Here is a 113415-nt window from a genome sequence, read left to right as displayed (position 1 = left end):
GCCCTTTGGGTGAAGCCTCGAATCTTGCTGAGCAACGCGGTGGCTGCAGGAGCCGAGCTGTTCAAGGCGATATCACAGATAAAAATGTCGGACACATTGCCGTCCCAGAACTGCCCTCCTCCAGGCAACGCACCAAGGCTCAAGGCCGACATACTGGGAGCGCCAGCCGCCGCAACAACGCTCACCGCACCATTGACCATCAAAAAGATGTTGGTGCCATCAAATCCAGCGGCGAAGGCGAACGGCTCCCCGATGGGAATGGCGAGTGCGCCGGTACTCACCGTGCCAAATTGCAGACGCATCGCCGCCGCTCCACCAGATACGTTCAGAATCGATCGGACCGTGGTGCTGGTAAACGTGCCCATCAGGTTGGCGGCTGCCGCATTGTTGTTGAGCGTCGCTACACCCGCCCAGGTAAACGGCTGCGATAGATTGGCGGCAGCCCCGGAGAACACCGACTTGTCGGATTCCGACGCGTTGAACCTGGCCCCCGGGTAGATTCCAAACAAGCCGTTGACCAGCGTCGCCGAGTTGGCCGAAGTCGCCCGAGTGAACTTGGCCCCCGTACCCTTTTTGTCCGTAAAGGAAATGATTTCGGCACCGTCCAGGTCCACGCTACGGGGATCCGCCTGGAACCAGTTAACCAGGTGAACATCGCCAATGAGCGCTTCAGCCCGCGAGCCGCCCACGCTCAACGCATCGTTGTTAAAGGGTTGATTGATCCGGATTCCAGCGATGCTCATACGGTGACTCCTATTTGTTGACGCAAGAGGTTATGCCGAATGAACTTCGGTACCGGATGCCCCAGGCGATGGTAAAAAGATGGTGTCTCGGTCATGGCAATGGCGTTGCCTGCCATGGAGTAGTAGCCAGCTCCTAGGCCGTAATCCATTCCGTACCGCACAACCGGACTGCCCCCGGTTGGTACCGCCGCCAGGGTCAAGGTGATGGTGGCCCCGGCATACGCAATGGCGGTGATCGCAGTGGCGCCGTTGCTGTCGCGGAACACAAAGCCATCCTGAGTGACCTGCGGCAGCCAGTCCTGGTCCTTAGCAGTGCTGGTGGTCCCGGGCGGCAAGTCCACCGTGAGGGTAACGGTCGTACCGACCCGCACAGCGCTGCGCATCCGCAGAGGTTTCCACGTCCTGCCCAGTTCGATCTGGACCTCCACTGCCGCATGGATATCGGCCATCAACATCTTGCCCAAGGCATTGGCATGCTGAAGATCACTGACCGGCAGCATGTACATCGGGCCGAAGAGCTTCACATCAGTCCGCGCATCCGCTGCAGCAATCTGCAGTTGACCGACACCGTTATCCGGCGACACGCCGACGGTCTGCCACAGGGCAATCTCCATCAGGCTGGTCTGACCGAGCTGGGTCTTCAGCGCGGGTATGACGGTGTCGACAAAGGTATTGAAATCGGCGTACCAGTTATCCGACTTTTCACCCTGAATGTAGGTCAGGTGCCGGCATTCAATGGTGCGCCCGTAGAGGGCGGCGCAGACCTTGGCGCGATTGGCGAAGGTCATCAAATTGATCCAGTTCACCGTACCGGATAAAAAACTGGCGGCCGGCTGATCGCCTTGGCCTGCCGTCGCCACGATTTGGCCGACCTGAGGAAGGCCGGCGTCTGCCCACGCCTGCGCGGAGGAGAACGCCGCCAGGGCAGCCGGCCATTGACCGAGGCCGGCGGCTGAATCGTACAGCGGCACCAGATCGGTCAAGGTTTCCCCGTTCACCAGCCCATTTGATCCCTGCATAAAAAAACGGCCGTCAAACGACAATACCGTATGAGGAAACAACGGCCGACCTTCGAGGATGCCAGGGCTGGATGCCCCCAGAGAATTTGACTGCCCGATCATTCCCCGGAATCGCATCGGCGCCTTGCGATCGATCACGATGGTGTCGTAAGAGCCCGTGGCCCTTTGCTTCCCGTCATACGATTGACCACTGCGGTCCTGAATCGCGGCGATATTGAACGCTGTGGTTCGCCGCACTGCAGAGACCGCATAAGAGCCGCGCATCTCCGTCAGCGGCAGGTAGGTCGAGACGCCGCTCAGGTTCTGCGCGACAAACCGAATCGCGCTGTCAGACAACAACAGATCGGTCCGACCATCGTCGGGATTGAAGGTGATGCCGTTCTTGCGATCGACCAGCGATTGGATAATGGGAATCCCCGACGGCCCATCCCTGGAAGGGACCGAGGCCATGGAGGGCACCTCAAGGTGAGTCGCAAACACTCCACCGTTCCCCAAAAAACCGACGACCTTTCCCGAGGGGTCCACGATCGGAAAGGCAAAATCCGACACGCCGTCCCGATAAAACCCGAGAGCATCGTCACGATCTGCCCTGCTGGAAAGGTCATCGACGACTTTCTTACTGACATCATCAGAGATATGCAGCGAAGTGGCGCTGTCCACCTTCTGCCACAACGTCCGCAGAATCCGTGGATCCGTACTGGCGGCCCAGAACATCATCCCGTTGAGAACGGTAGCACTGGCTCGGCCTGCCGCTTCGCTGGGATAGATTTTCCCATCGGTGAGTTCTAACCGAAGCCTTCCAACCTCGGCGTCCACCACGTCGGCGGCATCCACCGTGTGGATCTCACGCAGCAAGGGTGCCTGGTACCCCCCGTAGCTGATCTGAATATCAATCCGGTCGACCTTCGTATAGAAAAACACCCGGGCTGCTGCATCGGCACTAAATGGATTGCCCTGAATCACGGACGCGGTCGCGTCGGTGAACAAGGTGGCCAGCGTCTGAGTCCCTGACACAAGCACACGCACCGTCGCTCCAGGCAATAGGACGCCGTCCTCGGCCCTTGCGGCAAAGAATTGAATGGGTTGCATGGTGGCTCTCTATCAGGTGTTAAAGGTGATCGCCGAAGCGAAATTGAGCTGGTTGCGTGTGCTGCTCCAGGTGTCATAGGCAGCAGCGCGCAGGTAGTACGTGGTACCGACGATCAAGCCGGCAATCTCCCCGGAACGGGACGAGCCCTGATATCCAACAGCCCCTGCGATGGTCGGATCGAAATCAGCGAACGTGGAGTACACGAACACATAACCAGCAGCGTCTGCTGCAGTGCTTTCGTCGCAACTCACATCAACTGTGGTGCCGCTGACTGTCGCAGCAGTACCGCTTACGGCCGGCGGCGCCGTATTGGTCACTAACACCGACGTCAACGGTGCGCTGCCGGCAGCGTTTCGCTCGATGATCTCCACGCGATAACTGCGTATCAACGCGCCGTCGACCAAGGCATCGGCACGCTGGTAGGTGAAGGCGCTGCTGGTGGTCGACACCTGACGCAGCAGCGCATTGCTGCCTGCGTGGCGGATCCGTACCAGCCGATCTTCGGCGCGAGCCCCTGCCGTCCAACTGACGGTGAAGTACGGCGCTTCGAATGAGCCGACCAACGCCAGGTGCTGTGCCGGTGCCGGCACCACCCGCGCGGGCGACAAGGTGACGCTGTACGCCGTGACGTCCGCCAGATTCTCCAGCGCCCGGCCATACACGTTGAACGAGCGGAACTTCACCCACACGGTTCTGCCGATCTGATCCCGGGCATAGCTGTATTTCCAGACCGCATCGTCCAAGCGCACGAAGGGTGAACCGGCCGGATGGCTGGCCACCGGCGAGCTGAGCCGACCACGTCGCAGGTAGCCCAACTGATAAGCCCCCACGCCGGTCAGCGTTGCATCGCGGTAGCTAAGCAGTTCCCCGTCCACCCAGCACAGGGTGGCGCCACTGTCTGCCTCGGCGGTGGTCGCGGCCGTCAGTTCATCCGTGGCCGCCAGTTGCACGGACAAGGCATTGGCAGTGTCCGGATCGCTACCGGCAGCCAACGTCGCGGAGAGCCTGCCCATACGCGCCCGGCCATAGATGGTTTCGGCCATCCGATAACTGTCGCCGTCGGCACTGATCCAGATCTCGCAGCCACCCCAGCTGGGGCTCGCACCGGCCACGGCACCCCACACTTGCAACTCACCGGCTAGCAACAGGCTTTCCGGCGGGTTGAACATGATCGGCGCCAAGACCGGACCGGGTGCGATGTTCTGATTGCTTTGAAAGCCGCTCTTGCTTTGCACTGGATACTTGGGCGCACTGCCGACGCCCAACAATGCATCCTCGGCCACCACGGCCAACTTGCCCTCTTCGTCCTCCTCGACCGAGATCAAGCGCACTAAACGCTGATGCAAATTCAATCCCGGCTCGGTGATGGTGACCAGGTCCATCGGTTCCAGCAGCACATGCTGCCAACCCAGCGAGAACTGGTATTCATTGCGCACGTAAAGCTTGCGTTGCACCAGCAGCTGCGCGGCGTGCGCGCCGATTGCAACATCGCAAATCTCATAGGCCTTGATCGTCTCCATCGGTCGCGAGCCGAACTGCTCGATGGCCGCCTGATCGGTGCCGCGCACCACGTCGGTGTTGTACTCGTGAGCACGATCGAGAATCTCCAGCGAGACCTCGTTGTAGCTGTCCGCCTGACTCTTGATCTTGAGTGAGACCGGAGGCTCACCCTCCTCGGCCAGGAAATCGTCGTCGGTCAGGTTCGCCACTGGCGCGACATCCGGAAACCAGGACACGCCGTTGCCGGTGACGGCCTGATCGCCATAGGGAATGACCTTGAGCTGACCCGCCGACCAGACCAGTTCGCTGTTGGTCAGCTGCAGCCAGCGGGCGATCGCCTCACTGGCCGGTGACTGTTCATCGAGCACAGGACTCAACAACAGGTTTTCAGCCAGGCAGTAGTTGCGATAGTTGCTCAGGTCGGCAATCCACGCGGGGTTGAATCCGATACCGTCCAGAGGGTCGAGCAGTAGTCCTGGCAAGAACTCCCCGGGATTGGCGTCCGGCAGCCCGGGCACTTGATAGGGACCATCGACTTCGAACGTGTGGTTCTGCACCCCAGCACTATCGTTGAGCAGATACCGACTGGCATACACATAGGCCGTGTCCGCGTAGGCGATGGCCTCGGCTGGATGCTTGGTTTGAAGAAATCCCCATACCGGCTGGTCACGGGTACCCTGCGCAAAGCTGAAACCTGCCTGAGCCAAAGCCGACTGGGTCACACCTTTTATGACCGCTTCAGCGAACACTTCCTTGTCGCGGAAAATGCGGTGAACAGCCCCCAACGTTCCACGACCGATCGCGAGGATCAGCGCCGCGTAATAGGTGTAGGTGGTGTCTTTTTGGGTCGCCCCGCCGCCGCCCTTGCCGCCGGACTTTTTCTTCGTGGTCTTCGCCACGGATTCAAAGTCGGTGTAGTAAATCAGGTTGGGACTGATGCGATTGCGGCCGGCGAGCCAGGCGATCGGCTTGCCGCTCGCGCTGCTCTGAACTTGCAGCGCATTGATGCGCGTGGCGCTGTTAGAGATTGTGGTGCTGCTGCCCCCCATCGCTGACTCCATATAGATTGAGTGTGTAATAACGCACCAGCTGGCTGGCCAGCCGTTCCTCGCGCATGTCTGCGTATTCCACGCCTATATCGCGGTAGGCATGGATGACCCGGTGTTCATCGATCACCACCGCGCCGTGACTGTAGGTGCGGCCGAAACGCCACACAGCCATGTCTCCGCGTTGAGGCGTCTCCACGGGGTGGCCGTACCGATCGAGCCAGTCCAGATAACGTTCCTCGCTGCGATGCAGGTGCCAGTCCTGGGCATAGGGTCCGGGGTCGATCAAGGGCATCAGCCCGACCGCGTTATAGACCTCGATCAGCAGCCAGGCACAGTCGACACCGACACCCAGCAAGTGCTGACGGTGCTGGTACGGTGTGCGTAGCCAGCGTTCTGCCTCGGCCACCACGGCCGCCCGCTGCTGAGCTTCGAGCGCGTTCATATGGATGTCTCCGCGACTGGGATGAAGGGCATGCCGCGATAACGCGCGCGATTGCCGAACTTGTTGGTGCAGGCATCCAGCGTGCGCGGACAGCCCGGATAAATCAGGAACTGATCGCCCGGGACGGGCACAGCAGGCACGCCGAGGATCATCGTGACCGCGCCGTCTGCGGTCTGCCGACGCACCGTGCGCGCCACACCAGCATTGGCCCCGTTGACGAAGCGAATCACGCCCTGGTCGAACCAACCCTGTTCGGCCGATACGTTGGAATTGATGCGCAACGCGGTGTTGCTGCCGGCCTGGACCACTCCCGCCGTTTGGAACAACGCCCGATTAACCCCGCAATCGGCGCTGTACACCGTGCGCAGACACGACGGCTGATACACACCCCGAGGGACTTTGGTGTCCAGCAGTTCCATCGGCGACTTGACTGTCACGGTCGCTTGCTCGCGATCCGCGGGATCGACCTCGGCCACCCGGCCAATGAAGCGTGTCACCGCTCCAACCACCGGCTGCCCCCAGTCCACCATGAAGGCCCGGGCGAGATTCAACGTAGCGCCATCAAACCCACCACCGGCAATGAACGGCAGCACTGACTCCCCCAGTACGGTGTCGTTCAGGCCGGCGGTAAAGGTGACGTTCAAGGTATCCACTTCGATGCCGCGCACCGCACGCACACCGGTACGTTTGATCAGCGGACCACTGGCCGAGTAGTTCTGCCCGGCGTAGTAAATCTGCAGGCCCGCATCGGTGTAGCGCAGCACCTGTCCGCTGGCCAAGACAATCGTGTACAGGTCGGCCATCACAAAGCTGCGTGCCGTGGCCAGGAACTGCTTCAACTCCGGACTGGCATCGATCATGGTTTGATACTCGTAAAGGCGACGTTCTTCATTTCCCAAATCGTCCGGAAAGGCTGAGCGCCATCCAGCGAATCGGCATCAAAGGCGCAGCGAAAATAAAACGCGCCGCTCCACACCAATGACGCCCCGTTCGGCGGTGGCACGGCAAAAGTGACCAGGCCAAGCTCGTCGACGCTGTACGCCGCCGTCAGAACGCCACCCACCGTCAGCGCATCAATGTTGACGACGCCATACACCGGCTCGATCCAGCCACCGATGGGGCGGGATAGCTGAAACCTTACGGTGGTGCCGTCGCCGGTACCGAACCGGTGCTGTCTAACGAGGTGGTCGGAGCGATCAAAGTACAGGAACTCGCCAAACTGCCCTTTGCGACTGTTGAAAAAGTCCACCAGGCGCGACCACTCATCCAGCCCCGGCCGCTTGCGCACCGCGTTGTAACTGATCTGGAATGACCACAAGGGCGCCGAGTAATAAGCAGTAGTGCGACGTCGGCCGCTAACCGCCTTTTGCACCCCCGTGCTCCACTCCGGAGCCTTTTTCGACAGCAATGTTTGCCCTGGCATACGCGGCAAAACACCTTCTCTGACTACTCCCACATCCGGATAGCTGGCTATCCAGCGTGGTGGCCAGAACGGACCTAATGGCATGATTCCCCCTATGCCTTGATGGCACCGTTGCGCCGCATTTTTTGCATTTCTTCGGCAAACGCCCGGGCATTGCGCCGGATGTCTGCCGGCGTCATCCGGCCGCTGTAATCGTTGTAGTGATAGGTGCCGCCGCCCCCCAGTTGCCCGTCGCCATTCGCCGCCTGGCGAATAACGTTGGCGTACTGCTTGGGCAGAACCATTTCTTGTTCGTGAAGCTGAGTCATCGGGTTGGTACCCGCCGGAATGTCGTAGCCGCCTTCGGCCGACGCCACGTTTTTCACCAGGCCAAACACGAAGGCGCCAGCCGCCGCAGCGGCAGCGACACCCAGCACGGGACCGATGATGGGAATGGCCGACATGGCCGCGAAGGCACCAGCCATCGCTTGCCAGGCACTGGCAATGATGTTCTTGATCGTCGCCGCTCCCCAGATCGCCACGGACGTTGCCGCACCACCCGCCTCTGCCGCTGTCCGCACACCGACGCCGGCCACCGTCGCGCCGGTCTTGGCGGTTTCACCGAACATCCAGGCCATCAACGGCTTGGTCACCATGTTCTCGATGAACGCGGTGCCGATGCTGCCGAAGATGCCCTGCAGCAATCCTTGAGTGCTCATCGTCCCGGTCAGGATGCCGTTGAGGCCGCTGGTCCAACTCGACTGAACACTGCCGAGCATGCCGGTCCAGTTGTTTTGCGATTCCAGGGTTTGCTGCCGGCCGATGACTGCCATGCTGTTGCGATGCGTTTGTTCCAGGGCCAGGATCTGTTGCTGAACCTGTTGCAGGGCAACGGGGTTGCGGTCAGGGTCTTGATCGAGCAAAGCTTTTCGCTGCGCCAATGCAGCCGCCTCAATGGCGTAGCGCTGCTGTTCGAACTCGGCCTGCGCCTGCAGCAATTGCCCTTGGGTGATCAGGTTGGCCTGCAGGTCCAGCTGGGCCATCTGTTCGGCATGGGCGATATTGCCCAGCCGGGCCTGCTGATCGGCTGCCAATTGCTGCTGCTTCATCGTCGAGATCTGCTGTTGCTTCTCTCGCTCGATCGCGACCACTTCCGCCGCCGCCTGTCGATACTCCTGACTGTCCTGGCCATACAGTTGCCGGCTGCGCTCCAACGCTTGCTGGGCGATCTGCAATCGCGCATCCATGTTGTTGCGATACTGCTGCGCCTGTGCCTGTAGATCCGCGAACGCTTTACCCTCGTCCTGACGCCGCATGGCTGTCAGTGCGGCCAGGTAATTGCGCTGAACGCCGAGACGTTCGGACGCACTCAGGTCCGTGCGTTTGAGAATCCCCTGCCAGTATTCGACTTCCTGCCGAAGCGAAAACTGGTTGTAGGTGCCTTGCTCTGCCTGCTGCTGGGCGTGGGCGACCTTCTGCGCGTCCAGCACCTCGGACCACTGACTGACCCGGGACTTTGTCGCACCGCCGCCGCTAACTTCGGGCTCGGGCTTGGCCGGTGGCTCGGTGCCCTTTTGCAGTTCCTTGCGCCGCTTAATAGCAGCGGCATATGACTCTTCCAGCTTGGTCAGACGGCTAACTTCAAGACCATAGGCCGTAGGACGCAATTGGGCTTGCTGCTTGGTGGACAAGGCGGTATCGCCGGTCGCTGCCATCGCGGCAACTTTGCGCCGCTGCTCTTCAATGCGAGCCAGACGCGTCTTCATGCCCGCGTCGACTTCGTCGATTTTGTCCGACGACAACTGCAGTTGCTCCAAGAGCAAACGCTGCTCTTGAAGTGTGCCTTCCAGCGGCCCCCTGGCACCGCCGCCTCGCGGGCCTTCTTTGAAATTTGCCAAAGAAGCCTCAAGACGGGCGATGTTGCCGGTGACGTCATCGACTGTTAACCCCACACCGGTCATGCTCTTGAGCAAGCCATTGAACCAGCTCGCGGTCTCGGCCAAGGTTTTATTCAGGCTGATGAACGCAGGCTCAAGGATGGTGCCGACCGTGACCTTCAGTTCGTTGCTTTTGGCGTCCAGTTCGGCCTGGCTACCGGTGAGCCCCTTCGCCGCTTTCGCCGCATTGCCTACCTGAGCTTCGGTTTCCTTGAGGATGCCGGTGTATTCAGCCTGCACCTTCTGGGACGCGGTCAATTTGTCGCGTGTGGAGCCAATGCTTTTGGCGTACTCGTCCCACATCTTGGCGACGTTTTTTGTCACACCCGCGTTATCGACCAGCACCGAGTTTTCGCTCTTCAGACCCTCGGTGGCGGTTAACACCGCCTCGGATAAACCGAGATTGGCCTGCCGGTTGAATGCCGCCGCATCCTTCAGGCGATTGATGACCGCGATCGACTGATCCAGGTTGTATCCCCGGCTCAGCAGGTTTTGCAGGGCTTTGGCTGAATCACCGACGCTGAGCAGGCCATCGGCGGACAACTTCTGCGCTTCCTGCATCGCCCGGCCGATGCCGACACCGGCGTGATTGGCCACGGCCTCCAGGCCTCGATAAGCGGCCTCCTGCTGGATCGCGGCAGCTTTGCTATCGGCCACAAAATCCTTGATCGCCACGGCCGAAAAAACCGCCGCCATCGAAGCGCCCAACGCCAACAGGTCACCTTTGAGTTTGGAGCCCACCCAGGCGAAAGCATCATTGGCCGCAGTCCCCAGACGACTGATCTGCACCTGGCTACCGACCATGTCGGTGTTGATCGCCTTGAGTTCGCGATTGAACGTACTTCGAGCGTCACGCATGTTGCGCTCAATGCTATCCACCGCCCGATCGAAACCCTGGGTACCGGCCGTGAACTGGTACGCAATATTTCTATCCATGCCGACCTCAAAACGCAGACGAAAAAAACCACCGAGGTGGGGTTTCTGTAAGAGATTAATGTGTGCCGCCGGCTGTTCAGATTTGACCTACAAATGCCTCCAAAGCCCCCCGCAAATGTTCAGGCAACTCGTCTCGCAGATCCTCGGCCAGACTGGCAAGGTTAGTGGCAAGATCAGGTGCATTAGTAACCTGTTCTTCCGGCTTGTATCCCATGTAACCAGCCACGAGCACATGAACCGGTGGATGGTGACGCCAGTAGTCGGTCATGTGCCCCACCATGGTCATGTCCCACTCACGCCGCAGCGTGGCCGGACTCTGACCCGTGCTAGCAATCAGGTGAGCGTAGAGCTGGCCCCAGTCAAAGGGGCCAGCGCTTCCCCCTGTTCGTTCACCGGCTGCGCCTCCATGCCAGACGCACTCATCACGGCGTTGAGTACGTCGCGCATGTTGCGAAGATCCAGCAAACCCGCCACTTCCTCGCGGAGCATGTCCGGGTAGTTGCGGCGAAGCGCCGCGTGCGTGGCGTCGATCACCGTCGCAATGCTGCTCCGGTCCATACCGCCGGCGACGATCGCATTGATCCGATCCAGCAACTGCTCCAGGTCACCCAACGACAGCGGCGGAATCACCAACGGCTTACCCGGAAACGGGTAACTGATGCCAGGGATGTTCACGGTGCTCATTCGTTCGCACTCCAGTAGCACACCTCACCGAACTCATCGGCATAGCCGGTGAATTCGAAGTCAGGAATGGTGTAATCGTCCTGCTTGGTGGCGATACCCAGCTTGTTGCTGACGAAGTTGGGCACGCGGACATAAATGCTTTTGCCCTTGTACTTCAGGATCAACTCACCCTGGAAAACCGGCATGTCGCCCATCGGCAAATTGCGCACCGACAGACTCTTACCGGTCTGCACCGTGTAGCGATAGTCGATGAACACCGGCGTGCCGGCATCAGCTGCAGCGAATCCGTAGGTGCCGGTCGCCACATCAAAGGTGTACTGGCCAGCGGTCGGTGCACTCAGCACGCGCACAAAAGGCACCGCACCGGCACCACGAACCCCCAGATCACCGGAGAGCGAGCCCCCGGCTGGTGGGGTCACGAGGATCTCGGTGCCGACCGGAATAGCGGTCGGGGTCGTGGCGTGGTGGACCAACACCTGGCCGGTCGTCAGGGTCTGGCCGAATACCAGCTGGTTCCACTGCAGCAAGCTGATCTGCGCCGATTTGGCCTTACCCGTCAACTTGCCTTGGCCGCGTGCCGCATCGACCGCGAACTGCTCACTGCCAAACAACTCCTTGGAATCGAAAGACAGGTCGACCGACGCTTCCTGCATGATGCCCAGCAGGATAGGCGTCGGTGCGGAAATGGCGTTGCCGAAGGCGTCCATCAGCGGGGTGGCGTAAAACAACCCGCTGCCGAATGCAATTTGCATGGTTGTGTTCCTCAGTAAAAGGTAGGACCGGACGTCAAATCGCCGGAATTGCACAAGTAAGTGAAGCGATAACGCACCATGCAGTTGCCTGCGGTGTTGTCACCGTCTTCTTCAATCCAGTCGATGTAAAAGCGCTGTACACGATCGGCTTCAGGAAACGCGTCCTCCCCCATCAGCACCGTATGCACGGCAACCTTCACCAGGTCGGCAACTTGATCCCATGCGTTCCTGGTCACGGTGTCTTCACGGGCGAGGATTTCCACCGACAGCTCGAACTGGTTGCGATCCACCGTGTGACTCTCACGTTCGGTGGTTTCCAGATCCGGGCGGATCACGATGGCGGGTGTTTGTTTGCGCGTGAAGGCATCCGTCCGACTTCGAAACACTCGATCTTCGGCCAACGTATTGGCGCCCAGAATCAGCGCCTGCGCCCGCTGGACGATGCGTTCTTGGATCGAAGGCATGATTAAATCTCGGTGAGTGAAACGAGACTGAATGCCCCGTCATCAATCATCAGTCGGTCACGCACCCGGAAAGAAACGCCCCCGACCTTGATCATTTTCCCGTTGTCGATGGCCAGCCGCTGGGCCTCGGCGGTGATGACCAGGATCTCGTAATAGGTGGACTGGCTATTGATGCCGGCCATGGCCCGGATTTCGTCCGGCATATCGCGAACGGCCAGAAATGGCTGATCATCGACCAAACCGCCGGCATCAAAATCTTCGAGGAAGCCCGCCAGGTCATCGTCAAACATCACGGCCCTCCTTGGCCGCTCCGCTGGACTTGGCCGGTGCAGCGACCGTGGCCGGCGCCGGATCCTGTTTGATTTCCAGCAGCTGGTGGCGAAAACGGACCGCCACATCATCGGGCAATTCGACAGTGCCACCGGCGCCAATCACTTCGTTGTGATGGTCGCGAAAGGAACCGGATAGCACGGTGTAGGATTTATTCGCCATTGGCTGCCCCCGCTGTTCGTTCGAGTTTGGTCACTCGCTGCGCCAGCGCTTTGTCCGGTTCGCCAGGGATCACGATTTCTTCCCCGATCTTGAACTGGACTGGCTGCACAATGGTGTAGCGCCCTTTTTTAACCTGCTCCAGGCTGTGCGCTCGCGCACTGGCCTGAGCATCAGTCAGAATCAGCTCCCCCCCATACAGGGTGATGGGCTGATCCACACGGTATTTCGGCATGGTGTTGTCCTCTGTGGGATGAAAGCCTGAGGGCTTACACCAGTTGGTTCAGGACGCCGTACTGCCAGCGACCGAACCCGACGTTGCGCCAGGTATCGACGCCGTATTGGTGAGCATCGTTGTCGAATTCGAACTCCGAGCCCTCGGCCTTGGCCTTCATCACCACGTCCGTTTCCTGCTGACGAATGAACGCTTTCAGGCGGCCGTCGGTGCGGAACGTGACGAACTTGTCGGTCCAGGCATTGAGGCGCACATTGCCGATCACACGGACGGTGACGTTGTCCGGCATGACGATTTCGCTGATGTTGGTACCGCGCGGTACGGTCAATGCCGACTGCGCCACACTCAACAAGCTGAAGGGCACCATCACCAAAAACTCACGCGCCAGTTCGTTGATCGGCTCGCCCTGATCGTCCTTCAGGCTGGTCAACTGGGTGACCGATTTGGCAACCGCCTGCTGGAACTCTTCAGGGCTCGGGCGGCTGGGAGTGCCATGCAGCGTGGCGCTCAGTTCGCTGATGTCGGTAGTGATCTTGTTCGACTGCACTCCGCTTTTGCCTTCCTCATGATCGGTATCGAAGAAGTACTGGCCGTCGTAGCAGACCTGGCTTTCACCGTTGAGAATCAGCGCCGACAGCAGCCGCGCCCAGTGCGAGTTGGTGCGGTCGGCCAACTCACCTAGACGGATGCGCAACTGCCCGGTTTTGTCGCGGCGCAGCTCTTTGACCAGGACTTCGATGGTCGCTTCGAAATGCAGGTTTTCAATTTCGAGGTCAGCGGAAATGAAGCCTTTGGCATGACGACCACCGATCCATTCACGCAAGGTCGGAACGCTACCGATCCACGGATAGGTTTCTTTGGCTTGGTCGGAGTCGAACAGGTTCGACAAGAAGTCGATCCAGCTGGCCCCGGTGTTCTGCTCGAGCAGTTCGTAAAAAGTGCCGATAACGGCACGGCTGGAAAGTACTTCAGCACCCATGGGGGTTTCTCCTGATGAAGGTGAGGGATGGGCGCGTGATTACGCGGCCGGGATAGCCTGGGCGGCATACTTGACGATACCCACGCCACCGCTGACAAAACGGTGCACGTGGCCGATCAAACTGTTGCCGACGGCTGTGAGCGCAAAGGTGCCGCTGTCACTGGCATAAACCAGCTTGCCAATGTCCGTCACGGCCAGCCCAGCGATCGGCACTTCGATCTTGCCGGCTTCACGCAGCCGCACGCGCAGGGCAGCAGCTGCACCCAAGCGATTGTCAGCATTGCGATCAGCGAAACCGGCAAACAGATCACCGGCGGCCAAGGGGCGAGCCAATCCGTTCGCCGAGTTGATCCCGACCGCCGAGCCTTCAAAGATCTGCGTGGCCGCTGCAACGGGCAATTCGTTGATATCCCCGATCTCATGGGAGCGTGGGGTGTCGAGGGTAAGAGGCATAGGTGTTCTCCAAAGCCGAGGGGTTGAGGGTTAAATGCCGAGTTACTTTTTCAAGACCTTGATCAGGCCTTTGTCCTCAGCCCGGCGATAACCGTGATAGGCCTCGAAGGTGCCGAATTCGGCACGTACTTCCTTGTCACTGTCCCAAGTCGCCTTGGCGCGCTCTTCCAGCGGCGCATCTGGTTCCTCAGCAGTTTTTGCCACCGGTTCCGGCGCGGGTGCTGGGGCATTCGGGACCGGCGCCGGAGCATCGCTGCGTAGCGTGGCCAGGGCATTGCTACGCTTGGCTCGCTCCGCCGCGATGACCTGGGCAGAAGCCTCGGGGCCGCTGGTGACGCCATCGAACTTGAGACTGGCGATCAGCTCTTCGTGGCCCGGCAGCGCGGCGGCTTCGACGCCCTTGATGCGATCGCACTCGGCACGCGCACCGGCCGCGTGTGCGTCATGCTCCAGTGTCGCGAGCAGCTCGGCATGGTGGGTGGCCAGGTAGTTGCGGTCGATGACCGGCGGCTTGTCGCTGTCGTTGGGCTTACTGGTGGTTGTGGTGCTCATGGAACGATCTCCAAAGGTGCTGCCATTGAGTTCGGCAATTAGGTTTTCCAGGGTGGATTCGCGGTCGGCCATGCCCAACGCAACGGCGTCAGATCCAATCCGCATGTCGCCCTGGCCGAAATCGGCGAGGACGTCGTCAACGGTCACGCCGCGATAGCTCGCAACGTCCTCGATGAAGATGCCGGCCAACCGATCGACATGGCTTTGCACGACCGCCCGGCCCTGCTCGGTCGTAAAGTCCGGACGTTTGTTGGGGCTCTGGCTGCTGACAATCTCCAGGCTGCCGTCATCCTTGTTGGCCCGAATGTTGAGCACGGCGCCGATGGAGCCAACGCCTCCGGTGCGGCTCATGACGATCTCGTGCGCCGCCGAGGCCATCCAGTAACCCGCACTGGCGGCATTGCCCGAGACGTAAGCGACCACCCGTTTGGGGGAGGCGCGGATCATCTGAGCAAACTCGGCAATGCCGTTGGCCTGCCCGCCGGGCGTGTCCATCACCAGGATGATGCTTTCGGTACGCGGGTCATCCACCGCCGCGGTGAAGTCCTTCGCCAGCACGTCCAGCGAAGTCGCACCGGACAAGGCGGTGAACAGGTTCGCGTAGCGAAAGACCGGGCCAGTGACCGGCACCAACGCCACGTTGCCGCGCTGAGTGACCGTGCGGCTGTTCTGCAGGGGTCGACCTTGGCGAGCCTCGACGGCCTCGGGCCCTTCATGTTCACGCCGGGCGATGGCGGCAATGGTGTTGAGCATGTCCGGGGTGATGGCCCAGGGTTCACGCGACACCAGGTCGAACGCCGTCACCCGATGCACGGGGGGTGCGTCGGTTGGTTTATCGGTCATGGTCAGGTCCGTTCGGGTAAGTCAGGGTTTGGCGGCAGCTGATCTTCAGGCTGTGAGGCCGGCGTGGCCGACAGGCCGTCCTCCATCCGACGCTTCACTTCCAGTGCGCGCTGTTCGTGGTTTTCTTCCCAGTCGCTGCCGTCGTAGAGCATCGATTCCTTGGCCAGGGTGCTGACGCCGAGATCGACACGACCCTTAGCCGCGTTGATGTCCTTGAGCGGATCCACGGTGCCCGGACCATCGCCGACCCACAACGAGCCGCAGTAGGCATAGCGCAGCAGCGGGTGGTCAAAAAAGCCGGGGGCATCGACATCTCCCTGAGCGACCGCTTCTTCCAGCCAGTGCTCATACACCGGCTGACAGAAGCCGTTGCCAAGGAAGTCGCGGCAACCGCGGATGAACTGCCAGGCTTCCATCACCGCCGCACGGGCGGCGGTGTAGCTGGCGGTGAAGTGCTTGATCAGCACCTCATACGGCAGCTCCAGCGCCATGCCGATCTGCCGCAACATCGCCAACACGAACGGATCGAATGCCAGGTTGGGACGGCCCGGCGCGGCGGTGTCAATCGAGGCGCCGTCGTCCAGCTCAGCGACAATGCCGCCGCTGAGTGAGCCGTCCCAGCCGCCTGACTCGCGACCGGCTGGACGATCACCACCCACCGGGGTGTTGCCGGTCGCCGCCGAAGCCAGCGGGCTGAGGTTGCCGCCGTTCCCGGGCTTGATGAACACCGCAAAGAACGCCGACACCACGGCGGCTTCCAGCTCCGCGTCGGTATAGCGATCGAGTTGTTTGAGCTTCTCGATGACCGGGGTGAGATACGGCACGCCGCGTGGTTGACCCACACGTCGACGCCGGTACAAATGCAGCAGCGCCCGCCCACCCCGCTCATTGAAGAATGGGCGTTCATCCCACACCCGCTCTTTCACACCCAATGCGCCAGGATGACTGCGCAGGATGTGCGCCTTGATCGGCTCGCCGTCGGCGTCGCGTTCGATGCCGGCGGTGAGTGTTTCCGTGTCGGCCTTGCCCTGCGGATTGCAGATCCGGTCGGCCTCAATCAACTGGATACAGGCCGAATAGTGCTGACCCGGACGTTCCTTGTGCGTCAGCAGCGGAAACACGTCACCGCTGCTCAACACCGAACGCCAGGCCAGATCCTGCAGCCCGTAGAAATTCTGTTCGCGGGTGATGTCGCACGCCGTGGTTTCCGCCCAGGACTTGAACAGTGACTCCGTGTTGCGCTGCCATTCCCGAGCGGTGTCCTCATCCCAACCGAGGATCTGCCGATTGACCACCGACTTGAGTGCCAGACCGGTACCCACTGTTTTGGTGGTGACCGTGTTGATCGCACCGCCACCGATAGGGTTGTTACGTTCCAGATCGCGGCAACGTTCCCGCAGCGTCGGCAGATCCGGAAGCAGATCTGCGGCGGCACTACCCGCCGATGCATGCCAGGCACTGAGCGAGCGCTTGCGTTTGGAGGCGCCGCTGTAACCACCCAGCGCCGTCATGGTCATGCGCGCCTGCATACGCTTGGCGCCGCTTTCGGGGCTGAACCAACTGATTGCCCGATCCAACAACGTGGGCTCAGGCACCTTCGGCACGCGACTCATAACGGTGTGATCCCGCGCAGGACAATGCCGCGAGGCCGGCCACTGGCCAGACGATCAACCTGCCCCTGCCAGTAATCGATCATCCGGGTGATCTCAGCCGCGTCGGCATAGTTCAGCTGGCGGGTACCGATGCGGTAACTCTGTTTCTGGCTGACCTTGAGGCTCGCGTCGAGCCAGGCCTGCAGCTGGTTCTGCGCTTGTTCCAGTGTGATGGCCATACTTAATTCCTGCGTTGGGAGAGCACGCGCATTGCGCTGCGGCGCCCAGAAACAACTCTCCCGCCAGAAGGCGGGAGATCGTTGGGTTCAGCGCGTGTGGGTGCCGGATTTTCCGGTGACGTTGCGGGCTCGGGATCGTGCTCAGCTTCGGGTTCCGGTGGTGGCGAATCGAACAACCCGCCCTGCCGGATCTGCGCGTCCAGTGCCGCCCAGTCGTGTTCATTCAGCAGGTGCGTTTTCAACGACCGGGCCGCGTGCAGCGCGTAGGTTTCGCAGTCCGTCCCTTCGTTCGGCTCACCGGCCTTTTTCTGCCAGACCTTGCGGTAGTGGTGTCGCCGACTGGGTGCCTTCACTTCAGCAGTGATCTGGCGGAAGTAATCCGGCCGCACCGTCTTGTAGAAGTGCATCCGGCCAGGACCATTGCCGGTCAGCGGCAGCCGACCTTCGATCCACAGATCCTTGGCCCGTGACGTGCCGACGATGTAAGGCCGCAGGCCGTACTTCGAGGCCTTTTGCTCCTTATCGGTGTCCACCCCCTGCCGGGGGGCGCTGAAAATTTCCTTGCGCTCATCGTCGCGGGTGTTGCCTCGCTCACTCGCCCCCTTGATCGCCATCACCCCGCGCTGCTGATGCTTACGGACAAATGCGTACGCCGCATCCTGGGTGATGGTGCCATCGGAGGTGTCCAGCGAGACGGCCAGCACCTTCAACTTGGCGCCACAGGCATGGGGAATCGGAGCAAACAACAGTTTCTCCAGGTCAAGCCAGACGCCCTGTCCCGGCAACACCACTTGACCGTGAATTTCACCCCAATAGACCAGCCAGGACTCCTCGCCACGGCCCCATGCGCGGATGATGATTGCCAACCGGTCATGCTGGACGTCGACGCCGGCCGTCAGGACCAGCCCGCCCATGGGCACGAACAGCTCGGGATAGTCTTCAGCCCGCTCCGCCAGTTTGTCGGCTTCGGGCAGATCCGATTTGTACTCGTAGGCTCGACCCTGTTTCTGGTTGACGAACTTGATCAGCAGCGACAGGTCGCCCATCTCCGCCCGGTGCTCGGCGTTCAGTTGTTCGCGCACGATGTCCGCCAGACTGGTACCAGGAAGGCAGGCATAGAGTTCGTTCAGCTCGATGAATCCGGCGCGTCCGGCAAAGGGTTTGGTCGGTACCCAGCCGCAGTTCGGATCACCCGCCTCGATCGCATTGAACACCGTGTTGCGGATGTTCTCTTTGCGCTGGTAGTCGTCCCAAATTTCCCCGCAGTGCGGACAGGCGTAGCCGGCGGTCTCGGGATCCGCACGGCCATAGATTTCGTGTGGCTCTGCCCCCTCGGCGATGTCGAGGTATTTGATGTGAGCAAAGTCCAACACATGGGCTTGGCCGCACGTGTGGCAGATGATCGGCAATACCCGGCAATCCGTCTGCGCCAAACGCGCTTCGGTCTTGCTCGCCCCCTTGATTGCCGGTGTTCCGCCGACCAGCATTTTCGAACCGGGGTAGCGTTTGCCGCGCTCTTCCAGCAAGGCGATCGCGTCACCCTGCCCCTTCACGTCGTCGCTGGTGTCGTCCGGTTCCTCGACCACCGACAACCCCACGGATGAGGTCGACTTGACGTTGCCGGGCGAGTTCGACGCCACCAATTTGAGGAAGCCACCCGGGAAGCTTTTGTGGTCCCAGCGGTTACCGGAGGTCCGGCTGGTATCGACAGGCATCAGCTTGTTGATCTCGGTGTTCGCGGTCACGCCGTGCTTGAGCTTCTCGTCGTGAAAGTTTTTCCCGTCCTTCTCCTTGGCGAACAGGATCATGATCGGCCGAGGCAGGAACTGGACAAACTTGAACAGGTAGCCAATCAGGAACCAGGTCCAGCCGATCTGCGCAGCCTTCATCAGGTCCACTTCACTGACACGCGGATCGTCCAGCGCGGCGGCGACACCGAGGAAATACGGCGTGTAATGAAAATCGTAGAGGCCATGCAGCACGCCGCTTTCTGCGGGCAGGTAAAACTTGGTGCTCAAGTACTCAGCTGTCGGCACGTCACGCGGCGGGTTGAACTTCCCCGCTGCTGCCGACAAGCTCCGCGCCAAGTTTTCGCGCGTAGCCTGCAATTCGCTCGGTTGTAGGTCCAGCAACTTTGGCCACCACAGATCGATCTACCGTGAGTTTCTGCACGTTCTCGATTTCCTGAATAAGTCGTTCGACGCCGCCCAGGTATTCCCGGTTGGCAAAGCCGGCCCAGTCGGCCAGCACGCGTTCCGCTTCCATGCTGGGAATCAGTGACCGCAATTTTTCGTGGTACAGCAGACGACCGTTCGCCGCCTTGACCCGGCCCTCATCGATCCGCACCGCATTCAGTTCTTCCAGTTGGCTGCCTCCGCGCCCAGCCGCTTTCGCACGTAGGTCGCGGATGTAAGCGATCCGGATCTCGTCCAAACTGGATGACTGCCAATCGCTGATGCCGATTCCCTTCAGCACGTCTCGAGCGTTTCGCTCGCTCATGTCCAGGTGATCAGCGATTTCACGTTGTGTTGGCATGCTCATCTCCAAGGTCTGGACTAGGAAGCGGAACCCCCTATGTCGGGTTGAATCTGCAAAAAGATCGGGGTTCGAATTACCCCATTCCCCCAAGTCGCCGGAAGGACCCATTGAAAAAGGGGATGAGGCCTCGATCCGTGCCCGAGTCGGCCAAAAGCCGGGCGAAAAACGCTGAAAGATCGACCAAGGCCTCAGTCGCGAGCCATCTCGCGGGCCAATGTCCGGCGGAACAGCGGTTCGAACTCGGCAGCAGCAACGCGGTTGGCTACACCGTAGAAGTCGAAGCGACGACGATAAGTCGGGCGCTTAACGAAGATCAGGATGGGCCGTGCACCGTTACCGATGCGCTGCCAGATCCCCAACGGGCCGGTGCCGTTGCCCGGGCGACCAGCGAAGTAGTCGGGGGCATTGCGATTGCGTCGTTTACTGCGGGTCGTGCGGTTGGCCATGAAACCTGACACACGCTCAGCAGCACCGAGTGCCGACAGTATCTGAACGATCTGCCCTCGGCTGATGTTGCCGCTGCCATCCATTCGGGCACGCCTGCCTGGCACTGCGTACATGTCAGCAGGCATCAAGCCGTAGTGAATCAGCGCCTTCTCGAATCGTTTGTGCGGACGATTGCCACCCTCGATATGCACCGGCAAGTACTTCGAGGCCGCAACACCCGAGCTGGCCTCGTCCTTGACCCACACGCGGGCGAACAACCGGGTGGCTGTGGCACTTCGCTTATAGATCGAGTTCAACGTCCAGCGGGTAGGTCGATCAAACACGCGGGCGATCTCTTCTTTCTCTGCGATCTGCACCCGCTCGGCGGTGAAGGTCAGCGCCTTGGCCGCTGCAATGGGCACCTTGTTGCGGCTGAGCCCTCGCATGCCCTTCACGATCTTGTCGATGTTGTCACGCATCTCCAGCCGCATCATTGCCCTGGTTCGCCGCCCGCCGTCGACGACTCGCTGACGCCCAGGCGCTTGGCGGCCCAACGTTCGTACAACCCGATGGCAACATCAGCACCCGCCATTGCAGTCAGACAGCCCAAGCTGCCCGCCGTCCAGATCGTCATGCCCGCACCGATCATCAGCATCATGGCCGACACGCCGCAGACGATACAGGCACCGGACCGAAGAGCCAGGCGTCGTAACAACACCCAGCCTCGCGCCCCATCCTTGTCGGCCCGCCACATCTCTCCCGATACGCCGCCGACCAAGGCCAGGACGATCACTAACCAGATGGGCATCTCTGCCAGCGCTTGCTGCTCGTTCGTCATCGCCCTACCCCATAAACGCAAAAACCCGGCGCAATGGCCGGGTTTGGTGGTGTGGTGCCTGCCGCTCTCTGCGGTCGCACCTATCGAAGATGACTACTTTTTACAGGTCGAATTTCCTGGCATCAACCCCACTTTAATGCCACCCGGTGAATATGTGGGTAACGCAGGGTGAACGCCTAGCGAATGTCGGCGAATATCCCAAGTCGGCATTCTGCTCTTTCGACGTTGTCCCATATGTCCCATGCTTCGAAATCGCTATGGGACGCCTGAGAACGCCTAAATTCAGGGCTTTGCCCCATTGTCCCATCTGTTTTCTCTTTTCTCGTGTAAAGAAGAAAATCGAAAAACACGCGTGCGCGCGATAGCGCGTACAGCTCTGCGCTTCGCTCACACGGGCGGGAGGCGTTTTGAGCTGGGACAATGGGACAACCCAACAAATACAAGGCCCGCGCTTGTCCCATTACGTAGAAACGCAATGGGACAAGGTGGGCCAATGGGACAGCAATAGCCGGAGCCAAAACTGGGGTCACGCAGCCTTCCCCATCAGCATGCCGGCGATGTACTCGTGAGCCTCGTGCAAGCGCTCGTAGTAGGTTTTGCGGCTGCAGCCGCAATAAATGATCTTCTGCGTCAGGAAGCTGTCGTGATTGCAGTAGTGCTCGCGCACCACCACCGACAGCTGCGGCGGCAGATGCTTGTTCACGATCAGCTCGATATCCGCCGATTCGTCCAGCAGCACCCGACTGCCCCGCGTGCCACGAATCAGCTCGCCCTTGCACTCCATCAGCATGGCAATCATGTTGCCGCCGCCCAGCTCCGATCCCCCTTCGTGTGGGCTGTGCAGATCCTCTGCCCACAGCTTGAGCATTTCGTCGATTCGCCTAATCAAAGCAAGGCTCCTCGAATGCTTCGCGCTGCAATGCTGATGCACTGCCCCACCCTGCGGGCTTCTTGTAAGCCCAGGGCCGCTGACCGCTCTTCACCAACGCTGGCAGACGCACACGTCGCCAGCCAAGCCGGTGCATGATCGCACCGACCCGAATCTGCTCAGGCTTGCTCCAGTGCCCGTAGTCCAGCTTCAGCGCGTTGGCCAGCACTTCGCTGCCGGTGGTGGTTTCGCCGATCTGCGACTCTTCAAGCCAGGTCAGAATTGGCCCTTCCCACTCGTCCACCACAAAGCGCTCGTCCTGCTCCTCGCCGAACATCGCCGCCTCGTCCAGCGTCACCCACCAAAGGTCACCCGCCTCGTAGCAGAACATTGCCTCGGCCCACAGCTGGTCGCGGATCGTGCGCAGCAGCTCCAGATCCACCTTGGTACAGGCCACCGGCCAATAGCGACGGTTACCGGTCGCATCCTTCAGGTATTCGTCCTGGTTGGTCGTGCCAACGAACACACACTGGCGTGGCACATCCATGGTTCTGCGGCCGTAGCTCTCGCGGTAGGTGTCGGTCGATGCCGAAAAGAACTGCTTGGCCTTGGTGCTTTCGGCCTTGTTGAAGCTGTCCAGCTCGCCCAGCTCAACGATCCACTTGCCCCGGATCGCCTGAAACCCGTCTTTGTCACCCAAGGCGAAAGGCGTGTCCATAAACCATTCGCCGCCGAGGATGTTCATTGCCGTCGACTTACCGGCGCCCTGCGCGCCTTCGAGGATCATCACCGAGTCGGCCTTGCAGCCAGGCTTCATCACCCGCGCCACGGCCGAGAGCATCCAACGCTTGCCGACTTTCGACGAGTACTCGCTTTCCTTCACACCCATGACATCCGTGAGCCAGCTTTCAAGGCGCGGTACACGATCCCACTCCAGCTTTTGCAAGTACTGTCGCACCGGGTGAAAGGCATGGTCATGGGCAACCACACTCACAGCCTCGATCACATGAGACGCCTTAACCCGCAGGTTGTACTGCTGCGCGAGCCACTTCATGACACGCATATCGTCGATATCGGCCCAGTCTCCCGTGCCGCCGCCATAAGGTGCAGCCCGTAACTTCACGATCTTCGAGCTGAAAGCGCTGTAGCTGATCACTCCGGCCCATCGCTCGTCATTGGCCAGAATCAGCTCGACGTTCTGCATGTGCGCAATTAACGCACCGCTTTCACTGCGGGCCAGCAGATCCTTCCAACCGCCTGCGGCCGGCGGCTTGACCACCGCAAGCACCTGGCGGCGCACCGCGTCCAAACCTTCGGCGACATGCAGATCATTGAAGTCGGTCCACTTGTCTTCCCGCTCGCCGGAAAATATCGGCGCGACCACCTGACCACCAACGACCAACGCAGCGTTGTTCGCCTTTTCTTCACCGGGGTTCCAGGGCTCGCCGTTCGGGCGCTTGGTCTTCCAGTCATCGTCACGACAGACAATCAAAGGGCAACCCGGGAAGCGTTCACGCATGGCCTTGCAGACCACCAACAGATTGCCCGCATCGAAGGCGATAGCCACCGTTAGCGAGGTCGCCATGTGCAGGCTGGCGCCGGTGGCGTAGCCCTCACACACCAGCACTGGCTCACCCGGATCAGGGTGCGGCCCGATCAAGTGAAAGGCGCCCTCTTTGGACATCCCGTAGGGCCAATAGGATTTGTCCCGGCCGGTATCTTCCTGCTTGGTGGGAAATACAACTTGCAGGCCGACGATCTCATCCCGCACGTTGCACATAGGCACCAAAAACGCGCCGGAGCGCGGTGCGTATCGAACGCCGAAACCGACGATCTGCTTGCGGTCAAGATAGTCGCTACGGCCCTTTTCCGGCATGCGCTTGAACAGGCCCGCCGCTCGGTTCGCGGCTCGACGTGCCGCATTAGCCTTAACCTCGGCGGCGCGACGCTTGGCCTCCTCTTGCCGAGCACGCATAACCTCACGTTCTTCCGGCGACATTCGTCCCGGCTTTACCTTCACCTTCTGCGACTCACCCGAACGCCAGTCACCGAAACTGCCGAAGATCAGCGTTTCGTTTTTCTCTGTGTGATGTTCGTGGACAACGTACCAACCGTTCTTTTCCGCCCCCCTGTCCTGCGCTGTTTTGCACCGCGTCAGCTTGCCAAAAGTCAGCGGTAGTTTCGGCTCAAGACCAAAGTCTACGAATTGACCCAATACCTCATCGAGCATGCCGGGCCTCCCGCGACTCTTCGATGGACTGGCAGCTCACGCACTGAGTGCAACCCGCTTGAGCTAACCGACGAGACTCTGGAATCGGATCGTCACAACTCTCGCAGAACAGAAATGAATGCAGCGCCAAAGCGGGCTTAGCGGCGTTACGACGGGCAGCCAACGCTTGATCAAGACGCTCCTGCACCAGGTCATTGGCAAAGTCGACGATATCAACCACGGTCGATACCCCGCGTTGTCTGATTGACGTAAGTGGCGCGGTTGAACATCCCCAGCAGCCCTTGAATACCGCGAAACACCTGCAGGCGGATCGCCGCCAACTCGTGGTCACTGACCACGCCGTCACCGATGCTTTTGGCCCATGTCTCAGCCAAGTCAGCTACTTGCCGAAAATACTCAGCAATGCCGGTGGTTAGGGTTTCAGGCATGTCATTGGTGTACGCCTCAGCCAATTCCTGCCAGGTCGTATCCCCCACCAACGCGTGCACAGCATCCAGAATGCGGCGGTCCTTGGTCAGCTCCAGGATCTCGCCAAATTCCTGAATATTGACCGTATGGCTGGGGTGCGTTGGAGATAGCTTGTGCTGCAGCGTGGTGGCGTTTCTGCCGGTGGTGGCGGCAATTGCAGCGGCGCCGCCGGGATAGTCCCGAGCAGCATGGTAAAGCGCTAGATCGAGCGGCAGGATCTCCCGCTGCGCCCGTTCTACAGAACTCAGAGCGATTCGGCTCATGGCATTAATCCTTACAGGTTGCCAGTGCCGCGCGACATGCAGTGGTGATACATTTGCCGCGTGGCTTGAAAGGGCCCAAACGCCGGCTAGATCTTCAGGATCGATACCGGCACCGTGCCGAGACGAACGATCCGTCGTTCACCTCTGGCGCAACAGCTGCCCAATCTGTGGTGGAAAAGGCAGCAACACCAAGGCATCCGTGCCTTGGAAAGCGCGATAAAGAGAGGTGGTTAGCATGTGGTGTGCCCGCCTATCTTTATCGCGACCCGACAGCGCTGTGGTGGTGCGTGCCGGGAGGAACTGGGCGGCCCTTGGGTCGCCTTTTTTCTAAGCAGCTTTTGATGTTTCCCGCTCTGGTGGAAAAACATCGTCAAGTGAGCAAGCGGCCCCCAATTGATTCAGAGCAGAGGTGATTGCCCTACACTCACTGAGGCCTGGCATTCTGTGACCAGACTCGTAGTTACTTAGCCTTGTCTGGGTCCAACCAAGCAGCTCACTAAGATCCCTTTGTTTTATCTGTGCCTCCTTTCTGAGGCAGGCAATTCGGTTCATGAATCTGACTCCTTTTGACCTCGCACACTCTAAACACGCATCGTGATTATTTCAACACGATAAGTGAGAAAAAAACATTTCATTACGTGATAAAAATTCCGAATGGAAACTTTAGGCTCCCGCATCAAGCGGCTCAGAAAACAAAAAGGGTTCAGCCAGAAACAATTGGCTGAAGAATGCGGCTGGTCCTCACAATCCCGAATAGGGAACTACGAGAGCGACCTCAGGGAACCTAATCTCGCAGACCTGACACTGCTTGCTCCTGCGCTTGGCGTATCGATCGCAGAGTTGATTAGTGGCACCAATTCTCAACAACTCGTTCCGGCACAGGCCAATCTTGAACCGCAGATATTGAGCAGGGCACCCAAAAAGACTGCAGGAGTTGTCAAGCCGATTGGACCTACGAAGGAAGGAGTGGTGCCAGTAGTCGGCACGGCAAAATTAGGCATGGATGGTTATTTCGAGGCACTAGATTTCCCTGTCGGGCATGGTGATGGCTATCTCCACATTTATAGTGATGACCCTAACGCGTACGGCCTCAGGGTCATCGGCGATAGCATGCATCCACGAATCAAAAGTGGCGAATACGTTCTCATTGAGCCCAACAAGATATACGTCACCGGAGACGAGGTGATGGTTCAAACCCAAGACGGCCGGTCAATGATCAAAGAGTTCATCTACCTGCGAGATGGCGTATATCGGTTTGACAGTGTCAACCAGGACCATAGCCCCCTTCACCTCGATCAGCATGACGTCTCCAAGGTACATCTAGTGGGCGGGATACTGAAATCATCACGGTTTGCGCATGACAAGCCCGAATAATCACGAATCGTGTTGACACGATAAACACAATACGTGATATTTGTCTCACTCTTCCACCACAGAGCGAGGCAACACCATGCATACCACAGCAACCTTGCACGTCCATCCCGCGTGCACCAGCAACCGGAAACTAATCGAGCAGCTGCAATCCACCACCGGCTGCTTGATCATTATCCACAACAACAAACCCAAGCTCGTCGCCCAAAACTATCAGCCCTTCCCCTCCGACCCAAATGGCGGAGGGCACGCAGCATGAGCAAGTTCAAACTCGACAACCGCACCCTGCAGTTGCTCAACGCTCAGGTCAACCTGACCGAGACCTTCAATCACATACTGAGGTCGGCCCCCAAACGTGAATCCTTGGCGTTCCGTCTCAAGATTGAACGTGGCACATCGGAGACCATTTTCGTCGTCGAACTGGGTAGCGAACGCCACACGCTGACCTTGAAAAACGCCAAGAAAATGCACCTCAAACTGGCCGACTTCATCGAAGAAATTGCCAACGGCCCGTTCGACCCGAGCAACACCAGCGACCTGGAGCATCGTCCTCACGCAAGCCGCGAATACGGCCGGTTTGAAATCCAGGACAAACAGCGCGTGTTCGAGCTGGTGCGCACCGGCGGCATACTGAGTCTCGACATGGGCTTCGACGTCCCCCTGCACGTCGCGGTGCACCGCACCCACACGCGCCCCGGCGTCACCACCATTCTCAGCATCGGCGTAAAGAGCCCACACACCAAATGCTTCACCGTGTGCGGCACCGATGTCGAGATCTACGGCAAGGTCACCGAGTCCATCAGCCATCTTGCTGCAGCGGCAACCCCAGCCGCGCACGCAGCATGAGGGGGGATGCCATGGAACGCACGCTCGCCCAAGCCGCGACTCAGCTGAGCCTGACCCGGGCCCAGCTAATAGCTCTCATGCAGGAAAAAGGTCTGCTCAACGAATGCAGATTGCCGGCTTACCCCATCCGAGACCGCGAGTACCTGCGGATTAAAGACAGCCAGTGGTTTCACGAGAAATACGGCCTTCAGTACAGCCAGTCGACCAAGGTCAGACAAGCCGGCATCCGTTGGCTGGCCGACCAGTTGAGTATCGACCTTCCTGCTATCCCGGCAGACAACCGTGACGTGGCCTAGGGAATATGCCCGCCAGATCATCGCCATGCGGACACGCGAGGAGCGCAATGCCGCGCTCCTCGAAGTGCCCGAACATCTGCGCGAGCTGACCAGATGCCACTGCCTGAATGCCTGGAATCATCCAGCAAGAAAACAACGCAAGGAGGCTGAACAAGCCGATGACTAACACCGGACAAACCCCACTCCGGCTACAACCCGCACCCGAATCGGCCACCGTAGAACTGCTCTACCGCACCTTCGGCGACGTGTTGATCCCACTGGAAAAAGTACGCGAGCAGTACTTCCGCAACCTCAACGAGCAGTCGTTTGTAGCGGAGATCAACAGCGGCCGGATTCAGCTTCCCATCACCACGCTGGACACCAGCCGCAAGGCACCGAAGTACGCCCACATCCGGCATGTCGCCTCACTGATCGACATCCGTGCCTACAAGGCGGATGAAGAAATGCTGCGACCGCAGGACGAACCAACCGAGTAAGACCAACAACCCGAATGGCTGCCACCACCAGCCAAGTGATACCAGGAGCACACCACATGACTGCCATTCAACCAGCGCCTGATGGACCAACTCGCTATCGAACACCGGAGGAAAGCGGCATGAAGGCTAACCGGCATACCACCCAAGCATCGACCGCTTTGCTCCGCCACGCTAATGGCGTCGACGCACAAAAAACAAAGAGTCTCTGCTGCGTAGCAGCAGGCATTACTGCGTCTATCAGCGCCACTGCCGAAGCACTTATACCCCACGAAAAGCTGCGCCAGGCAGCCACATCCAATGCAACGCTAAACGCTTGGGATCGCCCGCCCGCGCAGCCTGTTGTGGGGTATACGCACTTCGACAACTCAGCAGAACCACTCGCTCAGACCTACCAGATCGACAAAATTCCGGAAGACAAGATGGCCGAACTGGTCGGCACCACCCGCCGAGCGTTGCAAGGCAAGCGCGCCAGAGGCGTCATCCCCAAAGGGGTCTGGAACACCATCGACAGTCGCATTTACTACAGCCTAAGGAGATACGAAGCATGGCTCGAGAGCCAATGGGATTGCCCACCGGAGTTGAATTTGCTGGACAGTCCGTCCGTATTCGCTTCACCTGGAACGGGCAACGCCGTTGCGAAACCCTCCCCTATCCCCAAACGCCGAAGGGGATTAAGACTGCCGCCGACCTACGCGCTCACGTAACCAGCCTAATCAAGCATGGCGTGCTGGATGATCAGCGCTATGCCGAACTGTTCCCCAACTCCACTTACGCCAACTACTCGGCGACTCCCCGTTTCGGGGAGTACGCCCAGGAGTGGCTCAACAGTCGCGAGATCGTGGCGGGGACGCGCAAGAACTACCTCGGCTCACTGAATCTGTACTGGATGCCCTACCTCGCAATGCTGCCCATCGACAGCATCACGTCGGTGATGCTGCGCAAGGTGGTAGCGAACACCGAATGGCCATCACCGGGTGTGAAGCGCTCGGCGATCCAGCGCCTGACCACAGTGTTCGGCACCGCGGTGAAAGACGGACTGATCAACCGCAACCCGGTTGAATCGATCGAACTGCCGGCGAAAGCCAAGAAGCCGATTGACCCCTTCACGGTGGACGAGGCGAACAAGATCATCGATCACCTGTACCAGACGCTGACCCATTCGATGCGGATCTACGCCGCATACTTCGAGTTCGCCTTCTATACCGGCATGCGCCCCAGTGAAATGGCGGCGCTGCGCTGGGAAGAGGTCGACCAGGAGAAGCGCCTGGTCAACGTGTGTCGGATCGTCGCGGACTACAAGATCGAGGAGCGCACCAAAACCCGTACTATCCGCCAGGTCATGCTCAACAGTCGCGCTTTGCACGCTATAGAACAAGCCGAGCGCATGGCCAAGCAACGCACGCAGCAGAGCCGCCGCAAGCAAGCGAAGTCGCCGTTTGTGTTCCCGCCGACCAAGAACTTCGAGTTCATCCAGCAGTCGAGTGTGACCGACAAACATTTCCAGGCTGCGCTGACCGAATTGGGGATTCGCACTCGCCGGCAATACAACTGCCGACACACTTACGCAACCATGTGCCTCATGGCGGGTATGAACCCTGCGTTTATTGCCACTCAACTCGGTCATAGCGTTCAGATGTTGCTATCGACCTACGCCCGATGGATCAACTCCAGCACCGACTGGGGTGAGCTCGGGAAGCTCGAAAACAGCTGGAGTGGTAAAAAATTGCTACAGACAGAAACAGTACCCCTCTGAAACTCTGGAATCAGCCTCTGTGACACTGGAACCACCCCGCTACGTTATAAGAGCGGTTTTCTAAGTGTCCCGGGGCCTTATTGCATACTTTAGAATCAAGCCGCTTATAGCCGATAGCAATAAATAACACTTACTTAATATATTTCGGATGCCTATAGCTTCTGAAGTCCAGCCTACTGACCGGCTTGGCTTGGCCAGTAGCGGATGGGCTTGAGGCTTCCCGTGGCTCCAACGTAAAGGTAAATACGCTACCGTTGATGCCAGAGAGTTTCACTTCTAATCTTCATGCGAAGCTATGACCTCATTTTCTGCATTGGTAGGTAACTATCCCCCTTGGCGAAGCCCCGAACTTCTTCACTTTTAGTTTCAGCTCAGGCACTTAGGATCAAGAAAACGTCATTCAAATTATCCTCCCTTTAGCCATAAATAAAAAATTGACGAATTAGGCTTTCAAACATTTGACAGAGTGAGTTCTCCCAACAAGAATTGCCCAGCGCGTTTCCAAGGTTGGGATCGCGTAACAAGGAGAAATTCTTTTCTAGAATTTCAGCGCAGATAAAAAAAGGAAATTAAAATGTCTGAAGCACTCAAGGAAAAAATCTCGAACGACAACCTAGGGCAAGTTCAAACCTACACCCTCTTCAACCAGAGTGGCATCCTGATCACCTTGGATCTGCCCAGCCCAGTGACGCTCAATCTGAACAGCCAGGAGTTTTACCCCCCCCTCACGGACCTATCCACAAAAGTCGCTCCAGTTTTGAAAAACACCTCGGGCCTTGACCTCAAATCGGCGACGTTCACTATCCAAGTCAATGACGTAAAAGAGGACGACAACACGATCGCGAATGTGCGGTGGTGGAACACCAATCAGGCCGATGGGCAACAGTCCATGGCATTCACTTGTGGCCCGATTGATAACGGGGGCAGTGACTCAGGTGCCGCCAAGACTTCTGGATACTCTCGAATCCGTTGGGCCACCATGGCGAACACCGCGCGCAAAAATCAAACCTTTACCGTGAGCAATGTCTCGTTCACCTTCAATTCTTCGATAACTACGGGTGCAACTGACGGGCCGATTATCAGAGTTGGCTAGCTGATCTGCCACCGCGGGGCCCAGAGTTTCGGTCCCCGCGGTCGTCCCCGCCGCTGCGATGTTTTGCCAAATCGACGTGCTGGACGGATCGAAAAGGCTTGAAGCCGATTCGCCGGTCTTAAGTCAAGGCTGAAAGCCACCCCGCCAGCAGGATTCAACTGCAGGGTTTGCCCTTTAACTCAACCGGATCGGTTGAACCCGTCGAACCCGTTACCTCTCCACCGGCTACGACCGAGTCGTGCCTGACACCCATGTGGACCAAGCGGTAGTAAGACAGCCTGCACCGCCCTAGCGTCAACTCCCCCAGAAAAACCTTGGTGCCGCCAATGTGCCCAAAACGTGTCACCGAACGTTGGCTGGTGCCCAACACATCCAGTGCCGACGGACTTACTTGCTTGGCAGACGATCCGGTTGTAACAGACTCAGGCGGTGACAGCCGGCCGCCAATCAGATTTTATGGCTCACACCAGTCCCCTTTCGGTTGGTCGATCATCACCTTAACTCGCCCGTCAGACGAAACAGCGCTTGGCATCGAAAGGCTGTTTCTCCTTCACCCATTTGCAGCTTCGCGCCCGCCGGCAATACAACTGCCGACACACATACGCTACCATGTGCCGCATGGCGGGTATGAACCCTGCATTTATTGCCACTCAGCTCGGTCATAGCGTTCAGATGCTGCTATCGACCTACGCCCGATGGATAAACCCCAGCATCGACTGGGGTGAACTCGGGAAGCTCGAAAACAGCTGGATTGGTACAAAATTGGTACAGACTGAAACAGTACCCCTCTGAAACCCTTATGGAATCAGCCCCTGTGACACTGGAACAGAATTACACCGAGATTCTCGGCCAATTGGGCGAGGACGCCTCCCGCGAGGGCCTGCTCGACACGCCAAAACGTGCCGCCAAAGCCATGCAGTACCTTTGCCGCGGTTATGAACAGACACTGGAAGAGGTCACCAACGGTGCCTTGTTCAGTTCCGACAACAGCGAGATGGTGCTGGTCAAGGACATCGAGCTCTACTCGTTGTGCGAGCACCACATGCTGCCGTTCATCGGCAAGGCCCATGTTGCCTACATCCCGAGCGGCAAGGTCCTGGGGCTGTCGAAAGTCGCGCGGATCGTCGATATGTACGCTCGCCGCCTGCAGATCCAGGAAAACCTCAGTCGCCAGATCGCCGATGCGGTCCAGCAGGTCACCGGCGCCCTGGGCGTGGCGGTGGTGATCGAGGCCAAGCACATGTGCATGATGATGCGCGGTGTGGAGAAACAGAACTCGACGATGATCACCTCGGTGATGCTCGGCGAGTTCCGCGAAAACGCGGCCACCCGCAGCGAGTTTCTCAGCCTGATCAAGTAACTCGCAGTACGAAGAAAACCGGCACTGATCGCCGGTTTTTTTTCGCCTGCGAAAATCAGGTAAGCTGCGCGCCTTTCTTCATTCGCCCCGTGAGGCTTACAACGTGTTCGTCAAAGCGCTTCGTGTCGGCCTCGGCCAACTGATCATCTTCATCGATTTCATTACTCGGCCAGGCAAGAAGCAGCGCCCCGCCGCCGCTCAGGCTCAGGTCGAAGCGGCCGCCAAGGACCTGACCCTGTATCAGTTCCACGCCTGCCCGTTCTGCGTGAAAACCCGCCGCACCCTGCGTCGCCTGAACGTTCCGGTGGCGTTGCGCGATGCCAAGAACAGTGAACAGGATCGCCAGACCCTGCTTGAACAAGGTGGCAAGATCAAGGTGCCGTGCCTGCGCATCGAAGAGAATGGCCAGACCACTTGGATGTATGAGTCCAAGGTGATCATTGATTATCTGGATAAGCGGTTTGCTGCAGCCTGATGATGTGGTGCTGCTGATGGCCTCTTCGCGGGCAAGCCTCGCTCCTACAGGTTGGCGGTGTGTGCGAATGGTCACCTCGCCCCCGTAGGAGCGAGGCTTGCCCGCGAAGGCGTCAGCACAAGCACTACAAATCCTGGGCAAAAATAAACCGGCCGATTGGCCGGTTCGTTGTTTATACCCTCCCCTCAGGCCGCTTCTGCCGCCTGGCCCTCGCGCACCACAGTCGCCAATCGCTTGAGCCCTTCGTCCAGTCGCACCGGGTCGATGTGGCTGAAGTTCAGCCGCAGATGACCGGGATTCTTGTCCGGCTCAGGAAAAAACGGTTCGCCCGGCATAAACGCCACATCCGCCGCTAGCGCAGCCTTGAGCAGCGTGCGCGTATCCAGCGGCTGCTTGAGCGTCAGCCAGAAAAACAACCCGCCCTGCGGCACGTTCCACTGCGCCAGATCGGAAAAGTGCGTTTCCAATGCCAACTGAAATGCATCCCGACGAACCCGATAGAAATCACGCAACTCACCCAGATGCTGTTGGTATTTCTCAGTGCCGATCCATTGCAGCGCTTGCCACTGCCCGATGCGGTTGGTGTGCAGATCGGCCGATTGCTTGAGCCGCAGCAAGTGAGGAAACAGGTCTGGGCTGGCGATCAGGTAACCGACCCGCAGGCCCGGCAACAGGGTTTTCGACACGGTGCCGGTGTAGATCCAGCTGGCTTTGTTCAAGCGGCTGATGATCGGCGTGGCGCTGCCGCCATCGAAGGTCAGTTCGCGGTAGGGTTCGTCTTCGATCAGGGTTACGCCGAACTCGTCGAGCAACGCCGCCACTGCATCGCGCTTAGCCTCGCTGTAGCGCACTGCCGACGGGTTCTGAAACGTCGGAATCAGGTAGATGAACGCTGGCTTGTGTTTTTCCAGACGGTTACGCAGTTGTGCCAGGTTCGGGCCATTGGCTTCCAATGGGACGGTGATGCAGTCGGCGCCAAACAGCTGAAAAATCTGCAACGCCGCCAGGTAGGTCGGTGCTTCGAGCAGAATCTCGGTGCCTTTGTCGATGTAGAGCTTGGCCGCCAGATCGAGGGTTTGCTGGGAGCCGCTGACCACCAATACCTGACTCGCCTCACACGGCACACCCAACGCTCGGGCTTCGGCCGCCAGCGCCTCACGCAGCGCCGGTTCGCCTTCACTCATGCCGTATTGCCCCATGGACAGCGGCATGTCGGCCCACTCGACTTTCGGCAACATGGCTTCGGCCGGCAAGCCGCCGGCGAACGACATCACTTCCGGACGCTGGGCGGCGGCGAGGATTTCACGGATCAAAGAACTTTTAAGGCGCGAGACACGTTCGGAAAAAGCCATGGGGTCACCGGTAGCGAGGCCTGAGGAAAATGAGTCAAACTGGTTGACCGAAATTACGACAGACCGAACGGATACGTCAACATGCTTGACCTTAAAAACCCCAGCACTCAGCAACAAGCCATGGAAGCGTTTTTCTTCGGTTACCAGGCGTTCACCGCCAAAGCCGACGAAATGCTCGAGCGTCGCGGCTTGAGCCGGGTGCATCAACGCATCGTGTTTTTCATCGCCCGCTACCCTGCCCTCAGCGTCAAGGAGTTGCTGGCGTTGCTCGGCGTGAGCAAACAGGCGCTGAACATTCCGCTGCGTCAGTTGGTGGAAATGCATTTGGTGAACAGCGTCGCGTCCGAGACCGACAAGCGTAAGCGGCTGCTGGAACTGACTGCGGAAGGCGCGCGGTTCGAGCAGTCGTTGCGGCGCGAGCAGGTGAAATTGCTCGAGCGGGTATTTGCCGAGGCCGGGGAGACGGCGGTTAATGGGTGGTTGGCGGTGAATCTAAGGTTAGGGGAGAACCAGCAGAAGATTTGATTACCTCAGGTCAGCCTTCGCGGGCAAGCCTCGCTCCTACAGGTTTGATCCTTCCCACGCTCTGCGTGGGAATGCATCCCGTGACGCTTTGCGTCACATCAACGGCGGACGCAGAGCGTCCATGGCGGCATTCCCACGCAGAGCGTGGGAACGATCGTCTATAGCCGATATATCCCGATCAACAAACTTTTCGTCTACAAAATCAAAAACATTATTTGCTTTATTTGTATACAAAAGCATAATTCGCTTCGTGCGAGTTCCTGACCATCAGGTCAACAAATTCGCAAGTACCTCAAAGGGTCGCTGCCGCCCTCATGGGTCCGGCCCTGGAAATAACAATAAAACTCTTGAGGAGTACTCGCTGTGGAAAGCCGCAAATCCGAAGCCCCGACGCTGGAACTCTCGCCGCCATTACACAATGGCTGGCTGGAGCGCATCTTCAAACTCAGCTTGCACGGCACCACGGTGAAGACCGAGCTGATCGCCGGTCTGACAACCTTCATCACCATGGCTTACATCATCTTCGTCAACCCGAACATCATGGCCGATGCCGGCATCGACCACGGTGCGGCGTTCGTCGCCACCTGCATCGCCGCCGCGCTGGGTTGCCTGCTGATGGGCCTGTACGCCAACTGGCCGGTCGGCCTGGCACCGGGCATGGGCCTGAACGCGTTCTTCACTTACACCGTGGTCGGCACCATGGGCTACAACTGGGAAACCGCCCTCGGTGCGGTGTTCGTCTCCGGTGTGTTGTTCATGTTCCTGACCTTTTCCCGGATTCGCGAATGGTTGCTCAACAGCATTCCAGTGAGTTTGCGCTTTGCCATGGGCGCCGGCGTGGGCCTGTTTCTGGGGCTGATCGGTTTGAAAACCGCTGGCATCGTTGTCGATAGCCCGGCCACTCTGATCAAGCTTGGTTCCCTGCGCGAACCTGGCCCGTTGCTGGCGGCCATCTGCTTTCTGATGATTGCCGTGCTCAGCTACCACAAAGTGTTCGGCGCGATCCTCATCAGCATCATCACCGTGACCCTGGCCGGTTGGGGCCTGGGCCTGGTGCACTACGAGGGCATCATGTCTGCCCCGCCGAGCCTGGCACCGACCTGGATGGCCATGAATGTCGCCGGCGTATTCAACGTCAGCATGATCAGCGTGGTACTCGCTTTCCTCTTCGTACACATGTTCGACACCGCCGGCACCCTGATGGGCGTCGCCCAGCGCGCCAACCTGGTGAACGCTGACGGCCGGATCGAAAACCTTTCCCGCGCCATGAAAGCCGACAGTGCTTCCAGCGTATTTGGTGCGGTGGTCGGTGTTCCGCCAGTCACCAGCTATGTGGAAAGTGCCGCTGGCGTAGCAGCGGGTGGTCGGACTGGTCTTACCGCTGTGACCGTAGGTGTGCTATTTATTGCCGCAATGTTTTTTGCACCGCTGGCTGGCATGATCCCCGCTTATGCAACCGCCGGTGCGCTGATTTATGTGGCGATGCTGATGATGGGCGGCATGGCGCATATCGAATGGGACGAAGCCACCGACAGCATTCCGGCGATCGTTACCGCGATCATGATGCCGCTGACCTTCTCGGTCGCCGACGGTATCGCGCTGGGCTTTATCACTTACGTGGTGCTGAAGGCTTTCACCGGTAAACACAAGGAAATTTCCGTCAGTTTGTGGGTGCTCTGCGCGATCTTCATCGCCAAGTTCATTTTCTTGTAAGCCGTCTACGTTTCAAAAACAGTGCTTCAAAACAGCCTCACCCCATCGGGTGAGGCTTTTGCATATAGGGAGGAAAGTGATGAGTCTGGAAACCTGGCTGCTGTTCAGCGGCGCTGCGCTGGTGGTGATCCTGATCCCGGGACCACTGTCGTTGCTGATGATCAGCAACAGTCTGAATTACGGTTTGCGCCGCTCTTACCCGGCGTTTCTGGGAGGCGTGATTGCGTCGATCTGTCTGCTCAGTGCTTCGGCGCTTGGCTTGGGTGCATTGTTGCTGGCGTCGGAACAGCTGTTCAGCGCCCTGAAAATCGTCGGTGCGTTGTACCTGTTCTATCTCGCCTGGCAGAGCTGGCAGCAATCGCGTCAGCCCTCCCAAGGCGCCGAAGTGCCCCAGGCTGCGCCGGTGCCGCGCTTTCGTGCACTGTTCGGGCGCGCGTTCATGCTCGGCGCGAGCAATCCGAAAGACATTTTGTTCTTCGCCGCTTTTCTGCCGCAGTTTTTGAGTGCTGAGCAACCGTTCCTGCCGCAGTTGCTGGTGATGATTGCCACCTGGACCGTGCTGGATTTGCTGTGCAAGTTGGCTTATGGGCTGGGGGCTCACGGCGCGGCGCGGTATTTGCGCAGCGGCAATGGGCAGAGCTGGTTTAACCGGGTGAGTTCGGGGTTGTTCAGTGGTGCGGGTGCCGCTTCATTGTTAAGTCGCTAAAAGCTTCGCGGGCAAGCCTCGCTCCTACAGGGATTTTGTTGTTCTTACATAACATGAACGACGCAAATCCTGTAGGAGCGAGGCTTGCCCGCGAAGGGTCCCTCCCCTGCACCACATTCTCAGAGCAAAAAAAAGCCCGCAGTGTGAGCGGGCGAAAGACCAAAGAAGCTATATGCGCAGTCGCTTCTCGGAGGAGGCAGCTGCTTGGGGGATCAACTGCCTCGGTATGTGGAATAGCTGTACGGCGAAATCAACAACGGCACGTGGTAGTGATCCTGTTCCGCAGAGATGCCGAAACGCAGCACCACCACATCCAGAAACGCAGGCTCGGGCAGCTGAACCCCACGGGCGCGGTAGTAATCACCCGCGTGAAACTGAAGCTGATAGACCCCGGACCGATAGTCATCACCTTGCAGCAGCGGCGAATCGACACGGCCATCGCTGTTGGTAATCGCAGTGGCGACCAATTCCAGCTGCGAACCTTCAACGCGGTACAACTCGACCTTGATCGAGCTGCCCGGGCAACCGTGTGCAGCGTCCAAAACGTGTGTAGTCAAACGTCCCATTGATTCTGCGCGCCTGCCTGCGTGGAGCAGTCAGACCTCGCGCCTCCCGAAGTCAGTTGAAAAGGAGACCGCACCGTTTCGGAGCACGAAAAGCTGCGGCGAGCGACTGATTAAGACACTTTTCATAAAAATTGTACACAATAAAAACGACATTTTTACCGCTACCACCGCCATTCAGGGTTTGTCAGCGAATCTTGCGCCGAACCATAAGATCAGAGGACCTCCTATCCATTAGCTGACCAGTCAGGCAGGTTTCTTGCAGTACCCATCAAAGTGGATAGCCAATGAAAAATGCAAAAAAACAGGCTTACAAAGTGAATATAAAGTTGTATACAATCAACCCATCGCTGTGACGCCAGCCTGCCCTCTCATCGCCAGGCCGCCACACACACCCTGACTTTGAACAAGTCGACACGAACAAGAAGGAAGACTGCAGTGAGCGCTGACTATCCACGCGACCTGATCGGTTACGGCAGTAACCCTCCTCACCCACACTGGCCGGGCAATGCCCGCATCGCGCTGTCCTTCGTGCTCAACTACGAGGAAGGTGGCGAGCGCAATATCCTGCACGGCGATAAAGAGTCCGAAGCGTTCCTCTCGGAAATGGTCTCGGCGCAGCCGCTGCAAGGCGAGCGCAACATGAGCATGGAATCCCTTTACGAGTATGGCAGCCGAGCCGGCGTCTGGCGGATTCTGAAACTGTTCAAGGAATTCGACATCCCGCTGACCATCTTCGCCGTGGCCATGGCCGCCCAGCGCCACCCGGACGTGATCCGCGCCATGGTCGATGCTGGCCATGAAATCTGCAGTCACGGCTACCGCTGGATCGACTACCAGTACATGGACGAAGCGCAGGAACGCGAGCACATGCTCGAAGCGATCCGCATCCTCACCGAAATCACCGGCGAGCGCCCACTGGGCTGGTACACCGGCCGCACCGGCCCGAACACCCGTCGACTGGTGATGGAAGAAGGCGGTTTTCTTTACGACTGCGACACCTACGACGACGACCTGCCCTACTGGGAACCGAACAACCCGACCGGCAAGGCGCATCTGGTGATCCCCTACACCCTGGACACCAACGACATGCGCTTCACTCAGGTCCAGGGCTTCAACAAGGGCGACGACTTTTTCGAATACCTCAAAGACGCGTTCGATGTGCTGTATGCCGAAGGCGCCGAAGCACCGAAGATGTTGTCGATCGGCCTGCACTGCCGCCTGATCGGCCGTCCGGCGCGTCTGGCTTCGCTCAAACGCTTTATCGAATACGCTAAAAGTCATGAACAGGTGTGGTTCAGCCGCCGCGTCGACATCGCTCGCCACTGGCACGCAACCCACCCGTATCAAGGGGCTGCGAAATGAGCCGCTTCCAAACCCTGAAACCATCGACCCTGAGTCGCGACGCCTTTGTCGCCGCCTTCGCCGACATTTACGAACACTCGCCATGGGTGGCCGAGAAGGCCTTCGACCTGGGCCAGGACGCTTCGATCGACGAGATCGAAACCCTGCACCAGCGCATGAGCGACATCTTGTTGAGCGCTGATCACACAAGCCAACTGGCCCTGATCAACGCTCACCCGGACCTGGCCGGCAAAGCCGCCGTCCAGGGCCAACTTACCGCTGCCAGCACTGAAGAACAGTCTGGCGCGGGGATTCACCAATGCTCGAGCGATGAGTTCCAGCGCTTCACCGAGCTGAACGACGCCTACAAGGCCAAGTTCAAGTTTCCCTTCATCATGGCGGTAAAAGGCAGCAACCGGCATCAGATCCTCGCAGCGTTCGAAACGCGCATTCACAACTCGGTCGACACCGAATTCAAATGCGCGCTAGCTGAGATCAACAAGATCGCGTTGTTCCGATTACTGACCCTTTAGCGAGCAGCCCTTGTGAAAAAAGCACCCAGGGCTCCTGCAAGCATCCCAAGCCAACTAATTAAAGGCAGACAAGAAGAATGAAAGCTTACGCCGTACCTTTCGAGAAGTTCGTCAACCTGGCCGACGCCCGTCTGGGCACCAAAATCATCTCGGTCACCGATGACTGGTTCGCCGACGCCAACCGTCTGTTCCAACCGACCCCGGCCGTGTGGAAGGAGGGCGTGTTCGATGACAACGGCAAGTGGATGGACGGCTGGGAGTCGCGCCGCAAGCGCTTCGAAGGCTACGACAGCGCGGTGATCCGCCTGGGCGTACCGGGCTCGATCAAGGGCGTGGACATCGACACTTCATTCTTCACCGGCAACTACCCGCCGTCGGCCTCCCTGGAAGCCTGCTTCCTGGCCTCCGGCGAGCCGGACGAAAATACCCAGTGGACTGAAGTGCTGTCGGCCGTCGAGCTGCAAGGCAACAGCCACCACTACCACGAAATCAACGATGAACAGGCGTTCAGCCACCTGCGCTTCAACATCTACCCGGATGGCGGCGTGGCCCGTCTGCGCGTGTACGGCATTCCGTTCCGCGACTGGTCCGCTGTGGGCGACAACGAACAAGTCGACCTGGCTGCAGCCCTGAACGGCGGCCGGGCGCTGGCCTGCTCCGATGAACACTTCGGCCGCATGAGCAACATCCTCAACCCGGGTCGTGGCATCAACATGGGCGACGGCTGGGAAACCGCCCGTCGTCGCACGCCGGGTAATGACTGGGTGATCGTCGCGCTGGGCCATGCCGGCGAGATCGAAAAAGTCATCGTCGACACCCTGCACTTCAAGGGCAACTACCCGGACACTTGCTCGATCCAGGGTGCATTCGTGAAAGGCGGCACCGACAGCCAGATCGAAACCCAATCGCTGTTCTGGCGCGAACTGTTGCCAAGCCAGAAGCTGGAAATGCACGCCGAACACACCTTCGCCGAGCAGATCAAGGCGCTGGGCCCGATCACCCACATCCGCCTGAACGTGTTCCCGGATGGGGGCGTGAGCCGCCTGCGGGTATTGGGCAAGGTCGCCAAGTAAGCGGTGAGGCCATTCGCGAGCAAGCCCGCTCCCACATTTGAAATGCATTCCCCTGTGGGAGCAGGCTTGCTCGCGAAGACGCCAGAACAGACAACACAGAACTTAACGAAAAGAAGACCAGCATGCGCACATTGACGATTGAACCGCTGACCAAAGAAGCCTTCGCCCCTTTCGGTGACGTGATCGAAACCGAGGGCAGCGATCACTTCATGATCAACAACGGTTCGACCATGCGCTTTCACAAACTGGCGACGGTGGAAACCGCTACGCCAGAGGACAAGGCGATCATCAGCATTTTCCGCGCCGATGCGCAGGACATGCCGCTGACCGTCTGCATGCTGGAGCGTCATCCGCTGGGCAGCCAGGCTTTCATTCCGCTGCTCGGCAACCCCTTTCTGATCGTGGTCGCGCCACTTGGCGATGAACCTGTATCAGGCTTGGTCCGCGCCTTCGTCACCAACGGCAGGCAGGGCATTAATTACCATCGCGGCGTCTGGCACCACCCGGTGCTGACGATCGAAAAGCGGGATGACTTCCTGGTGGTTGATCGCAGTGGCACAGGCAATAACTGCGATGAGCATTTTTTCAAAGAGGATGAGCGTTTGATCCTCGCCCCCCACCAATAAGAGAAGGTCTGATCACTCGACAACAGAGTGACAGGCGAGAGGTAAAGACTGTGGAAGCACATCTGTTGGAATGGCTGAACCTGAGCGTGCGCTGGGTTCACATGATTACTGGCGTGGCCTGGATCGGCGCGTCGTTCTATTTCGTCTGGCTGGAAAACAACCTCAATCGGGTCAACCCGAAAAACGGGCTGGCGGGCGATTTATGGGCGATCCATGGCGGCGGTATCTACCACCTGGAAAAATACAAACTGGCTCCACCGACCATGCCGGACAACCTGCACTGGTTCAAATGGGAAGCCTACTTCACCTGGCTGTCGGGGGTCGCGCTGCTGTGCGTGGTGTTCTACTCCAACCCGACGCTCTACCTGCTCGCTCCGGGCAGCAGCCTGACCGGCCCTGAAGGTGTTCTGCTGGGCATCGGCTCGTTGTTCGTCGGCTGGTTCGTCTACTCCTTCCTCTGCGACTCGGCCCTGGGCAAACGCCCTGCCCTGCTAGGCGCAATCCTGTTCGTGCTGATCATCGGCGCTGCTTACGGCTTCAGCAAAGTGTTCAGCGGTCGTGGTGCGTACCTGCACGTCGGCGCGATCATCGGCACCATCATGGTCGGCAACGTGTTCCGCATCATCATGCCGGCCCAACGCGCATTGGTGGCGGCGATTGCCGAGAACCGCACGCCCGATCCGGCGCTGCCGGCCAAAGGCTTGCTGCGTTCGCGGCACAACAACTACTTCACCTTGCCGGTGCTGTTCATCATGATCAGCAACCACTTCCCGAGCACTTATGGCAGCCAATACAACTGGCTGATCCTGGCCGGGATCGCAGTGCTGGCGGTGTTGGTGCGTCACTACTTCAACACCCGTCATGACAGCCACAAGTTTGCCTGGACCCTACCTGCTGCGGCGGTCGGCATGATCTGCCTGGCCTACGTGACCGGGCCGGCGCCGATGTCCAGCGCACCTGAAGTGGCCAAGGCGCCTGGGGCCATCGAGTACCAGCCGCTGCCGGAAACCGCCCTCGGCGGTGGCAAGAAACCGGCTGAAGCTGCACCGGCGGCAGCCCCTGAAACTGCACCCGCCCAGGCATCCAATGCCGGTCCTGCCTTCGACAAGGTGCATGACGTGATCCAGGAACGCTGCACGGTCTGCCATTCGGCGAAACCCACCAGCCCGCTGTTCAGCGCGGCACCGGCGGGCGTGATGTTCGATACCCCCGAGCAGATCAAGCTTCAGGCCCCGCGCATCCAGGCCCAGGCGGTTGCCAGCCAGATCATGCCATTGGGCAACATCACCCAGATGACCCAGCAAGAGCGCGACCTGATCGGTGCGTGGATTGTTCAGGGAGCTCAAACCCAATAAGCAACACCCCGTTGTGGCGAGGGGGCTTTTGTGGCCACAGCAAGCCCCCCGCCACAGGTCCACTTGAAACAAAAATCACAAGAATAAAAAAGATCCGAGGTGTTGCATTCCGAACTGCCACACCCACCCGCACTGACCCACTAAAAGACACACACCCTTGTGGGAGCGAGCCTGCTCGCTCCCACAAGGGTGGCTGCCTGCGCCTCAAACAATAAAAACAAAAGAGAGCAACAGATGATTCGGATAAAAACCAGCGTGCTGTTGGGCTCTGGCCTGTTGGCCGCGAGCCACGCCATGGCCGAGGACTTACTGCTGTGGCAAACCAACAGCCTGAGCTACCTGTACGGCAAGAATTTCGTGGTCAACCCGTCGATCCAGCAGACGGTGACGTTCGAGCACGCCGACAAATGGAAGTACGGCGATAACTTCCTGTTCATCGACAAGATCTTCTACAACGGCGAACAAGACCGCAATAAAGGCCCCCACGCCTTCTATGGCGAATTCAGCCCACGCCTGTCCTTTGGCAAGATACTCGACCGTCGTTTCGAGTTTGGCCCGGTCAAGGACGTATTGCTGGCCATGACGTACGAGTACGGCGAAGGCGACAGCGAGGCATATCTGATCGGCCCGGGTTTCGATCTGGCAGTACCGGGTTTCAACTACTTCACCTTGAACTTCTATCGTCGCCAGACCGAAGGCCCACGCCCTGGTGATGGTGTCTGGCAGATCACTCCCACCTGGTCCTACAGCGTTGCGCTAGGCAATTCGAACCTGTTGATCGATGGCTATCTGGACTGGGTGGTGGACAACGATCGCAACGCACGCGGCACTTACCACGCCAACTTGCACTTCAATCCGCAGATCAAATACGACCTGGGCAAAGCGTTGGGCTGGGGCGAGAAATTCGTCTACGTCGGCACCGAATACAGCTATTGGAAAAACAAGTACGGAATCGAAAACAGCGCCAACTTTGACACTCACCAAAACACCGCCAGCCTGCTGGTAAAGGTGCACTTTTAAGATGGCCCGCAACCGTGCCCGATACCTGTCACCGGTGCTCTGTTGCGGGGCACTTGAGACCTGGCCAAGGAGTCAGTATTCTCCGCGCCCGCCCGAATCCGCTCTAAAAAAAAGCGCGGATTTAATTCCTGACCAGAAAGCCAACTTATCCCGGCTCTGGACAGCACCAAGGCCTCTCGAATTGACGCTCAATCGACTGTTTTCAAACAGCCGAACGGGCGTTTTTTGGCTTTTCGAAAGCCTTGGCTCAGCTCTTGCTAACAGCACTAAAGCTGACCGACTGGATTGTTTTTTACAGCAAAGAAAAAGGCGCCACACCAGAGTGCCGACCTTAGAAAAAAAACGTGGAACCACCTACTTTTTGGGAGCAACCGAATGAAACGTACGTGCACCAGCCTGATGCTCGCGGGATCCTTGCTGGCCGGGGGCCAGGCAATGGCCGGCGACTTGCTGCAATGGCAGAACAACAGCCTGACCTACCTCTATGGCAAGGACTTCCAGGTCAACCCGCGCATTCAGCAAACCGTCACCTTCGAGCACGCCGATGCCTGGAAATACGGGGACAACTTCGTGTTCGTCGACAAGATTTTCTACAACGGCAAGGAAGACAGCGGCGTCGGCTCGAACACCTATTACGGCGAAATCAGCCCACGCTTGTCGTTTGGCAAGATCTTCGACCAGAAACTGGCGTTCGGCCCGATCAAAGACGTGCTGCTGGCCATGACGTACGAGTTCGGTGAGGGCGATACCGAGTCCTACCTGATCGGTCCGGGTTTCGACCTGGCGATTCCCGGGTTCGACTACTTCCAGCTGAACTTCTACCAGCGTCACACTGAAGGCAGCCGTGCGGGTGACAACGTCTGGCAGATCACACCGGTGTGGTCCTACACCATTCCCGTGGGCGATTCGAACATCCTGATCGATGGTTTCATGGACTGGGTGGTCGACAACGACCAGAACAGCAAAGGCACCTACCACGCCAACCTGCACTTCAACCCACAGATCAAATACGACTTGGGCAAAGCCCTGAACATCGGCGAGAAACAGTTGTACGTCGGTGTCGAGTACGACTACTGGTCAGACAAGTACGGGATCAAGGACAGCCAGTACTTCAAGACCGATCAGAGCAACACGAGCTTCCTGGTGAAGTTCCACTTCTGATCGTAAAAGCTTCGCGGGCAAGCCTCGCTCCTACAGGATTTGCGTCGTTCACATGGCCGAAGAACGACAAAAACCCTGTAGGAGCGAGGCTTGCCCGCGAACAGCCGCACCACAAATCTCAAGCCGGAACCGCAGGCTCCACCAACCCCAGAAACCGACACAACTCATCGCGCTTGGCCAACGCATCGCGCCGCCCCAGATCGATCAACTCACTGCAATATCCCGCCTCGAACAGCAGATAACTCAATACCCCTGCCCCGCTGGTCTTGGTCGCCCCCGGCCCGCGCAAAAACAGACGCAAGGCCGCCGGCAATTCCTGGCGATGCCGCGCCGCAATTTCATCGATCGGCTGACTCGGCGAAATCACCAGCACCTCCACCGGCGCTGCTCCCAATGCCCGACTCGGCGCGCCGTCGGGCAGCAGATGGCTGAACTGATTCAAACGTTGCAGCAACTCGATGTCACTTTCCAGGCTGTCAATGAACGTACTGTTGAGCATGTGCCCGCCGATTTGCGCCAGGGTCGGCTGCTGACCTGTGTAGGCCCGTTGCAGCGGCTGTTGCGGGTCGACCCCGCGCGGGTTGCCGCTGACACCCACCACCAGCACGCGGCTGGCACCCAGGTGCAGGGCCGGGCTGATCGGTGCCGATTGACGCACCGCGCCATCGCCGAAATACTCTTCGCCGATTTTCACCGGCGCAAACAACAACGGAATCGCCGAACTGGCCAGCAAATGTTCGACGCTCAATTGTGTCGGCACGCCGATTCGCCGATGGCGCAACCAGGACTCGATGGTGCCGCCGCCCTGATAAAACGTGACGGCCTGACCGGACTCATAACCAAACGCCGTGACCGCCACCGCCTTCAATTGCTTTTGCGCAATGGCCTCGGCAATTCCGGGCATGTGCAGTTTGTCGTTGAGCAAACCGCGCAGCGGCGAGCTGTTGAGCAGGGCCACGGGCACCGGAGCGCCAATCCCCATCAGATTGTGACTGACAAAACGGGTGGCTTGATGGATCACTCCCGGCCAGTCGCTGCGCAATACCAGATGACTGCGGAAACCTTGCCAGAAGGCAGTCAGACGCTGAATCGCGCCGCGAAAGTCCATTGCCCCACTGGCCAGGCTGACCGCGTTGATCGCGCCAGCCGAAGTACCGACGATCACCGGAAACGGATTCGCCGCGCCTACCGGTAGCAGCTCGGCAATCGCCGCCAGCACGCCCACCTGATAAGCCGCCCGAGCCCCGCCGCCGGAAAGTATCAACCCTGTAACCGGTTCAGCAGAACTCATCGCAACACTCCATGGTGCTTAAAGGGATCGGTGACTCAACCGCGTTTGGCGTACAGCTTCGCCTCGCCCGGTGGACGGGTCTTGAAGCGGCGATGCGCCCAGAGGTATTGCTCCGGACACTCACGCAAAGCACTTTCGACCCACTGGTTGATCCGAATGCAGTCAGCTTCTTCCGTCTCGCCGGGAAAGCCCTCGAGCGGTGCATGGATCACTAACCGATAACCGCTGCCATCCGCCAGGCGTTCCTGGGTGAACGGCACCACCAGCGCTTTGCCCAGCCGGGCGAATTTGCTGGTGGCGGTAACGGTCGCCGCCTGAATCCCGAACAGCGGCACAAAGATACTTTGCTTGGCGCCGTAGTCCTGATCCGGTGCGTACCAGATCGCTCTGCCGGCCCGCAGCAGTTTGAGCATGCCGCGCACGTCGTCGCGCTCCACCGCCAGCGAGTCGAGGTTGTGCCGCTCGCGGCCACGACGCTGGATGTAGTCGAACAGTGGATTCTTGTGTTCGCGGTACATGCCATCGATGGTGTGCTGCTGACCGAGCAACGCCGCGCCGATCTCCAGCGTGGTGAAATGCACAGCCATCAGAATCACGCCTTTGCCGTCGCGCTGGGCCTGCTTCAAATGCTCCAGGCCTTCGACATGGGCCAGTTTCGCCAGACGCTTGCGCGACCACCACCAGCTCATGGCCATCTCGAAGAAGGCGATGCCGGTGGAGGCGAAGTTTTCCTTGAGCAGACGCTTGCGCTCGGCAGCGGACTTTTCAGGGAAACACAGCTCAAGATTGCGCTTGGCAATGCGCCGTCGGTCGCCGGCCACTCGATACATCAAGGCACCCAAGACGCGACCGACCGACAGCAACGCCGGATATGGCAACTGCACAATCAGCCACAACAGCCCCAAGCCACACCACAGCGGCCAGAAACGTGGAGAAAGAAATGCTGTTCGAAAACGCGGGCGATCCATTAAAGGTTCCGTCAAGACAGTGGCCGCGCATTCTACATCGTTCGACCCGGCTTGCGGCCTGCGGGCGTTCTCGTTATAAGTCTCGGCACTTTTAGTGACAAGCCGTTGTATGCCGACCATGAGCCAAACCGAACCGCTAGACCAAGATCCCGTGTTCCAGTTGAAGGGCAGCATGCTTGCCATTACGGTGCTGGAACTGGCCCGTAACGACCTTGAGAACCTTGATCGGCAACTGGCCGCCAAGGTCGCCCAGGCGCCAAACTTCTTCAGCAATGCGCCGCTGGTCCTGGCCCTGGACAAACTTCCGGCCAGCGAAGCCTCGGTCGATCTGCCGGGGCTGATGCGCATCTGCCGCCAGCATGGCCTGCGCACCCTGGCGATCCGTGCCAGCCGCATTGAAGACATTGCCGCCGCCATCGCCGTCGATCTGCCGGTGCTGCCGCCGTCCGGCGCCCGTGAGCGCCCGCTCGACCCGCACGAAGGCACTGTTGCGAAAAAACCGGAAAAACCACCGGAACCGACCATTAAACCGACCAAAATCATCACGTCGCCCGTACGCGGTGGTCAGCAGATTTATGCCCAGGGTTGCGATTTGGTGGTGATTTCGTCGGTCAGCCCGGGGGCGGAACTTCTCGCCGATGGGAACATCCATGTATACGGCGCGATGCGCGGTCGTGTCTTGGCCGGCGTCAAAGGTGACACGAAAGCCAGGATTTTCTGTCAGCAAATGACCGCTGAACTGGTCTCCATCGCTGGCCATTACAAGGTTTCCGAGGATCTGCGTCGTGATCCATTGTGGGGCGCGGGCGTACAAGTCAGCCTGTCGGGCGACGTGTTGAACATCATTCGGCTTTAACGGATACTGCCGCATTTTCCAAGCATCTCTAAAACGTAGCGAAAACGGCTCAAACGAAGTAGGAAAAAGGCCAAAAGCAGTGTTTACCGGGGGTAAACGCCGCTCAGAACCGGATTCCAGCCAAGGCTGTCCGACTGCAGTAGTTTTTCAAGAGATGTTTTTCAGGGGCTAAACGTCCTTTTTCCTTAGGGGTAAAACACCTTGGCCAAGATTCTCGTGGTTACATCCGGCAAGGGTGGTGTGGGTAAGACCACCACCAGCGCCGCTATCGGTACCGGCCTCGCTCTGCGCGGTCACAAAACAGTTATCGTCGACTTCGACGTCGGCTTGCGTAACCTCGACCTGATCATGGGTTGCGAGCGCCGCGTGGTGTATGACTTCGTCAACGTGGTCAACGGCGAAGCCAACCTGCAACAGGCTCTGATCAAAGACAAGCGTCTGGAAAACCTCTATGTACTGGCCGCCAGTCAGACTCGCGACAAAGACGCGCTGACTGTCGAAGGCGTCGAAAAGGTCCTGATGCAGCTCAAGGAAGACTTCGAATTCGTGGTCTGCGACTCTCCGGCGGGCATCGAGAAAGGCGCCCACCTGGCCATGTACTTCGCTGATGAAGCGATTGTAGTGACCAACCCGGAAGTCTCCTCCGTACGTGACTCGGACCGCATGCTGGGCCTGCTGGCCAGCAAGTCCCGTCGTGCCGAAAACGGCGAAGACCCGATCAAGGAACACTTGTTGCTGACCCGCTACAACCCGACACGCGTGAGTAACGGTGAAATGCTCGGCGTCGAAGACGTCAAGGAAATCCTCGCAGTAACCCTGCTAGGCGTGATTCCGGAGTCGCAAGCCGTCCTCAAGGCCTCCAACCAGGGCGTACCTGTGATTCTCGACGATCAGAGCGACGCCGGTCAGGCGTACAGCGATGCCGTTGATCGCCTGCTGGGTAAAACCGTGGACCATCGTTTCCTCGATGTCGAGAAGAAGGGATTCTTCGAGCGACTTTTTGGAGGTAGGTAATGAACCTTTTTGACTTCTTTCGTGCCAGTAAAAAGGTCAGCACCGCGTCGGTAGCGAAAGAGCGTCTACAGATCATCGTGGCGCATGAACGCGGCCAGCGCAGTACGCCGGATTACCTGCCAGCCTTGCAGAAGGAACTGGTGGAAGTGATCCGCAAGTACGTCAATATCGGGTCCGATGACGTGCACGTCGCTCTGGAAAATCAGGGCAGTTGCTCGATCCTGGAACTCAATATCACCCTGCCAGATCGCTGAGTCGATCCGGCGGAAGCCACGGCGGCTCAGGCTCTTACGCACTCCGTAGGAGCGAAGCTTGCTCGCGAACACAGGCACCTCGGTCTATCTGATAGACCGAGGTGACGCTTTCGCGAGCAAGCTTCGCTCCTACAGAGGGCGGGGCCTGAGCCGCCGTTGGCGTTTGTTACGAGGCTGTTTTAATGCCGTTGTCCAACATCCGCATCATTCATCAGGACGCCGCCGTACTGGTGGTGGACAAACCGACCCTGTTGCTCTCCGTCCCCGGCCGGGCCGATGACAACAAGGACTGCCTGATTACGCGCCTGCAAGAAAACGGCTACCCGGAAGCGCGAATCGTCCATCGTCTGGACTGGGAAACGTCCGGTATCATTCTGTTGGCCCGTGACCCGGACACTCATCGCGAGCTGTCTCGGCAATTTCACGACCGCGAAACCGAAAAAGCCTACACCGCCCTGTGCTGGGGACAACCGGAACTGGACAGTGGCAGCATCGACCTGCCCCTGCGCTACGACCCGCCGACCAAGCCACGCCATGTGGTGGACCACGAATTTGGCAAGCACGCCTTGACCTTCTGGCGTGTGCTGGAGCGTTGTGGCGACTGGTGCCGCGTCGAACTGACGCCGATCACCGGCCGCTCTCACCAGTTGCGCGTGCACATGCTTTCCATCGGCCACCCACTGTTGGGTGACGGGCTCTACGCCCATGAGCAAGCCTTGGCTGCCTGGCCACGACTTTGTTTGCACGCCAGCATGCTCAGCTTCACTCATCCCCAGACGGGCGAACGCCTGCGCTTCGAGTGTCCTGCACCGTTTTAACGGTCAATGAGCAACCTGTGGGAGCGGGCTTGCTCGCGAAGAGGGAGTGCCAATCGACATCTATGTCGACTGATACACCGCTTTCGCGAGCAAGCCCCACACAAGGAGATCTCTGGCAGGCACAGATTCGAGTGCACCCCAGCAGCAGTCCTCCGCCAATTCTGTGACCAATACGTTAAACTGGCGCCACTGCTGTCTGGAGCTACTTATGCGCGAAGAGTTGAACCAAGGCCTGATCGACTTCCTCAAGGCCTCCCCTACCCCGTTCCATGCCACTGCCAGTCTTGTCCAGCGCCTGGAAGCGGCCGGTTTCATGCGCCTCGACGAGCGTGAGCCATGGACCACCGAAGCCCATGGTCGTTACTACGTCACCCGTAACGACTCTTCGATCGTCGCGTTCAAAATGGGCCGTCATTCGCCCCTGCATGGCGGCATCCGTCTGGTCGGCGCGCACACCGATAGCCCATGCCTGCGGGTCAAACCCCAGCCGGAACTGCAACGCCAGGGCTTCTGGCAACTGGGTGTCGAAGTCTATGGCGGTGCACTGCTGGCACCGTGGTTCGACCGTGATCTGTCTCTGGCCGGTCGCGTAACCTTCCGCCGCGACGGCAAGGTCGAGAGCCAGTTGATCGACTTCAAGGCACCGATCGCGATCATCCCGAACCTGGCCATTCACCTCAACCGTGAAGCCAATATGGGCTGGGCGATCAATGCCCAGACCGAACTGCCACCGATCCTCGCGCAATTCGCCGGTGACGAGCGCGTGGACTTCCGCGCCGTGCTCACCGATCAACTGGCCCGCGAACACGGCCTGAACGCTGACGTAGTGCTCGATTACGAGCTGAGCTTCTACGACACCCAAAGCGCAGCGGTCATTGGCCTGCATGGCGATTTTATTGCGGGTGCGCGCCTCGATAACTTGCTGTCGTGCTACGCCGGCCTGCAAGCTTTGCTGACGACCGAAACCGACGAAACCTGCGTGCTGGTCTGCAACGATCACGAAGAAGTCGGTTCCTGCTCGGCCTGTGGCGCCGACGGCCCGATGCTTGAGCAAACCCTGCGTCGTCTGTTGCCCGAAGGGGATGAATTCGTACGGACCATTCAGAAATCCCTGCTGGTTTCGGCCGACAACGCCCACGGCATGCACCCGAACTATGCGGACAAGCACGATGCCAACCACGGCCCGAAACTCAACGCCGGCCCGGTGATCAAGGTCAACAGCAACCAGCGCTATGCCACCAACAGCGAAACCGCCGGGTTCTTCCGCCATTTGTGCATGGCCGAAGAAGTGCCGGTGCAGAGCTTCGTGGTACGCAGCGACATGGGCTGCGGCTCGACCATCGGCCCGATCACCGCCAGCCACCTGGGCGTGCGCACTGTGGACATCGGTTTGCCGACGTTCGCCATGCACTCGATCCGTGAGTTGTGCGGCAGCCATGACCTGGCACATCTGGTCAAAGTGCTGAGCGCGTTTTACGCCTGCCGCGAATTGCCGTAGTCCGAGCGAATCGCAACCTGTGGGAGCGGGCTTGCTCGCGAAGGCGGTGTGTCAGTCGACATTAATGTTATCTGACACACCGCCTTCGCGAGCAAGCCCGCTCCCACACGGATTGCGCTGCTTCTGACTCACTTCTGACTCACATCACCACCGCTCATCCGAAAGCCGCCTAGACTTGCAGTACCCCTCTCCGACAAGGCTGTCACCATGATCTCGTTGTCTTCGTTCCACGCCATGCTGATCCCGATTCTTTCCGGGATGATCATGCTGGCCATCGGCTTCAACTTTCGCGACAAGAACGCCGGTGTGTTCGCGATGTGGGTTGGCATGCTGATGATCCTCGCCACTGTGATCTACAAGATCCTCGCCAAGCTCAACGAATAAATCCTCGCGCCTGGCTCGCATTGATTTTGACGGGCTCAGTTGAATGTGTGTCCTACACCACATCCACCCCGACATGAATCGCATCATGGCGCCAGAACTCCAGGTCACAATCGATCAGTCGTTCGTGCTGATCATAATTGACCCGGGCAATCCGCAACCCCGGGCTGCCCACCGACACCCGTAAAGCCGCCGCGGCGTCCACCGATAACGCCGTCGGCACAATCTCGAAGCGCACCCGCCCGTAATGCAAGTCGTAATGCCGGGCATACAGTTCGGTCATCGACTGATTCAGATCGAAGTCCAGAATCCCGGGGAAAAACTGCGGGTTCAGGTAGTGCTCCACATACAACACCAATCGCCCGTCAATCCGTCGCGAGCGGCAGATCTGAATCACGCTCGACAGCGCCGGCAACTGCAACCAGGCACACACCGCCGCCGACGCCGGTTGCAACCGCGCCGAGATCACCTCGGTGGACGGCACTCGCCCCTGCGCACTGACCATCGCGTGAAAGTGGCTGCGCTGCATCAGGTTGTAAGCCAGCCTTGGTGGCGACACGAACCAGCCGCGCCGCTCCTCGCGATAAATCTGGCCCTGGGCCTCCAGCTGCAATAAAGCCTCACGCACGGTGATCCGCGTGGTACCGAACAACTCACTGAGCTTGCGCTCTGCCGGCAACTTGCTCCCGGGCGCCAACAAACCGTGGTCGAGCTGTTCTTGCAGAACCTGCCCGATGGCTGTCACCGCTTTGGTGGTCTCGATGCGCATCAACGTTACCTATCTGGACTAGACCAGCACTGATTCAGGGCAGAACCGTGATTCAAATCGGTTCCTTCAACTGCCTGCAAGCCTAGGCACTGCATATGACTGACAGATGACAAAGCCGCCGAACGGTTGCGCCAGACACCTGCAATTTTATGGCCAAGTCCCTTTCATATCAGCTCTTTAGCCATGGTCTACGCTTATCTCGCACCTCGCGTATCCGAGCGCAGAAAATTCAGGCCGACCGGTCGTCGACATCAAAATGTCATCCAACCCGCCTAAATTGGCTCAGGTATTGCTGACCTAGACCAACACAACCGCAATCGCAGCGTTGAAAACGCCCAAAGGAGCTTCGGATGAAACAGTTTTTCCTGGCATCACTGTTAGGCTCGACCATTGCCCTGTGCACCACCGCCATGGCGGCGGATGATCTGAAAACCCTGGAAGCCGCTGCGAAAGCGGAAGGTGCAGTCAACAGCGTCGGCATGCCCGATGACTGGGCCAACTGGAAAGGCACCTGGGAAGACCTGGCCAAGAAATATGGCCTGAAACACATCGACACCGACATGAGCTCGGCCCAGGAAATCGCCAAGTTCGCCGCCGAAAAAGACAACGCCACGGCCGACATCGGCGACGTCGGTGCCGCGTTCGGCCCGATCGCGGTCAAGCAAGGTGTCGTGCAACCTTACAAACCCACCACCTGGGAACAGATTCCGGACTGGGCCAAGGACAAGGACGGCAACTGGGCGCTGGCCTACACCGGCAGCATCGCGTTCATCATCAACAAAAAGCTGCTGCACGGTTCTGAAGCGCCGACCAAATGGGCCGACCTCAAGACTGGCAAGTACAAAGTTTCTATCGGTGACGTGAGCACCGCGGCCCAGGCTGCCAACGGTGTACTGGCCGCCGCCCTCGCCAACGGTGGTGACGAGAAAAACATTCAGCCAGCCCTGTTGCTGTTCGCTGACATCGCCAAGCAAGGCCGCCTGTCCATGGCCAACCCGACGATCGCCACCATGGAAAAGGGTGAAATCGAAGTCGGTGTGGTCTGGGACTTCAACGGTTTGAGCTACAAGGCCAAGATGGCGAATCCGGATGACTACATCGTGCTGATTCCATCCGACGGCTCGGTGATTTCCGGTTACACCACCATCATCAACAAATACGCGAAGAACCCAAACGCCGCCAAGCTGACCCGCGAATACATCTTCAGCGATGCCGGCCAAATCAACCTGGCGAAAGGCAACGCCCGTCCGATCCGCGCTGAGCATCTGAAGTTACCGGAAGAGGTCAAGGCCAAACTGCTGCCTAACGAGCAGTACAAAAAGGTCACACCGATCAAAGACGCCGACGCGTGGGAAAAGACCTCCAAGTCGCTGCCGCAGAAGTGGCAGGAAGAAGTCATCATCAATATGCCGTAACACGGTAGATCCCCATTCGGGGATCTGATGGAGATCCAATGTGGGAGCGGGCTTGCTCGCGAAGGCGGACTTACATTCAACACCTTTGTTGACTGACCCGCCGCTTTCGCGAGCAAGCCCGCTCCCACAGGGGATTGGTTGCGTATTTGAATCATCTGTTTTGCGGAGTCCCAGCCCCTATGAAGCACAACGTCATCCTTGTCGTGCTCGACGGCCTCAATTACGAAGTCGCGCGCCACGCCATGGGGCATCTGCAGGCTTACGTTGGCGCAGGACGCGCGGCACTCTACAAACTGGAGTGCGAACTGCCGGCCCTGTCCCGACCGCTTTATGAATGCATCCTGACCGGCGTTACGCCGATCGACAGCGGCATCGTTCACAACAACGTCTCGCGCCTGTCCAACCAGCGCAGCATCTACCATTACGCCACCGACGCCGGCCTGAAAACCGCCGCCGCGGCCTATCACTGGGTCAGCGAGTTGTATAACCGTTCCCCGTTCATGGCCGCCCGGGATCGTCATACCGATGACCCCAAACTGCCGATCCAGCACGGTCATTTCTACTGGAACGACCACTACCCGGACTCGCACCTGTTCGCCGACGCGGAAAACCTGCGCCTGCGCCACGAGCCGAACTTTCTATTGGTCCACCCCATGAACATCGACGACGCCGGGCACAAGCACGGCCTCGACACCTCGCAGTACCGCAACAGCGCTCGCTCAGCCGACATCATCCTTGCCGATTACCTGCAGGGCTGGCTCGACGCCGGTTACCAGGTGCTGGTGACGGCTGACCACGGCATGAACAACGACCGCTCGCACAACGGCCTGCTGCCCGAAGAACGCGAAGTGCCGTTGTTCGTCCTCGGCGATGCCTTCAGCTTCAACCAAAATGCCGCACCGAAACAGACCGAAATCTGCGGCACCGTCTGCGAACTGCTGGGCGTGCCCCACGACAAACCTGTGTGCCGGGAGCTGCTCAAGTGAATGCCATGACCCGCGGTAAATGGCTGGCCGCTTTGTGCCTGGTGCCCTTCGCGATTTTCTTCTTCGTGTTCCAGATTGCCCCGCTGCTCTGGGTGATGATCAACAGCCTTCAATCGGAAGAGTTCGGCTGGGGCCTGGCCAACTTCAGCAAAATCTTCAACTCGAGGTTCTATTTGCAGGCAATCCAGTACAGCCTCGAGATCAGTTTCTGGTCCAGTGTGTTCGGCATCATCATCGCCGTACTCGGCGCCTACTCCCTGCGCCGGGTCGACTCGAAACTGCGCAACTTCGTCAATGCCTTCGCCAACATGACCAGCAACTTCGCCGGCGTGCCCCTAGCCTTCGCGTTCATCATTTTGCTGGGCTTCAACGGCACCTTCACCATCATGCTCAAACAGGCCGGGATCATTCAGGACTTCAACCTGTACTCGAAAACCGGTCTGATCATTCTCTACACCTACTTCCAGATTCCCTTGGGCGTGCTGCTGCTCTACCCGGCTTTCGATGCCCTGCGCGAAGACTGGCGTGAGTCCGCCGAGTTGCTCGGTGCCAATGGCTGGCAATTCTGGCGACACATCGGTTTGCCGGTGCTGACCCCGGCGCTGCTGGGCACGTTCGTGATTCTGCTGGCCAACGCCCTCGGCGCGTATGCCACGGTCTACGCCCTGACCACTGGCAACTTCAACGTGTTGCCGATCCGCATCGCGGCAATGGTTTCCGGCGACATTTCCCTGGACCCAAACCTGGCCAGCGCCTTGGCCGTGGTGCTCGTGGCGTTGATGACCCTGGTAACTATCGTGCATCAGTTGCTGTTGAAGAGGAGCTACCATGTCTCGCGTTGAACTGGGGCCCGTCGGTGTCTATCACCGCGTCGTGGTGTATTTACTGTTTGCCATTCTGCTGTTGCCGCTGCTCGGAACATTGATCTACTCGATCTCCAGCAGTTGGTCCGCGACGATCATGCCCAGCGGTTTTACCTTCAAGTGGTACCTCCAGCTGTGGAGCGACCCGCGCTTTCTCGACGCGTTCGGTCAGTCCTTGCTGGTCTGCGTCGGCTCGCTGATTCTGTCGGTGGTGCTGATTCTGCCGCTGCTGTTCGTGGTGCATTACCACTTCCCGAAACTCGACGCTTTGATGAATATCCTGATCCTGCTGCCCTTCGCGGTGCCGCCGGTGGTGTCGTCGGTGGGGTTGTTGCAGCTCTATGGCTCGGGGCCGTTCGCGATGGTCGGCACGCCGTGGATTCTGATTGGTTGCTACTTCACCGTGGCGCTGCCGTTCATGTACCGGGCGATCACCAATAACCTGCAAGCGATCAACCTGCACGACCTGATGGACTCCGCGCAACTGCTCGGCGCCAGCACTTGGCAAGCGGCATTCCTGGTGGTGCTGCCGAACCTGCGCAAGGGTTTGATGGTGGCGTTGCTGCTGTCGTTCTCGTTCCTGTTCGGTGAGTTCGTGTTCGCCAACATCCTCGTCGGCACCCGCTACGAAACCCTGCAGGTCTACCTCAACAATATGCGTAACAGCAGCGGCCACTTCACCAGTGCGCTGGTGATCTCCTACTTCTTCTTTGTGCTGGTTCTGACCTGGGCGGCCAATATCTTGAACAAGGACAAAAGCGAATGAGCTACGTCAGCGTCCAACATCTTCAAAAGAATTACTCGGGCACTACCGTGTTCAGCGACATCAACTGCGAAATCAAGAAAGGCGAATTCGTCACGCTTCTTGGCCCGTCCGGTTGCGGCAAGTCCACCCTGCTGCGTTGCATCGCCGGCCTGACCTCGGTGGACGGCGGCAAGATCCTGCTGGAAGGTCAGGACCTCGTCCCGCTGAGCCCGCAAAAACGCGGGATCGGCATGGTGTTCCAGAGTTATGCGCTGTTCCCGAACATGACCGTGGAGCAGAACGTCGCCTTCGGTTTGCGCATGCAGAAGGTCAACGCGGACGACAGCCACAAGCGCGTCGGCGAAGTGCTGGCACTGGTGGAGCTCAATGACTTCGCCGCCCGTTACCCGCATCAACTGTCCGGTGGCCAGTGCCAGCGTGTCGCCCTGGCTCGCTCGCTGGTGACCCGGCCTCGGTTGTTGTTGCTGGATGAGCCGCTGTCGGCGCTAGACGCGCGGATTCGCAAGCACCTGCGCGAACAGATCCGTCAGATCCAGCGCGAACTCGGTCTGACCACGATCTTCGTCACTCACGATCAGGAAGAAGCCCTGACCATGTCTGACCGAATCTTCCTGATGAATCAGGGAAAGATCGTACAAAGCGGCGATGCCGAAACCCTCTACACCGCGCCAATCGATGTGTTTGCCGCAGGCTTCATCGGCAACTACAACCTGCTGGATGCCGACAGCGCCAGCAAACTGCTGCAACGACCGATCACCCATCGCCTCGCCATTCGCCCGGAAGCCATTGAACTGAGCCTGAACGGCGAACTCGATGCGCAGATTCGCAGCCACAGCCTGTTGGGCAACGTCATTCGCTATCGGGTCGAAGCCCGGGGCGTGGAATTGGTGGTGGATGTGCTGAACCGTTCGGCGGCCGATTTACATCCTGATGGTCAGCGCTTGGCGCTTTCCATCGATCCGACAGCCCTGTGTGAGGTAGCCTGATGACCTTGCTGATGTTGAAGAGAGAACTGCACTGATGGCCCTGGCAATTTTTGATCTGGACGAAACCCTGATCCACGGCGACTGCGCCACCCTCTGGAGCGAGCAAATGGGCCGCCTGGGCTGGGTTGATCCCGAGTCGTTCATGCGTCAGAACAACGAACTGATGGACGCTTACAGCCACGGCAAGTTGCGCATGGAGGAGTACATGACCTTCAGTCTGGAACCGATGATCGGTCGCACGCCGCAAGAGGTCGAGCACTTGGTCGCGCCTTGGGTGGAAGACTTCATCGAGCCGATCATCTTCAGCGACGCCACCAAAGCCATCGCCGCCCACCGCAAGGCCGGCGACCGGATCCTGGTGATCTCGGCCTCGGGCACGCATTTGGTCAAGCCGATTGCCGACCGCTTGGGCATCGACGAGATTCTCGGCATCGAGCTGGAACTGTTGCATGGGGTGTACAGCGGCCACACCGTTGGCACCCTGACCTACCGCGAAGGCAAGATCACCCGGTTGCTGGAATGGCTGGATGCCGAAGAGGAAAATCTGGAAGGCGCGAGTTTCTATTCCGACTCACGCAATGACTTGCCGCTGCTGCTGAAAGTGGACTTTCCGCATGTGGTGAATCCGGATCCGGTGCTGCTCGAACACGCCGAAAAGGCGGGCTGGCCAATCCATATCTGGAAATAACCAAGAACCCATGTGGGAGCGGGCTTGCTCGCGAAGGCGGTGTGTCATTCAACATTAATGTCGACTGATACACCGCCTTCGCGAGCAAGCCCGCTCCCACAGGGTTCAGGTCAGGCTTTCGTCAATTATCAACACCAACTTCCCCGACACCTTATTGGTCGCCAGTTCCGCAAATGCCGCTTCGGCATCCTTGATCGCAAATGTCCTGGCCAGTTGCGGGCTCAAACGCCCTTCGGCAAACAGCGGCCAGACATGCTGACCGAGATCGCTGAACAAATCGGCCTTGAACTGCTCATCGCGGTTGCGCAAGGTTGAACCCAGCAGTTGCACACGTTTGGCCAGTACCTGCGCCAGATCCAGCTGCGCCTCGCGACCGCCCATCAATCCGATCAGCACCCAACGACCATCGCGAGCCAGCAGCTTGAGGTTCAACGCCGCGTAGTTGCCACCCACCGGGTCGAGGATCACGTCGAACGGCGCAAGATCATTCAAGCTGTCCAGATCGCCGTTGCGCACCACTCCACCCTGTGCGCCCAACGCTTCACAGTAGGCCAGACGCTCGGCGGAACCGACGCTGACCCAGCACGGGTTACCAAACGCCTTGCACAGCTGAATGGCAGCTGAACCGATTCCACTGGCCCCGGCGTGCAGGAGAACTTTCTCACCCGGTTTGAGCGCAGCCAGTTGAAACAAATTCAGCCAAACGGTCGCATACACTTCCGGCAATGCCGCCGCCTCGGCCAGGGACAAACCTTCGGGAACCGGCAACACATGCCGTCCGTCGACAACTACCTCTTCGGCCATCCCACCCCCGGCCAGCAAGGCGCAAACCCGATCGCCGACCTGCCAGGAAGAGCCCGGACCGACCTCGCTGATCACCCCCGAACACTCAAGACCCAGTACTTGACTGGCCCCCGGCGGTGGCGGATAAAGTCCTGCTTTCTGTAACAAATCAGCGCGATTGAGTCCTGCTGCCGCCACTCGGATGCGAACTTGTCCTACATCGCACGTAGGACTCGGCTCTTCAACCCACTCCACTCGCCCCTCAACGCCTTGCAATGCTTTCACAGTGCCTCCATAGTGAGTCTGGACTGAGCCCGAAGCTGTAGCGCCGGGCTTTTTGCATTATGCGACCGGTCCTTGTGGATCCGGCGACTTCAAAGACGGCCTAATATGCGTTATCAATTGTCCCCGCGTCGAATCAGCATGAAGCATCTGCTCCCCAGCACCGCCCTCGCTCTTGTCATTGGTCTCGGTCTTTTGCCGATGTCGAGCAATTCGTTCGCAGCCAACAGCTGGGACAAGCTTCAGCCCGATCGTGACGAAGTAATCGCCAGTCTGAACGTCGTCGAATTGCTCAAGCGTCACCATTACAGCAAACCACCACTCGACGATGCACGCTCCGTGATCATCTACGACAGCTATATCAAGCTGCTGGATCCATCGCGTAGCTATTTCATGGCCAGCGATATTGCCGAATTCGACAAATGGAAAACCCAGTTTGACGACTTCCTCAAAAGCGGCGACCTGAACGCCGGGTTCACCATCTACAAGCGCTACCTGGACCGCGTCAAGGCGCGTCTGGACTTTGCCCTTGCCGAGCTGAACAAGGGCGTCGACAAGATCGACTTCACCGCCAAGGAAACCTTGCTGGTCGATCGCAAGGATGCCCCTTGGCTCAAGACCACCGCCGAGCTGGACGACCTGTGGCGCAAACGCGTCAAGGACGAAGTGCTGCGGATGAAGATCTCCGGCAAAGAGTCGAAGCAGATTCAGGAAACCCTGACCAAGCGTTACAAGAATCAGCTGTCGCGTCTGGACCAGACCCGTGCGGAAGACATCTTCCAGGCGTACATCAACACCTTCGCCATGTCCTACGACCCGCACACCAACTATCTGTCGCCGGATAACGCGGAAAACTTCGACATCAACATGAGCCTGTCCCTGGAGGGCATCGGCGCCGTGTTGCAGAGCGATAACGATCAAGTGAAAGTCGTGCGCCTGGTGCCTGCCGGCCCGGCCGACAAGACCAAGCAGGTTGCACCGGCCGACAAGATCATCGGCGTGGCCCAGGGCAACAAAGAGATGGTCGACGTGGTCGGCTGGCGCTTGGACGAAGTGGTCAAACTGATTCGTGGCCCCAAAGGCACCGTGGTGCGCCTGGAAGTGATTCCGGCCAGCAACGCGCCGAACGACCAGACCACCAAGATCGTGCCGATTACCCGCGAAGCGGTGAAGCTCGAAGATCAGGCGGTGAAGAAGTCAGTTCTCAACCTCAAGCAGGATGGCAAGGACTACAAACTCGGCGTCATCGAGATCCCGGCCTTCTACCTGGACTTCAAGGCTTTCCGTGCTGGCGATCCGGACTACAAGAGCACCACCCGCGACGTCAAGAAGCTGCTGACCGAGCTGCAGAAAGACAAGGTCGACGGCGTGGTCATCGACCTGCGCAACAACGGCGGCGGTTCCTTGCAGGAAGCCACCGAGCTGACCAGTCTGTTCATCGACAAAGGTCCGACCGTACTGGTGCGTAACGCCGATGGCCGGGTCGATGTGCTGGAAGATGAAAACCCGGGCGCGTTCTACAAAGGCCCGATGGTGTTGCTGGTCAACCGTTTGTCCGCCTCGGCTTCGGAGATTTTCGCCGGCGCCATGCAGGACTACCACCGCGCGCTGATCATCGGCGGCCAGACCTTCGGCAAAGGCACCGTGCAGACCATTCAGCCGCTGAACCATGGCGAACTGAAACTGACCCTGGCCAAGTTCTACCGGGTTTCCGGCCAGAGCACCCAGCATCAGGGCGTGCTGCCGGACATCGATTATCCGTCGATCATCGACACCAAGGAAATCGGCGAAAGCGCCCTGCCGGAAGCCATGCCGTGGGACACCATTCGTGCGGCCATCAAGCCTGCGCTTGACCCGTTCAAACCGTACATCACGCAGCTCAAGTCCGAGCATGACGTACGCACGGCCAAAGACGCGGAGTTCGTGTTCATCCGCGACAAACTGGCCCTGGCGCAGAAGTTGATGAGCGAAAAAACCGTCAGCCTCAATGAAGCCGAGCGTCGTGCACAACATGCCGATATCGAAGCCAAGCAACTGGCCATGGAAAACATCCGTCGCAAGGCCAAGGGCGAAGAACCGCTCAAAGAGCTGAAGAAAGAAGACGAAGATGCCATCGCGGCCGAGCAGGACAAGACCAAGCCAGAAGACGATGCTTATCTGAGCGAGACGGGGCGGATTCTGCTGGATTACTTGAAACTCAACACCGCGGTTGCCAAGCACTAAGTGGTTACAATCAGAATGATGGCAATTTAATGCTGACGCTCCCCGGAGCGTCATCAAACAGACATCATTCTGTCGTGAAATAAAGGACTGGGTGCACCTTGCACCCGGTCCTTTTTTTATCGCCAGAGAACGCCATGACCACAACCGAACAGCTGAGTGCCTTGAGCTCAATATTGACTCAAAGCGGTTTGCACAGCCTGTTCCAGCCGATCATTTCCCTCTCTGAACGACGTATCGTTGGCTACGAAGCCCTCAGCCGCGGCCCCTCCAACAGTCCGCTGCACTCCCCTGTTGCCCTGTTCGCGGTAGCTCGCCAGGCCGGTCGCCTCAGCGAACTGGAAATCGCTTGCCGTCAAAGTGCTTGCCGACGCTTCAATGAACAGCAACTGCCCGGCAAACTCTTCCTCAATGTCTCCCCGGAATCCCTGCTCGAAGCCGCCCACCAACCCGGACGCACTTTGCAACTGTTGCAGGATTTCGGCATCCCACCGAGCCAAGTGGTCATTGAACTCACCGAACAGACCCCGACCGACGATTTCCAGCTGCTGCAAAACGCCCTGCATCACTATCGGGCGATGGGGTTTTCCATCGCGCTGGATGATCTGGGCGCCGGTTATTCGAGCTTGCGGCTCTGGTCTGAATTGCGCCCGGATTACGTCAAGATCGATCGGCATTTTATCGATGGCATTCACCAGGACGCGCTCAAGCGTGAGTTCGTCGGTTCGATCCTGCAGATCGCCAAGGCTTCGCGAGCAAAAGTGATCGCCGAAGGCATCGAATTGCCGGAAGAACTGGCGGTGTTGACCGAAATGGGCGTCGATCTGCTGCAAGGTTATCTGCTCTGCCGGCCCCAGGAGCATCCGCCCCGCGATGCCCGAACTTTCATACCCAAACCAAACAGCGTCGCCGCAATACTGAACGAAGAAGTCAGCGACCTCAGCGCCCTGCTCAACGACCAACCGGCGGTGACCAGTGACACCCCGACCGCCACCGTGCTGGAAGCCTTCCGCCGCCAGGCCAACCTGAACTCCCTGGCGGTGCTCGACAAACAGGGCCAACCCTGTGGCATCGTCCACCGCCATTCGCTCTCGGACGCCTTGCTCAAGCCCTTTGCCACTGACCTGTTTGCCCGCAAGCCGATCAGTCGCTTGATGAGCGACGACTTCCTCGCTGTGGAGTTGAGCCAGTCGCTGCAACAGGTCAGCCGCTTGATCACCAGCCGCGCTCGCCAGCGCATCGAAGAAGACTTCATCATCACCCTCAATGGCAGCTACTTGGGGCTGGGCCGAGTGATCGACGTGCTCAAGCTGATTACCGAACTGAAAATCCAGCAAGCCCGCTACGCCAACCCGTTGACCCTGCTGCCGGGCAACGTACCGATCCAGCAATGCCTGACACGGCTGCTGCAACAGGAACGGGAGTCGGTGATCTGTTACGTCGACATCGACAGCTTCAAACCCTTCAACGACATCTACGGCTACGGTCGCGGGGATGAAGTCCTACTGTGTCTGGCGCAATGCCTGAACGACCGCATCGACCCATCTCGCGACTTCGTCGGCCATATCGGCGGCGACGACTTCCTGCTGGTGCTCGGCCCGGAAGACTGGCGCAAACGCCTGAACCAACTGCTGGACGACTTCCACAGCCAATGCCGACGCTTTTACCGCAGCGAACACCTGGAAGCCGGCTGCTTCATCGCACCCAACCGCCAAGGCGTAAGACAGGAATTTTCGCTGCTGTCCCTGTCCATCGGCGTGGTGCATTTGCATCCACAGGCCTGTGCACAGCTCGATGCAAGCCAATTGGCGGAAATGGCATCACAGGCCAAGCATCACGCGAAGAATGTGCCGGGGTATAGCGTGCATGTGATTGATAGCCTGGCGGTGCCCGGAGCTGAAGAAGAACTGCTCATTGGGCATCGCTGATTGAGCTGACGCCTTCGCGGGCAAGCCTCGCTCCTACAGGTATTGTGTCGTTCGCATATCTACAAACGACACAAAACCCGTAGGAGCGAGGCTTGCCCGCGAAGAGACCCGCTCAGGCACCACAAATTTCCAGGACTAATCCGTCACTAGACATCGCCCAAAGGCCGAGCCCGCAACCGCCGCCCAATCACATCCAGCACATCACACCCATCGCGCAGTGGAATGGCACAGAGCAAGGCAAAGTCGCTGAGAATCATCGAATCACACTCGACTGAGCCGCGCATCGACATGTTCTCAAGCACCTGGGTGACGGCACGAATTCGATAGCCGGCAGCGTCATACAAAACATCGAGCGGCGCATGGGTATCGACGAACAGGGTAGGCATGTCACTGCAATTGCTGGTGAGCGCCATGAAGCGGTTTTTGGGGTGGGGAATTGGTTTTTCGTAGGGTGGATCAGGATGAAGTGTTGGCATTTGAGACCTTCCGATGAAAATGGGAGCTGCCAAAAGCCTTCCTACAGGCTTGGGTGGCAGCTATGCGCGGGGTAGGAATACCGAGCATCGGAAACTCGACCACGCCGAAGCGTGCCCGCGCACAGCCGCCGTAACGGATCTTACGGACGCCCATTGACGGCCGCAAACCAGGTTTCGACGATTACGCATTACCGATGCCAATAAAGGGTTCCTACACCCCACCACTGAATTTTCAGTGACCATCAAAGGCTATCGGGTGAACTCATCTCGCACCAGTTCATGAAAACCGCTACAACTTGAAGGAAATCTCCGATGGATCTACACAGCAATAAACGCGCGAGACTTTGCGGGGGATCAATCAGAAAAGAAGTCGGGAAAGGATGATGTTGCTGTAGGGCGATTCGCTAAAAGCGATCAACTAATTACCAAAGCAACCAGAAACAAAACGTGGCGGTAGGTTTCCCTCACGCCACGTTAATTTGTCAGATACTCAATTATTTAATCTGCAGAACCACGGGACGCCAACTCTTTCAACTTAAGTTCAGCCAGCGGATGCCCGGCCTTCGCCGCCATTTCCCACCAGCGAGCCGCTTCCACCGGGTCCGGCGCCTTGCTCGGCGTTCCCGCAAGGCTGATCACCCCAACCTGATACGCCGCTTTCGCATCCCCCGCCAACGCGGCCAGGCGCAGTAATCGCACACCCTCCTCGCGTGCCCCAAGACCGACGCCGCGAAAGGTCAGAATGTGGCCGTAGAAGCTCTGGGCGCCGACATCACCCAGGTTCGCCATACGTGCAAACTGGCCCTCGAGCCAGCTCCAGCCTCGCGGCTGACGCACAAACCACGACCAGTGGAACAACCGGCGGGCCAGCCAGTAACTGGCCCGCGCCTTGAGTCGTAAAAACACTCAGGCTTCCGCCGATTCGGGGTACTCGTATTCGAACACCCGCACCACTTCCGAGGCATGCCAGGACGCGGCAGCCACGCCATCGGACGGGCCGGAAAAGCGCCCGAGTCGCTCGACACATTCGAAGAAGCCGGTGCGTGGCAAGCGACTCGCGCCCTGGCTGATCACCAGCGAGCTGCGCAACGGCTGCTCGGCTCTGGCATCCAGCGCGGCCAGGTGCTCAAGGGCTGCGGTCAAGGTTTGCATGGCCGGCGTGGGTAGCTGCAAACGCTCCAGCAACGCCCGATAAGTCAAAAGATGGCGCTGACGACGCGCCTGATCCAGCTCCCCCAGCAATCCATCCCAATGTTGACGACTGATGCGTACGCTCACGATTCATCCCTCCATCCTGGCACCGTCAATTCCCAGGCGAGGCTGCGGCGAATAGCAGCGTCGGGTTGACGCTCACCGCTTTCGATCAAGGCGAGATATGACGGACTGATGCCTACCGTGCGGGCGAGCGCCTCAATGGCGATGCCCTTCCCTTCGCGCAAATTGCGTAGTTGATCCAGACCCGGAAGAATCTGGTCTGGTGCCGCCGCGGGAGGCGCTGTGGCGTCACGCGGTGGTTGTTGCTTGATGCCTGCTGCTTTCAGTAGAGCCTGATACTGAGCCCATGGCAGAACCGCATATTCGGGCTCGCCTTCGCGTGTAATTATCTGAATATCCATGACTACCCCGTAGGACAACGACACTTAGCGAGTCGGCGCTTTTCCTTAGAAGTGTAATCCTAACAGCGGCCAAGGTCGCGGGGGGGGATGAATATCTGGAGGATTTTGAATTGGCTCAGTTTTTTTTCGGCCCCTGAAGCTGCAGTTGTTCGGGGGTATCAGGCAAGCGTTCGACTACCGCAAGCTTCTCCGGCAGCTGACGCTTGCGCCAGGCGCGGAAGGCGTTGAGCTCGTCATCGAGAACTTTCATCAACCAGGCCAGTACGGCAATGTCGTCGAGCATGCCGAATACCGGGATGAAATCCGGGATTGCATCCACCGGGCTCAGGAAATACATCAAGCCGGCCACCACCGAGACCAATGCTTTGGGGCTGATGGCCCGGTACTCACCACGCCAGTAGGCCAGGCAGAGTGCCTGTAACAAACGCAGATCATCTTTGAGTTTACCCAGACGATTGCCCTGGCTCGCGCCTTTGCTGGCAACCGCGAACAGCAGGGTCGGTAAACGACCACGGGCGAGCAGGCGTCCAGCCAGAGGCAGGAAACGAGCAAAATTCCAGGGCGTTTTCATTTATTACTCCCACTGAAATGTTATCCACACAAATTGTGGATAACCTTGTGAACAGAGCTGCATTTCACCGCTGAAAGCCCCGTTTCATAAGGGCCTGACTCAGATCGGGCGTTTTTTACTCACATAAAAAAACCCAAGATTTCATTGACTTGGCGTTCTGGCCCGTCTAGCTCGAGCGCCCTCACTGGCTATGACTTCAGCGTACCGCATCCGTTCGCTTTGTTTACCTCCACTGAACGCCAGATGCAACAACGCCCCGCATAAGCGAGGCGTTGTTTTTAAAGCAGACGCGAATTACTTGGGGGCGTCTTGTTTTGCTGGATCCTTGATGGCCAGCAGCTCCAGGTCGAATACCAGTACCGAGTTGGCTGGAATCGCCGGGCTTGGGCTTTGGGCGCCGTAAGCCAGTTCGCTAGGGATGTACAGCTTGTACTTCTCGCCAACGTGCATCAGTTGCAGGCCTTCGACCCAACCCGGAATCACACCGCTGACCGGCAGATCGATCGGGCTGCCGCGCTCGACGGAACTGTCGAAAACGGTGCCATTGGTCAATTTACCAGTGTAGTGAACAGTCACTACGTCGGTCGGCTTAGGCTGAGCGCCGTCGGCTTTCTTGACCACTTCGTATTGCAGGCCGGAAGCCGTGGTGGTGACACCCGCTTTCTTGCCGTTCTCTTCGAGGAATTTCTTGCCAGCGGCTGCCGACTCTTCGCTCATCTTGGCCAAACGCTCTTCAGCACGCTTTTGCAATGCTGCGAAGGCTTCAACCAGCTCTTCATCTTTCAGCTTCTGTTCTTTCTTGCCGACGGCATCTTCGATGCCCTGGGCTACCGCTTTGGAATCCAGATCATCCATGCCTTCCTGAGCCAGGCTTTTGCCCATGTTCAGGCCGATACCGTAGGAAGCTTTTTGCGCCGGGGTTTTCAGCTCTACGCTGGTCTGCGAATCACAACCCGCAAGTACCAGGCCAACCAGGGCCACCGCCGCCGCCAACCGATGCTGTTTCATGCTATTTCCTTGTTCATGCGCCTAAAGGGCAATCGAGTAAAGCCGCGAGCTTATCAGGCCGCCACGACCAATGGCTACCGGCATGAGAGCAGGAAACGTCTGATAAGTTCAGGTGTTTAAACGCATTTTGGCTATAGAAGGATGAAGCTTCTGTCATTTCGCTCTTACGGACTTGAGGGCCGGTTCCCACAGACTCTGGCGTAATGGCCTCTTGCCGCACTTCTTGAGCTGAGGCATAAGGGAGCTACAAACTGACAAGGATGTTTATCGTGCGCCTCATATTCCGCTTGCTGATCCTGATCGCAGTATTGCTGGGGCTGGGCCTCGCCGTAGTGCTGTATTACGTCGCCAACCCGAAATTGCCGGCCTGGTCACCGGCGCAACAGGTAAATTACCTGGAGCAATGGAGCGCCGCCGACCGACAGGCTTACTACTTCACACCTCAAGGTACCCAGGTCAAAGGCTTGCATTATGACTGGTTCAATGCCCTGGAATTGCCTTTCTCGCAAAAACGATTCGCCGCTCCTGAATACCTTGCACGCTTTGGTTTTCTGATCGACCCGAGCCAGAAAGCCACGCAGAACAATCCTGGTAACCTGCCCGTCGGTTTTGCCCGTCATCAAAACCCCGGCAGCCAGGACGAGTTTCTGGACATCACGTGCGCCGCCTGCCACACCGGCGAATTACGCTTCAATGGCCAGGCTGTGCGCATCGACGGTGGCTCGGCCCAGCATGTGTTGCCCTCCAGCGTCCCGACCCTGCGTGGCGGCAGTTTCGGCCAGGCACTGGTGGCCAGCCTCGCCTCGACTTACTACAACCCCTGGAAATTCGAACGTTTCGCCCGCAACGTTCTGGGTCAGGACTACGACGCACGGCATCAACAACTACGCCAGGATTTTAAAGTCTCACTCGATACCTTCTTGAAAGTGGCCTGGAACGACACCCATCGAGGCCTTTACCCCACCGAAGAAGGTCCCGGTCGCACCGATGCTTTCGGGCGCATTGCCAACGCCAGCTTCGGCGACGCGATTTCACCCGCCAACTATCGGGTGGCCAACGCTCCGGTGGACTACCCGCAACTGTGGGACATGTGGACCTTCGACTGGGTGCAGTGGAACGGTTCGGCGCAGCAACCGATGGCCCGTAATATCGGTGAGGCCTTGGGTGTGGGCGCCACGCTGAATTTCTTCGACAGCAGCGGGCAGCCGCTCAAGGGCGACGACCGCTACCCCTCCAGCGTCCGGGTGCGCGATCTGCATCGGATCGAGGAAACCCTGCAACGACTCAAACCGCCTGCCTGGCCGGAAGCCCTGCTGGGCAATATTGACAAGCCCCTGGCCGCAAAAGGCCGCGAACTGTTCGCTGAAAATTGCGCCGGGTGTCATGTCCCCCGCGTCACCCAAAGCGACGGCAGACCAGTGCAACATCTGAAATTGCTGCCTGTGGAGGTCATTGGCACAGACCCCGGCGCCGCCAACAACATTGCCGATCATCGCTTCGATCTGACGGCTTTACAGTGGGATCCGGCAGAGCTTGCGCAACTGGACGTAAAACTGCATCCCAAACCCACAGAACCCTTGGATATGAGCCAATTGTCCGTGGCCAAGGGACTGGCTTACGTCACTGCTTTCGTGGGCAACCAGGCCTACCGCGAAGCCAAAGTGACACCCGCAGAGCGCCCGAACCTGGACGGATTCGGCCTGCCGATCGGCGTTCAGGAGTTGCGTAGCTACAAGGCCCGACCTTTGGCGGGCGTCTGGGCCACGCCGCCGTTTCTGCACAACGGTTCGGTACCGAGCCTTTATCAATTGCTCTCGCCACAAAGTGAACGCGCAACCACGTTCTACAAGGGCACCTTCGAATATGACCCTAAACACTTGGGCTATCGCACCGAAGCCTTCACCAACGGTTTTGTGTTCGACACGCGCATTACCGGTAATCACAACAGCGGCCACGAGTTCCGCGCAGGTGAACGCGGTAACGGCGTCATTGGTCGTCTGCTGCAACCGGAGGAACGCTGGGCGCTGCTGGAATACCTGAAAGTGTTGGGCGGCCCGATGGAGTCGCAATTGCCAGACCGCCGTCTCAGTCAAAAGGATTGACCCATGCTGATCACTCTCTGGTTGCGCCTGGGCGCCTTCCTCGGCAAAACCCTGCTGGTGTTGTTGGGTCTGGGCCTGCTCGGCTGGGCGCTGATCATGGCCTGGTCCGCCTGGCAGCATCGCGGCCCGGTATCGGCTGAAGAACTGATTCCGGACGGCGAAGCGGCAATGACCCAGGACATCATCCAGACGGCCGTGCGTATCGTCGATCAACACCGTGAAAGTACCCGCTACCTGCGCGATGCCCATGCCAAGGCCCATGGCTGCGTGAAGGCCGAGGTACAGGTGCTGCCGGATTTGACGGCGGAGTTACGTCAGGGCGTGTTCAGCGAACCGGGCAAAACCTGGCAAGCGACGATACGGCTGTCCAACGGCAATGCGTATCCGCAGTTCGATAGCATCCGCGATGCTCGGGGCATGGCCATCAAACTATTCGATGTGCCTGGTAAACAGTTGCTGAGTGACCGACAAGGGCACAGCGAACAGGACTTCGTGATGTTCAACCATCCGAACTTCTTTGTCAGCGATGTCGCTGAGTATCGTCAGAATGTGGCTGCTCAGGCTGATGGCAAAAAGGCGATGGCGTTCTTCCCGGGCTGGGACCCGCGCACGTGGCAAGTTCGCCATCTGTTTATTGCGCTGGCGACGCTCTCCCCTGCCCCGGAAAGCCCGACGCAGACCACTTACTTTTCGGTTTCGCCGTACAAGTTCGGTGAAGCTAACGCTAAATTCCGCGTGATGCCGGACCCTGATAGCTGCCCGGTCTACACGCTGCCCACGCAAAATCAAAACCTGCCGAATTTCCTGCGCAGCGCGCTGAACCAGCATCTGTCGACCGATCGGGTGCCGGCCTGTTTCGTTTTACAGATCCAGCGTCAGGATGCGGGCAAGTACATGCCGATCGAAGACACCAGTATCGAGTGGAACGAAAGCGACGCGCCCTTCGAAACTGTGGCCAGGATCAAGCTGCCTGCCCAGGATTTCGACACCCCGGCGCTGAACCTGCAATGCGACAACCTGTCGTTCAACCCATGGTTCGGGCTTGAAGCCCATAGGCCGATTGGCGGGATCAACCGGTTGCGCAAAGCGGTGTACGAGGCCGTCAGCGACTACCGGCACAGCCGTAACGCCGAACAATAGGCAAGACAGAAACGAAAAAAGCGACCCGAGCAGGGCAAGGCTGGTCGGGCGCAGATCAAACCTGTGGGAGCGGGCTTGCTCGCGAAGACGGCGGCACAGTCAATTATTGATGTTGCCTGATACACCGCTTTCGCGAGCAAGCCCGCTCCCACATGGATTGCGCTTAACTGGATCAGCCGAACAGGTCGCTTTTTCAGTGGATTCGCTACAAAGCCAAATCCCAGACAGCAAAAAGCCCGCATTAAGCGGGCTTTCTGTGGTGATCTGGCGTTCAGCGTTCCAGATACCGAATATGGCGCAGCGGACGGGACTCGAACCCGCGACCCCCGGCGTGACAGGCCGGTATTCTAACCGACTGAACTACCGCTGCGCGTAGCGTTGAAAGTAAGTGGTGGGTGATGACGGGATCGAACCGCCGACATTCTGCTTGTAAGGCAGACGCTCTCCCAGCTGAGCTAATCACCCTTTACCTTCGTTGCGGGGCGCATTGTGCCACAGATTTTCATAAAGTGTTGATTTAATTGATAAAAAATCAAAAAAATCTGAAAACCGGTAAAACGACACACCCTGCAGGAACTTCAGACAGAAAAAAACCCGCGTTAGCGGGCTTTTCCGTGGTGACCTGGCGTTCAGCGTTCCAGGTTACCGAATATGGCGCAGCGGACGGGACTCGAACCCGCGACCCCCGGCGTGACAGGCCGGTATTCTAACCGACTGAACTACCGCTGCGCGTAACACTAAAGCGAATGGTGGGTGATGACGGGATCGAACCGCCGACATTCTGCTTGTAAGGCAGACGCTCTCCCAGCTGAGCTAATCACCCTTCACTTTCGGTGTGGCGCGCATTCTACGGAGCGACCCAACCTCTGGCAAGCACTTTTTTAATTAATTTTCTCAGGCCTTCCAAAGGCTTAGAGAAGGGTTGGCCTATGGCACACGGAGGACAATAATGCCCCCCTTTGTATAAAGGAGAGACTCACCCCATGTGGTTCAAAAACCTGCTTATCTATCGCCTGACCCAAGATCTGCCTTTTGATGCCGAGGCGTTGGAAACTGCACTGGCCACCAAACTGGCGCGTCCATGTGCAAGCCAGGAGTTGACCACCTACGGTTTCGTCGCGCCATTCGGCAAGGGCGAAGACGCGCCGCTGGTGCACATCAGCGGCGACTTCCTGCTGATCGCCGCCCGTAAGGAAGAACGCATTCTGCCGGGCAGCGTCGTACGCGACGCGGTGAAGGAAAAGGTCGAAGAGATCGAAGCCGAACAAATGCGCAAGGTCTACAAAAAGGAACGCGATCAGATCAAGGATGAAATCATCCAGGCCTTTCTGCCCCGCGCCTTTATCCGCCGCTCGTCGACCTTCGCCGCCATCGCGCCGAAACAGGGCCTGATCCTGGTTAACTCGGCCAGCCCGAAACGAGCTGAAGACCTGCTCTCCACCCTGCGAGAAGTGATCGGCTCGCTGCCGGTGCGTCCGTTGACGGTGAAGATGTCGCCGACCGCCACCATGACCGAGTGGGTCACCACCCAGAAAGCCGCGAATGATTTCTTCGTGCTGGACGAGTGCGAACTGCGCGACACACACGAAGACGGCGGCATCGTGCGCTGCAAGCGTCAGGACCTGACCAGCGAAGAAATCCAGCTGCACCTGAGCACCGGCAAAGTGGTTACTCAACTGTCGCTGGCCTGGCAGGACAAACTGTCGTTCGTGCTTGACGACAAAATGGTGGTCAAGCGCCTGAAGTTCGAAGACCTGCTGCAAGATCAGGCAGAACAGGACGGTGGCGACGAAGCCTTGGGTCAACTGGACGCCAGCTTTACCCTGATGATGCTGACCTTCGGCGACTTCCTGCCGGCGATGGTTGAAGCGTTGGGTGGTGAAGAGATGCCACAGGGCATCTAAAAACGTTTGATGCCTACTGTGGGAGCGAGCCTGCTCGCGATAGCGGAGTTTCAGTCAACATCATTGTTGAATGTCAGCCCCTCATCGCGAGCAGGCTCGCTCCCACATTGGTTTTGTGATGCTACTTAAACAAGGATCAGGCCATGCGCGCACTGGCTGCATTGAGTCGTTTTGTCGGCAACACCTTCGCTTACTGGGTACTGATTTTCGCCGTCGTGGCGTTTGTGCAACCGACCTGGTTCATCGGTTTGAAAGGCGCCATCGTACCGCTGCTGGGTCTGGTGATGTTCGGCATGGGCCTGACCCTCAAGCTTGAAGACTTCGCCGAAGTCGCTCGCCATCCGTGGCGCGTGGCGCTGGGCGTGGTCGCTCATTTCGTGATCATGCCCGGTGTGGCGTGGTTACTCTGCCAGGTTTTCCACCTGCCGCCAGAGATCGCCGTCGGTGTGATTCTGGTCGGCTGCTGCCCAAGCGGCACCTCCTCGAACGTGATGACCTGGCTGGCGCGTGGCGATCTAGCGTTGTCGGTGGCCATTGCCGCCGTCACTACCCTCCTCGCTCCGCTGCTGACGCCAGCGCTGATCTGGCTACTGGCTTCGGCCTGGTTGCCGGTGTCGTTCATGGAGCTGTTCTGGTCGATCCTGCAAGTCGTGCTGCTGCCGATCGTGCTCGGCGTAGTTGCCCAGCGCGTACTCGGTGATCGGGTTCGTCACGCCGTAGACGTGTTGCCACTGGTGTCGGTGGTGAGCATCGTGATCATCGTCACTGCCGTGGTGGCCGCCAGCCAGGCGAAGATTGCCGAATCCGGCCTGCTGATCATGGCCGTGGTGATGTTGCACAACAGCTTCGGCTACTTGTTGGGTTACTTCACCGGGCGCCTGTTCAACCTGCCACTGGCCCAGCGCAAATCCCTGGCACTGGAAGTCGGCATGCAGAACTCCGGCTTGGGCGCGGCCTTGGCCAGTGCGCACTTCTCGCCGTTGGCAGCGGTGCCAAGCGCGTTGTTCAGCGTCTGGCACAACATTTCCGGAGCACTGCTCTCGACGTATTTCCGTCGTATGAGCGAGAAGGAAGACCGGCAAATCGCTGCTCAGCAGGCGGCGGATTAAGCCGCAAACTTGATCCTCGGATTAATGATGGGCACTCTATTGCGCAACGCGGGGACGACCTCGCGGCTCGATCGAATCATTAATCCGGGGACGACCCCATCCATCGATGGAGGTCTCTGATGTCCTGGATCATTCTGTTTCTCGCCGGCCTGTTCGAAGTCGGCTGGGCCGTCGGCCTGAAATACACCGACGGTTTCAGCCGCCCTCTTCCTACCGCACTGACCATTGCCGCCATGGCGATCAGCCTTGGCCTGCTGGGCCTTGCCATGAAGGAATTGCCGCTGGGCACGGCCTATGCGATCTGGACTGGCGTGGGTGCGGTGGGCACGGTAATCGCCGGGATCATTTTGTTTGGTGAGTCCATGGCGTTGTTTCGGCTGGCGAGTGTGGCGTTGATTATTGCCGGGTTGGTTGGGCTCAAGGTTAGCGCTTAGGCTACCGCTTTCGCGGGCAAGCCCGCTCCCACATTTGACCGCATTCCCAATGTGGGAGCGGGCTTGCTCGCGAAGAGGCCCGCAAAGTCACCGACTACCTTACCGCCCCACGCAATTCCCCCACCAACCCTTGCAATGTCGCCGGTTCAGCCGCTTCAACGGCCACCGCCGGGCCCGCCACCAAGGTCACCCGCGACCACAATCGACGGAACATCCCTTTATTCGGATCACGGCTGAAGAAACTCCCCCACAACCCCTGCAACGCCAGCGGAATCACCGGCACCGGCGTTTCTTCGAGAATCCGTGTCAGCCCGCCCTTGAACTCGTTGATCTCGCCATCGGCGGTCAACTTGCCTTCAGGGAAAATGCACACCAGTTCGCCGTCCTTCAGATACCGGGCGATGCGGGTGAAGGCTTTTTCGTAGATCTGAATGTCTTCCTGACGCCCGGCAATCGGAATCGTCCCCGCCGTGCGGAAGATGAAGTTCAGTACCGGCAGGTTGTAGATTTTGTAATACATCACAAAGCGAATCGGCCGACGCACCGCGCCGCCAATCAGCAACGCGTCGACGAACGAAACATGGTTGCAAACCAGCAATGCCGCGCCTTCATCGGGAATCAGCTCCAGGTTGCGATGCTCGACGCGGTACATGGAATGGCCGAGCAGCCAGATCATGAAGCGCATGCTGAACTCAGGGACGATTTTGAAGATGTAAGCATTGACGCCAATGTTCAGCAACGACACCACCAGGAATAGCTGCGGAATCGACAGCTTGGCGATGCTCAGCAAGACGATCGACACAATCGCCGACACCACCATGAACAGGGCGTTAAGAATGTTGTTGGCGGCGATCACCCGCGCCCGTTCGTTCTCGACAGTACGCGACTGGATCAGCGCATACAGTGGCACGATGTAAAAGCCGCCAAAGATCCCAAGCCCAAGAATGTCGATCAACACCAGCCAGGCGTGGCCAAACCCCAGGACTTCGATCCAGCCATGACCGGCAACGCTGTCTGGAATCGCGCCGGAATGCCACCACAGCAACAGGCCAAACACCGTCAGACCGAATGAGCCAAACGGCACCAGACCGATCTCGACTTTGCGTCCGGAGAGTTTCTCGCAGAGCATCGAACCCAGTGCGATACCGACCGAGAACACGGTAAGAATCAGCGTTACCACAGTCTCGTCGCCGTGCATCCATTCCTTGGCATACGCCGGGATCTGCGTCAGATAAATCGCCCCGACAAACCAGAACCATGAGTTGCCGACGATCGAACGCGATACTGCCGGGGTTTGCCCCAGGCCCAACTTCAAGGTAGCCCAGGACTGGCTGAAAATGTTCCAGTTCAAACGCATTTCCGGCGATGCCGCGGCAGCCCGGGGAATGCTGCGGCTGGCCAGGTAACCGAGCACGGCGATACCGATGATTGCCGTGGACACGACCGGCGCGTAGTTGTTGGCCGACATCATGATCCCGGCGCCAATGGTTCCGGCGAGAATCGCCAGGAAGGTGCCCATTTCCACCAGACCGTTGCCGCCCACCAACTCCTCTTCGCGCAACGCCTGCGGCAGGATCGAGTACTTCACCGGCCCGAACAGCGCCGAATGGGTGCCCATGGCAAACAACGCGACCAGCATCAGCGACAGGTGATCGAACATGAAACCGACCGCACCCACCGTCATGATCACGATTTCCCCGAGCTTGATCAGACGGATCAGTGCGTCCTTGGCAAACTTTTCCCCGAACTGCCCCGCCAGAGCCGAGAACAGGAAAAACGGCAAGATAAACAGCAACGCACACAGGTTGACCCAAATCGAACGGTCACCCTCGATGGTCAGCCGGTACAAAATGGCGAGGATCAACGACTGCTTGAAAATGTTGTCGTTGAAGGCCCCCAGCGACTGCGTGACAAAAAACGGCAGGAAGCGCCGAGTGCGAAGCAAGGTGAACTGCGAGGGGTGACTCATCTTCCATGTGTCCCTGATGTTGGGTAGCTGATGTTGGATAAAAAGTGGCGTGGCAATTGTTATTGGAATGTCGAGCGTCGATCCAGGCCACAGATTACCCAATCTTTGCCGGTTATTTGTTTAATCCTGCAATGCACGGCGAAACAAACAACTCACCTCGCCATGCGCCCTGCACCGTGCGTTTGGCAACAATCAGCCACATCACCGCCAGCAACGCCACCAGTACACAGCCAAAGACACTGAAAAACGTCAGGTGCAACGTGCTCGCCAGGTTCAACGTCGCCAAAGAATAGACGCCCAACGGGAAAGTGAAGCCCCACCAGCCGAGGTTGAACGGGATACCGGCGCGCAAGTAACGCACAGTGATCAACAGCGCAATCAGCATCCACCAGAGCCCGAAGCCCCACAGCGTGATGCCGGCCACCAAGCCAAGCCCTGCGGCGATCTCGCCGATACCCGGCAAACCGTTGGCGGCAAAGATCGCTGGCGCGTCGGCACCCAACAGCAACATGCCCAGCGCACCGGTGCCAATCGGCCCAAGGGCCAGCCAGCTTGAGGCGGCCATGTTTTCGTGGGGCAATTTATGCAACGCCATGCGCAGCAACAGGATGGTCAGAATGCTGAACGCCACCGGCAGGGAAAAGGCCCAGAGCACGTAGCTGGTCACCAACACCACCAGTTGTGAATGAGCATCGGCCAGATGCGGCGCCAGCAAGCCGCCGCTGGCAGCCGCCACTTCCGCCGCCACCACCGGCAACAGCCAGACCGCGGTCATCTGGTCGATGCTGTGCTCCTGACGGGTGAACATCATGTAGGGAATCAATACGCCGCAGGCCAGCGACATGGCCACGTCCAGCCACCAGAGCACTTCGGCGAGATGAATCACACCGTCACCCCAGCGCGGCAAACCGAACAGCAGGAAGCCGTTGATGATGGTCGCCAGGCCCATGGGAATGGTGCCGAAAAACATCGAAACCGTGGAGTGCCCGAAAATCCGCCGCGCCTCGTCGAAGAACATGACCCAACGCGCGGCATACATGGCCGTGAACATGACAAACAGGACAATGTTGAACAGCCACAGGCCTTCGGCAAACGCATGCAGACCGGGATTCGCCACCGGCAGTTGCGCAAGCGCGAGCGCCAATACACCGGTGCCCATGGTCGCTGCGAACCAGTTGGGGGTGAATTGGCGGATGGCTTCTCGAGGGTGCTGCAAATGACTGAGTGGTTTGATACCGGGTTTAACGCTATGGGTGCAGGTCATGGTGAACTCCTGTCCTCTCGTGAGGTGGGAGTTCATGGTAGATCCGAATAGAATATCGATATAACGGGTAATATCTCTAACTGTTATCTGTTTTGCAGATATACATCAGACGCTGCCTTCCGTCTCGATCACCAATATCCGCGCCACACCCAGCGGATGAGCCACATGCTCGGTGCCCACCGAGGCATAAAAGATATCGCCGACTTCGAGTAGCGTTTCCTTCTCCTGGCCTTCGTCGCGATAACGCATCTGCACCTGCCCATCGAGCACCACGAACACTTCCTGACCGTCGTTGATATGCCACTTATAGGGCTGATCGGTCCAGTGCAAACGAGTGGTGATGCCATTCATGTTGGCAATGTCCAGCGCCGCCCAGGCGCGGTCACCAGTGAAGGATTTGCTGCGGATGATCTTCATGGGTCGGTCCGTCGAAATGAATGGCGGTGCCAAGGCTAACGGTCATCGAACATCGACGCCACAGACTTTGACAGTCTGCACACGCATCAACCCGACCAGCGCACCGAGCGACAGTATGATCAGCACCGCACCATAACCATCGGTGGTTGCCACCAGGCCAAAGGCCCGCGTCAGACCGCCAGCCAGCAACGACGGCAAGCAGAACGCCAGGTAACTGAGTGCGTAAAACGCCGACATCAAACCCGCCCGCTCATGAGGCAAGGCCAGCGGCACGATGCTTCGCAGGGCACCCAGGAAACCCGCGCCAAAACCGCCGCCCGCCACCAGAGTGCCGAAGAAAAACAACGGCAGGCTGGCGCTGTTTACCGCTAGCAGAATCAGCGCAACGCCCGCAGGCAGCAGGCTCGCGCCCAACAGCAAGACTTTGTCGGCCGGCCGATTGCGCAAGGTGTAGATCATCAATGCGCCGGTCACTGTCAACACGGCCACCGTAGCCCCACCAATCAGATTCGAGGTGGACCCGGTGGCGGTCCGCACCAGAGAAGGCGCCAGAGAAGCGAAAAAACCACCGAGCGCCCACACCGCCAGATCTATCGGCAGCACCCGCCATAGCATACGCCGCGCCTGAATCGGCACATGCAGGGTCGGGCGTAGCGAGGCCCAGGCACCCGATTGCCGTGTGACGCTTTCCGGCAGGCGCCAGACGTACAGCGCTTGCATCACAAACAGCGCGAACAGCACCCAATAGGTCAACTGCAGCGGCAGCGGCGCAAACTCGGCCAACACGCCGCAACCCATGGCACCCAGCGCCATGCCCAGCAACGGCGCGACGCTATTGACCATCGGCCCTTGCTGACGGTCAGTGTCCAGCAGCGCCGCACTTAAAACGGCGGTGGCCATGCCCGTGGCAAAACCCTGCAGGACCCGCGCACTGATCAGCCAGGCAACGCTGTCGGCGTTGATAAACAGCAACATCGCCAGCATGTTCAGCAATACGGCGGTGAAAATCACCGGTTTGCGCCCCAGATAATCCGAGAGCGAACCGACCGTGAGCAGCGCCGCCAGCAAGCTGAGGGCGTAGACGCCGAAAATCAGGGTCAGGGTCGCTGCCGAGAACCGCAGGTGTTCTTGATACAAGTGATACAACGGCGTTGGCGCGGTGGAAGCGGCGAGAAAACTGAGTAAGGTGATCGCCAGAAACCACAGGCTGGAACGGTTTGACGTGAGACGGGACATAGGCACACTCCGCAAAAGCTAACTTTTTGCTTTTGCGGAGTGTGCTACCGACTAACGCTTAAAGCAAATTCTTTGTGTTAAGGTCCGCCGTATGGCTATTAAAGAAGGTTTACGCCCAGGTGGTCGTAGCGCCAGGGTCCAAGAGTCGATTCATTCGGCAGTCCGCGCACTCCTCGAAGAACAGGATCGCGCCAGCGTGACGGTGCCGCAAATCGCTGCCCGGGCCGGGGTGACTCCGTCGACTATTTACCGGCGCTGGGGTGATCTGTCGGCGCTATTGGCCGACGTCGCCCTCGCCCGCATGCGCCCCGACAGCGAACCGGCCAACACCGGCAGCCTGCGCGGTGACGTGCTGGCCTGGGCGGAGCAGTATCTGGACGAGATGAGTTCCGAACCCGGGCGCAACATGATGCGCGACGTACAATCCAGCGCCACACCAGGCTATTGCGTGACGATCATTGGTGCGCAGTTGCAGACGATTCTGGATCGCTATCCCGATCAGCCGAAGCCGGGTGTCGATCGGCTGATCAATATGGTGGTGGCGCCGACGGTGTTTCGCATCTTGTTTTCAGCGCAGGCGCTGGAGGTTGAAGAGTTGCATCGGTTAATCGATATTGCGTTGAGTCAGTGAGGCCGCCTTCGCGAGCAAGCCCGCTCCCACACTGGATTGAGGGTGCCCACATATTTTGTGTTCACTGACGATCGAGTGTGGGAGCGGGCTTGCTCGCGAAGAGGCCCCCAAACACACCAAAAATCGAACTGACTCCCAACCTGCGACACCCCGCCACGTCACGACCTTGGTCGACACTGACTAACTCAAGCGGTCATGCGAGACTGTCCTGACCGGGCGGAGCCCCGGAGGTCTTTTGTCTGGAGTTCCCATGTCGCTGTCCATCGGACTGATCGCCACCGTCGCCCTGGCCTATATGGCCATCCTGTTCGCTATCGCCTTTTACGGTGATCGGCGCAGCACGCCGTTGCCGCCACGGATGCGTGCCTGGGTGTACAGCCTGTCGCTGGCCGTTTACTGCACCAGTTGGACATTCTTTGGTGCCGTGGGCCAGGCGGCCGAGCAACTCTGGTCATTCCTGCCGATCTACCTCGGGCCGATCCTGCTGCTGGTGTGCGCGCCGTGGGTCCTGCAAAAAATGGTGATGATCAGCAAGCAGGAGAACATCACCTCCATCGCCGACTTCATTGCCGCCCGCTACGGCAAATCCCAGTCGCTGGCGGTGGTGGTGGCGCTGATCTGTCTGGTCGGCGTGCTGCCGTACATCGCCTTGCAGCTCAAGGGCATCGTGTTGGGCGTGAACCTGCTGATCGGCGCCGGTGCCGACGCCATGGGCACGCGCGCGCAAGACACGGCGCTGATCGTATCCCTGGTGCTGGCGCTGTTCACTATTGTTTTCGGTACCCGCAACCTCGACGCCACGGAACACCACCGCGGCATGGTGCTGGCGATTGCTTTTGAGTCGCTGGTCAAGCTGTTCGCTTTTCTCGCAGTCGGCGCGTTCGTGACCTACGGCCTGTACGACGGTTTCGACGACTTGTTCGACCAGGCCATGCTCGCCCCGCGCCTCGAAGCGTACTGGAAAGAAACCATCAACTGGCCGTCCATGGTGGTGCAAACCGGCGTGGCGATGATGGCGATCATCTGCCTGCCCCGGCAATTCCACGTGACCGTGGTGGAAAACATCGACCCCCAGGATCTGCGTTTGGCCAAGTGGGTGTTCCCTGTCTATCTGGCGCTGGCGGCGTTGTTTGTGGTGCCGATCGCGCTGGCCGGTCAGATGCTGCTGCCCAGTTCGGTGCTGCCGGACTCATTCGTCATCAGCCTGCCTCTGGCCCAATCTCACCCTGCCCTGGCGATGCTGGCGTTTATCGGCGGCGCTTCGGCGGCGACCGGTATGGTGATCGTGGCCAGCGTGGCGCTGTCGACCATGCTTTCCAACGACCTGTTGCTGCCGTGGTTGCTGCGACGTAACAACGCCGAGCGCCCATTCGAAGTGTTCCGCCAGTGGATGCTTTCGGTACGCCGGGTGAGCATCGTGGTCATTCTGCTGTTGGCCTACGTCAGTTATCGCCTGCTGGGCTCCACCGCGAGCCTGGCAACCATCGGCCAGATCGCCTTCGCCGCCGTGACCCAACTGGCCCCGGCCATGCTTGGCGCGCTGTACTGGAAACAGGCTAACCGTCGTGGGGTGTTTGCCGGGCTGGCCGCCGGCACGTTCCTCTGGTTCTACACGTTGGTGTTGCCGATCGCCGCCAACAGTCTTGGCTTGCCCTTGAGCAGTTTTCCAGGCCTGGCCTGGCTGCAAGGCAACCCGTTGAACCTGCCGATCACACCGCTGACTCAAGGCGTGGTGCTGTCCCTGGCGGGCAACTTCACCTTGTTCACCTGGGTCTCGCTACTGTCACGCACGCGGGTTTCGGAGCACTGGCAGGCCGGCCGCTTCATCGGCCAGGAAATCAGCGCGCGACCCAACGCCCGCTCAATGCTGGCAGTACAGATCAACGACTTGCTGCAACTGGCTGCCCGTTTTGTCGGCGAAGAACGCGCTCGTCAGAGTTTCATCCGTTTCGCCTACCGTCAGGGCAAAGGCTTCAACCCGAACCAGAATGCTGACGGTGAATGGATCGCCCATACCGAACGCTTGCTGGCCGGCGTACTCGGCGCATCTTCGACCCGGGCGGTGGTAAAAGCCGCCATCGAAGGCCGGGAAATGCAGCTCGAGGATGTCGTGCGGATCGCCGACGAAACCTCGGAAGTGCTGCAATTCAACCGCGCCCTGCTGCAAGGCGCCATCGAGAACATCACCCAAGGTATCAGCGTGGTCGACCAGTCGTTGAAACTGGTGGCCTGGAACCGGCGCTACCTTGAACTGTTCAATTACCCCGACGGTTTGATCAGCGTTGGCCGGCCGATTGCCGACATCATTCGCTACAACGCCGAGCGCGGTCTGTGCGGCCCCGGCGAAGCGCAAGTGCACGTCGCCCGTCGCTTGCACTGGATGCGTCAGGGTCGGGCCCATACCTCCGAACGGTTGTTCCCCAATGGTCGAGTGATCGAGCTGATCGGTAACCCGATGCCCGGCGGCGGTTTCGTCATGAGCTTCACCGACATCACCGCATTCCGCGAGGCCGAACAGGCGCTGACCGAAGCGAACGAAGGCCTCGAGCAACGGGTCATCGAACGGACCCACGAATTGTCGCAACTCAACGTTGCCCTGACCGAAGCCAAGGGTACCGCCGAATCGGCGAACCAGTCGAAAACCCGTTTCCTGGCCGCCGTCAGCCATGACTTGATGCAACCGCTGAATGCTGCACGGCTGTTCTCTGCCGCCCTCTCCCACCAGGAAGAAAATTTATCCAGTGAAGCCCGCAAGCTGGTTCATCATCTGGACAGTTCGCTACGCTCGGCCGAGGACCTGATCAGCGACCTGTTGGACATTTCCCGCCTGGAAAATGGCAAGATCAACCCTGATCGTAAGCCCTTCGAGCTCAATGATTTATTCCATACGCTGGGCGCCGAGTTCAAGGCTCTGGCGCAGGAACAGGGGCTGAAATTTCGCGTCAGGGGCAGCGCGCTGCGGGTCGATAGCGACATCAAACTGCTGCGACGGATTTTGCAGAACTTCCTGACCAACGCCTTCCGCTACGCCAAAGGGCCGGTGCTGCTCGGCGTTCGGCGGCGCAACGGCGAGCTATGCCTTGAGGTCTGGGACCGTGGACCGGGTATTCCAGAAGACAAACTGCAGGTGATTTTCGAAGAATTCAAACGCCTCGACAGCCACCAGACCCGGGCCGAGAAAGGTCTGGGCCTGGGCCTGGCGATTGCCGATGGGCTGTGTCGCGTGCTGGGTCACACCTTGCGCGTGCGTTCCTGGCCGGGTCGCGGCAGTGTGTTCAGTGTCAGCGTACCGCTGGCTCGGGTACAAGCCGCGACGCCGGCCAAAGTGGCCGAACTCAATGGCCATTTGCTCAGCGGCGCGCAGGTGCTGTGTATCGATAACGAAGACAGCATCCTGATCGGCATGAACAGTTTGCTGACGCGCTGGGGTTGTCAGGTCTGGACCGCGCGCAACCGTGAGGAATGCGCGACGCTGCTCGGCGATGGCATGCGCCCGCAACTGGCGCTGGTGGATTACCATCTGGATGATGGCGAGACCGGGACCGAGTTGATGGCCTGGTTACGCACGCAACTGGGCGAGCCGGTGCCTGGGGTGGTGATCAGTGCCGATGGACGGCCGGAGACGGTGGCCCAGGTGCATGCAGCGGGCCTGGATTACCTGGCCAAACCGGTGAAACCGGCGGCGTTGCGGGCGTTGTTGAGTCGGCATTTGCCGTTGTAGTGCGGCAGGTTTGAACTCTGCAGTGGGGCGATTGACGCCTTCGCGAGCAAGCCCGCTCCCACAGTGGATTGGTGTTGTTGCACAAATAGAGTGAACACCACAAACCCTGTGGGAGCGGGCTTGCTCGCGAAGCTTTTCGGCTACTCCGGCAGTTCGGCCAAGCCATCGACATCGGTCATCGCCCGCTCCAGCAGGTCCGCCGGCAAGCTCTTGCTGGCCCGCGCTCCGAGCAACTTGAGCTGCTCGCTGCGACTGACCAGGTTGCCACGGCCTTCTGTCAGCTTGTTGCGTGCGTTGCTATAAGCCTTGTCCAGTTGCTGCAAGCGATTGCCGACCTCGTCCAAATCCTGAATAAACAACACGAATTTGTCGTACAGCCAACCGGCGCGCTCGGCGATTTCCCGAGCGTTCTGGCTCTGGCGCTCCTGCTTCCACAAGCTGTCGATGACCCGCAAAGTGGCCAGCAACGTGGTTGGGCTGACGATCACGATATTGCGGTCGAATGCCTCCTGAAACAGCGTCGGCTCAGCCTGCAACGCCGCAGAAAACGCCGCTTCGATCGGGACGAAAAGCAGAACGAAATCCAGGCTGTGCAAGCCGTCGAGCCGCTTGTAGTCCTTGCCGGCCAAGCCTTTGACGTGAGTGCGCAGGGACAGCACATGCTGCTTGATGGCGATCTGGCCGATGGCATCATCCTCGGCCGCCACGTATTGCTGATAGGCCGTGAGGCTGACTTTGGAATCGACCACGACCTGCTTGTCGCCAGGCAGGTAAATAATCACATCCGGCTGGAAACGCTCACCGTCCGGCCCCTTGAGATTGACCTGGGTCTGATACTCACGCCCCTTCTCCAGACCCGCGTGCTCAAGCACCCGCTCGAGAATCAGTTCGCCCCAGTTGCCTTGGGTTTTCTGCCCTTTCAAGGCCCGCGTCAGGTTAGTGGCTTCGTCGCTCAGGCGCAGGTTCAGTTGTTGCAGCCGTTCCAGTTCCTTGGCCAGGGAAAAGCGCTCGCGGGCTTCAGCCTGATAGCTTTCCTCGACGCGCTTTTCGAACGACTGAATGCGCTCCTTCAACGGATCGAGCAATTGCCCCAAACGCTGCTGACTGGTTTCGGCAAAACGCTGCTCACGTTCGTCGAAGATCTTGCCCGCCAGCTCGGCGAATTGCGCGCGCAGCTCGTCTCGCGAGCCTTGAAGGTCGTTGAGACGCTGCTGATGGCTTTCCTGCTGCTCACGCAGCTCGGCATTGAGAGAGGCGGCCTGAGCGTCGAGGCGACGCAACTCAGCTTCTTTGCCGGCGCGTTCGATGTTCCAGGCGTGAGATGCGTCGCGGGCGTCGTCGCGTTCGATCTGCAGCAGTTCTACTTCACGGCGCACGGCGGCCAGATCGGCCTGTTTGGCGGCGTTGGCCTGGCTCAGGTCTGCGATTTCATCACGGCAAGTGTCAAGCTGAGCATTCAAGCCGTCCTGCGTCAGTTGGGCGATGGCAAGGCGCTCTTCCAGCAGCGCCAGCTCGGCCTGCCCCGCACTCGCCCGACGCTGAAGTTGCCAGGCCAGTACCAGTAACGGCAACCCGGCGCCCGCCAGCCCCAGCAATGCGCTGGTCAAGTCCATCGCCATAACCACTCCTGCCGATTCGATAAAGCGTGAAGGTTAACCAAGGCGTCAGGTCTTGGACAGCTCAGTCTTCGCTCAGGCCCAGTTCCTGTTGCGCACGTCGGTCGCCCGCACGTGCGGCCTGACGCAGGAGCTCCTGGCCAATGCGGCGATCCCGGGCATTACCGCATTCGCGGCACATCAGCTGGCCGAGACGGCTTTGCGCGGCCACGACGCCTTCACGGGCAGGCTGCTTAAGCAAGCGTCCGGCGAAGTGTTTGATGTTGGAGTTTTCGCCCAGGCGCGGGCTGTCGAGTAGCCACTCGGCCACACGCATCGAAAAGCGCTTGGGTGGGGTAACACTGGGAGGGGTGGAAGCAGCAGAGATTGATACTGAGCGAAACTTCATAAAGCACTGTAGGGCAGATCGGAAGGCGCGCCACTCTACTCTTTTTTTCGTACAGGTAAAGTCGAAAAAAGCCTGCACGCCCGTCCTAGAGCAAGCGCTTGGGACAATCCACAGAAGCTGTGGATAACTCAGTGGACAACCGCCTTTGAACTCGCGCAAAGCCGTGTGGCGTGGGGCTCGCAGTCAAACTGACGATTTTTTCACCAGTAAAAAAAAGCGATGTTTTTCATTGACTTAAATTTTCATTACAGGCACCCACTCCCTTTGAGGCGAGGATGACAGTGGGATGACAGTTCGCGCAATTTATGTGCACAAGTACCTGTGAGGCTGTTATATCGATGCGCTTTTTCGGCGCGCTTTTCGGTAGCGTCTGGGGATAAACCCGAGCAACCCGTGCCGCCGGTCGATCCTGACTCGCTCGTTCGCTCGGATCAACGGTCGGGTTCTGGGCTATTGCGGGGCACTGGCCTGCTCTTTGACCGCTCAATCAAGACTTGCCGACAGGCACTTCAGCGCTTTTTTACAAACAGCCTTCCCTTCTGCAGTTCAATCCGTTAGTATCCGCGGCGTTAGTACCAAGCTGAAAGTCAATTCTGGTCGAACAAATCCCCCGGTCAGCCTTCCCTAAGAGAAGCCTCCACCGACAAAACGGGATCGACCACCTCGATGGTTTCCAGGTAAATCTTGCGCCAACGCAGCCTTTGAATCGAAAGCAAAGGGTGTTGCCAAGCTCACTTACTCTGACCGAACCAGCCTGCAAATTGATCAGGATCTTCACCCCGGGCCCAGAACCTTTGCCCTTGATGTGTTGCCTGCCCTCCTAAGTACCTACCTGCCAGCCCAAGCGCGCCAATTTATCAGCGCTTCAAACTGGCTGCTTTGTTCCAGTCGGGTTCTTCGTTCGACCAATGGTGGTCGTCGTCACTGGAACGTTTTAACTTTGCACGGTTCTTATCCGTGTCGCTTGTAGGAACACCAATTATGTCCACTCAAATCCACACTCAGGATGCCATTCGCACCCTAACCAACGCTTTTGCTCCAATGAACTGCCTGATTATGGCCGCTCGCAAAGGCTGCTTCAGCTTCACTCTGGTCAACGAACACGGCATCGCTCGTCACAGCGAACGCCTGTACCCTGATCAATACTCCAGCGCAGAACCGCTGCAGGCTGTGATCGAGCGTACTCGCCAGGCACTGGTTGCCTGAGACGCCAGAAAAGCTGAAAACCTAAAAAGCCCTGCTCAAAAGCGGGGCTTTTTATTGCCCGATATTTCTCATTTCGTGACCTGCGGCTAAGCACCAACCGATATAACGGTTATAACTCGAAGCCAGAAATATTTTAAAAACAGTCCTTTACAGCGAAATAATGACACTACACTTCAACTCAAGCGGCTTGATCCGCTTGCGGCGAGCCTGAATCGATCCACTGCTGCCAAGGCCCTTCAGGTATCGCCGACCACCTCATGTTTCGAGGGCTTTATGGGAATCGCTGCCAGCGAACTGTGTCGTTATGTGATCCGTCCGACGTTGATCTACCTCGGACGCCATAGCGCAACTGCCGAATCCCTGCTACTGGGCATCGCCGCCAGTCAGTCAGCCCTTGGTTCAGCCCTGCATGACCGCCGTGGACACGGCCTGTACCGAATCACCGAACCCCGCCACCAGGCCCTTTGGGATCACTATCTGGCCCTGGACCCTGATCGGGCAAGCCTGGTCCGCGGCCTTGCCAGCCAGCATGCTTTTCTCAGCGGGCCGCATCTGGAATTGACCGTCAACCTGCGTTACGCCACTGCCATCGCCTGGCTGCTGGTAGAAGAACAGAACACTCCCCTCCCCGCCTCCGATGACTTGTTGGGAATGGCCCGAATCTGGCGCCAGACTTTCCAGCCCCAAGGTCGCCTGCGAGATTTCACCTACGCGTGGCAGACCTGTGTTTCATCGTTGAATCAGGTCGCCTGCTGATCCACCCATTTCCGAAAATCGCACAACAGGCAGCGATTTTGGTCGGATTGTCCTACAAAACCGCTCTAACTCAAGCGTTACAGGCTATAGCGCCCAGACGAAAATCTTGGTAATTTCCGCCCCGGTGATCACCAGGAATTCTAATAATGAAAAAAGTAATGCTCAAAACCACCATTAGCCTCGCCGTTGCCATGGCATCCACCCAACTCTTCGCAAGTGGCTTCGCACTCAACGAACAAAGCATCAGCGGGATGGGGACAGGTTTTGCCGGGCGATCTTCATCTGCCGACGACGCATCTACAGTTTTTGGTAACCCTGCCGGCATGTCTCGCCTCAAGCGCGAACAAGTGACCGGTGGTGTTGCATTTATCGACGCGCACGCTGATATCAGTGATGCGAGTTCCAGTCCGAATAGTGGCACCAACAAAGGTGACATGGTCCCTTTCATGGGCGTGCCCATGGGCTACTACGTAAAGCCAATCGATGACCAGTGGGCATTCGGTTTCGGCGTCTACGCTCCATTCGGCCTGGTGACCGACTACGAGAACGGCTTCGCCGGCAAATACTTCGGCAGCAAGAGCGAAGTCAAAATCGTGACTCTTCAGCCAACCGTCAGCTACGCCTTCAACGACAAGGTATCGATCGGTTTTGGTCCGACCATCAACCACATTGCCGGCACCCTGGAATCGAACCTGTCGATCACTCAGGCCGCACCGGACGGCAAGGTCAAGATCAAGGGTGACGACACCGCGCTGGGCTACAACATCGGCGTGCTGGTTCAAGCCACCGACAGCACGCGCGTCGGCCTGACCTACCACTCGAAAGTGAAGTACAAGCTCGAAGGCGACACCAAGGTCAATTACAACCTCCTCCGTGCCGTTGGTCAGAACCCGAACCAGAAGTACGATGCGTCTCTGGATATCACCACGCCTGAGTCGGTCGACTTCTCGGTCACTCATCAACTGGATGACCAGTGGACGCTATACGCAGGTAGCACCTGGACTCGCTGGAGCCGCCTGAAAGAAATCACCGTCGAAAACAAAGGCGTTCCGGCCCTCCTCAATGGCCAGTTCGGCACCATCACCGAAGAGCAGAACTGGCACGACACCTGGGCGCACGCCATCGGCGCTTCGTACCAGTTGAACAAACAATGGGTTCTGCGTACCGGCCTGTCCGTTGACCAGGCACCGACCAATAACGAAAACCGATCCCCGCGCATTCCGACTGGCGATCGCAAGATTTTCAGCCTGGGCGCCGGCTGGAGCCCGACCGACGACCTGACCATCGACGTAGCGTACTCGTACCTGCGCGAAGAGTCGGTCAAGGTCAACAACAGCAACGGCCGTCAGAACTACAGCGCAGAGTATGAAAACTATGCGAACGGTTTCGGTGTTGGCGCAACATACCGTTTCTGATGATTCACGGCGACTCCCTCGCCGCCTGAATTGAAAAAGCCCCGCGCTCTTGTACAGAGGCGGGGCTTTTTAGTGCGCGTCGATCAGGGGTTCGATGCGAGGGCTTTCTCCACCGCCTCGATGAACTCAGGATTATCCGGCTTGGTCAGGCTGGAGAAATTGGCGATCACCTTGCCTTGGCGATCGACCACGTACTTGTAGAAATTCCACTTCGGCGAACTGCTTTGTTCCGCGAGAACCTTGAACAAATGCGTTGCGTCATCGCCGCGGACTTTCTGCGGCTCGGTCATGGTGAAAGTCACGCCGTAGTTCACGTAACAAACCTTGGCAGTCTCTGCGCCATCCTTGGACTCCTGCTTGAAGTCATTGGACGGCACACCAACCACTTCAAGCCCTTGATCCTTGTAACGCTGATACAGCGCCTCAAGGCCTTTGAATTGCGGAGCGAAGCCACAGAAGCTCGCGGTATTGACCACCACCAGCGGCTTACCGGCGAAGCGCTGGCACAGATCGATGGATTCCTTGGCGCGCAGCTTGGGCAAAGAGCCTTGTAACAATTCCGGGCATTCTGCCGCCTGGGCCAGCCCGGTAAAAGCCATCAACAATGCGGGAACTGCAAGCCAACGCATCAGCATGTCGGTGCATCCTTGAACAATCGTCAGAAAACGAAATTACTCGCCTTCGCCGCTCGCTAGCAAGCACCCATGCCCAGCTGCATCAATGCCAGGCCACCCTGTTGCCAGCCCCACCATGCCAGGGCCAGTAACAATATGCCGACGCCGATAGCAGCCATCTGCGGCCAGAGACTGTTCATGCGGCACTCATCCGGGTTTGCAGACGCGCCACCGGCTGCTCGCGCACCGGCCAGTTCAGAGCTGCGGCCACCAGACTCAAGAGAATCGCCACCTGCCAGATCAAGTCATAACTCCCGGTTCGGTCATACACCACCCCACCCAACCAGCCGCCGAGGAACGAGCCGAGCTGATGGAAGAGGAAAACGATCCCACCGAGCATGGACAAATTTCGTACACCGAACAAGGTCGCCACCGTGCCATTGGTCAAGGGCACCGTCGACAACCAGAGAAACCCCATGGCCATGCCGAACAGATAAGCCGTGACCTGAGTGACCGGCGCCCAGAGGAACAGCACAATCACCACCGCCCGCAACAGATACAAACCGGTGAGCAAGCGCGGCTTGGACATCCGCCCGCCAAGCCAGCCCGCGGTATAGGTACCGAAGATATTGAACAGCCCGATCAGAGCCAGCACCGTGGTGCCAACGGAGGCCGGCAAGTGCTGGTCCACCAGATAAGCCGGCAAGTGCACACCGATGAACACCACCTGAAAACCGCAGACAAAAAAACCGAACGCCAACAGCCAGAATCCTGAATGGGAACAGGCTTCGCGTAACGCTTCAGAGAGGGTTTGCTCGTGCCCGAGCACCGGCAGCGGTTTGTCTTTGAGCATGCTCACCAGCGGCACGATCAGCGCCACCACCAGACCCAACACCAGCAATGCCGCAGACCAGCCAAGCCAGCCGATCAACCCGAGCGTGCCGGGCAACATGGCGAATTGACCGAAAGAACCGGCGGCGCTGGCGATACCCATGCCCATGCTGCGTTTTTCCGGTGGCACGGCACGGCCGACCACGCCGAGGATCACCGAAAACGAGGTGCCTGACAGGCCGATACCGATCAACAGCCCCGCGCTCAAGGACAAGGTCACCGCCGAATCGGACAGCCCCATGAACACCAGACCCAAGGCGTACAGAACACCACCGATCAACACCACCTTCGCAGCGCCAAAGCGGTCGGCCAGTGCGCCGGTGAATGGCTGGGCCAGGCCCCAGATCAGGTTCTGCAAAGCAATGGCGAAGGCAAACACTTCGCGACCCCAGCCGAACTCGGCACTCATGGGCGCCAAAAACAGCCCGAAGCCGTGTCGCACACCCAATGACAACGCCAGAATCAGCGCACTCCCCAACAGCACCCAACCGCATGTACGCCACATTGATGTCATTCTTGTTCTCCGGTAGCGGGTATATACCCGCTTAAGATCGAACAAACTGGCCTCAAGCCAGTTCATCCAGCAACTTCAGCAAAATTTCACGCTTCTCGGCACCTAGGCGATCGATCAACCGCTGCTGCGCCGCTTCCCAGGCTGGCAACGCCGCCGCCAGGCGTTCGCGGCCTGTCTCGGTGAGCAGGACGATGCGATTGCGCATGTCCTCGCCTTCAACCAGCGTCACCAGACCTTCGCCCTCCAGCACCCGCAGATTACGCCCGAGAGTGCTGCGATCCAGGCCCATGGCTTCGGCCAGGGACGAGATGCTTGGCTGATCCAGACGCTGCAGATTGCACAGCAGAGAATACTGGGCAACGTTAATCCCGAAGCCGTCGAGGGCGCCGTCGTAATGCCTGCTGACGCCACGAGCGGCGCGACGCAGGTTAGTGCACAAACATTGAGAAGGAAGCATAGTGCGTGTATATACCCGCGGTTAAATGAAAGCAAATCTTTCGACACATATTACCGTAGGAGCGAGGCTTGCCCGCGAAGGCGGCGGCACAGTCAACATTGATATCGACTGGCACTCCGCCTTCGCGGGCAAGCCTCGCTCCTACAGGGGTTCAGAGCAATGCAAGCCCCACCAGCATCGCCACCTCCAGCAATTCCAGCAACGCCCCCGCCGTATCGCCCGTCGTCCCGCCCAATCGTCGCACCATCACTTGCCGCAACCAGACAAACACCGCTGCCGCCAGTGCAAGCGCCCATACGGCGCTGAGGCCAGCCATCAGCACACAGGCCACCGCACTGATCACCAACACCTGTTTGCCGGCCAAACGCGGCAGATGGTCGGCCAGCGCCTGCCCCAGCCCACCGGGACGCACGTAAGGTGTGGAGAGGAATAAGCCCAGTAACGCGCTGCGGCCAAGCAGTGGAACGATGATCAGGGCCACGCTGTGCTGTTGCTCGATCAACGCCAGCAACGCGGCAAACTTGAGCAGCAATACCAAGACCAGCGTCACCACGGCGATCGGCCCGCTGCGCGGGTCTTTCATGATGGTCAAGGTGCGTTCACGGTCGCCGTAACCCCCGAGCCACGCATCGGCGCTATCGGCCAGGCCATCCAGGTGCAACGCGCCGCTGAGCACGACCCAAACACTCAGCAGCAATACGGCGTGAAGCAATAATGGCGCGCCCAGCAATAGCCAGTTCAGCCCCCACAGAATGGCGCCGAACAGCAAACCGACCAGCGGATAAAACAGCAGCGACCGGCCCAGTTCCTCGGGCGTCGGCATACCCGGCAAACGAATTGGCAGGCTGCTCAAAAATTGCAGGGCGATCCAGAACGGCAACATGGTCAGATCGCTTCCCTTAACAAGACGCCGGGTTCGACCGACAACGAAAACAACGCGCCGTGGCCGACTTCAACGTTGAGCAACTGCTCACGCGGCAATCCGCGCGCTTGGGCCAGCAACAAACGCATGACGCCGCCATGGCTGATCAGCAAGATCCGCTCACCCTCATAGGCCGCGCGCAGCCGTTCGATGGCCGCCAACACTCGCGCAGAAAAGTCCGCCACCGGCTCACCGTCTGGCGGCGTGAACGAATAAGGATCCGCCCAGAACAAGCCCAACGCCTCGGCGCTGGTTTCCATCAGTGCCGCGGCGCTCTGCCCTTCCCAGGCGCCGAAGTGCAATTCTTGCAGGTCCTTATCCAGTTGCACCGGCAACCCCAGTTGCGCCCCAAGCTCTTCAGCAAAAAGCGCGCAACGCTGCAACGGCGAACTGACCAATCGATCCCAGGGCCCCTGCTCGATCACCGCGGCGCGCATTTGCTCCCAGCCCTTGCCGGTCAGCGCATCGTCGAGGCTGCCGCGTAAACCGCCGCCGAGTTCGGTTTCGCCATGGCGCAACAGGTCCAGGCGCAAGGTCATGCCGGGCGATCCGCCACTGCGGCTTCGGCGAACGTCGCCATCTGCCCGTGCAGGTCACACGCCAGACGCAACAATGGCACGGCCAATGCCGCACCACTGCCCTCGCCCAGTCGCAGGCCAAGGTCCAGCAACGGTTCGGCGTTCAGGGTTTCGAGCACATGGCGATGGCCTGGCTCGGCGCCGCGATGACCGAACAGTAACCACTCACGGCAGGCCGGATTCAAACGCACCGCCACCAACGCAGCGACACTGCAAATAAACCCGTCGACCAACACCGCGATACCTTCCTGAGCACAGGCCAGGTACGCGCCGACCAGCGCAGCGATTTCGAAACCGCCGAGGTTGAACAAAGTTTGCAGCGCATTGCTACGCTGAGCGCCATGCAACGCCAAGGCACGTTCAATGACCTGGGCTTTATGGCTGACACCCGCTGCGTTCAATCCGGTACCCGGGCCAGCCAGATGCACCACCGGGCAATCGAGCAACGCACAGGCCAACGCGCTGGCCGCGGTGGTGTTGCCGATGCCCATTTCGCCACCGATGAACAACTGCGCGCCGGCTGCGATGGCGCGCTGCACACTGTCGCGGCCGGCCTGCAAGGCGAGTTCACCCTGAGCCTGAGTCATCGCCGGTCCCTGGACGAAATTCGCCGTGCCCGGGCCAATGTTGAGGTGACGCACACCCGGCAGATTCAACGACGGCGTGACGGTGCCGAGATCCACCACTTCCAAGGAAGCCCCCAACTGCCGCGCCAACACGCTGATCGCCGCGCCGCCGCTGACAAAGTTGAGCAGCATCTGCCCGGTGACTTCCTGCGGAAACGCCGACACCCCTTCGGCAACCACACCATGGTCACCGGCAAAAATCGCAATCCACAGCTGATCGAGTGTCGGCTTGACCTGCCCCTGCAACCCGGCCAGTTGCACCGCCACCGATTCGAGCCGGCCGAGTGAGCCGGCAGGTTTGGTCAGTTGCTGTTGACGTACCAGCGCCTGTTCGACCGCTTGCGCGTCGATTGGCTTACACGGGTTCAGCCACCAGGCGTGAGTCATAACGCAGTTCCTTTCAAAGTCAGGGGCAGGCCGGCAACGGTCAGGACGACTCGCTGACAGCGCTCGGCCAAGGCTTGATGCAGCCAACCGGCTTCATCGACATAGCGGCGAGTCAATTCGCCCAACGGCACGACACCCATGCCGGTCTCGTTGCTGACAAAAATGATTTCACCCGGCAATGACGCCAGGCAGTCCAGCAGGGCTTCGCGTTCGGCCGACAAGCGCTCGGCATCGTCGAGCATCAGCAGATTGGTCAGCCACAGCGTCAGGCAATCCACCAGCAAGCAACGATCGGCACTGGCGTTTTCGCGCAGCACACGGGCGAGCTCCAGCGGTTCTTCGATCAATGCCCATTCGGCCGGACGACGGGCGCGGTGATGGGCCACCCGTTCGTTCATTTCACCGTCTTGAGATTGGCTGGTGGCGATGTAGGTGGCTATATAAGTGACTTGGAGCTGACTGTCTGTCGCCAGTTTTTCAGCCAGACGGCTTTTGCCGGAGCGGGCGCCGCCGAGGATCAGTTGCAACATGGTCATTCCTTAAAATGTGCGGTGTCGGGGCAGGCCTCTTCGCGGGCAAGCCTCGCTCCTACAGGGGTTGGGGCGTTCACGAATTCTGCAAACACCTCCATACCGTAGGAGCGAGGCTTGCCCGCGAAGAGGCCCTCAGCACCACCTCAAATCCCACAGAGTTCACGCAACAGCGAAGTATCCAGATGCTTCTCCACCAGATCCGCCAACCGTTCGATATCGCGCTCACGCAAAGCGTGGTAATCGACCTCCTGCACATCCTGCAACCCGGCCCAGCGCAACAGCGCACTGCACGCCGCCGGTGACTCGAACAGCCCATGCAGATACGTACCGAAAAGCTGCCCATCGACACTTTGCGCGCCATCGCAGCGACCATCGTCGAGCTGCACCGCAGCATTTTCCAGTGCTGGGCCGGTGGTCACGCCGGCATGAATTTCATAGCCACTAACCTGCGCATCTTCCAGCGCCAGGCGCCCACGCACATTGCGCAACTGCTTCTCTTCTTCGAGCTGCGTTTCGAACGCCAGCAGGCCCAAGCCAGCACTGGAACCCGGCGCGCCTTCAAGGCCCAGCGGGTCGTGCACGTGCTCGCCGAGCATTTGCAGACCGCCGCAGATCCCCAGCACTTTTCCGCCGTAGCGCAAGTGCCGCGAGATCGCCGTGTCCCAACCGTTGGCTCGCAAGTATGCGAGGTCACTGCGCACGCTTTTCGAGCCAGGAAGAATGATCAGGTCGGCCGGCGGAATCGCCTGACCGAGGCCGATGAATTGCAGGTCCACTTGCGGATGCAGGCGCAACGGATCGAAATCGGTGTGGTTGCTGATGCGCGGCAGTACCGGCACCACCACGTTGAGTACCTGATCGGCCTTGTCGGTCTGCCGCTGATCGAGACCATCCTCGGCCTCAAGATGCAGGTCCATCACATAAGGCAAAACGCCAATCACCGGTTTGCCAGTGCGCGCCTCCAGCCAATCGAGGCCTGGTTGCAGCAAGGCGATGTCGCCGCGAAACCGGTTGATGATGAAGCCTTTGACCCTTGCCTGTTCGCTGGGGGACAGCAGCTCCAGCGTACCGACCAAATGCGCGAAAACTCCACCGCGATTGATGTCGGCGATCAGCACCACCGGGCAGTCCACCGCCTCGGCAAAACCCATGTTGGCGATGTCGCCGGCCCGCAGGTTGATCTCTGCCGGCGAACCCGCCCCTTCGACCATCACCACCGGATACGCCGCACTCAACCGCTCATGGGAGGCCAGTACCGCTTGCATGGCGATGGCTTTGTAGTCGTGATAGGCGACCGCGTTCATCGTCGTGACTGCACGGCCATGAATGATCACTTGAGCACCGGTATCACTATTGGGTTTGAGCAGCACCGGGTTCATGTCGGTGTGCGGTTCAAGGTTGGCGGCCTGGGCCTGCACCGCTTGAGCGCGACCAATCTCGCCACCGTCAGCGGTCACCGCGCTGTTGAGAGCCATGTTCTGCGGCTTGAACGGCACGACGCTGACACCCTGGCGCGTAACCCAGCGGCATAGCGCCGTCACCAGTGTGCTTTTACCGGCGTCCGATGTAGTGCCCTGCACCATCAAAGTCGCGCCCTGCACCATCAACGTAGTCATTGCGCTTCCTTAACGTAGGCTTCAAGCGCTTGCTCAAGACGCAGCCAATCCGCTTCATCGGCGGGCAAGCCAAACCGCAGGCTGCTGTTGTGGGTGAACAACCGCAGCAGAATGCCGCGCCGGGCCATGAATTCGTGCAGTGCTTCGGCGCACTCGATGATCAGCCATTGGAACAATGCGCAGCCGCCCTGAGGTTTGAAACCGTGCTGTTCAAGCAGCAACGCCAAACGCTCGCCGGCCTCGTCGGTACGAATGCGCTGTCGGGTGTGCCCGTCCGTATCCGTCAGGCACGCCTGACCCAACACTCGGGTCGGCCCACTGACCGCCCAGGGTCCGACCTGTTCGGCCAGCAGCTTGAGCAACTTGCGCTCGGCCAGCACAAACCCCAGTCGCACACCGGCCAGGCCGAAGAACTTGCCGAAGGAGCGCAGCACGATCAAGCCGATCTGATTGGCGAACGGCGCCAGACTCAAATGCGGGGTGTTGTCCATGAACGCCTCGTCCACCACCAGCCAGCCTCCGCGCTGGGCCAGCCGCGCATGCCAATCCAGCAGGCGAGCCGGAGTCAGGCTCAACCCCGTGGGATTGTTCGGGTTGACCACCACCAGCACGTCGAGGCTGTCGAGAAAGAAATCGACTTCCGACTCCAGCACTTCACGCACGATGTACCCGTTGCGACGCCAGGCTTGGGCGTGTTCGGCGTAACACGGCGACAGCACGCCGACCTTGCCGGCCCGGCGCAACCGCGGCAGCAACTGGATCGCCATTTGCGAGCCGGCCACCGGCAACACCTGAGCCGCACCGTAATAGTCGCAGGCAGCCTGCTCCAGACCGTCATCGTTTTCCGGCAACCGCGCCCAGGCCCGCAGCGGGATGTCCGGAACCGGGAATGGCCAAGGCGCCAGGCCACTGGACAGGTCGAGCCAATCGGCTTCGGCAATGCCGTATTCAAGCGCCGCCTTGCGCAAGCGGCCACCGTGTTCAAGCATAGAATTCAGCCCCCACGCAGAGAATCAGCAGCCATAACCATACCCCGCGCTGGACCAATTGCCAGCCACGGTTGATGGAATCGGCATCCGCCGGCACGCCTTCGCCCAACTGCGGACGCTGATGCAGTTCACCGTGATAAATCGCCGCCCCACCCAACTCGACACCCAGCGCGCCAGCACCGGCCGCCATCACCGGCCCGGCATTCGGGCTGTCCCAGGTCGGGCCCTGGGTACGCCAGCACTTCAATGCCAGTCGGGTTTTACCCAGCAGCGCGTAGGTCAATGCCACCAGACGTGCAGGAATGTAGTTCAGAACATCATCGATCTTCGCCGCAGCCCAACCGAAACGTTCGAAGCGTTCGTTGCGATAACCCCACATCGCGTCGAGGGTATTGCTCAGGCGATAAAGCACCACGCCGGGCGCGCCCGCCACGGCAAACCAGAACAGCGCGGCGAATACCGCATCGCTGCCGTTCTCCAGCACCGATTCGGTGGCGGCGCGGGCGACTTCGGTTTCATCCAGTTCGCTGGTCTGACGGCTGACCAGATAACCAACACGTTTGCGCGCCTCGATCAGATCATCGCTGCGCAGGGCCTTGGCCACCGGCTCGACGTGCTCGCCGAGACTGCGCATGCCGAGGGCACAATAGAGCAAGAGAATCTCGACAATCCAGCCAACGTAAGGCGCCCAGGAAAGTGCGGTGGCCAACAAGGTCAGCGGCACGACCGCCATCACCCAGGCCGTAACGCCGTGACTGCGCCAGCCGCGGCCACCGGAGTTGAAACGTTGCTCGATGCGATCGGCAAAACGACCGAACGCCACCAGCGGATGCCAGCGTTTGGGCTCACCCAGCAGCGCATCCAGCGCGACCGCGGCGACACTCAACAACGCCACACTCATTGACTCACTCCCCAATAATTTTCATACAGCAATTCGCTGAGTGGACGCGCCTGCGCCCAGCCTTCAAGTACCAGCATCGGCGCCGGGTAGAATTCCTTGACCGGCCCCAGGCAAAGAACAGCCAAAGGCTTGGCCCCGACCGGTAAACCCAGCAAATCCGCCAGCGCTTGTGGCTCGAACAATGACACCCAGCCCATGCCAAGGCCTTCGGCGCGGGATGCGAGCCAAAGGTTCTGGATGGCGCAGGACAGCGATGCCATGTCCATTTCCGGCAATGTACGACGGCCGAAGATATGCCGCTCACGATCGTCCATCAGCGCGGCGACCAGCACCTCGGCGCAGTCGTTGATGCCTTCGACCTTGAGCTTCATGAATTCGTCGGAGCGTTCGCCGAGGGCTTCGGCGGTGCGGATGCGTTCTTCTTCCACCAGCTGTTGAATCTTGCCGCGCAGTGCCCGGTCGCTGATGCGGATGAAACGCCAGGGCTGCATCAGGCCGACACTCGGCGCTTGGTGCGCGGCTTCGAGCAGACGCCTCAGTAACTCGGGTTCGACCGTGCCGCCGCTGAAGTGCCGCATGTCGCGGCGCTCGGCGATGGCTCGGTAAACGGCTGTGCGTTCGGCTTCGGAAAATGTGTTGTCGGTCATGGCCTCTTCGCGAGCAAGCCCGCTCCCACATTTGAATTGCATTCCCCTGTGGGAGCGGGCTTGCTCGCGAAGGCGTCCTCAAGGTCAGGCACAAACAGCGCTGCAATCGCCGATGGATTGGACGGAAAATAAAAATGTACATAAGAGGCCGTCATCCGCCCCTCACGATAAACCGCCTCCGCCCCTCGTCCGCCATTGGGGCTCAAACCTCGAGCAATCGGCTCAAGCCCGGTGCTGGTCAGCGAGTGGTGATAGGTGTGCCCACGCAGCAAACCTTCCGGCAATTCGACCTCCTGCAAGGCCAGCGCGGCAAGACGCTTCTGCATCACCGCATCACCGGCCAGCAAGCCAACCAGTTCAGCGCGAGTGCCCTCGACATCGGTCAAGGAATCCAGCAGATACAGCATGCCGCCACACTCGGCCAGCAACGGTTTGCCCGCCGCGTGGTGAGCGCGGATCGCGGTCAGCATCGGCGTGTTTTGCGACAACGCTACATGGTGCAATTCAGGGTAACCGCCCGGCAGATAGAGGCTGTCTGCCTCAGGTAATTCGCTGTCGCGGATCGGCGAAAAGAAAGTCAATTCGGCGCCCATGGCCCGCAGCAGATCCAGGCTCGCGCCGTAGGTAAACGCGAAAGCTTCGTCCCGGGCCACGGCAATCCGAACACCGGCCAGCAACGGTTCGGCTGCGATCATTTCAGGCGCGGCGAATTCCACGGCTGGCGGCAGCGCCACGTCGCAACTGCTGGCTAATGAGTCGGCGGCCGCATCGAGACGCAGGTCGAGATCATTCAGTTCGCTGGCCTGAACCAGGCCGAGATGCCGACTCGGCAATTCGATCCCGGTCTCCCGGGACAGCGCGCCATACCAGCGCAAGCCTTCAGTCAGGCTGCCTTCGAGCAACTGCGCATGGCGCACGGTGCCGACCCGATTGGCCAGCACACCGGCAAACGGCAAGTCCGGCTGATAACGCGCAAGGCCCAGGGCCAGCGCGCCAAAGGTCTGTGCCATGGCGGTGCCGTCGATCACGCCGAGCACCGGCACACCGAAGTGCCGCGCCAGATCGGCGCTGGACGGCGTACCGTCGAATAGCCCCATGACGCCTTCGATGAGGATCAGATCGGCTTCGCCAGCGGCCTCCCACAATAGACGCCGACTTTCTTGCTCGCCGACCATCCACATGTCGAGTTGATAAACCGGTGCACCGCTGGCGCGCTCGAGAATCATCGGGTCGAGAAAGTCCGGGCCGCATTTGAACACACGAACCTTGCGCCCCTGATTGCGATGCAAACGGGCGAGCGCGGCGGTGACGGTGGTCTTGCCCTGACCGGAGGCCGGTGCGGCGATCAGTACCGCCGGGCATTGACGATGGCTATTCATAAAGTGCAGTTCACAACTCGACGCCTTTTTGCGCTTTGATTCCGGCCTGGAAGGCGTGCTTGATCATGCCCATTTCAGTGACAGTGTCGGCCAGCTCGATCATCTCAGGCTTGACGCCGCGACCGGTGACCACCACGTGCTGCATCGGCGGTCGCGCCTGCAAGTCGCTGAGCACCTGATCGAGATCGAGGTAGCCGTGCTTGAGGGCGATGTTCAACTCATCGAGCACCACCAGACCGATGGCCGGATCACGCAGCAATTCGCGGGACACTGCCCAGGCGGCTTCGGCGGCGGCGATGTCGCGCTGACGGTCCTGGGTTTCCCAGGTAAAGCCCTCGCCCATTACATGAAAACGCACCTGTTCCGGGAAGCGCCGAAAAAATAGCTCCTCGCCAGTGCTGGTGCGCCCCTTGATGAACTGCACCACGCCGCACTGCATGCCGTGGCCCATGGACCGCGCAAGCATGCCGAACGCCGAACTGCTTTTGCCTTTGCCGTTACCGGAAAGCACCAGCAGCAAACCGCATTCATTCGGCGAGTTGGCGATGCGTTCGTCGATCACCGCTTTTTTTCGCAGCATGCGCGCCAGATGGCGTTCGTCACGATCGGGAGTATCAGTCATGGGGGAGCTCTCCGTTGAGGCTGGATAACGGCGGGCAGGCACAAGAATAGACGGCAAGAAGCCTGGCATCGCCCACCGTGATGCCGTTGGATGAATCAGGCCGGTCTCCGGGCTCATGAGCGGCTTGCGCCTGACTGCGCGCCTTCCCATGTCGACAGTCGACACAGTGGCTAGGGCCTGATGACAGGCCCTCGCGCAGCTTTTACTCATTTACCGTTGCGGGGGCAGCGCCGGGATCGTGATCATTCTTCGCTGGAAGAAATTCATTCACCGGCTTCCCTGTTTCACTCTGTCGACCAAGGTCACAGAGCACCTGAAACAAGCCGCGAAGGTTAGAGGGTTGGGGGTGGAGCGTCAATTAAAGCCGGGGCGCCGCTGAGCGAATAACTGCCGTCGATCAATTAACTGACGCCAATCTTGTGCCACACTGTCAGCAGTGATATCAAAGAGCCACAACCTGACAACACAATAACAAGGGTGAGCCACATGCAAGGCATGATCATCAGCAATCCGAAGCTGGAATTCCTGCGCCCGGTGCTGGAACGCTGGTTTGACTGTATCGACCGCTACAACGCCGTGCGCGGCGATAACGATACACCTTACTGGTACGACGAAAACGCCAACCTCGGTCTGCTCTGCGCCGCGGCCTGGATGGCAGAAATGGTCACGCTGGCACAGACGTCGACCCGCAAACAGATCGAAGAAGGCGAACGCAACGCCCGCGCCGATCTGTTTATCGCCAGCAGCGAAGAGCGCGCGTATCTCCAGGCCACCCAGCGCTGGCCACGGGTCAATAGCCTGAACCTGACGCAGGCACTGGCGGACATCACCAGTGACGCGAAGCGAATCAGCTACGCCAGCGATCTGAAACTCGGCTGTCTGTTTGTCGCACCACAAAAAGCCCAACACAGCGCCACCCCGGAAGAACTCCAGGACATGGTCGACGACCTGCAAAAGGAACACACCTGCGCCGTGGCCTGGTATTTCCCTTACGCCTACCGCAAGTTGCGCAATGAAGCCGGCAACTACCATCCAGGCATCGCTGTTCTGCTCAAGGAAGCCCGCGGCTGACCGGTTGAACCATCGACCGTCTACGCTTCTCTATGATTACGTCAATGCATTCATAGGGAAGATCAGTAATGCGCAAACCCCAGCTCGTTTTCATCATCGCGCTCGCCGGAGGGCTCGCCGCCTGTGGTGAAACCTCCAGCCTGCAAGTCTCGGATGGCACAGGCCCCTCGCCCAAGCTGCCAGAACCGAATAAAACCCTGATCCCGACGGTGAACATCGCCCCGGCGATCGGCTGGCCTGAAGGCAAGAAACCTGTCGCCGCCACCGGGACTCAAGTGGCGGCGTTTGCCGAAGGCCTCGATCATCCGCGCTGGCTCTATGTGTTGCCCAACGGCGATGTGCTGGTGGCCGAAACCAACGCACCGCCTAAACCCGATGATGGCCAAGGCATTCGCGGCTGGGTCATGGGCAAAGTCATGGGCCGTGCCGGTGCCGGCGTCCCCAGCCCGAACCGCATCACCCTGCTGCGGGACAAGGACCACGATGGCGCTGCCGAAACCCGCACAGTATTCCTGGAAAACCTCAACTCGCCCTTCGGCATGACCCTGGTCGGCAATGACCTGTACGTCGCCGACACTGATCGCCTGCTGCGTTTCCACTATGAAAACGGTGAGACGGCGATCAAGTCGCAGCCCATCAAGGTGGTCGACCTGCCGGGCGGCACGCTGAATCATCACTGGACCAAAAACGTCATCGCCAGCAAGGATGGCAGCAAGCTGTACGTCACCGTGGGCTCGAATAGCAACGTCGGCGAAAACGGCATGGATCAGGAGGAAGGTCGCGCGGCAATCTGGGAAGTGGATCGCGCCACCGGCAATCATCGAATCTTCGCCTCGGGGATTCGCAATCCAAACGGCCTGGCCTGGGAACCGCAGAGCGGCGCACTGTGGACAGCCGTCAACGAGCGTGACGAAATCGGCAGCGACCTGGTGCCGGACTACATCACATCCGTGAAGGATGGCGGGTTCTATGGCTGGCCCTACAGCTATTACGGCCAGCACGTCGACATTCGCGTCGAGCCGCAAAACCCCGATCTGGTGGCCAAGGCGATTGCACCGGACTACGCGGTGGGGCCGCATACCGCGTCACTGGGCCTGACGTTCGCCGAAGGCAGCAAGTTGCCCGCGCCGTTCACCCAAGGCGCCTTCATCGGCCAACACGGCTCGTGGAACCGCAAACCTCACAGCGGCTATAAAGTGATTTTCGTGCCGTTCACCGCCGGCAAACCGACCGGGCAGCCGGTGGATGTGCTCACCGGCTTCCTCACTGACGACGAAAAAGCCATGGGCCGGCCGGTGGGTGTTGTGATCGATCAGCAAGGCGGCTTGCTGGTGGCGGATGATGTGGGGAACAAGGTGTGGCGCGTGTCCGCGGCCAAGTAATCAGCTCTGACCGTAGGAGCGAGGCTTGCCCGCGAAGGCGGCAGTACAGTCAACATTGATATCGACTGACACACCGCTTTCGCGGGCAAGCCTCGCTCCTACAGCTTATTGCACAGCGCCAACCTATCGCCCAGCGCGAGTCATCCCTCAAGCGAGCGCTAATGACAACTACGGATTATGTGCCAAATGCTCAGGTTGCAAGACGCGCTTGGCGCTCAGGTAGGCTTTCTGCCAGTAAGCCTTGGACAGGCTGTCCAGCTTGACCGTGCCGCCCGTGGCTGGCGCGTGGACGAAGCGGCCTTCGCCGACGTAGATACCGGCATGGCTGACCTGGGAGCCGCCATTGGTGGCGAAGAAAATCAGGTCGCCAGTTTGCAGGCCTTCCTTGCCGACACTGGGGGCTTGCATGCCGATCATTTCGCGGGTGGAGCGCGGTAAGGAAATGCCGGCGACATCGCGATAAACGTAACCGATCAGACCACTGCAATCGAATCCGGAATCCGGCGTGTTGCCGCCCCAGCGATAAGGTGTTCCCACCAGGCCCAGCGCGCGAAACAGCACGTCTTCTGCCGCAGGGGAAAAGGCTTGGGAAGGACCGAAAACAATGGGAGCGCGAACCACCGGCGCAGGTGGCGGTGTGCGGCTGGCGCAGGCGCTGAGCAGCGCTGCGAAGAATATGAATGTGAGGCGGGCCGACATCGTCATAAACAGAACATCCTGATCTGGCTGCGGCTTTTTCCACCGAAAAGGCAGAAAAGAAAACCGCCTGCGCAGAACGCAGGCGGTTTGCCATCAATAATAGATCAGGATTCTAGCGGCTACGCGGCAAACTTCAAGTAAGACTTTAAGTTCGCCCTATAAACTGTCCGCTTACTTGCGAGCCGTGACGATAGCCGGGGCCGCAGTCGGCGCCATCGCGAGTGCGCGCTTGGCTTCGATGAAGGTTTTGCTCCAGTAGCTGTCGCCCAGACTATCAATCCGGACACCACCGCTTTTGCGGCTGCTGGAGTGGATGAACTGGTTGTCACCCAGGTAGATCCCGGCGTGACTGACACGACCGCGACGACCATTGGTGGCGAAGAACAGCAAGTCACCCGGTTTGAGGGCGCTGCGGGCAACCAGAGGAGCGTCAACGTTGATCATTTCGCGGGTGGAGCGCGGCAGGTTCATGCCGGCTTCTTCACGAAACAGATAACCGATGAAGCCGCTGCAGTCGAAGCCGGCCTCGGAGGTGCCGCCGAAACGGTAACGGGTACCGATCAGGGACATGCCACGTTCGAGGATGCTGTCGGCGAGAACCGGAAGCTGGTACGACTTGCCGCCGGCGAAGTCTGCCAGTTCTTTATCGGTGACTAGCTCTTCCTGGAAAAGAACGGAAGAAGACTGCGCGGTAACTGAATTTGAAACCTGCTGTTTTGGCGCTTGCTGGGACACTGGAGAGTGGGCAGCGCAACCGAACAACAGGGTGACGAGTGCGAGAGGCACGAGGGGTGCGAAGCGATTTAGCATGGGCACGACCGTGGCTGATAGTTTCTAAAGAAGCCGCGACTATGCCCGCTATCGACCTCATTTGCAAATTCAATCGATCTGTATGTGACTTTTCGGTTTCTCGTTTACATCTAAGCGCTTAAGCCCATTTTGAACCTTTGCGCAGCCTGCCCTCTTGCAGGAAAGCGGGTTTGTTGACGCCTGGAATATGCCGAAACCCGTGTAAAACCTGAGTTTGATCAGGTTTTTTTACCAACCAAGGGTTTCTTTCAGGAACGGGATTGTCAGCTTGCGCTGGGCTTGAAGGGAGGCCTGATCGAGGCGTTCAAGCAGCTCGAAAAGCGCGCTCATGCTGCGGGTACCGCGGGTCAAGATAAAATGCCCGACTTCATCGGTCAGGTGCAGGCCGCGACGGGATGCGCGCAACTGCAAGGCACGCAATTTGTCTTCGTCAGAGAGTGGGCGCATCTGGAAGATGAGTGCCAGTGTCAGCCGCGACTTGAGGTCTGCCAGCTTCACCGGCAGTTCACGCGGGGACGTCGAGGCGGCGATCAGCAGACGCCGGCCGCTGTCACGCAGACGATTGAACAGATGGAACAGCGCCTCTTCCCAATCCGCCTTGCCGGCGACTGCCTGCAGATCGTCCAGGCAGACCAGTTCGTATTGTTCGAGGTTATCGAGGATTTCAATGCCGCGGTCCAGCAACTCGGCCAACGGCAGGTACACCGCCGGTTCCCCCAGTTGTTCGAAGCGCAGACACGCCGCCTGCAACAAATGCGTGCGCCCTACCCCGTCCTTGCCCCAGAGGTAAATCAGGCTTTCCGTCCAGCCAGCGTCGGCTTCGCAGAGCCGCTCGACATAGCCGAGTGCAGCGGCATTGGCGCCTGGGTAGTAATTGATAAAGGTAGCGTCATCACGCAGACGCACACCTAGGGGCAGCTGAATCGGTTTCATGCTGACTGAACAGTTCCAAAGGAACCGTTAGTGGCCTCTGTGTAAAGTTTGCGAAGTTTATACCCGTGAGGCTGACCGCACAATGCGACAGACCACAAGCAAAATCAAAGGTTTGCGATAACACACTGGTTTTATGACCGTTTCTTTGGCGGCGCATGTGACAGCCACACGAGGGAGACGGGCAAACCTGGCACGCAACCAGACTGCCCGCTACGAGCGATCAAAAAACCTTACACCTCGGATTCGTCGACACCGCCGTAGATATCCGAGTCCTTATACAAATCATGCATATGGCGCACCAGGACCATGATCACCGCCGCCACTGGCAACGCCAGCAACACACCGGTAAAACCAAACAGCTCGCCGCCAGCCAGGATGGCGAAGATCACTGCCACCGGATGCAGGCCGATCCGGTCTCCCACCAGCAACGGCGTCAGGACCATGCCTTCCAGCGCCTGGCCGACCATGAACACCGCGACAATACCGATCATGGGATACAAATCGCCACCGAACTGGAACAGACCGGCAATCAATGCCGCACCAATTCCGATGACGAACCCCATGTACGGCACGATCGCCGCCAACCCGGCAATCAGACCAATCAACAGCCCCAGCTCCAGCCCGACGATCATCAAGCCTGCGGCGTAGATCACACCCAGCGCCAGCATCACCAGCAACTGCCCGCGCACGAAGGCCCCGAGCACTTCATGGCATTCTCCCGCCAAGGTCATGACGCGCTCTTCACGATCACGGGGCAGCAGGCTGCGGATTTTGGCCATCATCAGATCCCAGTCGCGCAACAGATAAAAACTCACCACCGGAATCAGCACCAGATTGGCCAGCAAGCCAATCAGTGCAAGACCTGAAGCCGTCGCTTGACTCAGCACCACGCCGACCACATCGGTGGTCTGGCCCATGTGCTCGCTGAACGCCGCCTTGAGCTTGTCGAATTTCCAGAAGCCGTCCGACAACCCCATCTTCGATTGCGCCCACGGCACGGCGGTGTGCTGCAACCAGTCGAGCATTTGCGGCGCCAGTTCATACAAGCGAAACAGTTGCTTGGCGAGCAGCGGCACCAACACCAACAGCAACGCGGTGACGAGCAATGTGAACAAGGCAAACACCGCCACCACACCCCAGGTCCGTGAAAGGCCGTACTTTTCCAGACGATCCACCAGCGGGTCGAACAGATAAGCCAGCAACAGCGCCACCAAAAAAGGCGTCAGGATCGGGTGCAACAGGTAAACAAACGCGCAAAGCAGGACCACCCCACCGAGCCAGAACCAACGCCGTGTATCGGCCATGTACCACTCCTGCTTCTATATAAAGAAAAACTACCAGCGAAAACGTAACAGTGGTGTCGGTGCCGGGGCTGGCGCTACGGCCGGTGTCGAGCCAGCAACCACAGGCTGAACAGGCACCGTTGGAGCCGGCGCCTCACCGGCCGGAATTTCCTGCAACCTGCCCAAAGACAACTGCGCCCGCAGCTGATCGGGGCTGCCGTTGACCCGATAAAGCACGCGGTCGCCGTCGACACTTTGCAGGCGTGCGCCAAAAGGCTCCAGCAAACGCCCGAGCGTTGCATAACGCTCCAGGCTCATCCCTTGCACTTCCAGCAATTGCTCGCTCGAAGCGCCCGGTTTGGCGGCAAAACGCGGCGCCAGGCGCTGACTGACCGCCAGCATCACCGCATCGGCCAGCGCGGCGGTATCGGCGCCCTGCACGCTACCGGCTTCTTTCTGATCGCCCAACCATAAACGCCACTTGGCTTGCCATTGGCCACCCTCTTCACGGGCATGCACCGCCAGCAAGGCATCGGCATTGTAACGGTCGGATGCTCCTTGCAGCGGCGCAGGGTCTGCACTTTCCAGATTCGGCGCAGTGGCGACAATCTGCTCGTTCAGGTCCGCCAGCGGCAAACGCAGCGGCAGACCACGATGTTGCGCCGCTCGAAGCAGTGGTGTGGCGCTGGCCTGGCCATCGCCGACCAGGCTCGAACCTTCAGTGGAATCGTTCAACCACCAGCCGAGGATCGACGGCCGATTGGCACCCCACACAGCCAACCCGGCACGCCGCAAGGCCTGTTCAGTGGTGGCCGGGTCGAAATCGACTTTCAGCACTTGCGGTGGCCCGGCGTCATATCCGAACTGACTGATGATCTGCTGAGGGTCTTTGCGCACGGTCGCCAGACCCGGGCTCTGCGCCGCCTTTGGGTCGCCAGTCAGGCGCAACACCAACGTATCCAGCGCCCGCTGAGTCGCCTGATCGCGCTCCTCCGGTGTCTGGCTGCTGACGGGCTCGCGCACTTGATAGAGGCCTTTGACGGTTTCGGCATGACCGGTCAGGCTGGCCATGGTTAAACAGCCCACGAACAAGAATTTAAGAAAACGCATAAAAAGATTCCTGACGACAAGAGCGGCTGGAACAGACCGCGTGAAGATGATTGAACCAAGGGTCTGTTGACCACACGTTCAAGCAAAACATTCACCCGATCCCGGTAAGTTTTCGCACTGTCATAACGATAGACGGTTAATGTCGATACCTTATACAGCCATCCGGGACGCCACCAACACGGGCAATATCGGTTTTTTTAACGCGATATGCCCCTGCCCGTCGGCACGAGGATGGCCGCTGCCCCTCAAGCCTGATAAAATCGCGCGCCTTCGCAGACCGGCAACAGCCGGGCCCCCTGAAATTCGCGGATGGCACTCGCCTTCGTCTGTTTCGGCGGTCCCACTGGACTCGGTCGTTACCCCTGAATCCCCCCTAAAGGCCTGGATCATGAGCAAGCAACCCTCCCTGAGCTACAAGGACGCCGGTGTAGACATCGACGCCGGTGAAGCATTGGTCGAACGCATCAAGAGCGTCGCCAAGCGCACTGCGCGCCCGGAAGTCATGGGCGGCCTGGGCGGTTTCGGCGCCCTCTGCGAAATCCCGGCCGGTTACAAACAACCGGTACTGGTCTCGGGCACTGACGGCGTCGGCACCAAGCTGCGCCTGGCGCTGAACCTGAACAAGCACGACAGCATCGGCATCGACCTGGTTGCCATGTGCGTGAACGACCTGGTGGTCTGCGGTGCCGAGCCGCTGTTCTTCCTCGACTACTACGCCACCGGCAAACTGAACGTCGAAACCGCGACCCAGGTCGTGACCGGCATCGGCGCTGGCTGTGAACTGTCCGGCTGCTCCCTGGTCGGCGGCGAAACCGCTGAAATGCCGGGCATGTACGAAGGCGAAGACTATGACCTGGCCGGCTTCTGCGTCGGCGTCGTGGAAAAGTCTGAAATCATCGACGGTTCCAAAGTCGCTGCAGGCGATGCCCTGCTCGCCCTGCCGTCTTCCGGCCCGCACTCCAACGGCTACTCGCTGATCCGCAAGATCATCGAAGTGTCCGGTGCAGACATCGAAAATATCCAGCTCGACGGCAAACCGCTGACCGACCTGCTGATGGCCCCGACCCGCATCTACGTGAAGCCGCTGCTCAAGCTGATCAAGGAAACCGGCGCCGTCAAAGCCATGGCCCACATCACCGGTGGTGGCCTGCTGGACAACATCCCGCGCGTTCTGCCAAAAGGCGCACAAGCGGTGGTTGACGTTGCAAGCTGGACTCGCCCTGCCGTGTTCGACTGGCTGCAAGAGAAAGGCAATGTCGACGAAAACGAAATGCATCGCGTGTTGAACTGCGGCGTCGGCATGGTTATCTGCGTTGCTCAAGAGCACGTTGAAACTGCGCTGAACGTATTGCGTGAAGCCGGCGAGCAACCTTGGGTCATCGGTCAGATCGCCACCGCAGCCGAAGGCGCGGCCCAGGTTGAACTGAAGAACCTCAAGGCTCATTGATGTCCCAGACCTGTGATGTGGTGGTGCTGTTGTCCGGCACCGGCAGTAACTTGCAGGCCTTGATCGACAGCACGCGGACCGGCGACAGCCCGGCCCGCATCGCTGCGGTGATCTCCAACCGCGCCGACGCCTACGGCCTGCAACGCGCCAGGGACGCGGGTATCGACACCCGCACCCTGGATCACAAGGCTTTCGAAGGTCGCGAGGCCTTCGATGCCGCGCTGATCGAACTGATCGACGCCTTCAACCCCAAACTCGTGGTACTGGCCGGCTTCATGCGCATTCTCAGCGCTGACTTCGTGCGCCACTATCAGGGTCGCCTGCTCAATATCCATCCCTCGCTGCTACCCAAATACAAAGGGTTACACACCCATCAGCGCGCGCTGGAGGCCGGCGACACTGAACACGGCTGTTCCGTGCACTTCGTCACCGAGGAACTCGATGGCGGACCACTGGTCGTACAGGCAGTAATACCGGTAGAGTTGCACGATTCGCCGCAGAGTCTGGCGCAGCGAGTCCATACCCAGGAACACCTGATCTACCCGATGGCCGTACGCTGGTTTGCCGAAGGTCGTTTATCACTCGGTGAACAAGGTGCTTTACTGGACGGACAGTTGCTCGCGGCCAGCGGCCACTTGATTCGAACCTAGGAGATTTTATGCGTCGCGCCCTGCTCTTCGCTTGCGCTCTGCTCGCCCTGCCGTTTGCGCAGGCCGCAGACCTTCAACCTTTCTCCGCCAGCTACACCGCCGACTGGAAGCAGCTGCCCATGAGCGGCACTGCCGAACGCAGCCTGACCAAGGGAGCCAACGGCGTCTGGAAACTCAGCTTCAAGGCGTCGATGATGATCGCCAGCCTGACTGAAGAAAGTACCCTGACCCTGGACAAGGACACCCTGCTGCCACAGTCCTACCACTTCGAACGTGGCGGTCTGGGTAAAGCCAAGAAGGCTGATCTGGACTTCGACTGGACCAACAAAATGGTCACCGGCACCGATCGTGGTGACGCCGTCAAGCTTCCACTCAACCGCGGCATGGTCGACAAGTCCACCTATCAACTGGCGCTGCAGCATGACGTCGCCGCTGGCAAGAAAAGCATGAGCTATCAGGTCGTCGATGACGGCGAAGTCGATACCTATGACTTCCGCGTGCTGGGTTCGGAGAAAGTCGACACCAAGGCTGGCCAGATCGATGCGATCAAGGTCGAGCGCGTGCGCGACCCGACTCAAAGCAAGCGCATCACCGTGCTGTGGTTTGCCAAGGACTGGGATTACCTGCTGGTCCGTTTGCAACAGGTCGAAACCGACGGCAAGGAGTACAACATTATGCTCCTCGACGGTACGGTCAACGGCAAGACGGTCAAAGGCAGCTGATCCGCACCAACATGAAAGCCCCGCAAACGCGGGGCTTTTTTTCGTCTGGCATTTGGCTGGGCGAGAGCAATCAGCGCACGGTAAAGCGTTGCTGGGCCAGCAGACGGTCGCCCTGGAACACCATGAAACGCCATTCACCGGGAACGACTTCATGGCTTTCGGTGAACTCGTACGCCATCACGTCCTGCGGAGCACCGGGTACCAATTTTTGAGTCACTTCCAGTTTGTCGTGCCGCACGCCATCCGGAGTGCGGATGCCCGGCGTGAAATAGAGCAAAGTCAGTGGTTGGTCTTCGGCGACTTTGCCGGACAACTGGTAGCGCATACCGAACTTGGTGCCGAGTTTGGCGGGGACGATTTCGGTTTGCTGGATCTGTTCATTGCTGCGGCGCAAAACTCGCTCGCCCGATTGCAGTTCGGCTTTCGGGCCAGCGAACACGCCGTATTCCACTGGGCCTTCGACGCGGACTTCGGCACTGGCCAGACCACTGACGAACATCATTGTGGCCAGGGCGGTTAAACGGGTGAGGTGCATGGTGCGCTCCTTGATTGAGATGAGCGCGAGGGTATGACGCCGGGGTGACAGGACGATGACAAGTTCAGTGAAACCCTGTAGGAGCGAGGCTTGCCCGCGAAGAACGATGACGCGTATTGCCTGAAAAACCGCGGTGCATTCTTCGCGGGCAAGCCTCGCTCCTACAGGTTCTGCGTCTTAGTCGAATCGACCGACAAGAAAGTGGAACGCGAATTTGAAGGGATGCTCTATAACTTCAGGGTCTTTTTTGATCGAATGACTTTTCCCACTGTCTGCGAGGTTTCTTATGACTGTTACCGTCAATACCGTCTCCGCCGAAGGTTTTCGTCACAGCGTCCAGATCGATGACCACGAACTCTTTGCCGATGTATCGAAAACCTCTGGTGGCGAAGGCACCGCGCCTGAACCACACGACTACTTCGACGCAGCCCTCGGCGCCTGTAAGGCCCTGACGCTGAAAATGTATGCCAAGAAAAAGGACATCCCGCTGACGGGCGTCGAGGTTGAGGTCACGCGTGATAACAGTGAAGAGCAGAAAGGCAAATACGCCCTGCACGTCGAACTCACGCTCAAGGGTGTGCTCACCGACGCCCAGCGTGAGGAGCTGCACCGCGTGGCCGACCGCTGCCCGGTACACAAGCTGATGACCACTTCCGACATCAGCATCGAAACCCATCTGTCCGAAGGTGCGTTCAGCCAATAGCGGCAAGGGCTGCGCAAGCGGGTTATGCTCCCTGCGTCACCCGCTCAGCCTGGAATGCACCATGCACACGCCACTCGTGATCCGCCCTCGCGCCGAAGATGTCGAAGGCCAGCCGATTCTTCGCCCGTTGCCGTCAGCCAAATGCCGCAACGTCGGGCCTTTCGTGTTTTTCGACCACATGCTCGAAACCCGTTATCCGGCGGGCAAAGGCATGAACATCCGTCAGCATCCACACATCGGCCTGTCCACCCTCACCTACCTGTTCGAAGGGCAAATCCAGCACAAGGACAGCCTTGGCTCCGACCAGGTGGTAAATGCCGGTGATGTCAGCTGGATGACCGCCGGCAGCGCAATTGCCCACGTCGAACGCACACCCGAACCATTGAAAGACAGCGGCTTTACGATGCACGGCTTACAGATCTGGCTGGCTTCGCCCAAGGATCGTGAACACGGTCCGGGACATTACAGTCACCACCCGGCTGCCACGCTGCCCGTCAGCGATAACCTTGGCGTGAAGATACGGATGATTGCCGGGTCAGGCTTTTGCCTCGAATCGCCGGTCCCGGTGCTTTCTCCTACGCTGTACGCCGAATTGAACCTGCAAACGGCGACCACATTGCTGATTCCCACCGAGCATGAAGAACGAGCGCTGTATGTGCTGAGCGGTGAAGCGCAACTGGATGGCGAGCTGCTGGAACCCCACTCACTGGTGGTATTGCCGGCCGGGGAAGAGATGACACTGTTCGCCGAGAGCGACTGTCATGCCGTGCTGTTTGGCGGCGCGCCGCTGGATGGACCGCGACGGATCAACTGGAATTTCGTGGCCAGTGATCCGGCGTTGATCGATGAAGCACGTCGGCGCTGGGCGGCCGGGGACTGGCCGACAGTGCCAGGGGAAAGTGAGCGGATCGAATTGCCGAAACACCGAAGCCCGCCAACGCCCCTGTAATTGATCGGCTGATCGTTCCCATGCTCTGCGTGGTTGCAGCCCGTGACGCTCCGCGCCACTGGACGCGGAGCGTCCCTAGAGGCATTCTCACGCAGAGCGTGGGAACGATCAAAAAACCCGCCGAAGCGGGTTTTTTTACAACGGGGTTAAACCGACAGTTCAACCAGCAGCTTGTTCAGACGGCGCACATAAGCGGCCGGGTCTTTCAAGCTGTCGCCGGCCGCCAGGGCCGCCTGATCGAACAGAATGTGCGACAGGTCGCCGAAGCGCTCGTCGCTCTGCTCGTTGTCGAGTTTCTCGATCAGCGGGTGAGCCGGGTTGAATTCGAAGATCGGCTTCGAATCCGGAACCTTCTGACCGCTGGCTTCCAGGATCTGACGCATTTGCAGGCCCAGGTCCTGCTCGCCGATGGCCAGAATCGCCGGGGAATCGGTCAGACGATGGGACACCCGCACTTCAGCAACGGAGTCGCCTAGTGCAGTCTTCAGACGCTCAACCAGGCCTTCTTTGGACTTGGCGACTTCTTCCGCAGCTTTCTTGTCTTCTTCCGAATCCAGATTGCCGAGGTCCAGGTCACCGCGTGCTACGTCGACAAAGCTCTTGCCGTCGAAGTCGTTGAGGTAGCTCATCAGCCACTCGTCGATGCGGTCGGTCAGCAGCAGCACTTCGATGCCTTTCTTGCGGAAGACTTCCAGGTGCGGGCTGTTTTTGACTTGCGCGTAGGTTTCGCCAGTCAGGTAGTAGATCTTGTCCTGACCTTCCTTGGTGCGGGCCAGGTAGTCGGCCAGACCTACAACTTGCTCGCCGTCGTCGCCCTGAGTGGACGCGAAACGCAGCAGGCCAGCAATTTTCTCTTTGTTGGCGAAGTCTTCTGCCGGGCCTTCTTTCATGACCTGACCGAAGTTCTTCCAGAAGCCTTTGTATTGCTCAGGCTCGTTCTTCGCCAGTTTTTCCAGCATGTCCAGAACGCGCTTGGTCAGCGCCGACTTCATGGAATCGATGATCGGGTCTTTCTGCAGGATTTCCCG

At 59.1% G+C, this 113415-nt stretch carries 117 protein-coding genes, 4 tRNA genes, 1 pseudogene and 1 riboswitch (2 of these 123 cut by a window edge); of the genes and pseudogenes, 51 read left to right on the top strand and 71 right to left on the bottom strand.

Features of this window, described 5'->3' with window-relative positions:
- The 28 genes from KW837_RS01665 to KW837_RS01530 form a co-directional block, all read right to left on the bottom strand.
- Positions 1 to 743 carry the 5' portion of a hypothetical protein gene (locus KW837_RS01665; RefSeq protein ID WP_028939662.1) on the bottom strand. Its footprint begins 19 nt before the window's first position, so 743 of the gene's 762 nt are visible here — the first part of the coding sequence; it begins with the start codon at positions 741 to 743; its stop codon lies beyond the left edge, outside the window.
- Complete coding sequence (locus KW837_RS01660) at positions 740 to 2851, bottom strand: hypothetical protein (protein WP_218394294.1); 2112 nt, start codon at positions 2849 to 2851, stop codon at positions 740 to 742. Before KW837_RS01660 ends, KW837_RS01665 begins: the two co-directional genes overlap by 4 nt.
- 12 nt (positions 2852 to 2863) lie before the next feature.
- Positions 2864 to 5401, bottom strand: a complete 2538-nt coding sequence (locus KW837_RS01655) for a phage tail protein (protein WP_218394293.1) — start codon at positions 5399 to 5401, stop codon at positions 2864 to 2866.
- Positions 5373 to 5843 carry an NlpC/P60 family protein gene (locus KW837_RS01650; RefSeq protein ID WP_218394292.1) on the bottom strand — a complete coding sequence of 157 codons (471 nt, stop codon included), beginning with the start codon at positions 5841 to 5843 and terminating at the stop codon, positions 5373 to 5375. The genes KW837_RS01655 and KW837_RS01650 overlap by 29 nt, the downstream gene beginning before the upstream one ends.
- Complete coding sequence (locus KW837_RS01645) at positions 5840 to 6703, bottom strand: DUF2163 domain-containing protein (RefSeq protein ID WP_218394291.1); 864 nt, start codon at positions 6701 to 6703, stop codon at positions 5840 to 5842. The genes KW837_RS01650 and KW837_RS01645 overlap by 4 nt, the downstream gene beginning before the upstream one ends.
- Positions 6700 to 7350 (bottom strand): DUF2460 domain-containing protein, encoded by a 651-nt coding sequence (locus tag KW837_RS01640; RefSeq protein ID WP_218394290.1) that lies wholly within the window; start codon positions 7348 to 7350, stop codon positions 6700 to 6702. The genes KW837_RS01645 and KW837_RS01640 overlap by 4 nt, the downstream gene beginning before the upstream one ends.
- A gap of 8 nt (positions 7351 to 7358) precedes the next feature.
- Entirely contained in the window at positions 7359 to 10118 is a 2760-nt protein-coding gene (locus tag KW837_RS01635; RefSeq protein ID WP_218394289.1) for a hypothetical protein, read from the bottom strand.
- 76 nt (positions 10119 to 10194) lie between these two features.
- Positions 10195 to 10386, bottom strand: a complete 192-nt coding sequence (locus KW837_RS01630) for a hypothetical protein (RefSeq protein ID WP_218394288.1) — start codon at positions 10384 to 10386, stop codon at positions 10195 to 10197.
- Between the two features lie 65 nt (positions 10387 to 10451).
- Positions 10452 to 10802 carry a hypothetical protein gene (locus tag KW837_RS01625; RefSeq protein ID WP_218394287.1) on the bottom strand — a complete coding sequence of 117 codons (351 nt, stop codon included), beginning with the start codon at positions 10800 to 10802 and terminating at the stop codon, positions 10452 to 10454.
- Positions 10799 to 11554, bottom strand: coding sequence for a hypothetical protein (locus tag KW837_RS01620; protein ID WP_218394286.1), 756 nt, complete (start codon positions 11552 to 11554; stop codon positions 10799 to 10801). Before KW837_RS01620 ends, KW837_RS01625 begins: the two co-directional genes overlap by 4 nt.
- Positions 11555 to 11565: 11 nt before the next feature.
- The gene (locus tag KW837_RS01615) at positions 11566 to 12018 is read right to left on the bottom strand and encodes a hypothetical protein (RefSeq protein ID WP_218394285.1); all 453 of its coding nucleotides are present in this window, start codon (positions 12016 to 12018) and stop codon (positions 11566 to 11568) included.
- 2 nt (positions 12019 to 12020) lie between these two features.
- Positions 12021 to 12308: a hypothetical protein gene (locus tag KW837_RS01610; protein ID WP_218394284.1), complete on the bottom strand. Its 288-nt coding sequence runs from the start codon at positions 12306 to 12308 to the stop codon at positions 12021 to 12023.
- The gene (locus tag KW837_RS01605; protein ID WP_218394283.1) at positions 12301 to 12510 is read right to left on the bottom strand and encodes a hypothetical protein; all 210 of its coding nucleotides are present in this window, start codon (positions 12508 to 12510) and stop codon (positions 12301 to 12303) included. The genes KW837_RS01610 and KW837_RS01605 overlap by 8 nt, the downstream gene beginning before the upstream one ends.
- A complete protein-coding gene (locus tag KW837_RS01600; protein ID WP_052963667.1) occupies positions 12500 to 12742 on the bottom strand; it encodes a hypothetical protein in 243 nt (80 codons plus the stop codon). The genes KW837_RS01605 and KW837_RS01600 overlap by 11 nt, the downstream gene beginning before the upstream one ends.
- A gap of 34 nt (positions 12743 to 12776) precedes the next feature.
- Positions 12777 to 13721 carry a Mu-like prophage major head subunit gpT family protein gene (locus KW837_RS01595; protein WP_028939676.1) on the bottom strand — a complete coding sequence of 315 codons (945 nt, stop codon included), beginning with the start codon at positions 13719 to 13721 and terminating at the stop codon, positions 12777 to 12779.
- Between the two features lie 39 nt (positions 13722 to 13760).
- Positions 13761 to 14174, bottom strand: a complete 414-nt coding sequence (locus tag KW837_RS01590; RefSeq protein WP_218394282.1) for a hypothetical protein — start codon at positions 14172 to 14174, stop codon at positions 13761 to 13763.
- Between the two features lie 42 nt (positions 14175 to 14216).
- Positions 14217 to 15569, bottom strand: coding sequence for a S49 family peptidase (locus tag KW837_RS01585; RefSeq protein ID WP_218394281.1), 1353 nt, complete (start codon positions 15567 to 15569; stop codon positions 14217 to 14219).
- A gap of 2 nt (positions 15570 to 15571) precedes the next feature.
- The gene (locus tag KW837_RS01580; protein ID WP_218394280.1) at positions 15572 to 17182 is read right to left on the bottom strand and encodes a phage portal protein; all 1611 of its coding nucleotides are present in this window, start codon (positions 17180 to 17182) and stop codon (positions 15572 to 15574) included.
- Positions 17179 to 17400, bottom strand: coding sequence for a DUF6148 family protein (locus KW837_RS01575; RefSeq protein WP_052963663.1), 222 nt, complete (start codon positions 17398 to 17400; stop codon positions 17179 to 17181). The genes KW837_RS01580 and KW837_RS01575 overlap by 4 nt, the downstream gene beginning before the upstream one ends.
- Positions 17401 to 17402: 2 nt before the next feature.
- On the bottom strand, positions 17403 to 19532 hold the full coding sequence (locus KW837_RS01570; protein WP_218394279.1) for a phage terminase large subunit family protein: 2130 nt from the start codon (positions 19530 to 19532) through the stop codon (positions 17403 to 17405).
- On the bottom strand, positions 19438 to 19935 hold the full coding sequence (locus tag KW837_RS01565; protein ID WP_052963661.1) for a hypothetical protein: 498 nt from the start codon (positions 19933 to 19935) through the stop codon (positions 19438 to 19440). Before KW837_RS01565 ends, KW837_RS01570 begins: the two co-directional genes overlap by 95 nt.
- Positions 19936 to 20126: 191 nt before the next feature.
- Complete coding sequence (locus tag KW837_RS01560; RefSeq protein WP_218394278.1) at positions 20127 to 20843, bottom strand: hypothetical protein; 717 nt, start codon at positions 20841 to 20843, stop codon at positions 20127 to 20129.
- Positions 20844 to 20854: 11 nt separating this feature from the next.
- Complete coding sequence (locus tag KW837_RS01555; RefSeq protein WP_218394277.1) at positions 20855 to 21202, bottom strand: phage holin family protein; 348 nt, start codon at positions 21200 to 21202, stop codon at positions 20855 to 20857.
- A 526-nt stretch (positions 21203 to 21728) separates the two neighbouring features.
- Complete coding sequence (locus KW837_RS01550) at positions 21729 to 22091, bottom strand: hypothetical protein (protein ID WP_218394276.1); 363 nt, start codon at positions 22089 to 22091, stop codon at positions 21729 to 21731.
- On the bottom strand, positions 22084 to 24300 hold the full coding sequence (locus tag KW837_RS01545) for a VapE domain-containing protein (RefSeq protein WP_218394275.1): 2217 nt from the start codon (positions 24298 to 24300) through the stop codon (positions 22084 to 22086). Before KW837_RS01545 ends, KW837_RS01550 begins: the two co-directional genes overlap by 8 nt.
- The gene (locus KW837_RS01540; protein WP_218394274.1) at positions 24290 to 24520 is read right to left on the bottom strand and encodes a TraR/DksA family transcriptional regulator; all 231 of its coding nucleotides are present in this window, start codon (positions 24518 to 24520) and stop codon (positions 24290 to 24292) included. Before KW837_RS01540 ends, KW837_RS01545 begins: the two co-directional genes overlap by 11 nt.
- Complete coding sequence (locus KW837_RS01535; RefSeq protein ID WP_218394273.1) at positions 24513 to 25031, bottom strand: phage regulatory CII family protein; 519 nt, start codon at positions 25029 to 25031, stop codon at positions 24513 to 24515. The genes KW837_RS01540 and KW837_RS01535 overlap by 8 nt, the downstream gene beginning before the upstream one ends.
- A 327-nt stretch (positions 25032 to 25358) precedes the next feature.
- On the bottom strand, positions 25359 to 25583 hold the full coding sequence (locus KW837_RS01530) for a helix-turn-helix transcriptional regulator (protein ID WP_218394272.1): 225 nt from the start codon (positions 25581 to 25583) through the stop codon (positions 25359 to 25361).
- Between the two features lie 102 nt (positions 25584 to 25685).
- Here KW837_RS01530 and KW837_RS01525 point away from each other — a divergent pair, with 102 nt between their 5' ends.
- The 10 genes and pseudogenes from KW837_RS01525 to KW837_RS01490 all read left to right on the top strand — a co-directional run bounded on the left by KW837_RS01525 (position 25686) and on the right by KW837_RS01490 (position 32701).
- Complete coding sequence (locus tag KW837_RS01525; RefSeq protein WP_218394271.1) at positions 25686 to 26405, top strand: XRE family transcriptional regulator; 720 nt, start codon at positions 25686 to 25688, stop codon at positions 26403 to 26405.
- Positions 26406 to 26657: 252 nt separating this feature from the next.
- Positions 26658 to 27248: a hypothetical protein gene (locus KW837_RS01520; protein WP_218394270.1), complete on the top strand. Its 591-nt coding sequence runs from the start codon at positions 26658 to 26660 to the stop codon at positions 27246 to 27248.
- A gap of 11 nt (positions 27249 to 27259) precedes the next feature.
- On the top strand, positions 27260 to 27544 hold the full coding sequence (locus KW837_RS01515; RefSeq protein WP_218394269.1) for a DNA-binding protein: 285 nt from the start codon (positions 27260 to 27262) through the stop codon (positions 27542 to 27544).
- 158 nt (positions 27545 to 27702) lie between these two features.
- A complete protein-coding gene (locus KW837_RS01510) occupies positions 27703 to 28020 on the top strand; it encodes a pyocin activator PrtN family protein (protein ID WP_028939692.1) in 318 nt (105 codons plus the stop codon).
- A gap of 56 nt (positions 28021 to 28076) precedes the next feature.
- On the top strand, positions 28077 to 28724 hold the full coding sequence (locus tag KW837_RS28990) for a hypothetical protein (RefSeq protein WP_371317096.1): 648 nt from the start codon (positions 28077 to 28079) through the stop codon (positions 28722 to 28724).
- Positions 28625 to 29773 (top strand): tyrosine-type recombinase/integrase, encoded by a 1149-nt coding sequence (locus tag KW837_RS01505; RefSeq protein ID WP_371317115.1) that lies wholly within the window; start codon positions 28625 to 28627, stop codon positions 29771 to 29773. Before KW837_RS28990 ends, KW837_RS01505 begins: the two co-directional genes overlap by 100 nt.
- A 574-nt stretch (positions 29774 to 30347) precedes the next feature.
- On the top strand, positions 30348 to 30866 hold the full coding sequence (locus tag KW837_RS01500; protein ID WP_218394267.1) for a hypothetical protein: 519 nt from the start codon (positions 30348 to 30350) through the stop codon (positions 30864 to 30866).
- Positions 30867 to 31424: 558 nt separating this feature from the next.
- Positions 31425 to 31658: pseudogene (locus KW837_RS28645) on the top strand (site-specific integrase); the annotation flags it as partial.
- Between the two features lie 22 nt (positions 31659 to 31680).
- Positions 31681 to 32226: a GTP cyclohydrolase I FolE gene (folE, locus tag KW837_RS01495; protein WP_123496264.1), complete on the top strand. Its 546-nt coding sequence runs from the start codon at positions 31681 to 31683 to the stop codon at positions 32224 to 32226.
- Positions 32227 to 32329: 103 nt separating this feature from the next.
- Positions 32330 to 32701 carry a glutathione S-transferase N-terminal domain-containing protein gene (locus tag KW837_RS01490; RefSeq protein WP_218394266.1) on the top strand — a complete coding sequence of 124 codons (372 nt, stop codon included), beginning with the start codon at positions 32330 to 32332 and terminating at the stop codon, positions 32699 to 32701.
- Between the two features lie 185 nt (positions 32702 to 32886).
- Here the strand turns inward: KW837_RS01490 and KW837_RS01485 are convergent, their stop codons facing one another.
- A complete protein-coding gene (locus tag KW837_RS01485) occupies positions 32887 to 34053 on the bottom strand; it encodes a PLP-dependent aminotransferase family protein (RefSeq protein WP_218394265.1) in 1167 nt (388 codons plus the stop codon).
- A gap of 81 nt (positions 34054 to 34134) precedes the next feature.
- On the opposite strand from KW837_RS01485, the gene KW837_RS01480 reads away from it, so the two are divergent.
- The 3 genes from KW837_RS01480 (at position 34135) to KW837_RS01470 (ending at position 36997) form a co-directional block, all read left to right on the top strand.
- A complete protein-coding gene (locus tag KW837_RS01480; RefSeq protein ID WP_218394264.1) occupies positions 34135 to 34578 on the top strand; it encodes a MarR family winged helix-turn-helix transcriptional regulator in 444 nt (147 codons plus the stop codon).
- A 363-nt stretch (positions 34579 to 34941) separates the two neighbouring features.
- The gene (locus KW837_RS01475) at positions 34942 to 36291 is read left to right on the top strand and encodes an NCS2 family permease (protein ID WP_192346971.1); all 1350 of its coding nucleotides are present in this window, start codon (positions 34942 to 34944) and stop codon (positions 36289 to 36291) included.
- Between the two features lie 79 nt (positions 36292 to 36370).
- Positions 36371 to 36997 (top strand): LysE family translocator, encoded by a 627-nt coding sequence (locus KW837_RS01470; protein ID WP_218394263.1) that lies wholly within the window; start codon positions 36371 to 36373, stop codon positions 36995 to 36997.
- Positions 36998 to 37209: 212 nt separating this feature from the next.
- On the opposite strand, the gene uraH is transcribed toward KW837_RS01470, so the two are convergent.
- Positions 37210 to 37563, bottom strand: coding sequence for a hydroxyisourate hydrolase (gene uraH / locus KW837_RS01465; RefSeq protein ID WP_218394262.1), 354 nt, complete (start codon positions 37561 to 37563; stop codon positions 37210 to 37212).
- Between the two features lie 435 nt (positions 37564 to 37998).
- Between uraH and puuE the strand changes: the two genes are divergently transcribed.
- From puuE to KW837_RS01430, 7 genes are all read left to right on the top strand, one after another.
- Positions 37999 to 38925 carry an allantoinase PuuE gene (gene puuE, locus KW837_RS01460; protein ID WP_218394261.1) on the top strand — a complete coding sequence of 309 codons (927 nt, stop codon included), beginning with the start codon at positions 37999 to 38001 and terminating at the stop codon, positions 38923 to 38925.
- On the top strand, positions 38922 to 39437 hold the full coding sequence (gene uraD / locus KW837_RS01455; RefSeq protein WP_218394260.1) for a 2-oxo-4-hydroxy-4-carboxy-5-ureidoimidazoline decarboxylase: 516 nt from the start codon (positions 38922 to 38924) through the stop codon (positions 39435 to 39437). Before puuE ends, uraD begins: the two co-directional genes overlap by 4 nt.
- A gap of 77 nt (positions 39438 to 39514) precedes the next feature.
- A complete protein-coding gene (alc, locus tag KW837_RS01450; RefSeq protein ID WP_218394259.1) occupies positions 39515 to 40510 on the top strand; it encodes an allantoicase in 996 nt (331 codons plus the stop codon).
- A gap of 122 nt (positions 40511 to 40632) precedes the next feature.
- A complete protein-coding gene (locus tag KW837_RS01445; RefSeq protein ID WP_218394258.1) occupies positions 40633 to 41136 on the top strand; it encodes an ureidoglycolate lyase in 504 nt (167 codons plus the stop codon).
- Positions 41137 to 41186: 50 nt separating this feature from the next.
- Complete coding sequence (locus KW837_RS01440) at positions 41187 to 42491, top strand: urate hydroxylase PuuD (protein ID WP_218394257.1); 1305 nt, start codon at positions 41187 to 41189, stop codon at positions 42489 to 42491.
- 234 nt (positions 42492 to 42725) lie between these two features.
- Positions 42726 to 43511 (top strand): outer membrane protein OmpK, encoded by a 786-nt coding sequence (locus tag KW837_RS01435; RefSeq protein WP_218394256.1) that lies wholly within the window; start codon positions 42726 to 42728, stop codon positions 43509 to 43511.
- A 375-nt stretch (positions 43512 to 43886) separates the two neighbouring features.
- Positions 43887 to 44672: an outer membrane protein OmpK gene (locus KW837_RS01430; RefSeq protein WP_218394255.1), complete on the top strand. Its 786-nt coding sequence runs from the start codon at positions 43887 to 43889 to the stop codon at positions 44670 to 44672.
- A 118-nt stretch (positions 44673 to 44790) separates the two neighbouring features.
- Here the strand turns inward: KW837_RS01430 and KW837_RS01425 are convergent, their stop codons facing one another.
- Positions 44791 to 45963 (bottom strand): patatin-like phospholipase family protein, encoded by a 1173-nt coding sequence (locus tag KW837_RS01425; protein ID WP_218394254.1) that lies wholly within the window; start codon positions 45961 to 45963, stop codon positions 44791 to 44793.
- Between the two features lie 35 nt (positions 45964 to 45998).
- Positions 45999 to 46931, bottom strand: a complete 933-nt coding sequence (locus tag KW837_RS01420) for a lipid A biosynthesis lauroyl acyltransferase (RefSeq protein ID WP_192346987.1) — start codon at positions 46929 to 46931, stop codon at positions 45999 to 46001.
- 118 nt (positions 46932 to 47049) lie between these two features.
- Here KW837_RS01420 and minC point away from each other — a divergent pair, with 118 nt between their 5' ends.
- The 6 genes from minC to KW837_RS01390 all read left to right on the top strand — a co-directional run bounded on the left by minC (position 47050) and on the right by KW837_RS01390 (position 51755).
- The gene (minC, locus tag KW837_RS01415) at positions 47050 to 47787 is read left to right on the top strand and encodes a septum site-determining protein MinC (RefSeq protein WP_032830770.1); all 738 of its coding nucleotides are present in this window, start codon (positions 47050 to 47052) and stop codon (positions 47785 to 47787) included.
- Positions 47788 to 47988: 201 nt separating this feature from the next.
- On the top strand, positions 47989 to 48801 hold the full coding sequence (gene minD / locus KW837_RS01410; RefSeq protein ID WP_007898841.1) for a septum site-determining protein MinD: 813 nt from the start codon (positions 47989 to 47991) through the stop codon (positions 48799 to 48801).
- A complete protein-coding gene (minE, locus tag KW837_RS01405) occupies positions 48801 to 49055 on the top strand; it encodes a cell division topological specificity factor MinE (RefSeq protein ID WP_007898843.1) in 255 nt (84 codons plus the stop codon). Before minD ends, minE begins: the two co-directional genes overlap by 1 nt.
- A gap of 182 nt (positions 49056 to 49237) precedes the next feature.
- Complete coding sequence (locus KW837_RS01400; protein ID WP_030131660.1) at positions 49238 to 49873, top strand: RluA family pseudouridine synthase; 636 nt, start codon at positions 49238 to 49240, stop codon at positions 49871 to 49873.
- Positions 49874 to 50081: 208 nt separating this feature from the next.
- Entirely contained in the window at positions 50082 to 51371 is a 1290-nt protein-coding gene (locus KW837_RS01395) for a M18 family aminopeptidase (protein WP_123496236.1), read from the top strand.
- A gap of 207 nt (positions 51372 to 51578) precedes the next feature.
- Positions 51579 to 51755 carry a hypothetical protein gene (locus KW837_RS01390; protein WP_007898847.1) on the top strand — a complete coding sequence of 59 codons (177 nt, stop codon included), beginning with the start codon at positions 51579 to 51581 and terminating at the stop codon, positions 51753 to 51755.
- A 52-nt stretch (positions 51756 to 51807) separates the two neighbouring features.
- Here the strand turns inward: KW837_RS01390 and KW837_RS01385 are convergent, their stop codons facing one another.
- Positions 51808 to 52521 carry a UTRA domain-containing protein gene (locus tag KW837_RS01385; RefSeq protein WP_007898856.1) on the bottom strand — a complete coding sequence of 238 codons (714 nt, stop codon included), beginning with the start codon at positions 52519 to 52521 and terminating at the stop codon, positions 51808 to 51810.
- 350 nt (positions 52522 to 52871) lie between these two features.
- Between KW837_RS01385 and KW837_RS01380 the strand changes: the two genes are divergently transcribed.
- From KW837_RS01380 to KW837_RS01355, 6 genes are all read left to right on the top strand, one after another.
- Entirely contained in the window at positions 52872 to 53936 is a 1065-nt protein-coding gene (locus tag KW837_RS01380; RefSeq protein WP_123496234.1) for an ABC transporter substrate-binding protein, read from the top strand.
- A 179-nt stretch (positions 53937 to 54115) separates the two neighbouring features.
- Complete coding sequence (locus tag KW837_RS01375; RefSeq protein ID WP_218394253.1) at positions 54116 to 54922, top strand: alkaline phosphatase family protein; 807 nt, start codon at positions 54116 to 54118, stop codon at positions 54920 to 54922.
- A 5-nt stretch (positions 54923 to 54927) separates the two neighbouring features.
- Positions 54928 to 55764, top strand: coding sequence for an ABC transporter permease subunit (locus tag KW837_RS01370; RefSeq protein ID WP_218395137.1), 837 nt, complete (start codon positions 54928 to 54930; stop codon positions 55762 to 55764).
- Positions 55751 to 56551, top strand: a complete 801-nt coding sequence (locus KW837_RS01365) for an ABC transporter permease (protein ID WP_218394252.1) — start codon at positions 55751 to 55753, stop codon at positions 56549 to 56551. Before KW837_RS01370 ends, KW837_RS01365 begins: the two co-directional genes overlap by 14 nt.
- The gene (locus KW837_RS01360) at positions 56548 to 57537 is read left to right on the top strand and encodes an ABC transporter ATP-binding protein (protein ID WP_218394251.1); all 990 of its coding nucleotides are present in this window, start codon (positions 56548 to 56550) and stop codon (positions 57535 to 57537) included. Before KW837_RS01365 ends, KW837_RS01360 begins: the two co-directional genes overlap by 4 nt.
- A gap of 34 nt (positions 57538 to 57571) precedes the next feature.
- On the top strand, positions 57572 to 58225 hold the full coding sequence (locus tag KW837_RS01355) for an HAD family phosphatase (protein WP_123496224.1): 654 nt from the start codon (positions 57572 to 57574) through the stop codon (positions 58223 to 58225).
- A 105-nt stretch (positions 58226 to 58330) separates the two neighbouring features.
- Here the strand turns inward: KW837_RS01355 and KW837_RS01350 are convergent, their stop codons facing one another.
- On the bottom strand, positions 58331 to 59293 hold the full coding sequence (locus tag KW837_RS01350) for a zinc-binding dehydrogenase (RefSeq protein ID WP_218394250.1): 963 nt from the start codon (positions 59291 to 59293) through the stop codon (positions 58331 to 58333).
- A gap of 138 nt (positions 59294 to 59431) precedes the next feature.
- Here KW837_RS01350 and KW837_RS01345 point away from each other — a divergent pair, with 138 nt between their 5' ends.
- Together KW837_RS01345 and KW837_RS01340 are read left to right on the top strand one after the other, a co-directional pair.
- On the top strand, positions 59432 to 61513 hold the full coding sequence (locus KW837_RS01345; RefSeq protein ID WP_218394249.1) for a carboxy terminal-processing peptidase: 2082 nt from the start codon (positions 59432 to 59434) through the stop codon (positions 61511 to 61513).
- Positions 61514 to 61647: 134 nt separating this feature from the next.
- Positions 61648 to 63438, top strand: coding sequence for a bifunctional diguanylate cyclase/phosphodiesterase (locus KW837_RS01340; RefSeq protein ID WP_218394248.1), 1791 nt, complete (start codon positions 61648 to 61650; stop codon positions 63436 to 63438).
- Positions 63439 to 63584: 146 nt separating this feature from the next.
- On the opposite strand, the gene KW837_RS01335 is transcribed toward KW837_RS01340, so the two are convergent.
- The 6 genes from KW837_RS01335 to KW837_RS01310 form a co-directional block, all read right to left on the bottom strand.
- Complete coding sequence (locus tag KW837_RS01335) at positions 63585 to 63914, bottom strand: hypothetical protein (protein ID WP_218394247.1); 330 nt, start codon at positions 63912 to 63914, stop codon at positions 63585 to 63587.
- A 498-nt stretch (positions 63915 to 64412) separates the two neighbouring features.
- Positions 64413 to 64820, bottom strand: a complete 408-nt coding sequence (locus KW837_RS01330) for an SEL1-like repeat protein (RefSeq protein ID WP_218394246.1) — start codon at positions 64818 to 64820, stop codon at positions 64413 to 64415.
- Positions 64821 to 65192, bottom strand: coding sequence for a hypothetical protein (locus KW837_RS01325; RefSeq protein ID WP_007898892.1), 372 nt, complete (start codon positions 65190 to 65192; stop codon positions 64821 to 64823).
- A complete protein-coding gene (locus KW837_RS01320; RefSeq protein ID WP_007898894.1) occupies positions 65189 to 65530 on the bottom strand; it encodes a helix-turn-helix domain-containing protein in 342 nt (113 codons plus the stop codon). Before KW837_RS01320 ends, KW837_RS01325 begins: the two co-directional genes overlap by 4 nt.
- 115 nt (positions 65531 to 65645) lie before the next feature.
- Complete coding sequence (locus tag KW837_RS01315; protein WP_007898895.1) at positions 65646 to 66101, bottom strand: YkvA family protein; 456 nt, start codon at positions 66099 to 66101, stop codon at positions 65646 to 65648.
- A 294-nt stretch (positions 66102 to 66395) separates the two neighbouring features.
- Positions 66396 to 67109 (bottom strand): FKBP-type peptidyl-prolyl cis-trans isomerase, encoded by a 714-nt coding sequence (locus tag KW837_RS01310; protein ID WP_007898896.1) that lies wholly within the window; start codon positions 67107 to 67109, stop codon positions 66396 to 66398.
- A gap of 269 nt (positions 67110 to 67378) precedes the next feature.
- Between KW837_RS01310 and KW837_RS01305 the strand changes: the two genes are divergently transcribed.
- Both KW837_RS01305 and KW837_RS01300 read left to right on the top strand, forming a co-directional pair.
- A complete protein-coding gene (locus KW837_RS01305; protein WP_218394245.1) occupies positions 67379 to 69211 on the top strand; it encodes a di-heme-cytochrome C peroxidase in 1833 nt (610 codons plus the stop codon).
- Between the two features lie 3 nt (positions 69212 to 69214).
- The gene (locus KW837_RS01300) at positions 69215 to 70351 is read left to right on the top strand and encodes a catalase family protein (RefSeq protein ID WP_218394244.1); all 1137 of its coding nucleotides are present in this window, start codon (positions 69215 to 69217) and stop codon (positions 70349 to 70351) included.
- 293 nt (positions 70352 to 70644) lie between these two features.
- On the opposite strand, the gene KW837_RS01295 is transcribed toward KW837_RS01300, so the two are convergent.
- From KW837_RS01295 to KW837_RS01280, 4 genes are all read right to left on the bottom strand, one after another.
- Positions 70645 to 70721, bottom strand: a tRNA-Asp gene (locus tag KW837_RS01295).
- A 19-nt stretch (positions 70722 to 70740) separates the two neighbouring features.
- Positions 70741 to 70816, bottom strand: a tRNA-Val gene (locus tag KW837_RS01290).
- 187 nt (positions 70817 to 71003) lie between these two features.
- A tRNA-Asp gene (locus KW837_RS01285) sits at positions 71004 to 71080 on the bottom strand.
- 18 nt (positions 71081 to 71098) lie between these two features.
- Positions 71099 to 71174, bottom strand: a tRNA-Val gene (locus tag KW837_RS01280).
- Between the two features lie 160 nt (positions 71175 to 71334).
- Between KW837_RS01280 and rdgC the strand changes: the two genes are divergently transcribed.
- The 3 genes from rdgC to sugE all read left to right on the top strand — a co-directional run bounded on the left by rdgC (position 71335) and on the right by sugE (position 73798).
- A complete protein-coding gene (gene rdgC, locus KW837_RS01275) occupies positions 71335 to 72255 on the top strand; it encodes a recombination-associated protein RdgC (protein WP_218394243.1) in 921 nt (306 codons plus the stop codon).
- 143 nt (positions 72256 to 72398) lie between these two features.
- Positions 72399 to 73364: a bile acid:sodium symporter family protein gene (locus KW837_RS01270; protein WP_007898902.1), complete on the top strand. Its 966-nt coding sequence runs from the start codon at positions 72399 to 72401 to the stop codon at positions 73362 to 73364.
- 119 nt (positions 73365 to 73483) lie between these two features.
- Positions 73484 to 73798, top strand: coding sequence for a quaternary ammonium compound efflux SMR transporter SugE (gene sugE / locus KW837_RS01265; RefSeq protein WP_008071553.1), 315 nt, complete (start codon positions 73484 to 73486; stop codon positions 73796 to 73798).
- A gap of 94 nt (positions 73799 to 73892) precedes the next feature.
- On the opposite strand, the gene KW837_RS01260 is transcribed toward sugE, so the two are convergent.
- The 4 genes from KW837_RS01260 to KW837_RS01245 all read right to left on the bottom strand — a co-directional run bounded on the left by KW837_RS01260 (position 73893) and on the right by KW837_RS01245 (position 78684).
- The gene (locus tag KW837_RS01260) at positions 73893 to 75767 is read right to left on the bottom strand and encodes an MFS transporter (RefSeq protein WP_218394242.1); all 1875 of its coding nucleotides are present in this window, start codon (positions 75765 to 75767) and stop codon (positions 73893 to 73895) included.
- 112 nt (positions 75768 to 75879) lie between these two features.
- Complete coding sequence (locus KW837_RS01255; RefSeq protein ID WP_218394241.1) at positions 75880 to 77031, bottom strand: TDT family transporter; 1152 nt, start codon at positions 77029 to 77031, stop codon at positions 75880 to 75882.
- Positions 77032 to 77136: 105 nt separating this feature from the next.
- Complete coding sequence (locus KW837_RS01250) at positions 77137 to 77448, bottom strand: cupin domain-containing protein (protein ID WP_218394240.1); 312 nt, start codon at positions 77446 to 77448, stop codon at positions 77137 to 77139.
- A gap of 42 nt (positions 77449 to 77490) precedes the next feature.
- Positions 77491 to 78684, bottom strand: a complete 1194-nt coding sequence (locus tag KW837_RS01245; protein WP_218394239.1) for an MFS transporter — start codon at positions 78682 to 78684, stop codon at positions 77491 to 77493.
- A gap of 91 nt (positions 78685 to 78775) precedes the next feature.
- On the opposite strand from KW837_RS01245, the gene KW837_RS01240 reads away from it, so the two are divergent.
- Together KW837_RS01240 and KW837_RS01235 are read left to right on the top strand one after the other, a co-directional pair.
- Positions 78776 to 79315, top strand: a complete 540-nt coding sequence (locus tag KW837_RS01240) for a TetR/AcrR family transcriptional regulator (RefSeq protein WP_218394238.1) — start codon at positions 78776 to 78778, stop codon at positions 79313 to 79315.
- Positions 79316 to 79565: 250 nt separating this feature from the next.
- Positions 79566 to 83036 carry a PAS domain-containing hybrid sensor histidine kinase/response regulator gene (locus tag KW837_RS01235; protein WP_218394237.1) on the top strand — a complete coding sequence of 1157 codons (3471 nt, stop codon included), beginning with the start codon at positions 79566 to 79568 and terminating at the stop codon, positions 83034 to 83036.
- Positions 83037 to 83176: 140 nt separating this feature from the next.
- On the opposite strand, the gene rmuC is transcribed toward KW837_RS01235, so the two are convergent.
- Positions 83177 to 84541 (bottom strand): DNA recombination protein RmuC, encoded by a 1365-nt coding sequence (gene rmuC / locus KW837_RS01230; RefSeq protein WP_218395136.1) that lies wholly within the window; start codon positions 84539 to 84541, stop codon positions 83177 to 83179.
- A gap of 175 nt (positions 84542 to 84716) precedes the next feature.
- Complete coding sequence (locus tag KW837_RS01225) at positions 84717 to 85040, bottom strand: sel1 repeat family protein (RefSeq protein ID WP_123496183.1); 324 nt, start codon at positions 85038 to 85040, stop codon at positions 84717 to 84719.
- A 981-nt stretch (positions 85041 to 86021) separates the two neighbouring features.
- Here KW837_RS01225 and KW837_RS01220 point away from each other — a divergent pair.
- The 3 genes from KW837_RS01220 (at position 86022) to KW837_RS01210 (ending at position 88417) form a co-directional block, all read left to right on the top strand.
- Positions 86022 to 86246, top strand: coding sequence for a hypothetical protein (locus KW837_RS01220; RefSeq protein WP_007898912.1), 225 nt, complete (start codon positions 86022 to 86024; stop codon positions 86244 to 86246).
- A 273-nt stretch (positions 86247 to 86519) separates the two neighbouring features.
- Positions 86520 to 87002, top strand: a complete 483-nt coding sequence (locus tag KW837_RS01215; RefSeq protein ID WP_007898914.1) for a hypothetical protein — start codon at positions 86520 to 86522, stop codon at positions 87000 to 87002.
- A gap of 146 nt (positions 87003 to 87148) precedes the next feature.
- Positions 87149 to 88417, top strand: coding sequence for an OmpP1/FadL family transporter (locus tag KW837_RS01210; protein WP_218394236.1), 1269 nt, complete (start codon positions 87149 to 87151; stop codon positions 88415 to 88417).
- An 83-nt stretch (positions 88418 to 88500) separates the two neighbouring features.
- On the opposite strand, the gene KW837_RS01205 is transcribed toward KW837_RS01210, so the two are convergent.
- The 14 genes from KW837_RS01205 to cobO all read right to left on the bottom strand — a co-directional run bounded on the left by KW837_RS01205 (position 88501) and on the right by cobO (position 100093).
- A complete protein-coding gene (locus tag KW837_RS01205) occupies positions 88501 to 89052 on the bottom strand; it encodes a glutathione peroxidase (protein WP_218394235.1) in 552 nt (183 codons plus the stop codon).
- A 56-nt stretch (positions 89053 to 89108) separates the two neighbouring features.
- On the bottom strand, positions 89109 to 89231 hold the full coding sequence (locus KW837_RS28640) for a hypothetical protein (RefSeq protein WP_256348507.1): 123 nt from the start codon (positions 89229 to 89231) through the stop codon (positions 89109 to 89111).
- Positions 89228 to 90436, bottom strand: coding sequence for an MFS transporter (locus KW837_RS01200; RefSeq protein ID WP_008013905.1), 1209 nt, complete (start codon positions 90434 to 90436; stop codon positions 89228 to 89230). Before KW837_RS01200 ends, KW837_RS28640 begins: the two co-directional genes overlap by 4 nt.
- 52 nt (positions 90437 to 90488) lie before the next feature.
- Complete coding sequence (locus KW837_RS01195) at positions 90489 to 90893, bottom strand: MarR family winged helix-turn-helix transcriptional regulator (protein WP_095051845.1); 405 nt, start codon at positions 90891 to 90893, stop codon at positions 90489 to 90491.
- A 151-nt stretch (positions 90894 to 91044) separates the two neighbouring features.
- Positions 91045 to 91776, bottom strand: coding sequence for an adenosylcobinamide-GDP ribazoletransferase (locus KW837_RS01190; RefSeq protein WP_218394234.1), 732 nt, complete (start codon positions 91774 to 91776; stop codon positions 91045 to 91047).
- Positions 91777 to 91778: 2 nt separating this feature from the next.
- Positions 91779 to 92354, bottom strand: coding sequence for an alpha-ribazole phosphatase family protein (gene cobC, locus KW837_RS01185; protein WP_218394233.1), 576 nt, complete (start codon positions 92352 to 92354; stop codon positions 91779 to 91781).
- Entirely contained in the window at positions 92351 to 93406 is a 1056-nt protein-coding gene (gene cobT / locus KW837_RS01180; RefSeq protein WP_218394232.1) for a nicotinate-nucleotide--dimethylbenzimidazole phosphoribosyltransferase, read from the bottom strand. The genes cobC and cobT overlap by 4 nt, the downstream gene beginning before the upstream one ends.
- Entirely contained in the window at positions 93403 to 93936 is a 534-nt protein-coding gene (gene cobU, locus KW837_RS01175) for a bifunctional adenosylcobinamide kinase/adenosylcobinamide-phosphate guanylyltransferase (RefSeq protein ID WP_218394231.1), read from the bottom strand. The genes cobT and cobU overlap by 4 nt, the downstream gene beginning before the upstream one ends.
- A gap of 146 nt (positions 93937 to 94082) precedes the next feature.
- Complete coding sequence (locus tag KW837_RS01170) at positions 94083 to 95543, bottom strand: cobyric acid synthase (protein WP_371317114.1); 1461 nt, start codon at positions 95541 to 95543, stop codon at positions 94083 to 94085.
- A gap of 8 nt (positions 95544 to 95551) precedes the next feature.
- Entirely contained in the window at positions 95552 to 96544 is a 993-nt protein-coding gene (gene cobD / locus KW837_RS01165) for a threonine-phosphate decarboxylase CobD (RefSeq protein ID WP_218394230.1), read from the bottom strand.
- Positions 96537 to 97445 (bottom strand): adenosylcobinamide-phosphate synthase CbiB, encoded by a 909-nt coding sequence (cbiB, locus tag KW837_RS01160; protein WP_218394229.1) that lies wholly within the window; start codon positions 97443 to 97445, stop codon positions 96537 to 96539. Before cbiB ends, cobD begins: the two co-directional genes overlap by 8 nt.
- Positions 97442 to 98092 (bottom strand): 5,6-dimethylbenzimidazole synthase, encoded by a 651-nt coding sequence (gene bluB / locus KW837_RS01155; RefSeq protein ID WP_218394228.1) that lies wholly within the window; start codon positions 98090 to 98092, stop codon positions 97442 to 97444. Before bluB ends, cbiB begins: the two co-directional genes overlap by 4 nt.
- The gene (locus KW837_RS01150) at positions 98089 to 99471 is read right to left on the bottom strand and encodes a cobyrinate a,c-diamide synthase (protein WP_218394227.1); all 1383 of its coding nucleotides are present in this window, start codon (positions 99469 to 99471) and stop codon (positions 98089 to 98091) included. The genes bluB and KW837_RS01150 overlap by 4 nt, the downstream gene beginning before the upstream one ends.
- Positions 99472 to 99481: 10 nt before the next feature.
- A complete protein-coding gene (cobO, locus tag KW837_RS01145) occupies positions 99482 to 100093 on the bottom strand; it encodes a cob(I)yrinic acid a,c-diamide adenosyltransferase (protein WP_218394226.1) in 612 nt (203 codons plus the stop codon).
- 80 nt (positions 100094 to 100173) lie between these two features.
- Positions 100174 to 100425: riboswitch (cobalamin riboswitch) on the bottom strand.
- A gap of 154 nt (positions 100426 to 100579) precedes the next feature.
- Here cobO and KW837_RS01140 point away from each other — a divergent pair.
- Together KW837_RS01140 and KW837_RS01135 are read left to right on the top strand one after the other, a co-directional pair.
- On the top strand, positions 100580 to 101164 hold the full coding sequence (locus tag KW837_RS01140) for a hypothetical protein (RefSeq protein WP_192345764.1): 585 nt from the start codon (positions 100580 to 100582) through the stop codon (positions 101162 to 101164).
- Positions 101165 to 101232: 68 nt separating this feature from the next.
- Positions 101233 to 102546 (top strand): sorbosone dehydrogenase family protein, encoded by a 1314-nt coding sequence (locus KW837_RS01135; RefSeq protein WP_218394225.1) that lies wholly within the window; start codon positions 101233 to 101235, stop codon positions 102544 to 102546.
- Positions 102547 to 102714: 168 nt separating this feature from the next.
- Here KW837_RS01135 and KW837_RS01130 read toward each other — a convergent pair whose 3' ends face one another.
- From KW837_RS01130 to KW837_RS01110, 5 genes are all read right to left on the bottom strand, one after another.
- The gene (locus KW837_RS01130; protein WP_218394224.1) at positions 102715 to 103251 is read right to left on the bottom strand and encodes a C40 family peptidase; all 537 of its coding nucleotides are present in this window, start codon (positions 103249 to 103251) and stop codon (positions 102715 to 102717) included.
- 165 nt (positions 103252 to 103416) lie between these two features.
- Positions 103417 to 104055 carry a C40 family peptidase gene (locus KW837_RS01125; protein WP_218394223.1) on the bottom strand — a complete coding sequence of 213 codons (639 nt, stop codon included), beginning with the start codon at positions 104053 to 104055 and terminating at the stop codon, positions 103417 to 103419.
- Positions 104056 to 104283: 228 nt separating this feature from the next.
- Positions 104284 to 104988: a DnaA regulatory inactivator Hda gene (gene hda, locus KW837_RS01120; protein ID WP_007898944.1), complete on the bottom strand. Its 705-nt coding sequence runs from the start codon at positions 104986 to 104988 to the stop codon at positions 104284 to 104286.
- A gap of 230 nt (positions 104989 to 105218) precedes the next feature.
- The gene (locus tag KW837_RS01115; RefSeq protein WP_218394222.1) at positions 105219 to 106292 is read right to left on the bottom strand and encodes an AI-2E family transporter; all 1074 of its coding nucleotides are present in this window, start codon (positions 106290 to 106292) and stop codon (positions 105219 to 105221) included.
- Between the two features lie 30 nt (positions 106293 to 106322).
- Positions 106323 to 107381 (bottom strand): DUF2066 domain-containing protein, encoded by a 1059-nt coding sequence (locus tag KW837_RS01110; RefSeq protein WP_218394221.1) that lies wholly within the window; start codon positions 107379 to 107381, stop codon positions 106323 to 106325.
- 388 nt (positions 107382 to 107769) lie between these two features.
- On the opposite strand from KW837_RS01110, the gene purM reads away from it, so the two are divergent.
- From purM to KW837_RS01095, 3 genes are read left to right on the top strand one after another with little or no spacing between them, the layout of a single operon-like run.
- Complete coding sequence (gene purM, locus KW837_RS01105) at positions 107770 to 108828, top strand: phosphoribosylformylglycinamidine cyclo-ligase (protein ID WP_008013877.1); 1059 nt, start codon at positions 107770 to 107772, stop codon at positions 108826 to 108828.
- Complete coding sequence (gene purN / locus KW837_RS01100) at positions 108828 to 109478, top strand: phosphoribosylglycinamide formyltransferase (protein WP_018925121.1); 651 nt, start codon at positions 108828 to 108830, stop codon at positions 109476 to 109478. The genes purM and purN overlap by 1 nt, the downstream gene beginning before the upstream one ends.
- 8 nt (positions 109479 to 109486) lie before the next feature.
- Complete coding sequence (locus tag KW837_RS01095; RefSeq protein ID WP_123496149.1) at positions 109487 to 110200, top strand: DUF3108 domain-containing protein; 714 nt, start codon at positions 109487 to 109489, stop codon at positions 110198 to 110200.
- A gap of 70 nt (positions 110201 to 110270) precedes the next feature.
- On the opposite strand, the gene KW837_RS01090 is transcribed toward KW837_RS01095, so the two are convergent.
- Entirely contained in the window at positions 110271 to 110735 is a 465-nt protein-coding gene (locus tag KW837_RS01090; RefSeq protein WP_218394220.1) for a DUF3859 domain-containing protein, read from the bottom strand.
- Positions 110736 to 111021: 286 nt separating this feature from the next.
- On the opposite strand from KW837_RS01090, the gene KW837_RS01085 reads away from it, so the two are divergent.
- Both KW837_RS01085 and KW837_RS01080 read left to right on the top strand, forming a co-directional pair.
- On the top strand, positions 111022 to 111438 hold the full coding sequence (locus KW837_RS01085; RefSeq protein ID WP_218394219.1) for an OsmC family protein: 417 nt from the start codon (positions 111022 to 111024) through the stop codon (positions 111436 to 111438).
- Positions 111439 to 111499: 61 nt separating this feature from the next.
- A complete protein-coding gene (locus KW837_RS01080) occupies positions 111500 to 112387 on the top strand; it encodes a pirin family protein (RefSeq protein WP_192345757.1) in 888 nt (295 codons plus the stop codon).
- A 146-nt stretch (positions 112388 to 112533) separates the two neighbouring features.
- Here KW837_RS01080 and htpG read toward each other — a convergent pair whose 3' ends face one another.
- Positions 112534 to 113415, bottom strand: the final stretch of a protein-coding gene (gene htpG, locus KW837_RS01075) for a molecular chaperone HtpG (protein ID WP_218394218.1). The gene runs 1023 nt beyond the window's last position; only the last 882 of its 1905 coding nucleotides appear in the window; its start codon lies beyond the right edge, outside the window; its stop codon occupies positions 112534 to 112536.

It is taken from the genome of Pseudomonas sp. PDM24, assembly GCF_019218905.1.
GTDB lineage: Bacteria > Pseudomonadota > Gammaproteobacteria > Pseudomonadales > Pseudomonadaceae > Aquipseudomonas.
Note: the sequence above shows the minus strand (reverse complement) of the source record. Positions and strands in the feature narration are given on the sequence as shown.

Bases quoted from the DNA above. Each gene is read 5' to 3' on its own strand.
- KW837_RS01660 (WP_218394294.1), bottom strand. From the start codon at position 2,851: ATGCAACCCATTCAATTCTTTGCCGCAAGGGCCGAGGACGGCGTCCTA.
- KW837_RS01655 (WP_218394293.1), bottom strand. From the start codon at position 5,401: ATGGGGGGCAGCAGCACCACAATCTCTAACAGCGCCACGCGCATCAAT.
- KW837_RS01650 (WP_218394292.1), bottom strand. From the start codon at position 5,843: ATGAACGCGCTCGAAGCTCAGCAGCGGGCGGCCGTGGTGGCCGAGGCA.
- KW837_RS01645 (WP_218394291.1), bottom strand. From the start codon at position 6,703: ATGATCGATGCCAGTCCGGAGTTGAAGCAGTTCCTGGCCACGGCACGC.
- KW837_RS01640 (WP_218394290.1), bottom strand. From the start codon at position 7,350: ATGCCATTAGGTCCGTTCTGGCCACCACGCTGGATAGCCAGCTATCCG.
- KW837_RS01635 (WP_218394289.1), bottom strand. From the start codon at position 10,118: ATGGATAGAAATATTGCGTACCAGTTCACGGCCGGTACCCAGGGTTTC.
- KW837_RS01630 (WP_218394288.1), bottom strand. From the start codon at position 10,386: ATGACCGACTACTGGCGTCACCATCCACCGGTTCATGTGCTCGTGGCT.
- KW837_RS01625 (WP_218394287.1), bottom strand. From the start codon at position 10,802: ATGAGCACCGTGAACATCCCTGGCATCAGTTACCCGTTTCCGGGTAAG.
- KW837_RS01620 (WP_218394286.1), bottom strand. From the start codon at position 11,554: ATGCAAATTGCATTCGGCAGCGGGTTGTTTTACGCCACCCCGCTGATG.
- KW837_RS01615 (WP_218394285.1), bottom strand. From the start codon at position 12,018: ATGCCTTCGATCCAAGAACGCATCGTCCAGCGGGCGCAGGCGCTGATT.
- KW837_RS01610 (WP_218394284.1), bottom strand. From the start codon at position 12,308: ATGTTTGACGATGACCTGGCGGGCTTCCTCGAAGATTTTGATGCCGGC.
- KW837_RS01605 (WP_218394283.1), bottom strand. From the start codon at position 12,510: ATGGCGAATAAATCCTACACCGTGCTATCCGGTTCCTTTCGCGACCAT.
- KW837_RS01600 (WP_052963667.1), bottom strand. From the start codon at position 12,742: ATGCCGAAATACCGTGTGGATCAGCCCATCACCCTGTATGGGGGGGAG.
- KW837_RS01595 (WP_028939676.1), bottom strand. From the start codon at position 13,721: ATGGGTGCTGAAGTACTTTCCAGCCGTGCCGTTATCGGCACTTTTTAC.
- KW837_RS01590 (WP_218394282.1), bottom strand. From the start codon at position 14,174: ATGCCTCTTACCCTCGACACCCCACGCTCCCATGAGATCGGGGATATC.
- KW837_RS01585 (WP_218394281.1), bottom strand. From the start codon at position 15,569: ATGACCGATAAACCAACCGACGCACCCCCCGTGCATCGGGTGACGGCG.
- KW837_RS01580 (WP_218394280.1), bottom strand. From the start codon at position 17,182: ATGAGTCGCGTGCCGAAGGTGCCTGAGCCCACGTTGTTGGATCGGGCA.
- KW837_RS01575 (WP_052963663.1), bottom strand. From the start codon at position 17,400: ATGGCCATCACACTGGAACAAGCGCAGAACCAGCTGCAGGCCTGGCTC.
- KW837_RS01565 (WP_052963661.1), bottom strand. From the start codon at position 19,935: ATGCCAACACAACGTGAAATCGCTGATCACCTGGACATGAGCGAGCGA.
- KW837_RS01560 (WP_218394278.1), bottom strand. From the start codon at position 20,843: ATGCGTGACAACATCGACAAGATCGTGAAGGGCATGCGAGGGCTCAGC.
- KW837_RS01555 (WP_218394277.1), bottom strand. From the start codon at position 21,202: ATGACGAACGAGCAGCAAGCGCTGGCAGAGATGCCCATCTGGTTAGTG.
- KW837_RS01545 (WP_218394275.1), bottom strand. From the start codon at position 24,300: ATGCTCGATGAGGTATTGGGTCAATTCGTAGACTTTGGTCTTGAGCCG.
- KW837_RS01535 (WP_218394273.1), bottom strand. From the start codon at position 25,031: ATGAGCCGAATCGCTCTGAGTTCTGTAGAACGGGCGCAGCGGGAGATC.
- KW837_RS01530 (WP_218394272.1), bottom strand. From the start codon at position 25,583: ATGAACCGAATTGCCTGCCTCAGAAAGGAGGCACAGATAAAACAAAGG.
- KW837_RS01525 (WP_218394271.1), top strand. From the start codon at position 25,686: ATGGAAACTTTAGGCTCCCGCATCAAGCGGCTCAGAAAACAAAAAGGG.
- KW837_RS01520 (WP_218394270.1), top strand. From the start codon at position 26,658: ATGAGCAAGTTCAAACTCGACAACCGCACCCTGCAGTTGCTCAACGCT.
- KW837_RS01515 (WP_218394269.1), top strand. From the start codon at position 27,260: ATGGAACGCACGCTCGCCCAAGCCGCGACTCAGCTGAGCCTGACCCGG.
- KW837_RS01510 (WP_028939692.1), top strand. From the start codon at position 27,703: ATGACTAACACCGGACAAACCCCACTCCGGCTACAACCCGCACCCGAA.
- KW837_RS28990 (WP_371317096.1), top strand. From the start codon at position 28,077: ATGACTGCCATTCAACCAGCGCCTGATGGACCAACTCGCTATCGAACA.
- KW837_RS01500 (WP_218394267.1), top strand. From the start codon at position 30,348: ATGTCTGAAGCACTCAAGGAAAAAATCTCGAACGACAACCTAGGGCAA.
- KW837_RS01485 (WP_218394265.1), bottom strand. From the start codon at position 34,053: ATGGCTTTTTCCGAACGTGTCTCGCGCCTTAAAAGTTCTTTGATCCGT.
- KW837_RS01480 (WP_218394264.1), top strand. From the start codon at position 34,135: ATGCTTGACCTTAAAAACCCCAGCACTCAGCAACAAGCCATGGAAGCG.
- KW837_RS01470 (WP_218394263.1), top strand. From the start codon at position 36,371: ATGAGTCTGGAAACCTGGCTGCTGTTCAGCGGCGCTGCGCTGGTGGTG.
- uraH (WP_218394262.1), bottom strand. From the start codon at position 37,563: ATGGGACGTTTGACTACACACGTTTTGGACGCTGCACACGGTTGCCCG.
- uraD (WP_218394260.1), top strand. From the start codon at position 38,922: ATGAGCCGCTTCCAAACCCTGAAACCATCGACCCTGAGTCGCGACGCC.
- alc (WP_218394259.1), top strand. From the start codon at position 39,515: ATGAAAGCTTACGCCGTACCTTTCGAGAAGTTCGTCAACCTGGCCGAC.
- KW837_RS01445 (WP_218394258.1), top strand. From the start codon at position 40,633: ATGCGCACATTGACGATTGAACCGCTGACCAAAGAAGCCTTCGCCCCT.
- KW837_RS01435 (WP_218394256.1), top strand. From the start codon at position 42,726: ATGATTCGGATAAAAACCAGCGTGCTGTTGGGCTCTGGCCTGTTGGCC.
- KW837_RS01430 (WP_218394255.1), top strand. From the start codon at position 43,887: ATGAAACGTACGTGCACCAGCCTGATGCTCGCGGGATCCTTGCTGGCC.
- KW837_RS01425 (WP_218394254.1), bottom strand. From the start codon at position 45,963: ATGAGTTCTGCTGAACCGGTTACAGGGTTGATACTTTCCGGCGGCGGG.
- KW837_RS01420 (WP_192346987.1), bottom strand. From the start codon at position 46,931: ATGGATCGCCCGCGTTTTCGAACAGCATTTCTTTCTCCACGTTTCTGG.
- minC (WP_032830770.1), top strand. From the start codon at position 47,050: ATGAGCCAAACCGAACCGCTAGACCAAGATCCCGTGTTCCAGTTGAAG.
- minE (WP_007898843.1), top strand. From the start codon at position 48,801: ATGAACCTTTTTGACTTCTTTCGTGCCAGTAAAAAGGTCAGCACCGCG.
- KW837_RS01400 (WP_030131660.1), top strand. From the start codon at position 49,238: ATGCCGTTGTCCAACATCCGCATCATTCATCAGGACGCCGCCGTACTG.
- KW837_RS01395 (WP_123496236.1), top strand. From the start codon at position 50,082: ATGCGCGAAGAGTTGAACCAAGGCCTGATCGACTTCCTCAAGGCCTCC.
- KW837_RS01390 (WP_007898847.1), top strand. From the start codon at position 51,579: ATGATCTCGTTGTCTTCGTTCCACGCCATGCTGATCCCGATTCTTTCC.
- KW837_RS01385 (WP_007898856.1), bottom strand. From the start codon at position 52,521: ATGCGCATCGAGACCACCAAAGCGGTGACAGCCATCGGGCAGGTTCTG.
- KW837_RS01380 (WP_123496234.1), top strand. From the start codon at position 52,872: ATGAAACAGTTTTTCCTGGCATCACTGTTAGGCTCGACCATTGCCCTG.
- KW837_RS01375 (WP_218394253.1), top strand. From the start codon at position 54,116: ATGAAGCACAACGTCATCCTTGTCGTGCTCGACGGCCTCAATTACGAA.
- KW837_RS01370 (WP_218395137.1), top strand. From the start codon at position 54,928: ATGACCCGCGGTAAATGGCTGGCCGCTTTGTGCCTGGTGCCCTTCGCG.
- KW837_RS01365 (WP_218394252.1), top strand. From the start codon at position 55,751: ATGTCTCGCGTTGAACTGGGGCCCGTCGGTGTCTATCACCGCGTCGTG.
- KW837_RS01360 (WP_218394251.1), top strand. From the start codon at position 56,548: ATGAGCTACGTCAGCGTCCAACATCTTCAAAAGAATTACTCGGGCACT.
- KW837_RS01355 (WP_123496224.1), top strand. From the start codon at position 57,572: ATGGCCCTGGCAATTTTTGATCTGGACGAAACCCTGATCCACGGCGAC.
- KW837_RS01345 (WP_218394249.1), top strand. From the start codon at position 59,432: ATGAAGCATCTGCTCCCCAGCACCGCCCTCGCTCTTGTCATTGGTCTC.
- KW837_RS01340 (WP_218394248.1), top strand. From the start codon at position 61,648: ATGACCACAACCGAACAGCTGAGTGCCTTGAGCTCAATATTGACTCAA.
- KW837_RS01335 (WP_218394247.1), bottom strand. From the start codon at position 63,914: ATGCCAACACTTCATCCTGATCCACCCTACGAAAAACCAATTCCCCAC.
- KW837_RS01320 (WP_007898894.1), bottom strand. From the start codon at position 65,530: ATGGATATTCAGATAATTACACGCGAAGGCGAGCCCGAATATGCGGTT.
- KW837_RS01315 (WP_007898895.1), bottom strand. From the start codon at position 66,101: ATGAAAACGCCCTGGAATTTTGCTCGTTTCCTGCCTCTGGCTGGACGC.
- KW837_RS01310 (WP_007898896.1), bottom strand. From the start codon at position 67,109: ATGAAACAGCATCGGTTGGCGGCGGCGGTGGCCCTGGTTGGCCTGGTA.
- KW837_RS01300 (WP_218394244.1), top strand. From the start codon at position 69,215: ATGCTGATCACTCTCTGGTTGCGCCTGGGCGCCTTCCTCGGCAAAACC.
- rdgC (WP_218394243.1), top strand. From the start codon at position 71,335: ATGTGGTTCAAAAACCTGCTTATCTATCGCCTGACCCAAGATCTGCCT.
- KW837_RS01270 (WP_007898902.1), top strand. From the start codon at position 72,399: ATGCGCGCACTGGCTGCATTGAGTCGTTTTGTCGGCAACACCTTCGCT.
- sugE (WP_008071553.1), top strand. From the start codon at position 73,484: ATGTCCTGGATCATTCTGTTTCTCGCCGGCCTGTTCGAAGTCGGCTGG.
- KW837_RS01260 (WP_218394242.1), bottom strand. From the start codon at position 75,767: ATGAGTCACCCCTCGCAGTTCACCTTGCTTCGCACTCGGCGCTTCCTG.
- KW837_RS01255 (WP_218394241.1), bottom strand. From the start codon at position 77,031: ATGACCTGCACCCATAGCGTTAAACCCGGTATCAAACCACTCAGTCAT.
- KW837_RS01250 (WP_218394240.1), bottom strand. From the start codon at position 77,448: ATGAAGATCATCCGCAGCAAATCCTTCACTGGTGACCGCGCCTGGGCG.
- KW837_RS01245 (WP_218394239.1), bottom strand. From the start codon at position 78,684: ATGTCCCGTCTCACGTCAAACCGTTCCAGCCTGTGGTTTCTGGCGATC.
- KW837_RS01240 (WP_218394238.1), top strand. From the start codon at position 78,776: ATGGCTATTAAAGAAGGTTTACGCCCAGGTGGTCGTAGCGCCAGGGTC.
- KW837_RS01235 (WP_218394237.1), top strand. From the start codon at position 79,566: ATGTCGCTGTCCATCGGACTGATCGCCACCGTCGCCCTGGCCTATATG.
- KW837_RS01225 (WP_123496183.1), bottom strand. From the start codon at position 85,040: ATGAAGTTTCGCTCAGTATCAATCTCTGCTGCTTCCACCCCTCCCAGT.
- KW837_RS01220 (WP_007898912.1), top strand. From the start codon at position 86,022: ATGTCCACTCAAATCCACACTCAGGATGCCATTCGCACCCTAACCAAC.
- KW837_RS01215 (WP_007898914.1), top strand. From the start codon at position 86,520: ATGGGAATCGCTGCCAGCGAACTGTGTCGTTATGTGATCCGTCCGACG.
- KW837_RS01210 (WP_218394236.1), top strand. From the start codon at position 87,149: ATGAAAAAAGTAATGCTCAAAACCACCATTAGCCTCGCCGTTGCCATG.
- KW837_RS01205 (WP_218394235.1), bottom strand. From the start codon at position 89,052: ATGCTGATGCGTTGGCTTGCAGTTCCCGCATTGTTGATGGCTTTTACC.
- KW837_RS28640 (WP_256348507.1), bottom strand. From the start codon at position 89,231: ATGAACAGTCTCTGGCCGCAGATGGCTGCTATCGGCGTCGGCATATTG.
- KW837_RS01200 (WP_008013905.1), bottom strand. From the start codon at position 90,436: ATGACATCAATGTGGCGTACATGCGGTTGGGTGCTGTTGGGGAGTGCG.
- KW837_RS01195 (WP_095051845.1), bottom strand. From the start codon at position 90,893: ATGCTTCCTTCTCAATGTTTGTGCACTAACCTGCGTCGCGCCGCTCGT.
- KW837_RS01190 (WP_218394234.1), bottom strand. From the start codon at position 91,776: ATGTTGCCGTTCTGGATCGCCCTGCAATTTTTGAGCAGCCTGCCAATT.
- cobC (WP_218394233.1), bottom strand. From the start codon at position 92,354: ATGACCTTGCGCCTGGACCTGTTGCGCCATGGCGAAACCGAACTCGGC.
- cobT (WP_218394232.1), bottom strand. From the start codon at position 93,406: ATGACTCACGCCTGGTGGCTGAACCCGTGTAAGCCAATCGACGCGCAA.
- cobU (WP_218394231.1), bottom strand. From the start codon at position 93,936: ATGTTGCAACTGATCCTCGGCGGCGCCCGCTCCGGCAAAAGCCGTCTG.
- KW837_RS01170 (WP_371317114.1), bottom strand. From the start codon at position 95,543: ATGGTGCAGGGCGCGACTTTGATGGTGCAGGGCACTACATCGGACGCC.
- cobD (WP_218394230.1), bottom strand. From the start codon at position 96,544: ATGCTTGAACACGGTGGCCGCTTGCGCAAGGCGGCGCTTGAATACGGC.
- cbiB (WP_218394229.1), bottom strand. From the start codon at position 97,445: ATGAGTGTGGCGTTGTTGAGTGTCGCCGCGGTCGCGCTGGATGCGCTG.
- bluB (WP_218394228.1), bottom strand. From the start codon at position 98,092: ATGACCGACAACACATTTTCCGAAGCCGAACGCACAGCCGTTTACCGA.
- KW837_RS01150 (WP_218394227.1), bottom strand. From the start codon at position 99,471: ATGAATAGCCATCGTCAATGCCCGGCGGTACTGATCGCCGCACCGGCC.
- cobO (WP_218394226.1), bottom strand. From the start codon at position 100,093: ATGACTGATACTCCCGATCGTGACGAACGCCATCTGGCGCGCATGCTG.
- KW837_RS01140 (WP_192345764.1), top strand. From the start codon at position 100,580: ATGCAAGGCATGATCATCAGCAATCCGAAGCTGGAATTCCTGCGCCCG.
- KW837_RS01135 (WP_218394225.1), top strand. From the start codon at position 101,233: ATGCGCAAACCCCAGCTCGTTTTCATCATCGCGCTCGCCGGAGGGCTC.
- KW837_RS01130 (WP_218394224.1), bottom strand. From the start codon at position 103,251: ATGACGATGTCGGCCCGCCTCACATTCATATTCTTCGCAGCGCTGCTC.
- KW837_RS01125 (WP_218394223.1), bottom strand. From the start codon at position 104,055: ATGCTAAATCGCTTCGCACCCCTCGTGCCTCTCGCACTCGTCACCCTG.
- hda (WP_007898944.1), bottom strand. From the start codon at position 104,988: ATGAAACCGATTCAGCTGCCCCTAGGTGTGCGTCTGCGTGATGACGCT.
- KW837_RS01115 (WP_218394222.1), bottom strand. From the start codon at position 106,292: ATGGCCGATACACGGCGTTGGTTCTGGCTCGGTGGGGTGGTCCTGCTT.
- KW837_RS01110 (WP_218394221.1), bottom strand. From the start codon at position 107,381: ATGCGTTTTCTTAAATTCTTGTTCGTGGGCTGTTTAACCATGGCCAGC.
- purM (WP_008013877.1), top strand. From the start codon at position 107,770: ATGAGCAAGCAACCCTCCCTGAGCTACAAGGACGCCGGTGTAGACATC.
- purN (WP_018925121.1), top strand. From the start codon at position 108,828: ATGTCCCAGACCTGTGATGTGGTGGTGCTGTTGTCCGGCACCGGCAGT.
- KW837_RS01095 (WP_123496149.1), top strand. From the start codon at position 109,487: ATGCGTCGCGCCCTGCTCTTCGCTTGCGCTCTGCTCGCCCTGCCGTTT.
- KW837_RS01090 (WP_218394220.1), bottom strand. From the start codon at position 110,735: ATGCACCTCACCCGTTTAACCGCCCTGGCCACAATGATGTTCGTCAGT.
- KW837_RS01085 (WP_218394219.1), top strand. From the start codon at position 111,022: ATGACTGTTACCGTCAATACCGTCTCCGCCGAAGGTTTTCGTCACAGC.
- KW837_RS01080 (WP_192345757.1), top strand. From the start codon at position 111,500: ATGCACACGCCACTCGTGATCCGCCCTCGCGCCGAAGATGTCGAAGGC.